The following is a 115,343-nucleotide window of genomic DNA, read 5'->3' as shown; positions in this document are numbered from 1 at the left end:
TTTAGATGTCGGAACAGCCGTATTAGTCCCTTACCTTAGTCAAGTAAAATCAGGTAAGATTGCCGACTTTGGTTGTGGCGCTGGAATTATTAGTGCCTATTTGGCCAAACTAGATTCGAATCGGCAAATTTTTGCACTTGATGTTGATGCATTTGCATTACGGTCTACTGAACTGACCTTTCAACGAAATGGTCTCAATTTAACTCAGTTAAATCTGCAAGCTGTCACCGGTTTTGTAGATGCACCGAATGATTTAGATGCGATCGTCAGCAATCCGCCTTTTCATCAGGGAATTCATACCAATTACGATGCGAGTGAGGAACTTTGCCAACGTGCGAAAAGACATCTGAAAAATTCAGGTGAATTATGGATCGTAGCAAATCGTTTTCTAAACTACCCTCCTCTCATTGAACAAAGCTTTGGTGAATGTCTGGTGAAAGCCGATCAACAAGGATTCAAGGTGTTATATGCCTGTGCAAAATAAACATTTTAAGGAATTTTTATGAGCGATACATCTGCTCCTCAACACCTTCAGCGGAAGCTCGGGGCTCGACACCTGAACATGATTGCCATTGGTGGATCGATCGGCACAGGCTTATTCCTTGCTTCAGGTTCAACCATTGCTACAGCGGGCCCAGGTGGTGCGTTATTGGCCTATGCCCTCATCGGTATCATGATTTATTTCTTGATGACCAGCTTAGGTGAGTTAGCCACGCACAATCCAACATCTGGTGCATTCTTTACCTATGGTAGCCGCTATGTCGAAGATGGCTTTGGTTTCGCCTTAGGTTGGAACTATTGGTATAACTGGGCGATTACGGTTGCCTTTGAACTGGTTGCAGTTCAGTTCATCATGAAGTTTTGGTTCCCTGATATTCCAGGTTTCTACTGGAGTGCCATTTTCCTTGCCATCATTTTTGGAATTAACGCCTTAACAGTCAAAGGGTTTGGTGAAAGTGAATTCTTATTCTCTTTGATCAAAGTGATTGCGATTATCGTGTTTATCATTATTGGTATCTGGATGATTTTTAAAATCATGATGACACCCAATGTATCGGTATTTCAGCACTGGACTTATAAAGAAGCGCCTTTTGTGGGTGGTTTGCAAGCCTTAATCGGTGTGGCCATGATTGCTGGATTCTCCTTTCAGGGAACTGAAATGGTTGGGGTTGCCGCAGGTGAATCGAAAGATCCTAAAAAGACCATTCCATTGGCAATTAAACAAATCTTCTGGCGTATTTTACTGTTCTATATCCTTTGTATTTTCATCATCGGTACATTGGTCAGCTATGATGATCCACTGCTATTAAAAGCAGCGCAAAGTGAAGATATTGCCCTCTCACCATTCACCTTATTGTATGAAAAAGCAGGCTTTGCCTTTGCAGCAAGTTTGATGAATGCGGTTATTCTGAGTGCGATCTTATCTGCTGGTAACTCGGGCATGTATTCTTCTACCCGTATGTTATTTGATATGGCAAAACAAGGTCGTGCACCTAAGTGGTTCTCAAGACTAGATGGCCGTGGCGTACCAATGAATGCACTCTATGCGACCACTGCGGTTGCTGCACTGTGCTTCCTAACCACCTTTATTGGCGAGAAACAAGTCTTCAACTGGTTACTCAACATGTCTGGGATGTGTGGCTTCATTGTCTGGCTAGGTATTGCGATTTCACACTACCGCTTCCGTAAAGGCTATATTGCTCAGGGTTATAAAGTTGAAGATCTGGCTTACCGTGCCAAATTCTTCCCATTTGCACCTTGGTTTGCATTTATTCTTTGTTCAATCATCATCTTAGGTCAAAACTACCAAGCTTTACTTGGCGGAAAAATTGACTGGTTAGGTTTAATTTCAACCTATATTAGTATTCCATTATTCTTAGCGATTTGGCTGGGTTATAAGTGGAAACACAAGACTAAACTGATTGCATATAAAGATATGAATGTGAAAGAAGGCGAATAAAAAACCGCTTTTTTACTTGACCCAATTGAAAATATGAGTAAAATCTCGCTCATATTTTCAACGGCACCATATGATAGGAGGACGACAACATGCCATTACCACAAGGAACCACACAATAAGGTTTGGCACTGTCGACTCACGGACAAGTGTACAAATCGATTGATCACTTGTCCGAATGCTCTATTCAACCTAGCATTCGCTAGGTTTTTTTATGCCTATTCGGACGGAAAATAAAGAGGGTCTGTTGACATTTCAACCATGTGTTGCGTTATTAGCTAAAACGACATAAACAAGGCATGAAACGCTGGTAATAGCACCCCCTTACCAAGTTTCATAACGCAGTTTAGGGAGATTTTAGCTATAACCCTTTGGGACAAGGGCATTTTTTGCTGCTACTACGTTATGTCTTGTTTATTTAGAATGACTAAATTGCACAAGCCATGCCTTGTATCATCTAAAAATGTCCGTTGTCGCAAACATCTGTGAAATGCCAACAGCCCCTCCTACCCGAGACAAGAAAATGGGCATACAAAAAATACTCAATGCAGATGCACAATATGGCATTCCAGTGAAAATCTTCACCAACGATATTGATAGCGAAAGTATTGAACAACTGAAAAAAATGGCACAACTGCAATTTGTTTATTCACATATTGCCGTGATGCCTGATGTACATGTGGGTAAAGGTGCTACCGTAGGCAGCGTCATTCCGACCAAACACGCCATCATTCCTGCTGCTGTAGGTGTTGATATTGGTTGTGGAATGAACGCAATAAGGCTCAATCTAAAAGCGTCACAGCTTCCAGACAACCTTGCACCGCTACGTCATGCAATCGAACGCAAAGTCCCTGTAGGCTTTGAATTACACAAACAGGTGAAAGCAAAAGCTTCGAGCATTATTCCGCTTGAAAAACGCTTACAACCGATCATTAAAAAACATCCCGGCTTAGTTCGAATGTTAAGAAAGTTTGATGCCACTTGGCAGAAACAACTGGGAACTTTAGGTGGGGGTAATCACTTTATCGAACTCTGCCTTGATGAAAATCAGGATGTCTGGGTGATGCTACATTCAGGCAGCCGTGGCTTAGGCAATGTCATTGGAACCTACTTCATCGAACTGGCAAAGAAAGAAGCTCAGCATCGATTTGGACATGTACCAGATAAAGATTTGAGTTATTTTGCGGAAGGTTCAAATAGCTTTAATGATTATGTGGAAGCCGTTGAGTGGGCACAAGAATATGCGTTTGAAAATCGACGTGAAATGATGCGTCTAATTTTAGAGGCAATTCGACCATTACTCCCCCCTTTTCAAATGACCAAAGAAGCGATTAATTGCCACCATAATTACGTCAGTCAAGAAACTCATTTTGGTGAGGATCTCTTAATCACACGTAAGGGGGCAATTCGAGCGGGCCAAGATGAATTAGGCATCATTCCAGGTTCAATGGGAGCTCGTTCTTATATCGTTAAAGGTAAAGCGAATCCTGAGTCCTTCTGTTCATGTTCACATGGTGCAGGACGAAAAATGAGCCGCAGCAAGGCAAAACTGCTGTTTAGCCAAGATGACTTGATTCAGCAGACCCAAGGCATCGAATGCCGAAAGGACAGTGCAGTGATTGATGAAATTCCAGCTGCTTATAAAGATATTGATCAAGTCATGGCCAACCAATCTGACTTGATTGAAATTGTGCATACCCTTAAACAAATTTTATGTATCAAAGGATAATCAAATGAAACTCAAAGAAATGCCAAAAATTAAGGTCCGTAATCCTGTAGCGCTTTCACCTTTATTACACAAAGGTGGAGTTCATGAAACCGAGAAGCCTCGAGCACAACATCGTCGTGAAAGACAAAATACTAAGCAGCAGTTAAAAAAAGAGATATGGTAAATAATTGATAGTAATTGAAATACCTTAAACCCATTAAACAAAAAGGAGAATCCCAATGTTTTATTACTTAAATCTCTCATATAAAAAAAGCGACTCTGACGAGTCGCTTTTTTTCAGTTCATAAACTCAAATTACTGAGCTTGTTGACCTGGTTGTACTAAAACAGTACGGCTACCAGAAATCGCAGCGAATACGCGACGGTTCATAGCACGACCTTCTTTAGTTTTGTTATCAGCAATCGGTTGATCCCAAGCGAAACCTTGAGTTGTCAAACGAGTTGCATTCACGTTGTATTCATTTACAAGTGCAGACTTAACAGAGTTAGCACGCGCTAAAGATAAACGTTCGTTCAACTTACGTGGACCAGTGTTATCTGTGTGACCTTCAATACGAGCAGTCGCATTCGGGAACTCAGCTAACTTCTCAGCAACTTTAGCGATTTCAGTTTTGTATTGTGGTTTGATAACAGATTTGTTCGTATCAAAGAAGACACGAAGTTCCATGTTAAGATCTTCAGTCAACTCTTGTGGTTGCGGAGCAACTGGAGTTGGTTCAACTGGAGCAACTTCCACCACTGGGGCAGCAGCAGGTTTCAAGTGACCACCAACAACAACTTGAAGTGCTGCCAAGGCTTGACCTTCCCACCACTTATTGTCGTAGTTATAAACTGCACGACCTTCTGTACGAAGTGTTAAAGCATCGTTTACTTGCCATAACACACCACCACCTAAGTTGCTGATTGTGTCATATGAACGACGATCCCAACCTGGGTTATCTACTGTAATTTTAGAATGACCAACACCTAATAAAGCATACGGCTTGATTTTACTGTCATAATTACCAGTAAACACATCAGCAGTAGCAATTGCATTCAAACTTAAAGTTTGTTGCTTAGCATCCCACGGCTGACCATTAAAGTTAGTTTTCTCATTACGAGCTGCGTCAGCTTTCGTTTGTTGATATTCAATCTCTGCTTGTAACCAAGGAGTTAACTCAACACCAATTGCAGCACCAACAAGTAAATCACTCTGTAACGCAACGCCATTTTTTAAGCTTCCAGCATCACCACGACCCTGCGGATCACGATCTGTTAAAGTATCACGCATTTTGTCCTGAGCATTCTCAGGGTACCAGTGATAACCAAGCATTAATGGAGTGACTGTTACACCCGCATTCGCAGCAGCTAAAGGAGCAGCAACAAGCATAGCAAGTGCAATACGACTCATTTTCATGGAATATCCTCCAAAAAACAAAAAATTGTTTGTTCTCTAAACTCTAATAGTTTTTGAATACTGAGAAATAATCTTATTGTATCTTTTTCAGTCATTCACTTTATGTTGAATCATACAAATACCTGATCAATTTTCCAAGTATTTGACAACATTTAGTTAGCAGCCACTGAAAAAACCACTTATTTCTCTCCCAAAAATCTAGAAAATTCTATTTTAACAACATCTAATAAAGCTGTGAGAGCTTATCACTTTTTAATCAAAATTTTAACAAGGTATCAAAATCTTTTCAATAAAACTAAATAATTCCCACAATGTATCCAAAGTTAAGGCAAGATTATTCTAGTTTTGAATCCTTATGTTTTTGTTTTACATCAATGCTACAAAAACCTATATATCCATAAAAAAAAAGCGACTCTAACGAGTCGCTTTTTTTAGTTCATAAACTCAAATTATTGAGCTTATTGACCAGGTTGTACAAGAACAGTACGGCTACCAGTGATCGCAGCGAATACGCGACGGTTCATAGCACGACCTTCTTTAGTTTTGTTGTCAGCAATCGGTTGATCCCAAGCGAAACCTTGAGTTGTCAAACGAGTTGCATTCACGTTGTATTCATTTACAAGTGCTGACTTAACAGAGTTAGCACGCGCTAAAGATAAACGTTCGTTCAACTTACGTGGACCAGTGTTATCTGTGTGACCTTCAATACGAGCAGTCGCATTCGGGTATTCAGCTAACTTCTCTGCAACTTTAGCAATTTCAGACTTGTATTGCGGCTTGATGTCAGACTTGTTCGTATCGAAGAATACGCGAAGTTCCATGTTAAGATCTTCAGTCAACTCTTGTGGTTGTGGAGCAACTGGAGTTGGAGCAACTGGAGTAACTTCTACTACTGCAGCTGCAGGTTTCAAGTGACCACCAAGAACTACGTTTAAGCCAGCAAGTGCTGTATATCTCCAATACTTCTCATCAAAGTCGTAAGTACCACGAGCTTCTGTACGAAGTGATAAAGCATCGTTTAAACGCCAGAAAGCACCTAAACCAGCATTACCAATAGTATCTTTCTTAACTTCATAGATACCATCAAAATCAGTTTTAGTTTGACCAGCACCTAATAATACGTACGGCTTAATTTTGCTGTCATAGTTTTTAGTGATTAGGTCAGAAGTTGCATAGAAATTACCAGCAACTGTCTGTTGTTTATATTCAGCATTAGCTACGCCAGTACCGTCAAGATCACCTTTCACTTGGTTATATTCAACTTCAAAACCTAACCAAGGTGTTAATTCAACGCCTAATGCAGCACCAACAAATAAATCATCCTGCAACTCAGCATGAGTTGTTAGGTTGTCATTATTATGCTTACTGTCTTGCCAGCTATAACCAACCAATAATGGAGTTACAGTTATGCCCGCATTCGCAGCAGCTAAAGGAGCAGCAACAAGCATAGCAAGTGCAATACGACTCAATTTCATGGATATCCTCCAGAGATAACAATTGTTTTGTGTAAGCTCAGCCTATGATTTTTCGTCCTGAGAACACAGGTGTTCTACAGTATTATTTTTTCAGCTATTCACTTCACTTTGAATCATACAAACACTTGATGAATTTTCCAAGTGCTTGATAACTTTAACCTCATAAATTATTGACAAAATTTCTTACAATTTCCGTTGTAGTTCAGTAAATTTTCAATTCCCATCGGGTATCTGATTGAATTATTGTTCAGGAACTTATGCTTTAGTATATCTTAATTTTTTTTTTAGAAATACTCACTAGCGAAATTAAGTTTTCATTTAACACACTGTTAATAAAAAAATTAATAAAAATAGATAGGTAAAATATGTTTAAACCATTTGGCTTTACTTTGATTGAATTAGTCATCACCCTTGGAATTCTGACAATTTTGATGACTGCTGCAATCCCCCATTTTCGTGAAATGATGATCTCTACTGAAGTAAACCACCTTAAAAGAATCCTCACAATTCATATACAAAAAGCAAAAACGGATGCACAACTTCATCATAAAAATGTGATGCTGTGCCCAAGTTCAAATTTCGAGAACTGTGACACAAATTGGAATAAAGGTTTTATCGGATTTATTGATATTAATCGAAACAACCAACGTGATCAGAATGAGACTCTCCTCTTTAGCGTCCCTTTGAACCATAAATATGGTTACCTCAACTTTAGGTCTTTTGGACGAAGCCCCAACTCTCTTGTTTTTCAAGCTGAGAACGGCCTTCCCTTTGCCTCCAATGGCAGCTTTGTCTACTGCTCTGAATCCCCTCAGCACCATACGAAGATTGTCTTGAGCCGTATGGGCAATATTCGTTTTGAAAAGTTATCAAGTTGCTAAAAACTCCTCAGTCTAGCCTAAAATAAGTAAAACACTTTATTCCCATCCTTTTTTTACTATACTGCTTAAGTTTGGAACATTTTTATAAATTATAAGTGTGGAGACACATCATGACTGATATCGTAATCATTAATGGCGCTCGTACAGCAATGGGCGGCTTCCAAGGTGCATTATCTGGTGTTACAGCGCCAGAATTAGGTGCAGTTACCATTAAAGAAGCAATTGCCCGTTCTGGCCTGCAACCGACTGATGTAGAAGAAGTAATCATGGGTTGTGTTTTACCTGCAGGCTTAAAACAAGGCCCTGCGCGCCAAGCAATGCGTAAAGCGGGCTTACCAGACTCTACCGGTGCAGTGACCATTAACAAATTGTGTGGTTCTGGCATGAAAGCGGTGATGCAAGCAGCAGATATGATTAAAGCAGGGAGTGCAGAGATCGTGGTTGCAGGTGGTATGGAATCAATGACCAATGCACCATATGTATTACCAAAAGCACGTGCTGGCTACCGTATGGGTCATGGTGAAATTAAGGATCATATGTTCCTTGATGGTTTGGAAGATGCTGAAACTGGTCGTTTAATGGGTTCATTTGCCCAAGATATGGCGAATAAACGTAGCTATACCCGTGAACAGATGGATGACTTTGCCATCCGTTCTTTGCAGCGTGCACAAAAGGCGATTACTGAAGGTTACTTCAAAGATGAAATCGTTCCTGTAACAGTTTCTACCCGTAAAGGTGATGTGGTTGTTGATCAAGACGAACAACCATTAAGTGCAAAAATCGATAAAATCCCATCATTAAAACCAGCATTTGCAAAAGATGGTACGATTACTGCTGCGAACGCAAGTTCAATTTCTGATGGTGCATCAGCATTGGTATTAACCTCAAGTGATGTTGCTGCACAACGTGGTTTACAACCTTTGGCAAAGATTCTTGCAACTGCGTCAAATTCTCAACACCCATCTGAATTTACGATTGCCCCTGTCGGTGCAATTGAAAAAGTATTGAAAAAGGCAGGCTGGGATGCGCAAGACGTAGATCTATGGGAAATCAATGAAGCATTTGCCATGGTAACCATGTGCCCAATCGATGACTTCAAATTAGATGCTGAAAAAGTCAATATCAATGGCGGTGCATGTGCATTGGGTCACCCTGTTGGCTCTACAGGCTCGCGTATCATCCTGACATTAATTCACGCGCTTAAACGTACTGGCGGTAAGAAAGGCGTTGCAGCCCTATGTATCGGTGGTGGTGAAGCGACTGCGGTTGCGATTGAATTAATCTAAGCCCTTTGAATGCAATAAAAATCCTGCTTGATGCAGGATTTTTATTTTTTGGATTACAAAAAATAATGCACCCATTGTTAAATTCCCGATAAGTTATGCTGTGTATAAAAAAACAACAAGGAGTACAACATGCAACTTAATCATTATCTAAATTTTAAAGGACAAACAGAACAAGCATTCAATTTTTATAAATCTGTGTTTGGTGGTGAATTTGCCATGCTCAGCCGTTATAGCGATATGCCACCTACTGAAGGCGTCAGCCTTTCAGAAGCGGATAAGAACTTGGTTTTACATGTTTCCCTACCCATCAATGAATTTACCGTATTGATGGCTTCAGATGTTAATGATCAATTCTGCGCTCAAAATAGCGTATTTACCCAAGGTAACAACCACTATATTTCAATTAATCTTGATCCTGATGAACAAGACGAAGCACAACGATTATTCAATGCCTTGTCTGCAAATGGCCAAATTGAGATGCCCTTAGAAAAAACCTTCTGGGGTGCGCTCTATGGCGCATTCACTGATCAGTTTGGAATTAAATGGATGATCAATTGTCAGTTAGATGAATAATCATTGTGAACTTAGCAATTAAAGCAAAAAAAGCTGAACCAAGGTTCAGCTTTTTTCTTTCAATCTGCTTATGCGCCAGTTTGATAGCTTGCTTGTGGTACAGCAGTCGATGCTTGATAAGGATTGGTAAAATCTTGAAGCCCTGCAGCAGCTTCATGAATATCTTTCCCTTCTTTGACGACAAAAGTATCAAAGCCAGAACGTTTTAAATAGTTTAAAACATCCTTAAATATATCACCGACTGCACGTAATTCACCTTGATACCCTTGGCGACGCAATAAGGCAGCGAATGAATAACCACGGCCATCATTAAAACCAGCAAATTCAATAAAAATGGCATCTAGCTCATTCAATGGAAATTGATGGGTTTCAGGTGAATCATTCACCGTAATGTAAAGCGCCTTTTTGCCTTGCACCTTTGCCAATTGATCCAACTGTTCAGCTGTTACAACCACATCACCTTGTGGAATCGCTCCATCTTCAGCAATCACTTGATAGCTATTGTCAGCAATCGTGCCATCTTTAAACAGCACTTGTAGCGTTGTATTAAGCATAAGCACGCTCCTTAAATGGTTGAATCCCAACACGGCGATAGGTATCGATAAAACGCTCACCTTCTGTACGTAAGTCAAGGTAAGTATTCAAGATTTCATCAATCACATCTGGTACAACTTCAGCGGCAAAAGAAGGTCCTAAGATATCACCGAGTGATGCATCATGATCGGCATGACCACCTAAAGTGATTTGATAGAACTCAGCACCTTTCTTATCGACACCCAAAATACCGATGTTACCGACATGGTGATGACCACAGGCATTCATACAACCCGAAATATTCAGATCAAGTTCACCCAGATTATAAATAGTGTCTAGGTCATCAAAACGACGACTGATCGCTTCTGAAATTGGAATCGATTTGGCATTGGCCAATGAACAGAAATCACCACCCGGGCAGCAGATAATATCGGTAATAAAGCCGATATGTGCACGTGCCATGTCGCTGTGTTCAAGCGTTTGCCACAATTCAAATAGATCTTTCTGCGGCACATCGACCAATGAAATGTTCTGTTCGTGCGTGGTACGGAACTCACCGAAAGTATATTTATCGGCCAAATCCGCAATTAAGTTCATTTCTTCACTCGTGACATCACCCGGTGCAATACCCGCACGTTTCAAAGAAATCGTCACGATGCGATAACCTTTCACTTTATGTGCATTGGTATTAACGTTAAACCACTGTTTGAATTTCGGATGTGCAGCGAATAAGTCTGTGAAGTCTTGATCTTCTAAATCTTGATAATCAAATGGTGTAAATTCTTCATCCAATTTTTTCAAAATTTCAGGTTGAATCTTCAATGCTTCACGCGTGTGCTCAAATTCAGCTTCCACTTTTTGTGCAAACACTTCTGGTGTCAAAGCTTTCACCAAAATTTTGATACGCGCTTTGTATTTATTATCACGACGACCATGTAAGTTATAGACACGTAGGGTCGCTTCTAAATAAGCAATTAAATCTTTGCGTGGTAAAAACTCACGGATCACACTACCAATAATCGGGGTACGGCCCAGACCACCACCGACCATGATTTTATAGCCCATCTCACCTGCATCATTACGAACCAGATAAACACCGATGTCGTGGAATGCTGTTGCAGCACGGTCTTTTTCTTCTAAAGCAGATACTGCAATTTTGAACTTACGTGGCAAGAAAGCAAATTCAGGGTGAAACGTACTCCACTGGCGAATCAGCTCACAGGTTGGGCGTGGGTCAGCAATCTCACCTGCAACCACACCTGCAAACTGATCAGTGGTGGTATTACGGATACAGTTACCTGAAGTTTGTACGGCGTGCATTTGTACCGTTGCTAGCTCAGCTAGAATGTCAGGTACATTTTCTAATGCCGGCCAGTTCAACTGAATATTTTGACGGGTTGAAACGTGAGCATAACCACGATCGTACTCTGTCGCAATTTCAGCAATTTTTCTGAGTTGTTTAGTATTCATCAAGCCATACGGCACAGCGATACGGAGCATAGGTGCATAACGTTGCACGTACAGACCATTTTGCAAACGTAATGGACGATATTCGTCTTCTGTTAATTTTCCAGCTAAATAGCGTTCTGTTTGATCGCGAAACTGAGCAACACGTTGGTTAATCAGTTGTTGATCGAAATCCGTATATAAATACATGGCGTATGGCTAGTCATTCATTATAAAGGCGACTAGCATAGCGAGCTTTTATTCATCAACAAAATGCTTTTTTTGCATATTTAATAACGGTTTTATTGATAAGCCTATCTAATTGCCATAAAAAGAAAAAGCCCAGACGAATCTGAGCTTTGACATTCAATTTCTAAATGAAATTAGTTCTTATCTGGCAATGCATAAGCGACCAAATAATCACCCATTTTAGTACCGAATGAACCATGTCCACCCGCCATAATCACTACATATTGTTTGCCATTGGCTTCATATGTCATTGGTGTGGCTTGTCCACCCGCAGGTAAACGTGCTTCCCACAATTTATCGCCATTTGAAACATTGAATGCACGAATGTAGTTATCTTGGGTTGCACCGACAAACATCACATTACCCGCAGTCGAAATCGAACCGCCTAAACCTGGTACACCAATTTTCACTGGTGGTAACTGGAATAAGGTTGGCAAGCTGTCACGAATGGTACCAATACGTTTTTTCCATACCACTTCATGTGTTTTTAAGTCCACACCAGCAACAAAGCCCCATCCTGGTTGTTTACATGGCAAACCCAATGGAGATAAGAATGGACTGATATCAACACCGTATGGCGTACCATACATCGGTTGCATGCCCTGCTCAGTACCAGCACCACGCGCCACAGGTTGGCGGTTTGGATCTGCTGGAATTAAACGACTCACAAATGGCAAGCCAATCGGGTTCATGACTGCGACCTGACGATCAGCATTCACTGACATCCCACCCCACTCAAACACACCTAAGTTTCCAGGAAATACCAAAGTTCCATTTTCAGAAGGTGGTGTATAGATACCATCGTAATTCAGACGTTTAAATTTCACACGACACATCAACTGATCAAACATGGTGGCACCCCACATGTCTTTATCCGTCAATTTATCTTTCGGTGCTAAATCAAAGTCAGAGAATGGTTGAGTTTTTGAGTAGAACTCACCTTTGGTTTGTGGTCCCCATTTCACAGTTTGCGGAACAGGTTTCTCGGTAATTGGTACAATCGGCTGACCATTACGACGATCTAAAACAAAGGCATTGCCTGTTTTAGTCAATACATAAATCGCTGGAACCGTTTGACCAGATTTATCTTGAATATCAGCCAATGACGGTTGTGATGGTACGTCCATATCCCACAAATCATGATGTGTGGTTTGGAAATGCCATACCAGTTTACCTGTCGTAGCATTGATCGCCAGCATTGAGTTCGCATAACGCTCTTTCAACTCAGTACGGTCTCCACCCCAGATATCTGGTGTACCCACACCTGTTGGGACATAGACGATATCTAGTTTTGAGTCATAGGCAAGTGGCGCCCATGCATTTGGTGAATTATGAACAAACTGAGTGTCTTGACCTGGCATTGCATTTGGATCAGCTGCGCCTGTATCAAATACCCACAATAATTTACCTGTGTTCACGTCATAACCACGAATAACACCTGATGGCTCTTTATTCGAATGGTTATCGGTCACTGAACCTGCAATCACCACAGTAGTACCAGAAACCACACCTGGAGATGTTGGGTTATAACCACCTGGATAAGCATATGGCATGAATTCTTGTAAATTCACTTCGCCATTTTGACCAAAGTCAGAACATGCTTTACCTGTATCTGCATTAACTGCCACTAAACGACCATCATTTACAGGAACAAAGACTTTACGTGGACACTCGGTTGAGGTCGACTTTTTCGCCTGTAAGCTGGTTGCAAATTCAGTGGTATTGGCAGCATCGTAATACATCACACCACGACAGGTTAAATGCTGGAAGGTTTTATCGGTTTTGAGTTTAGGATCAAAACGCCATTTTTCCTTACCCGTTGCAGGGTCAATCGAAATTAAATGTTGATGTGGGGTACACATAAACATGTTATTGCCGATCTTGATTGGTGTTACTTGGTTCGTGGTTTCACCCGAATCATTTTCAGTTCGGAAATCACCCGTACGTAATGTCCAAGCCACTTTAAGATCTTTGACGTTTTTATCGTTGATCTGTGTCAATGGAGAATAACGTTCACCGCCCTGACTACGACCATATGCAGGCCAATCTTCAGGGGCAATGCCATCCACGGCTTTCGCTTGTGCTGGCTGTGGCGTTTGAATCACGCCATTAATTTCTTGTGGATCATTAAAGATCGAGTACACCATCACCACAATTGCAATGGCTAAAGTCGATGACAATGCCACTTTACTTGAAGTGAGGTTATCAATCCCACGCGTCACCGCTGGAATGAGTAACCACAAACCTAAGATGCCAAGGATATCAAGGCGTGGTGCCAGTGCCCAGAAGTCGGTCCCAACTTCCCATACACCCCAAACCACACTACCTAACATCAATGCCGCATAAACCCATAATGGACCTGAGGCACGTTTATAGAGTTGTACTGCTACAATGAGCAACAGTACACCTGCAATTACATAATAAAAAGACCCGCCAATTGCTGCGAGCCAGATACCGCCAACGAGCAAGAACAGTGCAATGAGGGCGGTAATCACCACCGTCAAGGTTCTAAGCCCAGATTTTGAAGCAGATTGATTCATAAGATCACCTTGCATCTTTTATATTTTAGATCCATAAAAAGCAAATAAAGTCTCTTTTTATGGTCGAGTTCAAATCACAACAAGAACTTTGCAGATATCGCCCATCGTATGAACTGCATCTGCAAAATTGCTCGAGTATCAAAATTAGAAAATGGTTTGGAACTTAATACCGCCAACCCAAGTCTTATCCCCGTCCTTCAATGCACCAACATGGTGGACATATTGAATATTTGGACGGATGGTGAGCCAGTTGGTGGCATGAATGCCGTAATACAGCTCAGTGTTATATTCTTCATCCAATAGACTATTGTTTTTGTCATTGGCGTGGATGCGGGCAACACCTAAGGCAATCTCATCTTGAGGACGTTGATCTAACAGGCCTTTATAGATCAATCCAACATTTTGCATGTCTTTGATGGCATTGGTTTTAGAATCATGCACTGTGACATTGACAAAGCCAGTTAAACCACGATCTGACTGACCATCATGACGAGTCAACTGTTGTTTCGCAGTAAACCAACCGCCTTGTTTATGTCCAGTCTTGGCAGGATTCTCGATTTCTGCGGCATCCGCTGTACTGTAGTAATAACCAAAACGGTATTCACCTGGCAGAGACAATGCACCCAGCTTAGGATTCCAGACCACTTCTGCTGGAATAATCGCACCACGAGAGCCATCTGTACTTAGGTTAAAACCTTTGCCACGCTGTAAGTTCTCAGGGTTATATTCATACACCCCGATTTGTGCATAAAGATCTGGCTGTAGGTTATATTTGACACGCAATGCCCATTGGCTCACAGGCCAGTTGTACCATTGGTCACCCATCCAGTTACCCACCTGAGAACCACATAGTGATAAGTTCTGGAAATCACAGTTAAAACTGTTGAAATCTTCACCTTCACCAAAACGACCCACTTTAATATCTAAAGCTTGATCTAAAAATTTCTTTTTGATCCAGAGGTCGGTTAAACGCCACGTTTGACCACGCCCCCAAACTTCTTGTACAGAACTTTGGTGACCTTGTAAGCCATCTGCGGTTTGTGACAAAGACTGTCCATCACGGTATGTCACCGTGATCTGCGCCTCAGTATCTTGCCAACCTAAAATTTTATTTAGGTCGAAGTTTGTACCCAACGCCAATTGTCCAGTGAATTCACTGCCGTGGCTTGAGTATTGTTTAGAATCTAAAACCCCTGCAAATTCACCTGTGTAATCAGCAGAAAATTTGTAACCCTGTTCTTGCAACGCAGTGCGTTGACCGTTCCAATCACCAAACAGCCATTGACCATTTGGGTCAAATGCGGAAGATGCTGCTTGAGTATGTTGTGTGAAAAGACTCAATGATAGAACGGATAAACAAGAAACAATCAAAGACTTAGAGATTGTCATGTTTACGTAACCTTTTATGTTATTGTGTATAAAAGGTTACTCTCATTTTTAAATTACAACTTATTCAAAATGTTAACAATCTGTACAATATTTTAACAATCAGTGATTAGTCGCACATATTTTCTACCATTTTCCCTCACCCAAACCCTGACCGATAAAGGCATACTTCATTTGCGAACGGGAAAACTTGATCGGACAGGCCAACTGTGGCTCAGTTTGTGATGCATGTTCCGATACTGGCACATCAACCACCCACCCTCTTTGTTGAGCGATTGGCGAGACTAAGGCTTCATCCAGACTGAGAACTGGTTCTACACAAATATCCAAGCTTTGGAACAGCTGTTGCCATTCGGCAAAGTTTTGTGTTTTAAACTTTTCCTGCAAGGCTTGCTTTACCGCTTGACGATCTTCTGGGTCAAACGATGTTCCTTTTGCAAGCAATACAGGTAATTCTAACGCTGCAGCCAAGCCTGTCATAAATTGTGGCTCTAAACTTCCCACTGAAAAATAGCGACCATCTTTGGTTTGATAATAATCATAGAAGCTTGCACCATTCAGCATTCCCGCCTCGGGTGCTTGTGTCGTTTTCCCTGCCAGACTTGCAGAAGCAGCCATACTATTCAGACTCGCCACACAATCGGTCATCGAAATATCAAGATATTGACCCAGACCACTGCGTTGACGCTCGACCACAGCAGCAAGAATACCAATCACTGCGTGCAAGGAACCACCTGCCACATCTGCAATTTGGATTCCCAAGGGTGGCGGTCCACCATCTTGACGACCACTATGCCCAGACACGCCTGCCAACGCTAAATAGTTAATGTCGTGTCCTGCCCGATCTTTATAAGCTCCTGTTTGACCATAACCTGTAATCGAACAATAGATAAGTCGTGGATTAATCTCCGCTAAAGTCTCATAGTCCAAGCCCAAACGGCGCATCACATCTGGACGGAACTGTTCAAGCACGATATCGAACTCAGATATTTTATTTTTGATCAGTTCAATATTGGCTGCATCTTTGAGGTCAAGTGCAATCGACTGTTTATTCCGATTCAGATAACTGTGCGCAGTGGCCTGACCATTGGCATAGGGTGGCATAATCCGTACAAGGTCTGGACGAGTCGGTGATTCCACATGGATAACTTCTGCACCCATGTCGGCAAGGTACATACTGGCAAATGGCCCTGGTAATAAAGTCGAAAAATCGAGGACTTTCAATCCCTTTAGTGCAGATGGCATAATAATTTTTACTCAATTTGTTCAAATTTTCTTTTATACTAGGTATGGATAAACACAAAAACAATGTCATGTTCAGCCATTTACCTTGATAGTTTCGGCAATTTAACATGTATACAGAGCGCAATTATTTTTCTTGTCAATTGCCCAATTTGATATTTTAGACGGTTATTTAGGTCAATTATCGTGAATAGTAAAGAAACTGAAGGATTCAATATGAGCCGTGATACGATCAGCATCCACTTCGTGAATGCGGCTTTAACAGGTGTTAAACGCCTAGGCATGGACGTTGAAACGTTACTTTCACATGTCGGCATAGAGGCTGAACTGCTTCGCCAACCAAAGGCTCGAATCTCTCCTGAACAGTACACCCGTTTTGTAAAAATGTTATGGATGGTCACCCAAGATGAACACGTGGGTTTCGATGTACAGCCACGTCGCTTGGGTACATTCGCAATCATGTGTCAATTAATCATCCATTCCAAAACTCTTGGACAAGCACTGGAACTCTCCTCTCAATTCTACAAACTGTTTGGAGATGAATGGTCCGTTAGCTTGGAACGTGACAAGCATGAAGCACGTTTAGTCCCGCATATTCCTAAAGCTTTAGATCCTGATCATTTCATTACTGAAAGCATGCTGATGATCTGGCATGGTCTAGCATCATGGTTGATTGAACGTCGCCTACCTTTAGAGCGTGTGCATTTTGGTTATGAACGTCCGAATCATGCTGATGAATATGATGCATTGTTCTTTGCTCCAGTGATGCAATTCGATGCACCACGTACCGAAATTACCTTTGCAGCAGATTATCTGGATCTCCCAATCCGCCAAGATGAAAAGACTTTAGAAGAATTCTTGAAAGCAGCGCCTGCCCAACTGTTAGTGAAATTCAAAAATACCAACTCGTTGACTTCGCGTATTCGTGATGTATTAAAGAGCCAGATTGGCGAAGAAATGCCAACGCTCAACGATGTCGCGGCAATGTTGTATTTATCACCGCAAACCTTACGTCGTCGTTTGGCTGCGGAAGGCAAAAGCTATCAAGGGGTTAAGGATGCCTTGCGTCGTGATGCTGCGATTCATTTATTGTTGACTCCTAATCTCACCCTTGAAGATGTAGCTCAACAAGTCGGCTTTAGTGAAACCAGTACTTTCCACCGTGCCTTTAAGAAATGGACGGGGGTAACACCGGGTTTATATCGTCAGTTGCACGGTCATCATAACTAATAACAACAAAGCAATGTTCAACTGTATAAAGTTGAACATTGCTTTTTAAATATGCTAATAATCAAGTATACCTCTACAATTTGCTTGAATAACAATGATCATTAAAAAAGCTGACTTTTCTCATCCACAAGTTCAAAATTTGATTCATATCCATTTGCATGGTCTGCATCAAAACACCCCACTTGAACATAGTTTTGCATTAGACCTGAGTAGCCTGCAAAAAGATTCAATTAGTTTTTATACCTTGTGGAATGATGATCAATTACTGGGCTGTGGCGCAATCCAAGAACTGACACCCGACCACGCAGAAATCAAATCTATGCGGACTCATCCTGCCTATTTGCGTCAAGGGGTCGCAGCACAACTAATGGAATATTTGCTAAAACTTGCCCAGCAACGTCACTATCAAAAAGTCAGTTTAGAAACAGGAAAAGATAGTCACTTTGATGCAGCAATCAAACTTTATAAGAAGTTTGGTTTTGTTGAAGGTACAGCTTTCGCAGAATATACCGAATCACCCTATAACCAATTCTTTCATTTAGATTTGTCGAATGAGTCCACAAACCCAAGCTTGAGATGATCTACGCATTGAATAGCCATTGCTCAATGCCTTTTGGATAAACAGGATATTGAGTCAGTGCGATTTGTTCTCGACTTAGCCACTGTGCGATATAGCTATGTCCATTGGTTTCGCAACCCTGTATGTGGTGTTGCTTATAGATATGTGGGTCTATAAATTCAGCATCATATACAAACACAATTTCATGACCTTGCTGCCCATCAAAGCTAAATAGATTTTCCATGACGCAGACAAGTTTAGGTTGTGTCAGCTGCTACTGAATTTTTTCCAAGACCTCTCTTTCAATTGCCTGAATAGATGTTTCCCCAAACTCGATACCACCACCGATCGGTCTGAAAAAATGTTCATCCTTATTGGGATCATACGCTTTTGCAAGTAACACCTTTTCATTATGACGAAATAGGCATAACGCTTTTGCTCGAATAGACGTCATTGCACGGCCTTAATCTGTTCTAAAAATTTTGCTGCTTGTTTTGGAGAGGTTAAATGAATAAACCGAATATGCTGATAGTCAGGATTCTGCATCAAAGCTAAGTATTTTTTTCGGTTTTTTGGATAGGATTTAATTAACCAGATAAAAATAGATTCTTTGGACAGCATCAATTTTAAACTTTCCCGATTATTTGAATCTTCCCATAACTTTTTCCGACTGATCACACGCCCGAATGTACGCTTGGTCAAACGATATAAATTGATGTGAAAGGGATAATCTAACCAGATGACGGTATCTCCTTTCTCCATCATCATTGGAATAGTGCGGGTGTAAAGTCCATCAATGACCCACCCTGTCGCGGCATTTTTCATGGAGATTTTCAGCTTCAAAAACAAGGCTTCATTTGTCGACTCTTGCCAATCATCCAGCCAAAGTAAATTATCCAGTTCGATGTATTGTAATTGTTGTTTTTGCGCCAACTGTCGAGCAAACGTCGATTTACCAGAACCTGTGGTACCAATAATATTAATAAACTTCATTTGTTATTAGCACAATTAAAAGGCAGGTGAGTTTAAACAACTTGCATCGGCTTGTGAATCAGCAGATGCAAGTTGCAAATCAATTACTTATCTCGAGCAGCTTGAATCAGTTTCGCAGCATTGTCCCCAGTCACCTGCCAAGTGAGGCAACGCACGCTACCGCCCATTGGACAAACACTTTCAGCATTTACAGGAATGACTTTCTTACTGGTATTCTGCTTGATGATCGTTAATGCTTTTTGATCATGCGGCATATTAAAGGTTGGCACATAAATATTGTGATGTGTGACCGTGGCATTTAAATTCACACCACATGCTGACTCAAAACCTTCCCATTGCCCTTTGGGATTGGTCTTATATTCAACAGGCACTTCCACAATTTTTGCAGTTGGAAATGATGCTTTTAACTCCTTCATTACGGTTGTTCTAAATGATGGTGTTTTTGAATAGTCATTCACAAGCAAAGTATTTTTATCCACCCAACTGACCATGCCATCTGAATGTGCCAGCACTTCTTCATCTGGTTCTAAGATGGCAACTTCGGTTGCACCCAACGTAGCCTTTAACTCTTGTTTGGCCTCGTTATAGCTAAGCTCATTATCTTCCATAAAACGTGTAGTGGTAATGACACGACCCGCATAATCATCAACAAGGTTACCACCATCAATCATCAAATCAGTTTTAGCTCTTTGAATTTTATAACGATCAGCAAACTGACTGAAACTTTTTTGCACATCTTTACTTTGTTTCTTGGTCATCGAGGCCCAAGTATAGGTAAATTGCACAGGCTGCATTGGATTAACCGTAGTAAAGTCGCGCATCCAGATATCACGGACATCATCCACCAGTAAAATATCTTCAGGCACTTTGCCCGTGAAATAAGGCTTGGTATCCTCATCCACCAAAATCACGACATTGTCATTACCCAAAATTGATTTTGCATAATCAATCTGAAAATCTACAATTCGTTGAAAAGCAGATTTGTAATACGGATCATGTACAGAAGGTGCAGACAACACCAATAGCATTTTGTCATCAGCAGCTTGATTTGAATAGGTTTGGCTCACCTTGTTTTTATCCTCGATTGTTTTGTTATTTTCAATATTCCGTCCAGATGAATCACATCCAAAAAGTGACAAGATCAATGCCATGGCAGCATAGTGACGCATTCGTTTTATCATGTGCTTTCGCCCATCTTTTCTATCAATCATTTCCAAATGCTAGTCTAATCGAAGATGTCACAAGACATGCAGAAAAATACCAAATTTAACGCTTGGCTTGATTACTCACGCAACCTATCAAATTGGCGAAAAACATCAAACTTGCCAATGTTTATCATCATTGCACTGACACTTAAATTGAGTACACTCGATAAACAACAATTTTAAGGTGATACAAGGAAAACCTATGAGCGAGGCCTACATTATTGATGCCATTCGCACACCACGCGGAAAAGGGAAAAAAGACGGCTCACTGCATGAAGTCAAACCGATTACTTTACTCACATCATTACTGAATGAATTACAACAACGCCATCAACTTGACACCTCAAAAGTCGATGACATTGTCTTAGGTTGTGTCACACCAATTGCAGACCAAGGCGGTGATATTGCTAAAACTGCGGCTATTGCAGCAGGCTGGAATGATGATGTTGCTGGTGTGCAAATCAACCGTTTCTGTGCATCTGGTTTGGAAGCAGTCAATTTGGCAGCACAAAAAGTCCGCTCTGGTTGGGAAGATATCGTCGTCGCAGGCGGTGTGGAATCCATGTCACGTATCCCGATGGGCTCTGATGGCGGCCCATGGGCACTTGATCCTGAAACCAACTTAAAATCTTCTTTTGTACCACAAGGCGTTGGCGCGGACTTGATCGCAACCTTAGATGGCTATAGCCGAGAAGATGTCGATGCCTTTGCAGTCGGCTCACAACAAAAAGCAGCGGCTGCACAGGCCAAAGGTTATTTCGATAAATCCGTCGTTCCTGTTAAAGATCATTCGGGTGTACTGATCTTAGAAAAAGATGAATTTATTCGGGGTGCGACCACGGTTGAAGGCTTGGCAAAACTGAATGCCAGTTTTGAAATGATGGGACAAATGGGCTTCGATGCGGTTGCGCTACAGAAGTATCCTGAAGCGCAAAAAATTAACCATGTGCATCATGCGGGTAACTCATCGGGCATCGTTGATGGTGCTGCGGTGGTGTTATTGGCTTCTGAAAAAGCCGTCAAAGAACAAGGCTTAAAACCACGTGCCAAAGTGTTGGCAACGGCATTGGTGGGGACTGACCCAACCATTATGCTCACGGGTCCTGCACCGGCTGCGCGTAAAGCCTTGGCCAAAGCGGGCTTAACGATTGATGATATTGACCTATTTGAAGTCAATGAAGCCTTTGCGGCCGTGGTGATGCGTTTTATCAATGAACTCAAGGTTCCTGCCGAGAAAGTCAATGTGAACGGCGGTGCAATTGCAATGGGTCATCCATTGGGTGCAACGGGTGCCATGATTTTAGGAACTTTGTTAGACGAGTTAGAACGTCAAGGCAAAAAACGTGGCCTAGCCACATTGTGTGTTGGTGGTGGGATGGGGATCGCCACCATTATTGAGTTGGTGTAAGGAGCACAACATGAGCGCTATTAAATACGAAAAAAACGCTGACAATATTGTAATTCTTACCCTTGATTCATCTGGTCAATCTGCCAATACCATGAATGCAGAATTCCGTGATTCACTCAATGACGTCAGCCAAAAGCTCAAAGCGGAAACGGATCTAAAAGGCTTTATTTTCCGTTCAGCCAAGAAAACCTTCTTTGCAGGCGGTGACTTGGATGAGTTGATTCAGGTTCAACCTGAACATGCCACTGAATTTTTCAAAATGATTGAAGAACTCAAGGGTGACTTACGTACGATTGAAACTTTAGGTGTACCTGTTGTTGCTGCCTTAAATGGTACAGCGCTCGGTGGTGGTTGGGAAATTGCTTTAGGCTGTCATTACCGTATTGCCATCAATGATCCAAAAACCAAATTTGGTTTACCTGAAGTTACTTTAGGCTTGCTGCCAGGTGGTGGTGGTATCGTGCGTATGGTACGTTTACTTGGCTTACAAAATGCATTTCCATTCCTGATGGAAGGTAAGCAGTTTGGCGTGGAAAAAGCGAAGTCGCTCGGTTTAGTACATGACACTGCTGAGAACGAACAAGAGCTGTTAGACAAAGCCATTGCTTGGGTCAAAGCTAACCCTAAATCTCAACAGCCATTTGATGTCAAAGGCTACAAGATTCCAGGTGGCGATCCGAAAACGCCTGCGGTGGCACAAGTGCTTGCAATTGCTCCTGCAATGCTACGTGATAAAACCAAAGGCTGTTACCCTGCGCCTGAAGCGATCATGGCGGCAGCAGTAGAAGGTGCACAGGTTGATGTTGATACCGCTTTGCGTATCGAGTCACGTTACTTTACGCAACTCACAGTCGGTCAGATTTCTAAAAATATGATCGGTACTTTCTGGCATGGTCTCAATGCAATCAAGTCTGGCGCAAGCCGCCCTGCTGAAGTTGCAAAATGGCAAGCCACTAAAGTCGGTGTGTTAGGTGCGGGGATGATGGGTGCAGGCATTGCCTATTCAACTGCAATCAAAGGCATCCCTGTCGTACTCAAAGATGTCTCTGTTGAAAACGCAGAGAAAGGTAAAGCCTACTCACAAAAGCTTCTCGACAAACGTGTTTCACAAGGTCGTATGACCGCAGAAAAGCGTGACCAAGTTTTAGCCCTGATTACTGCAACGGCAAATGCAGCAGATCTGCAAGGCTGTGATTTGATTATCGAAGCAGTATTTGAGAACCAAGAACTAAAAGCCAAAGTGACGCAAGAAGCTGAACAATATTTGGCTGAAGGTGGAATCTTTGCATCAAATACCTCTACCCTACCAATCACTGGTTTGGCGACGGCGAGTAAAGATGCTCAAAAGTTCATTGGACTACATTTCTTTAGTCCAGTCGATAAAATGCAATTGGTTGAAATTATCAAAGGTAAACAGACCTCTGCTGATACATTGGCGAAGGCTTACGACTTTGTTCAGCAAATTGCCAAAACCCCAATTGTCGTGAATGACAGCCGAGGCTTCTTCACCAGCCGCGTATTTGGTACTTTCATTCAAGAAGGGATGCGTCTACTTGCAGAAGGTGTGCATCCAGCCAAAATTGAAATGGCAGCACTGAAAGCAGGTATGCCGGTTGGCCCACTTGCCATTCAGGATGAAGTCTCTCTAACCTTAACTGAACATGTTGCAGCAGAAACCCGTAAAGCTCTGCAAGCAGAAGGCAAAGATTTACCGAAAACCCCAGTGGATGAGGTGGTACATACCATGATTCATGAGCTGAACCGTAAAGGTAAGGCTGCGGGTGCAGGTTTCTATGACTATCCGGAAAATGGCAAAAAGCATTTATGGGATGGGCTCAGTCGTTGGCAGAAAGACAACAGCATTTCTGAGCAAGACATGATTGATCGTTTCCTATTTGTACAAGCACTGGATACTTTACGCTGCTATGAAGAAGGTGTTTTAGAATCTGTGATTGATGCCAATGTCGGTTCAATTTTCGGAATTGGTTTTGCTCCATGGACAGGCGGTGCCATTCAATTCCTGAATCAAAATGGCATTCAAAAATCATTGCAACGTGCCGAGCAACTGACTGCTCAATATGGTGAGCGTTTTACGCCACCAAAGTTATTGAAAGAAAAAGCACAGCAAAATACTGTGATTCAATAATCTCTATTTAGCCAAGCCAATTAAGGCCCGTATGGAACTCCGTGTCTGTACGGGCTTTTTTATGCGTTCGACAAAATCACAGCAAAACATCTGAGTAATACATCACAATTTATGCTATAACTTTCTCAATTCTGCTTTATTTTTTTGCATCATTTGGAAATTTCTTATGTCTGAAAAACTCTGCCCAGAAACTTCGCCTTGGGGTTGGAAAGCATTAATTATCACCACAATTCTCAGCGTACTGTTTATGGTGATTTTCTACTTGGCTATTAATAATGAACCAGATTATATGCCAATGAACCAGAAGAAAGCGGCTACCCCAGCTGAAATGTCACACTCATCAGTGACAACAGAAACAGGCTCGACCGAAGCACATCAACACAATCACTAAAGTGTTATTGTCGAATATGATAAATCCGTGTAAAACATGGGTTTATCATGATATTCGAGATTTTCAATGCTTCAACAAAATCGTCAGGCACTGGTCGTTGAAGGCGGTGGAATGCGCGGTGCATTCACCAGCGGTGTCTTAGATGCATTTTTACAGCAACAATTTAATCCCTTTGATCTCTGCGTTGGTGTCTCTTCTGGTTCAACCAATGTCGCCAATTACCTCGCTGCTCAGCAAGGCCGTACCTTACAAATCTATTTAGATCACTCTCTACGTACCGAATTTATCCAATATCGTCGCTTTTTCAAGGGTGGTGACTTACTGGACTTAAAATGGATGTGGGATGTGGTAGAAAAAGAGCATCCACTCAATCAAGCCCATCTATTTGCCAATCATCCTGAATTTTATATGGTATTAACCCATGCCATTTCAGGTGAAGCCACTTATATCAAAGCATCTAAGGACAATATCTTAGAAGGTTTAAGAGCATCCAGTTCAATTCCAGTCTTAACTCGGCAAGCGGTTGAAGTCTTCGGTGAGCCTTATTTTGATGGCGGTGTTGCAGATGCCTTACCCGTGCATTGGGCAGCGCAACAGCATAATGTTTCCAAGTTAATGGTACTCAGAACTCGTCCAAAAAATTATTATAAAGCCAGCAGTAAAGGTGATCAGTTCCTTGCCAAATACCTGTTTAAACAGCAACGTGGTTTTGCACAAAGTTTATTAACGCGAACTCAACGTTATAACGATGCCGTCGAATTTACCCGCTCGGCCTCTGGTCAGAAAATTCTGGAAGTTTGCCCACCTGATTTAAAAAATATGGCAGGTCGACTTTCAAAGAATAAAGCCAAAATCCGTTATAGCTATGATGTCGGGATAGAAACAGGTTTAAAGGCAATTGAGGATTGGAATAGGCTTTAATCCTGATCCAATCAATTTCAATTCTACGTTGGATAGCGAAGCTTTTTTTAAATTCAACCATGACAGCAGGTTCTTGGTAATACGCTTCGCTATCTAAAGTATGAGCTCATCTCTTATCCTCAATTCCATATTTCTACTTGGCAAATCAGCCCCAAAAGGCGCAAAATCTAGTTTTGTTTTTTGTTATTTTTGGAATTTATTATGAATAATCAACCATCCCCAAAAAAAGATTCAAATGAAGAAACGGTATTGGGATGGAAATTTGTCATCATTGTTGGCGTACTGAGTACCATCTTTTTAAGCTTTTTCTATTTGGCCATGACCCAAGAACCGGATTATATGCCAGGCGCACAACGTAAAGCACAACAACAGGAACATACTCAAAATAGCTCTTCAGCGAGTTCTGAAGTGGCTGCCCAAACTCAGCAACAGCCATAAACTCAGTCCAATTCAAGCTCATTCACTTCATTGTGAATTTACTGTAGAAGTGGCATCCGCATTTCAATATGAGGGATGCCACACTCATCATATTCATCCCCTTGCACAAAAAAACCAAGCTGCTGATAAAATGACATTGCATGGACTTGTGAAGACAAATGCAGGAATATACGTCCCTGCTGCTTCGCAAAAGCAATAATCTCCAGCATAATCATTTGACCAAGACCTTGCCCCCGATAAGCCTTAAGCACAGCAACGCGCCCCACACTATTATTTTGTAATAATCGTCCTGTCGCAATCGGCTGATCCTGATCATAGATAACAAAGTGTTGTGAGATCGCATCTTGCTCATCCCACTCATCCGCTTCAGCAATACCTTGTTCCCGAATAAAAACCAATGTTCGGATCAATTTCGCATCTTGCTGTAATTGATCCCAATTTCCCTGTTTGACTTGGTACATCGTTTTCTCTGTTTTAATTAACACTTACAGCCAATATTCTCGACTGGCATCTGATCTTGCAATAATAATTCCAGACTCTGTTTTTCAATCCCATACATGGTTTTCAACGCTTGGATTTGCTGCATGATTTTTGCATCAGGTTGTTGAACATCCTTTCGTTTCGTCGCCAAAATCATTTTATTCTTACTAGTATGTTCCAAAGACACAAACTCAAAAACTTTGGTTTCATAACCATAGGCTTTAAGTAGTAACGCACGCAAAGTATCGGTCAACATTTCAGCCTGTTGTCCTGCATGAATGCCGAATTGCAACATCGGCTGTAACACCTCTGGACTTTGTAGCTGTGGACGGAGTTCCTTATGGCAACACGGTGCGCACATAATCATCGATGCATTCAGACGAATACCAGTATGAATGGCAAAGTCAGTCGCAATATCACAGGCATGCAATGCAATCATCACATCTAACTTTTCTGGCTGATAGCTACGCACATCCCCTTCAAAGAAATCCAGATGACTAAAACCCGTTTGATCAGCCACATTCTGGCAAAACTCAACCAGATTCGAACGCAGTTCAACCCCCGTAATTAACGGTGTTTTCTGCTGCGCCTGCAAATAGTCATATAAAGCAAAAGTTAAATAGCCCTTACCTGAACCAAAATCGACAATATTCAATTCTTGCTGTGAAGCGTCAATCTGCTCATAGGCATGCGAAAAAATTTCAATAAATTTATTAATTTGCTTCCACTTGCGCGCCATACTTGGAACGATTTGTCCTTTTTCATCAGTAATACCGAGATGCTTTAAAAATGGACTTTGCTGTTGTACATAGCGCTGCTTTTCACGATCGTGCTGCTGTTGCCCAACTTTGTCGGTAGATGCCTGTTTCTTCTGAGTGTTCAACATGGCTTTCTTTTTATTTTTCTTCAGTTGAACGTCTTGTTCAGTACTAAAGAGATTGGCTTGCTTAGACAGACTCAATAACTCAGCAATCTTTTCCAAACCTTCGGCAATACTATAATTTTTAGTGATGTCTTGTGTGGTGTGATGGTATAAGCAAGACAAGTTTGCCTGTCCCTGCAGTTCAATCACACGAAATGTCATCTTTTCTAGTTGCGCTATTTCGCCTTTGTACTGACTCAAAATCAGGCGGTCAAAGCTTTTATTTTCAATAGATTGCTGGATATCCAAGAAAAACTGCTGTTCTTGTTCAAAAGAAAAATTCGGCGCAAACATAATGAAAACCTGACAAATAGAAACTAAATTTTAAAGCGTCTTACTTTAAAAGGGAAATTGCATTACGATACAGTTGTATTTTTATGCAACCAGATCGCTTGATGAACACAAACACATTGCTGGACTATGACCCCAAAGAAGAACTGATTAATGCCTATAGCCACGGCGCTGGCGCAGTACTGGCTTTAATTGCCTCAATCTTTTTGATCATCAAAGGCTATGGCCTGCCTTTAGGACATTGGATCAGTTTATGGGTATATGGTTTTAGCCTAGTGCTGTTACTCAGTAGTTCCATGCTGTATCACTTTGCCCAAGATGAACGCAAACGCTATTGGTATAAAAAACTGGATCATACCGCGATTTACTATCTCATTGCAGGCACCTACACCCCTTTTCTCAGTATTGCCATCCCAACCGCCAAAGCGCATTACTTACTAATCGCCTTATGGGCCATTGCTCTGATCGGTACTTTGTTCAAACTGGTATTCATTCATCGCTTCCAAAAACTTTCTCTAGCCGCCTATTTAGTCATGGGTTGGCTGGCGGTTTTGGTGATGGATGATATGCAACGTTATCTGTCTAAAGAAGCGGTGCAACTACTGATTGCAGGTGGTTTGGCTTATACCATCGGCACATTGTTTTATGCCTTAAAAAAGGTAAGATATACCCACGCAATTTGGCATGTTTTTGTGCTATTAGGCGCAGGATTACACTTTTTGGCAATCTACTGTTATGTATTATAAGTCCATATATAGCATTAAGTTTTCGAAGTAAAACTGCACATTCAAAAGGAATTTTCAAGACAACCGCTATTCTGTTTCTTGAATGAATAACATGAAGGTCTTGTATGTCGTCAAGCACTACGACTGCCACCCCAGAAGTGGCCAGCAATTCAAAAGTACGGGTATTATTTGCTAGCCTTGTCGGTACGACAATTGAGTTTTTTGACTTTTATATCTACGCCACAGCAGCAGTACTCATTTTTCCACACTTATTTTTCCCTGAAAGTAGCGATGGCGCTGCGGTGCTCAAGTCACTTGCGACCTTTGCGATTGCTTTTATTGCCCGCCCAATTGGTGCTGCAATTTTCGGACATCTCGGTGACCGAATCGGACGTAAAGCCACATTGGTTGCTGCTTTACTGACCATGGGTATTTCAACTGTCTGTATCGGCCTACTACCAACCTATGCACAAATTGGCCTTGCTGCGCCTCTATTGCTTGCCTTATGCCGTTTGGGTCAAGGTTTAGGCTTAGGTGGTGAATGGAGCGGTGCGGTACTGCTTGCCACTGAGAATGCACCAGAGGGCAAGCGTGCTTGGTATGGTATGTTCCCACAACTCGGCGCACCAATCGGTTTCATCCTTGCAACAGGCTCATTTTTATTACTCAATGCTTTTATGTCTGAACAAGCATTCATGACATGGGGTTGGCGTATTCCATTTATTGCAAGTGCTGTGCTGGTTTTGGTCGGTTTATACATCCGTTTAAAGTTGCATGAAACCCCCGCTTTCCAGAAAGTATTAAACAAGCAAAAAGAAGTGAATGTACCGTTTAAAGAGGTCATGACCAAGCATTTACCAATGCTCATCCTCGGTACGATTGCAGCAATCTGTACTTTCGTGGTGTTCTATCTCACCACCGTATTTGCCTTGAACTGGGGCACCACCAAGCTCGGCTATGCTCGTGGTGAATTCCTAGTATTGCAACTGGTAGCGACTTTATGTTTTGCTGCCTTTATTCCCCTATCTGCAATTTTTGCAGAGAAATTTGGCCGTAAAAATACATCAATTGCAGTATGTATTCTTTCAGCCTTGTTCGGACTATGTTTTGCGCCACTACTCGGCTCAGGTAGCCCAATTCTGGTGTTCTTGTTCTTATGTATCGGTCTTTCGATTATGGGCTTAACCTATGGTCCAATTGGTACCGTATTGTCAGAAATCTTTCCAACTTCAGTTCGCTATACAGGCTCAGCTTTAACTTTTAACTTGGCAGGCATTTTCGGCGCATCCTTTGCACCGTATATCGCAACCAAGTTGGCAGAAAGTTATGGCTTAGGTGCAGTTGGTTTATATTTAAGTCTGGCTTCCATTTTATCGTTGATCGCATTTTTAATGATTCGTGAAACCAAGCATGATGATGTAAATAACCAAATTTAATCATTATTTTTCAGATGATCTGTGAAAAATACACGCTCAGATCATCTGAAATACCATTCAATTGCATAGTTTTTATCTTATAAAGTTGCGCTTAGGGCTGCATTCTTCCAAATATTTTTTGTGCTAAAATAACCGCCTTCATTTTTTTTAGACGATTGTGTTATGTACGCAGTGATTATCGTTGCCGTATTTTTAGTCAGCTTTTTGTATACCTATTTACGGGGTAAAGAGCGCTTAAAAGCATCTCGACAATTATTTGACCATTCGACATTTTTAGCACCGATCAACATGTTTATGACGGGCTTTTCTAAGTTGCCGAATCAGGCTTTCTTCGATGTGGCACAGTTCCCAGAACTGAAACCATTGCAGGATAACTGGCAAGTGATTCGTGAAGAAGCCATTCAACTGCAAAATCAAATTAAAGCTTCTGAAAAAAACAATGATGCAGGCTTTAATACCTTCTTTAAACGAGGCTGGAAACGATTTTATCTGAAATGGTATCAAGATAGTCATCCATCTGCACATCAACTCTGTCCAAAAACGGTAGCGTTACTGGAAAGTATTCCATCAGTCAAAGCTGCCATGTTTACCGAATTGCCTTCTGGCAGCTACTTAGGTAAACACCGTGATCCTTATGCAGGATCGGTACGTTATCATCTTGGTCTAGTGACACCCAATAGCGATGATTGCTTTATCGAAGTCGATCAAGAGCGTTATAGCTGGAGAGATGGTGAAGCTACCGTCTTTGATGAAACCTTTGTGCATTGGGCTGAAAACAAAACCGATGAAACCCGTATTATCTTATTCTGTGACATCGAACGCCCGATGAAATGGGGTTGGGCACAAAAGTTTAATCACTGGTTTGGTCGTAATGTCATGTCTGCGGCAAGTTCGCCCAATGATGACCAAGACAAAACTGGTTTTATTAACCGTATTTTTAAATACGGCTATGCTGTGCATCACTATGGCCGTGGCCTAAAAGAGCGTAATCGCCCACTTTACTACGTATCAAAGTGGCTGCTTTTTGCTATCCTGATTGGCTTAATTTTATTACCAAGCTTTTTATAATAAAATTCTTCCATAAAAAAAGAGATGCAATTGCATCTCTTTTTTTATTCCAAACAAATTGAAATTAATTTGCTTTAGCAGTCTGAGTACCTGCAGTTTGTGCCGCAGCCGCATTAGCTGCCTGAACAGCTGTTTCACCGATTAAAGCAATCTTCGCTTTCTCTTGGCTTTGTGCTGATAATGCAGGGTTTGATGCCACAATACGGTTAATATTTGCTGAGTTTGCAGGTGCGATTGCAGCAGTTTGCAATACGATTGGGCGGTTGCCTGTATCACCTAAGGTATAGCGAATGCCAGTACGTGGACTAATCACAGTTGTTACTTCACGCTTGACTTGCGCTTCAGCTGTATTGGTACCTTTTGCTGCCAATACTTTATCCACAGTTGTAGTTTGTGGTGCATCGTCTGCAAATGCAAAACCAGATACCGCCGCAGTTGCCAAAATTAAAAGTTGTAATGGTTTTTTCATTGTCTTCCCGCTTTTAATGCGAACTCAATCAAGATCTGTAAGTCCAATAATGAAACTACAAAGCGTGCTTGGACTCAAGTAAATTCTCGTAAAAAAAAGCAGAGACCACTGCTCTGCTTTTTTTATTTCAGCTTAAATCAAGTCATGAACTTAGATTTTACCGTGACATTGTTTATATTTCAGACCTGAACCACATGGACAAGGCGCATTACGACTTTCTGGTACTGGGAATGCATTTTCTGTCACTTCAGTTTCTTCAAAAGCAGTGACTTCACCCGTTAAACCATCAACATCATCATGTTCGAAAGACAGACGCATTGATTCAGCCTGACGTTGTTGCTGTGCTTCAAGTTCAGCTAACTCTTCTGCTGTCGGCACATGCACACGGGAAAGGTCCGTCACGACATCAGACTTGATCACACCCAACATATTCACAAACAAGTTAAAGGCTTCTTTCTTGTATTCTTGCTCAGGATTCTTCTGCGCATAACCACGTAAATGAATACCTTGACGCAGATAATCCATCGCCGCTAAATGATCTTTCCAATGGCGATCAAGTGAATTCAACATAAAGTGACGTTCAAGCATTGCTGCTGATTCATCACCCATTTGTTCACGGCGTTGACGATAACGTGCAATTACTTCATCAGTAATGCGTGCAATCAAACCGTCCTCATCTAAACGACGATCTTGGTCTAGCCATTGCTGTACAGGCAAGTCAATACCTAAATCTGCATGTAAAGCATTTTCCAAGCCTTCGATATCCCACTGATCATGAACCGACTCAGGTGGAATAAAGTCCGCAATTAAACCCTTCACCACTTCTTGATGCATTTCTTCGATGTAATCTTGTAAAGTGCTTTCAGCCAATACTTCATCACGTTGCGAATAAATGATCTTACGTTGTTCGTTGTTTACATCATCGTATTTCAATAAGTTCTTACGAATATCAAAGTTACGTGCTTCAACTTTACGCTGCGCATTTTCGATTGAACGACTGACCATTTTGTGTTCAATCGCTTCACTTTCTTGTAAGCCCATCGCACGCATCATGGCAACCACACGATCACCCGCGAAGATACGCATCAAGTCATCTTCAAGCGATAAATAGAAACGAGATACACCAGGGTCACCTTGACGACCTGCACGGCCACGTAACTGGTTATCAATACGACGTGATTCGTGACGTTCAGAACCAATGATATGCAAACCACCCGAATTTAAAACATCCTCGTGATCTTTTTCCCATTGTGCTTGTAAGCGTGCTTCATCTTCAGGCGTTGAATTTTCAATTTTGGCAAGCTTGGCTTTCCAGTTACCACCCAGCAAAATATCTGTACCACGACCCGCCATGTTGGTCGCAATCGTCACCGCATTTGGACTACCCGCTTGCGCAATAATATCCGCTTCACGTTCGTGCTGTTTTGCGTTCAAGACTTCGTGATGAATACCTGCTTGTAGCAACTTAGAAGACAAGATTTCACTTGCTTCAATTGTCGCAGTACCAATCAAGATCGGTGCAACACCCTGCTGACGAATATTGGTAATTTCTTCAATAATCGCGGTGTATTTACCATTACGGTTTAAATAAATTAAATCGTTATGATCCTTACGAACCATTGGACGGTGCGTTGGAATAATGACAACATCTAGGCCATAAATTTCTTTCATTTCCGCAGCTTCAGTATCGGCAGTACCTGTCATACCTGAAAGCTTTTTATATAGACGGAAATAATTCTGGAAAGTTGTGGTTGCAAGCGTTTGGTTCTCAGGTTGAATTTCCATGCTTTCTTTGGCTTCAACCGCTTGGTGCAAGCCTTCTGACCAGCGACGACCAGGCATGGTACGACCCGTGCTTTCATCCACAATAATGACTTCTTCTTTCTGAGTCTGTGGATTAACGCCAATGATGTAGTGCACATTCTTTTGATAAAGATAGTGTGCACGAATCGCTGCAGTGACATGGTGAACTAAATTCAGGTTAGTTGCTGAATAAAGACTCTCGCCTTCAGCCAACAAGCCCATTTCAATCAGTTTTTGCTCAACCGTTTCATAGCCGACTTCAGTCATTTCAACTGAACGTTGTTTCTCATCGACCCAGAAATGCCCACCATCAGCCACTTTTTCTTCTTTCTGTGGACGTAATGTTGGAGGAATACTGTTAATCAGTTGATAAAGATGAGATGAATCTTCACTTTGACCAGAAATAATTAATGGCGTACGTGCTTCATCAATTAGAATTGAGTCGACTTCATCGATGATGGCATAGCTTAAACCACGCTGCTTTTTCTCTTGTAGAGAAAACACCATATTGTCACGTAGATAGTCGAAACCGAATTCGTTATTGGTACCGTAAGTAATATCAGCAGTATACGCTTGTGCTTTTTCAGCAGGCATTTGCATGGAGTAAATCACACCAATGCTCAAGCCTAAGAATTCGAATAATGGACGGTTTAACTCAGCATCACGTTGTGCCAAGTAGTCGTTCACCGTAATCACGTGAACGCCTTGACCGCTTAATGCATTAAGATAACAAGCCAAAGTACCCATCAGGGTTTTACCTTCACCTGTACGCATTTCGGCAATTTTACCTTCGTGCAAGGTAATACCACCAATCAACTGCACGTCATAATGGCGCATGCCCATGACACGTTTTGCTGCTTCACGACACACCGCAAACGCTTCTGGCATTAACTTATCTAAACTTTCGCCATTACTAAAACGTTGTTTGAATTCTGGAGTTTTTGCAGAGAGGTCTGCATCGTTAAGAGCAGATATCGTCGGTTCAAGCGCATTAATTTGTTCAACAATTTTACGCATGCGTTTGAGCTCGCGCTCATTTTTTGTACCGAAGATACCTCCGATCAGACTTGCCAACATGAATAAACTCTCTAATCCTGTTTGTTATAAGGTTTGTCAATTTCAACAAACCCTAGGTCGGTTAATTTTTTCTTAGCTGTTATTATGGAGTCAGAAATAAGAACTACAAGTGCTTTGCATTCAAACAGGCAAAAAAATCTGCGAGGCGATTCTGACATCACACAACCAAAGAGCGTTAATGTAGCAAATTTGCATTTAACTTACATCGATTTGAATGTGTATTTCTGATCATTTTTTAGCATCACTACTTATTCATATCCAAAAAATTCATAACAAAATGAAAAAACAATCTTTTTATTTATAAAGAGAATACTGCATATTGAATAGAGATAGAAAACATAAAGAATGTATAGAGGACTGATCATGACATTACGTTTAGGCGACATCGCCCCAAATTTCCAACAACAATCAAGCCAAGGCGATATTGATTTCTATGGCTTTTTAGGGGATAGCTGGGGAATCCTTTTTTCCCATCCTGCCGACTACACCCCAGTCTGTACCACGGAACTTGGCTATACCGCAAAGCTAAAAGATGAGTTTGACAAGCGCGGAGTGAAAGCCATCGCCCTTTCAGTTGATGATGTTGAATCACATCAAGGCTGGATTCAGGACATCAACGAAACGCAGAACACCACGGTCAACTTCCCGATTATCGCAGACAAAGACCGTAAAGTTTCTGAGCTGTATGGCTTTATTCATCCAAATGCCAGTGAGACTTTAACGGTACGTTCATTGGTGATTATTGACCCGAACAAGAAAGTTCGTTTGATTATTACCTATCCTGCATCGACAGGCCGTAATTTTAATGAAGTATTGCGGGTGGTAGATTCACTACAATTAACTGACAAGCATAAAGTAGCAACCCCAGCAAACTGGCAACATGGTGAAGATGTGGTGATTGTGCCTTCATTGAAAGATGAAGAAGAAATCAAACAACACTTCCCGAAAGGCTATAAGGCGGTCAAACCTTATTTAAGACTCACCCCCCAGCCTGAACAAGATTAAAGCGTATGCTTTAATCGCAGTGCAAGACAAACGGAGTGCGTAGTAGAGTATAAACCCAAGCAGTCAGAAAATAATATTAAATCTGAATAACATGCATCTCAGCCTATCCTCCGGATAGGCTTTTTTATATACCAGCAAAAATTGTTTTGGTATTTCTGAATCAATCGGTTATAAAAATAATTCGATCCGCTACACAATAAAAAAAGCACCATGATCTACAATATCCACCATCTACATTGTGGCAGCTTCTGCCCGACTTGTGCGCCATTATTTGGACAAAAAGGTTGGAAAGCGCACCTCGTTTGTCATTGCCTGTTGATTGAAACTGATCGTGGCTTAGTCTTAATTGACACAGGTCTAGGGCTTCAAGACTATTTACATACTGAACAGCGTTTGGGCCCTTTACTTAAACAGTTTGGTTCAATTGTGCCGAATTTAAAACTTACTGCCATCCAACAAATTCAACAGCTCGGCTTTAACCCCAGTGATGTAAAACATATTTTTGTGACCCATTTAGATTTTGATCATGCCGGTGGAATTTCAGACTTCCCCAATGCCACTGTACATCTCTTAGCTGCGGAATTTAATGCCACTCAATCACTCACAGCCAAAGGCAAGCTCCGTTATAAAACGGAGCAATTCAAACAACATCGCCATTGGAGCTTTGCGGAACATAGTGAAGGTGAATCTTGGTTTAATCTACAAAAAGTCAAAGGATTAGCCTTATTTCAAGAGGAAATCCTGATGATTCCACTGATTGGCCATACTGCTGGACACTGTGGGATTGCAATTAAAAAGACTGATGGCTGGGTCCTATTCTGTGGCGATGCCTATTACACCCACTTGGAACTCAATCCAAAAAATAAACTCAGAGCCTTAGATTTCACTGAACGCTTATTGGCTGAAAATAATCAACTGCGTTTGCAAAACCTCAAGCAGTTACAATATCTCGCTCAACATGAACCAAGCATTGAGTTAATTTGTGCGCACGATCCCGTCGAATTCAATCGTTATCAGTAATATGAAAAAAACACTCCTTGCCCTCACCCTGATTTCTACCCTCAGTGTAGGCGGATGCATGAAGCATTCAAGCCTCAATGATGAACAACGTCCAAAAAACTGGGGAACACTGATTTCACAGCAGCATAATTTTTATCAAATTAGCAATGATGTATTTCGTAGTGATCAGCCCAGCAATGAACTCATTCCAAGCTTAAAACAATATAACATTGATACGGTCATCAATCTCAGAGCCAAAAATGAAGATGCCAAAGTTTTAAAAGATCAACCGTTTAATCTTGTGCATATTCCAATTTATACATGGGCCATCAATCGTCAAGATCTATTACAGACCATGCAAGCGATTCAGACAGCCAAAGAAAAGAATCATAAAATTTTAGTGCATTGCTACCATGGTTCTGACCGTACTGGTGCAACCATTGCCATGTATCGGATTGTTTTTGAAAACTGGTCAATTGATGATGCGGTCAAAGAGATGAAACAAGGAGGTTATGGCTTCCATGTGATCTGGAAAAACATTGACCATTTATTTACGCCTGAAAATGTAAAATGGATTCAACAACAACTGTCTAATCCATCTCGCTAAATATTGTAATTATTTTGGACCAAGCTCTATTTATTTAATAGATAGAGCTTATTAAAGGAACTGGCTTATCCAGTCATTAGGAATCAATCTGCTCAAAATTGCATGATCACCAAGCAAGTTTTACTTCCCCTTCTGGTTTTCAAAAACTGAATGAGCCAACCAGACCTTTAAAATTTCAGAATCTCCGCCATCACTATCCGTGACCAATAAGAATACTTCCCCATCGGATCTCGACTCCAACCAAGTAATCCCTTCAACTTTAATAGCGAGCGTTTTACCTTCTTCATCTTGAATCAAATGACTGGATAACGCCTTACCATCTGGCGAGAACAGCAAAATAAAACTACCCAGCACATCACCATCGTCATAGGTATTTAATGTTTGCTCAACCGCTGCCGTGGCAATAATCAGATTTTTATCCACAAAGAAATAGGCATCAGAAATCCCACTTGCAGCACCCTCAATCTCAGGCAAGTTGAGATTAAGCGAGTTGATAAGCGCATTTTCCAAGGATTTTCCTGCTTGAATTTCAGCTAAATCAAAGACTAAAACACCGTGATGGCGATTAATATTGCCACGTTGAAAGATATAGAGATGATGATGGTCTGAACAGATTGCTTCTATATTCAGTTCAGCTCCACCCGTTAATTCAACACTGTTTTCTAAAAAGTGATAATCGACTGCATCCAGAAAAATGCGGATTTGATTGTTAGATGGATTATAAAGTAATGCTTGTTTCCGATTTTCGGTAGAACCTGATCCCATCACCAATAGTTGCTGTCGCCCATCCAAGGTGATGCAACTTAATGCTTCAAAATCAGGCTTTTTTGCTTTGCTCAATACGCTAAATGATATTTGCTCAGACGCCCCAGATAACGCAACTTTCTCAAAAACCGTTGCACTATCAATATTGTTGTTTCGATTGGTTTTGAGTAAGTAACAAACATCGTCCCCAACAAGGTAAACATCGTCCCCTATACAGGCAACACCAGACAGTGCACTAACATCAGAATCTTGCGAAAAAACAAATCGTTCTAATATTTTGATCGCTGTATTCATGATCGCGAGTCCCCTATTTAATTTTAATGGAACACTCACAGCATAAATAAAGCCTGTGATGTGTTCCTGATTTGATCTAGGGGATGATCAAGGTTTATCGTTGGTCAAGCGGAACCCAATCAATCACCCAAGCAGATTTCATATTTAAGCTTTCATCCGTTGTGATTTTCTTACGCGTGTTATCCGCAGTATCACGATCCTTAGCAGGACCAACCATAATACGGATCCCTTTAGAGGTCTGGCTGGTTGTTACCTTGTAGCCTTTAGCACGTAATTTCGACACAACAGCGTCTGCATTGGCTTGGTTTGCAGCCAATGCCACTTGTACCATCCACTTTTTATCACCATTTTCCATCAGATCGCGTGCTTTCTCAGCCTCAGCTTTCTTCTTGCTATCTTCGTCAGCTTTACGTTTTTTCTCATCAGCAGCTTTTTTCTCTGCTTCTGCCTTACGTTTATCTTCTGCTGCTTTCTTGTCTGCTTCTGCTTTGCGTTTATCTTCAGCGGCTTTCTTATCCACTTCTGCCTTACGCTTATCTTCAGCAGCTTTCTTATCCGCTTCTGCCTTACGTTTGTCTTCTGCTGCTTTTTTGTCAGCTTCTGCTTTACGCTTGTCTTCCGCTAACTTCTTATCAGCATCAGACTTTTGTTGATCTGCTTTCTGTTGTTCAGCGCGCTTCTTTTCATCCGCTTTACGTTTTTCATCCGCAAGTCGTTGAGCCTTGGCTTTTTCATCTTCAACCAATTCTGGCGGAATATTATCCGAGCTTTCTTGAGCTGCAGTACGACGTGCATTAATCGCCGCATATTCTTCTGCAGCTTTACGTGCTGCTGCAGCTTCGGCCTGCTGCTGCATCTTTAAGAATTCAGCCGCACGCGCTTCTTGTTCAGCCACCGCTTTTTCACGTGAACGGCGCTGCTCTTCCAGTAACCGCTTTTCTGTTTCCACATCGACAGCCAATGGTTGCAATGATACCATTTCGCTATCTTGAGCTGGCTGTGCCGTTTTCGGTTTAGTCTCAGTTTTGGGAATCGGATGAGTAACTGGAGCTTGCGTGTGATCTTGCTCAATTTCATCATTGCCCTTTAACAGCAATGCAGCTAATAAAACACCACCACCGAGTAGAACAACGCCGCCCATCCAACGTTGTTTGTTATTCATCGACATTCTTCTAAATACTCCCAGACCGCTTCTAAAGTATGAAACGAACCACAGACTAAAATCAGCTGATTGTTATTACTTTGTTTCAGCACAGTTTCAAACGCTTGCTGGATACTGCCGAACTCATATACCTGTTGCCCTTGCAATGCATCATGTATCTGTTGCACTGGTGCGGCTCTAGGCACATCTAAATTAGCAATAAACCAATCTTTTACTGTTGTTTTTAGTAAATCAGTGACCGATGGAATGTCTTTATCGGCCAACATTGAAAATACTGCAACAACTTCTGTGTACTGTTTATTGTATTTTAAGAATTTTCGCAACTGCTTCAATAAAAATTCGACGCCATGCGCATTATGCCCAGCATCAAAAATTACGGTTTTATCTTGGATTTGTCGTATTTCAAAACGACCTTGTAAGCGTGCTTGTTGAATCCCCGTAGCAATCGCTGCTTGAGAAACCTCAACACCACTCACCAATACAGCAGCTACTGCGGTAGAAATATTGTCGAGTGCCAGTTGTCCAACAGGAAGCTGTAAGGTTGTGCCAGAAGACGCAAATGACCAAGTTTGGCCATCATCATTCTGCTGGTAAAAATAATCTCGATTCAAAGCATATAGCTGAGCTTGGGTTTCAACCACTTTATCTTGAATGGCTTGCGGCAGTTGTTGCTGACCCGCGAACACCACTGGAATATTCGGACGAATAATCCCTGCTTTTTCAAATGCGATTTTTTCTACGGTGTCGCCGAGCCAATCTACATGATCTAGACCAATATTGGTAATCACAGCAATATCAGGATCGATCACATTGACCACATCAAGACGACCGCCTAGGCCGACTTCAAGCACCCAAACATCACATTGTTGCTGTTTAAAAATCAAAAAAGCAGCCAAGGTGGTTGCTTCAAAAAAAGATAAACTTAAACCACATTCACGTCGTGCTTGATCAACTAAAACAAAAGCATCAACCAGACTTCGATCATCAACTTCAACACCCGCCAACTTTACCCTTTCATTAAAACGATAAATATGCGGTGATTGATACAGGCCAACCTTGTAACCTTGCGCATTTAAAATCGCAGCCAAAGTTGTGGTGGTTGAACCTTTACCATTGGTTCCAGCGACGGTAAACACCTTCGCTTGAGGTTGCATCACACCGAGCTTTTCAGCAACGGGAAAGACGCGTTCTAAACCTAAATCAATGCCTGTAACATGAACATGGCCCCAATAATCGAGCCATGTTGTTAATGTGTCTGTTGAATGTGGAGCGAGTGGTTTCAAGGTAAATTCATCAGCTTAGCGACAAGTCTGTATACAGTATCACGTAATGCATGACGATGAACGATCTGATCGACCACACCATGATCAAGCAAATATTCTGCACGTTGGAACGGTTCTTCCAGTTTTTCACGTACTGTTTGTTCAATCACGCGTTTACCTGCAAAGCCAATCATCGCTTTCGGTTCAGCAATATGGACATCGCCGAGCATCGCCAATGAAGCGGTCACACCACCGTATACAGGATGAGTGAGTACCACCAAGTATGGAACACGCGCTTCTTTCATTTTTTGGATTGCAGCCGCAGTACGCGCCATCTGCATCAAAGACAACATGCCTTCTTGCATACGTGCACCGCCAGAAGCAGCAAAACAGATCATTGGTTGATGCAATGCGATTGCACGTTCAGCCGCTTGTACAAAACGGTCTCCGACCACGGTTCCCATTGAACCGCCCATAAAGTCGAAGTCAAATGCACACGCAACCAAGTCCAAACCTTTGAGTGAACCTTGCATAACAACAAGTGCTTCGGTTTCGCCAGTTTTGTCTTGTGCTTCACGCATACGATCTGGATAAGGTTTGCTATCCACAAATTTTAATGGGTCTTTGGCACTAAACTCCTGCCCCAACTCGCCATTCACTTGATCAAAGAACCAGTTCAAACGATCACGTGCACGCATCCGTAAGTGCTCATCACACTGAGGACACACATAGGCATTAAATGACATTGCAGTACGTGTTACCAGCGCATGGCACTCAGGACATTCAATCGTAGGCTCAGTAAAGGTCGCTTTAAATATCTGCTGTTGATCTGCAACCTGAATACCAGGGACATGACGCTCAGTCCAAGGTGTTGAAGGGCTAAGAACCTTCCCTGATGTTAACTCTTGACTCATACTAACTCATCGAGCGCAGCTCGAAGCTCCTTCACTTTATTCACCGTCTGTTGCGCAGCTTCATCCGCTGGCAATGTCGCAAAAGATTTAACGAAAGCACTTCCTACAATCACGGCATCGGCAACTTGACCCATCGCTTTTGCAGACGCAGCATCACTAATCCCGAAACCGACGCCCACGGGCACATTGGTCTTAGACTTAATTTTTGCAATACGCGCTGCTGCTTCAGAGGTATCTAAAGTTGCTGCACCTGTCACACCTTTGAGTGACACATAGTAAACAAAGCCGCTCGCCTGATTGACCACATGTTGGATACGTTGGTCGGTTGAAGTAGGTGCAAGCAAGAAGATCTGATCCATTCCATTTTGTTGAAGAACTTCACCTAATTGCTTAGACTCTTCTGGCGGTAAGTCCACCAAAAGCACTCCATCAACACCGCAGTCTTTCGCATAAGCAACAAACTTTTCATAACCAATGACTTCGACAGGATTTAAATATCCCATCAATACCACTGGTGTGGTTTGATCTTTTTCACGAAAGGCTTTCACCATATCCAATGCATCTAAGGTATTGGTTCCACCAGCCAAAGCACGCTCAGCGGCTAAAGCAATCACAGGGCCATCTGCCATTGGGTCAGAGAATGGAAGACCCAGTTCAATGACATCGACACCCGCTTCAACCATTTGGTGAAGCAATGGAACGGTTACCTGTGGATGCGGGTCACCTGCCATAACATAAGAAACAAGCGCTTTACGTTGCTGAGATTTAAGCTGTTCAAAACGAGTGGCAAGACGTGACATAGGATTATGCTTTCCTGATTTATATAAATTAAGGAGTTGTTTGTAGTCATACAAAAACACTGCATTGTAACGCTATTTTTTGTTCATTGAACAGAGTTTGACGTGAATGCGACAGTGAATCTTGCTACTTACAACAGCCTTGCTACATTTATCTATATTTTGAGTTTTTTCTCAATGATCAAAGCTTCCTAATTTTGGACTGTTCGCATTGCATTTTAGAAATCAGCCAAGCTCCTTTATACTAGCCGCAATTTTTAAGTTTTCTTTTTATTTTTATGTCTGCCCACTCTCAGGAAAAAGTACAAAGCAATGCCCTTGCTTTGCTACCGCTATTGGTATTTTTGATCATCTTTCTCGGGAGTGGTGTCTATCATTCAATGATTGGGACAGAATTTGCCTTCTATCAAGTCAAAGCACCTGTTGCAGCCATTCCAGCCGTGATTTTGGCGTTGTTGTTATATAAACAAAAACTAAATGCCGCAATTGAAGAGTTTTTGCAAGGCGCCAGTCACCCCAATCTGATTCTAATGTTTATGGTGTTTATGCTGGCAGGCGCTTTTGCCAGTGTCTCCAGTGCTATTGGCAGTGTCGATGCAACAGTACAGTTAGGGCTTTCGCTTATTTCACCAGAATTTGTCTTGCCGATGCTGTTTATCATTGCCGCGTTTATTGCAACAGCAATGGGAACATCGATGGGCACCATTGCCGCCTGTGCCCCGATCGCCTTTGGTTTTGCCCAAGCCACTGATATTGCACCTGTCTATGCCATTGGTGCTGTAGTCGGTGGTGCCATGTTTGGCGACAATTTATCTATGATCTCAGATACCACCATTGCTGCAACGCGTAGCCAAAATGTTGAGCTGAGGGATAAGTTTAGAGTCAATGTCTGGATTGCACTCCCTGCGGCCATTATTACCTTGCTGGTCTATATTTCAATGAGCCATGAGGCGGAATCGATTCAATCAACCCCTTATGATCTCTGGCTGATTCTGCCTTATCTGGCTGTGTTTTTCCTCGCTTTTACCCGTCTGCATGTCTTGGCCGTGCTAATGATCGGAGTGATTTTATCAGGGCTAATGGGCTTAACTGAAAAGCCAGATTTTGACCTCCTCAAACTGAATAGTGCGATTTATGATGGCTTTGTCAGCATGTTTGAGGTGGCATTACTTTCCATGTTACTCGGTGGGTTATCCACCTTGATGCAAAAAGAAGGTGGTTTGCAGTGGTTGATCCAACGTATCTATGCCATTACACGCCTATTCAAATTCGGTAAACAACGTGCAGGTGAATTAGGGATTAGCTTTCTGGTGGTATTCTCAAATTTATTTGTGGCCAATAACACGGTTGCAATTATTTTATCTGGGGATATGGCACGTGAAGTGGCAAGAGAATATGGCGTAGATCCTAAGCGCAGTGCAGCTTTACTTGATATTTTCTCGTGTGTGGTTCAAGGAATTATCCCCTACGGTGCGCAACTACTGTTGGCCTGTTCGATTGCCAAACTTTCGCCCGTTGAATTGATTGGCAATATTTATTATTGCTGGATTCTTGCGATTTGCGCAGTCCTTGCCATTGTCTTTAATTATCCACGTTTAAAATTGCGCTAAAAAATTTAGATTAATCATTGAATATAGCAACGACTCTTACATTTTTAATAATTTTTTAATTTAAGCGACAATTTACTATCGTGGCAGGCGACATGGATGTCGCCCGTTGGACTGGCCTTGCGCTGCATTTCAAAGCAATGCTTTAAAATTTGCTCAGGATGTACCGTCAGTCCAACAAAGGATTTTTGTTACTTTTCATCCATGAAAAGTAAAGAAGATATTAAAATGATCCGATAATTCATAAATTAAGTTACAGTAGCCAAAACCCATTTATTAAAAGTTGGTTAGCCATAAAATCTAAAGAGATTTTAAAAACTGCTTGGGAGTAACTCCTGTCCAACGCTTAAATGCCCGCCCAAACGCACTCTGATCAGCATAATTCAGCCGCTCCGCAATCTCAGAAAAAGATTTACCTTGCTGCAAATACAGCTTGCTATGTTCTAAACGGTACTGGTCCAGCACATCCTGAAAATTCAGTTCATAGGCCTTCAGTTGGCGTTGTAGCGTCCGTTCCGAACAATGCAAACGCTTCGCCACATAACTTTGCAACACCTCTTCCTGCTGCAATAAACCTTGCTCGATAAAGCCATGTATCTTTTGGCGAAATTGCTGCTGTTGGATTTCAAAAGAACTCACGCTATTCAATGAATGCTGCGCTTGAGTGGATAGGACTTGGTTCAATTGCTGATCTGCAGCAATACTTTTTGCCTTTAAAATTTGATTGGAAAAGCGGATGGCATATTGCCCCTGCTGAATCTGAATTGGGCAACCATAGAATTTTTCAAAATGATAAAGCGCAGTATGCGGCGCATAGCCAAATTGGATCATCTGCGGTGGTACTAAAGCATCCTGCACAATCGATTGTGAAATTTTAAAGATTAAGGCCAGATTGAGTTCATACATTTCCCGATAATCGCTATAGGATGCACTCCAAACAATTTGAATATATTCAGAAAACTGCTGTACATCGAGTTGTTCTAAATTGGTTTGTTTAAAGACCAGAGAATAATAGCGTTGTAATAGTTGAAGTGCTTGTTGTAGATCAATACTGGTCGATGCCAGATAGCCCATCAGCCCCAAATCTTGTAAATTGGCATGCTCCGCCAAGACCAAAGTAATCGGACGAGTAAAGTGTGGCTGAGCGGCCTGTAACAACAAGGCGTAGCGTTCGACATCAAAGTCACGCTCATCGGGATTTTCCAAACAGGCTTGAAAGGATTGCCAAAGTTCAGGTGCAACAACTTTAGACAAATCAATTTGTTCCTGTTGTAAAACACGATTAAACAAACGCAAATATCCAATGATTATTTTAACTGACATACGCCAATCTCATCCTGATCTGTCGTTATTTGTATAAAACTTGGCTGTAACTGTCAAAACATTTCATCGGACTTTTTCCATACTGAGTGCATGAAGAAAAACAAGGAATCGTCAAAATGAATGCACATGTTTCCTATCAAGTTGATCCTGTTGTCAGAACCAAACTGGACTTCCACCTCGACCAAGCACCGCGCTTCTGGTTTGGAGGTGATCCATTCCGTACTCGTATGTTTGATGCTTTAAGTCTTACCTTCCCTGATGGCGAGCGCTACTTTATCGAATGTGTCCGTTTATTCCGTGACAAAATTGATGATCCAGACTTGCAGGAACGTGTTGCTGATTTTATCCGTCAGGAAGCACAACATGGCATTGCGCATGACAAAATGAACCAAGTCATGAAGGATCAAGGCATGCCTGTAGATCAATTCACCACGCGTTTAAAGAAAATTTTTAGATTTGAGCTCAAGAATCGCTCTCCACAATACAACATTGCCATGACCGCAGCAGCAGAGCATTTAACCGCACTGATGGCCGATACCTTCTATAGTAAAAAAGAAACTTTGGCAGAAGCTGATCCTTTTGTCCGTGCACTTTTTGCGTGGCATGCGATTGAAGAAATGGAACATCGTGATGTGGCTTTTGATGTGATGCGTGAAGTCGGTGAAGTGCCTGAAGCCACCCGTCGCTTTGCACTAGTGTTCACCACAGTGATGATGTTTGGCTTTACCTTGTATCGTACTGATGTGATGCTTAAAACCGATGGTTTTAATTTAAGACAACGTTTTGATATGGCACGTAAAGGTTTACCGTGGTTCTTTGGTCGTAACGGTATTTTAACAGCGAAAAGGGCACAATATAGCGACTGGTTTAAAAAGGATTTTCATCCAAATCAACATCCTGTTATTCGCCAATATGATGTCTGGATTGATACTTTGGCTAAGACCAATGACCCAATTGCAGCAGGTGAAGCGTTCTGGCAGGCGGGTTTATAACCAAGGACAATATTGCAACGAGTTCAGCTTATTTCGGTATTGCTCTTAATTCACTGTGCGAACAAGGATTGCCTACAAGCAGAATATCTAGTATTCCACATCAGTAAGTCTTCAATTACAGTGTACTTTCTTCACTTAATCTGCAAGAAAGTACACATGTGTTTAAGCAATATTCAACGAAAAACTTATCAGCAATATTAATGACAACAACGAGAATATCCTCGACGGCAATGTAGGTATACCTTGCGGTAGAAAATGGCTTGTTAACGCCACACTCATCAGCACCTATATTTTATGATTTATAAAAACTGTTATTTCATAAAAATTCAAAGAGAATCAACGATTACTTCTCAATTTTTAAAACAAAATCCTGATTAAAATCTTTTAATCCATCCCTGACCGTCCCAGAAATATTGATCTTATAAATACCAGACTTCGTGGGTGTGCCCTCAATCTTCGTCAAAGCATGCGGAGCAAACGGTTTTTCCCCTTGACCTGATGAAATAATCAAACCACTGTTTTGATCAATATTTGACGCCACAACAAAAGTATCTTCAATTACACCATATTCCTTCATCTTTATTTCTGTGTAATAAGGGCTTCCAACTTTTGCTGCTGGAATTTCTTTTGTCAAAAAGACATCCTTATTTTCATGAGAACACCCGAATAGAAATAAAAATGTGAGTACGACAATCTTAGGCCGTAAGAAAAACAGAGTGCTTAACACTGAATTTGAAAATTGAATATGCAATGTCCGTTGTTGTACGATTGAGCCATGTTTACTCAAAACATCAAATATTTTAAAAATCATATTATTAGATTTAATCACCCTCAATTAAATAACGATTTTATATGAACCCAAAGGCATTACACACAAAATCACCTTATGATAAAAACCCACTCACGCCATTATGGCTAAAACCATTCAATTCGACATGACTACCACTTCGCGTAATGTTGTTCTAATAAGCCATATTCATTATCTAAGGTCACTAACTCCACCTGTTCATGTGCAATCGTACCACTGACTTTGGCTTGCCATTGATTAAACTGACTGCCAATCAAACGCAAATTAATATTTTCAAAACGGCACCAGCCTGTTTCCACCATCAAATTCAAACATCCACCCAAAGAACGAATCGACCAAGTGTTTTCATTTTGCTGTTCAAATAAAACATCAGTCAGTGGAAATAAACGACCATTCACCCATAAGGCATTTTCATTGCCAAAACTTTCATTGACTCCCGATGCAAGATTCAACCCAATACGACGGTCCTGCGCATCACGGAACTGGCAAGACAACCAAAACCAAGCTGTTTCAGGGCGCAAAAAACCACAGGTATCATCCAAAGCTGCAAGACTATGGGCATTAAATTCAATCTGTTGTCGATCAGGGCTGATAAAGAATCCCTCAACTGCCAATGTGGTTTGCTTCTGGGTATAAGTCCAGCCATTAATTCCCGTCGGGCTACACAAACTTAAGGCATCCGTACCTGCACAAAAAATTCGGGCTTTCAATTGTACTTCACCATGTTTGGTCACTTGAATGTAGCGCACCCCATTGGCATGCTGCATATCGAATTGATAAGCGGATTTTTTAAACGAACTTTGGCTAAATAAGGGTTGCTCGTCGAGTTGTGTTTTTAACGCTAAAGGTTGAATCGCATTCCACTCAATCACTTTTTTAGATTGATGGTCGTAGACATAGAAAAAACCATGACCTGCCCAAGATAAATCGACAATCGCAACCCCAATACTGTAATGCTCATGCTGCAAACCACAGAATTTAAATTTTTTATATTTAAGTTGTTTGCGCCAGCCTGTTAGCACCTGCCCATAAGGCGTTTTATAAATATAGTCGTCCAGATTAATCCGCGAAGGGACTTGCTCAAAACGTCCGTAATGCGGTTGACCATTGGCTTGTATCAAATCCATTTTATATTCCATGATTGCTAGGTCGCAGCTACGCCCATAATAGACTGTAAGTGATCAAATTTACTACTATTTTTATATAAAGAAGTGCAACTTAATTCACATTTTAACCGATAAATCCAAGTCCCTAATGGACTTTTTTAGCTCACAATTTCATCAAAGATTCATACATAAGTTTTATTTTAAAAAACAATCTTATACCACTCGATCAAAAAACATGACGACTCAACGACTCTTAAAAGCAAACGTGCTCTGTCTCATGATGCTGGCTTTAACAGCATGTAATGACGACAATGATAATAATCAAACACCAACCGTTGAACGCAAAAATCAAAATATCAATATCCTTGCGTTTAATGATTTTCATGGCAATTTAGAACCGCCGAAACGTTTTATTGAGGCAGATGATCCAAACGATAATAGTAAAACTGTACGCATTCCTGTCGGTGGAGTGAGTTATTTTGCTGATGCAATTAAAAAGCTGCGTGCGCAATATCCAAACAATGCGGTCGTGTCAGCAGGCGATTTGATTAGTGCTTCACCGCTCACATCATCGTTGTTCTTAGACGAGCCAACTATTGAAACCATGAATGACATTCAGATTGATTTCAATGCGGTCGGTAATCATGAATTTGACCGTGGTACAGATGAATTACGTCGTTTGCAAAATGGTGGCTGTCAGCAATATACCAGTGCAAAACCCTGCCAGATCAATCCAAAATTTGAGGGTGCCAAATTCAATTTCTTGGCTGCCAATGTCTCAATGAAGGCTGATCCCAAGAAAACCCTATTCCCTGCTTATAAAGTCAAAACTTATGGTGGCATTCCAGTGGCCTTTATTGGCATGACCCTAAAAGCGACACCAAGCATCGTATCCGCGGCGGGCATCAAAGATGTCGATTTCCATGACGAAGCCGATACTGTGAATGCCTTGATTCCTGAGTTAAAAAAACAAGGCATTGAAGCGATTGTGGTGGTGGTGCATGAAGGTGTGGCACCTAGTACCAAGTTTAATAAAAAAACCTGTGATGGTCTTAGTGGTCCATTGCTCGGTATCCTCGATCGTTTAGATCCAGCGGTTGATGTGGTGGTTTCTGGTCATACCCATCAGTCTTATATCTGTGACTATGCTACCAAGAATCCACAAAAACCGTTTTTACTCACTTCTGCGGGTCAATATGGTACAGCCATTACCAACATCCAATTAGAACTGGATGGCAAAACAGGTGAGGTGATTAAGAAAGATGCCAAACAAGTTCCGATTCAAAGTGAAGCCTATAGCTCTGGTACAACCACAGTGAACTTGACGGATCTATACGAAAAATTTAATAAAACCCCAAGCATTGAGGCGATTCTGGATAAATATCGCCAAGCCGTTACCACCATTTCAGCCCGTGTGGTCGGTACAGCCAATGCTGTGATTAATCGTAATGCCACCGAAAGTGGTGAAAGCCCACTCGGGAATTTAATTGCCGATGCACAACAGGCCATGGCACTCGCAGCAAGTAATCAAGGCTCTGACTTTACTCTGATGAATCCGGGGGGTGTTCGTGCCGACTTATTGGTAAATAGCAGTAATCAGATCACCTTTGGTGATGTCTTTACCGTACAGCCTTTTGGTAATTCAATTGTGACCCTTAGCTTAACAGGTAAACAGATTCGTGATGTGTTAGAACAGCAATGGTCAGGTGCGAACGCAGCCACAGTTCGTATCTTACAACCATCCAAAGAGTTCAGTTATTCATATAAGAAAGACAACTCGACTTCACCACGTGCCAGCAATATCTTGGTTGCAGGACAAGCGCTGAATGATAGCAAGGTTTACCGTGTGACGGTCAACAGCTTCCTCGCGGATGGTGGAGATAACTTCACGGTATTAAAAGAAGGTAAAAATCCAGTCGGTGGTGGACAAGATATCGACGCCTTAGAAAAATATGTGGCGCAGCATTCTCTACTGACGGCACCTAAAACAGATCGAATCAAAGTACTTCCTTAACTACATACGCAATAAAAAAATAGGGAAGCAATTGCTTCCCTATTTTCATGTTTACTACTGATTAATCCAAAGTCAGATAAATATTTTCCCAAACTGTAAGATTAAACTCACCTTGAATTAAATGGATATAACGTCCTGCAACATGATCAATTGGAATACAATCATCGACATCGACCACACGATCGGTATGCGGTTTATGCCAATCTTGTTCGATAAATTGTTTACCCAACTGTTTTGCAATCCCTGCATCTGGTGCAAGCACCAAATGGTAGCGATGTAATTCACCAAAAGCGTTAAGTGAATATCCACCTAGGTTAATCAAATATAATTTTTCATCCGAAGCTGACGGTGCGGCATCGGAAAACTGAATTTGATAATTCACGCCTTGTGATTGAACACCTGAAATCTGTGCCCAAGCATCGATATGTAAACCTTTCGACTCACCAAACCAAGCTTGTTTGAGCTGAGGTATGACTTCAGACAATGATTCACCTATTGCCATTACCACATCATGGACTTCGGTATTGGCTCTGGCATGTCGGCCACCCAACATCACCATAAACAAACTTGGCATTGTAAAAACTTACATCTCGACCATTTCAACGCCATCAATACGCGCAACCGTCATCAAGTCTTTATCACCACGACCTGAAACCGTTGCAATAATGATCTGATCTTTCGACATGGTTGGTGCGAGTTTAGTGACGTAAGCCATCGCATGCGAGCTTTCAAGTGCAGGAATAATCCCTTCGATTTGAGTAAGATCACGGAAACCTTGTAATGCTTCATCATCATTGATTGGCACATATTCAACACGGTTCATGTCTTTCAGAAAACTATGCTCAGGACCAACACCAGGATAGTCCAAACCCGCTGAAATACTATGTGTTTCAATGATCTGACCTTGTTCATCAGACATCAAATAGGTACGGTTACCATGTAACACACCGACATGACCTGCATTCAACGGCGCAGAGTGTTTGCCTGTTTCAATGCCATAGCCTGCTGCTTCAACACCGTACATTTTCACGTCTTGATCATTCAGGAATGGATAGAACAAGCCCATCGCATTTGAACCACCACCTACACAAGCCACAAGAGCATCAGGTAAACGCCCTGCTTGTTGCTGGATTTGTTGGCGAGCTTCACGGCCAATAATGGATTGGAAATCACGAACCAATTGCGGATATGGATGTGGGCCTGCCACCGTACCAATCACATAATAGGTGCTATCCACATTGGTGACCCAATCGCGCATCGCTTCGTTCATGGCATCTTTCAATGTTTTTGAACCACTTTGTACTGGTACAACCGTCGCACCCAACAAACGCATACGGTAAACATTCATAGCCTGACGTTTCACGTCTTCAGCACCCATGTACACCACACATTCCATGCCTAAACGTGCTGCAATGGTTGCGGTCGCCACACCATGCTGACCCGCGCCTGTTTCCGCAATGATGCGCTTCTTACCCGATAGCTTTGCCAATAAAGCCTGACCAATGGTGTTATTGACCTTATGCGAACCCGTGTGGTTCAAGTCTTCACGTTTCAGGTAAATTTGCGCACCACCGAGGTGCTGAGACCATCGTTCAGCATAATAAAGTGGACTAGGACGACCAACATAGAAGGCAAGATCACGGTCAAACTCTGCCAAGAATTGAGCATCATTCTTCATACGACCATAAAGACTCTCGAGGTCTTCAAGTGCAGCCATCAACGTTTCTGATACAAAACGTCCACCATGAATACCGAAATGCCCTTGAGCATCTGGAAACTGGGTGTAGTCAATCACGTTATTTTGCTGATCCACGTTGGACTCCTTGCATAAATTTTTCAATCAGTTGTTGGTCTTTTATACCTTTTGCGGACTCGACGCCTCCGCTGACATCTACAGCAAATGCCGCTGTAGTATCAATAGCTTCACTGACATTTTCAGGGGTCAACCCACCTGCCAAAATGAGTGGAATATCTAGTTGGGGAAATTGGGCCCAGTCAAAACTGTGTCCTGTGCCGCCTTTCAGTTCAGGATGCCATGCATCCAACAGCACTGCACTGGCTCCCGCTGCTTGATAACGCTGGATTTCAGCCACAACATCTAAATCAGGTTTAACTTGAATGGCCTTATACCAACGGCGTTTACAGTGTGCTGCAATTAATTGACATTGTTCTGGTGTTTCATCGCCATGTAGTTGTAATACATCTAAAGGAACGGAATCAAGCACCGTTTGGATTTCTTCAGCACTGGCATTTACAAATAAGCCGACCAACTGCACATACGGCGGTACCAGCTTTGCCAAAGTTTGGGCTTGCTCAATACTAACATGTCGTGGACTGGGTGGAAAAAACACAAAACCAATCGCATCTGCCCCTGCTTCTACAACGGCGTGGATATCTTGTGCTCGGGTAATTCCACAAATCTTGGCGCGGGTTCGCATTTGGCTTTGGCGCATGAGCTGTCCAATTAAAACTGAATATTTTTGAAACTCTCGCATTGTAATGCAATTTGACTTGCTTTGGGCAAAGTTCATTCGGAAATGCAATTGTTTAAAAAACGTTAACACTTTATACTTTGCGTAATCTTGCAACAAGTCTAAAGCAAATTCTTTTGTTTATAGGGAAGTTGGTGTAAGTCCAACACTGCCCTCGCAACGGTAACACCGAATCACTCATCTCAGCTCAACGCCAAATCACTGCATCGGTATGATGTGGGAAGATGATGAGTAACATCATTCATTTGATGATTATAGTGAAGTCCGGAGACCTGCTTGTTGTTTATTTCCACATTATCATTCACGACGGGTGAATGTCTGGAGCGACATCATGTCTACTGTTTTTCAACCGACTCGTTTAGTTGGTGCTATCGCTATTGCGATGGGGTTTTCTTCACCTGCTTTTGCTCAAGATCAATCAAGCGATAAAACTGCGACGCTAGATACGATTGTTGTGACAGCATCTCGTTCTGAGGAAAAATTAAAGAATGTTCCTGCACGTCTAACTGTAATTGATCAAAAGACAATTGAACAAAATCCTTTATTAAATATATCTGATGTGATTCAACGTGATCCATCTGTATATATCAAACAAAGTGGTGGCTTAGGACAAATTTCTGAGATTTCACTTCGTGGCACCAAATCAGTTCACACACTCGTTCTTAAAGATGGTGCTCGTCTAAATAGTCAAAATGAACTTGGCCCACTATATCCAGCTTTTTTAGATACAACCGATGTTCAACAAGTTGAAATCTTAAAGGGACCTGCATCTGTACAATATGGTAGTGATGCAATTGGCGGTGTTGTTCAGTTAATTTCAAAAAAACCTGAAAAAACAGGGGCAGATTTAACAGGTATTTATGGGGAAAATAATACTTATAAAACGATTGCCAATGCCAATTTAGTTACTGATCAAGGTTTTTATGCACAAGTAGGTGGCCAACGCTTAGAAAGCGATGGCACTCGTATCTTTGAAAGCCAAGCTAAAAATGAAAAAGCAAGTTATGACCAAAAAGGCTATCATGCCAAAGTCGGTTTTTATCAAGAAAATACCATAGATGCTTCTGCATCGATTAGTGAAAATAAGGGAACTAATATTTTCAGTAATGACTATATTACCAATACAGCACAGCGTTTATTTGAAAATCGCGTCATTAATGCCAAAGTTTCCTACAATATTTTGCCTGATTTAATCGTCAACGCACGTTATTCAAATGCTCAAGACAAGCAAAATGTACCCGCTTATGGCTCGCATTATGACACTGAAAATAACGAAGGTGATTTAAACCTAAAATGGAAATTCACACCAAATCAAAACGTCTTAATTGGTGCAACCTACACGGATGCAAATTATAAAACCAACACAATTCTGAAAGGTGATCAGAGTGTTGATAGCACAGGCTATTACCTACAACATCAATTTAAAAATGAACAATTTGATACGCAAGTGGGTGTTCGTTTAGAAGACAATGAACGTTTTGGCGATCATACAGTTGGACAAGCTGCAATTCGTTATCATTTCTTACCTAATGCAAGTGTTTATGCAAATATTGGTAGCGCATTCCGCGCACCAACACTAAATGAACTCTATTCACAATGGGGTGGCAACGAAAACCTTGCCCCAGAAGAAAGCACTTCTTATGAAATCGGTTCTGATTACGATATCACACCGAATATCAGTACTAATCTTTCTGTTTATCATACAAAGATTAAAAACCTCATTACCTATAATGCCGGTACAAATAAAAATGTAGCGAAAGCAAATTTCACAGGTGGCGAAGCTGGTATCAAATGGCATCAAGATGATTTATTTTTATCAACACAATATGCTTACGTAAGAACAGAAAATGAAGCGACTGATCTAGAAATTGCTTATCGCCCACGTCAAACCTTAACAGTCAGTACAGGGTTAGAAAATGCAACTTATGGGATCAGTGCCTCAGTAATCGCACGTGCTAAATCTTATGCAGACTCGGCAAATACGACTCGAGTACCTGGTTATGCAACCGTAGATTTAAATGCTTATTGGAATATCAATCCAAATGTGAAGGTATTTACTAACATTCAAAACGTAGGCGATGTTGAGTATCGTGAGGTATTAAACACCTATCCTTCGAATGATTGGTACATTAATACAGGTCGCCTAGCTTCTGCGGGTGTCACATTCCGTTATTAATCGCGTGATAAAATAATAAAAAATATTTTCTTAACTCCAGTTTCGGGGTAATGTTCTGACCGACATTATCCCCTTTTTATTTTTAGGATCAGAGAAACAGAACTATGGGACATCGTTTAAGTAAAATCTATACACGTACAGGTGACTCAGGCACAACAGGTCTGGGAGATGGCTCACGTGTTGCCAAAGATGATTTACGTATTGCCGCTTTGGGTGATGTCGATGAACTCAATGCAACCATTGGCGTACTTCGTGCACAAATCAGTGCCAGCACAGTTGAAAATAAAGCGCATTGGGATAAAAGCTTAAGTCTGATTCAACACTGGTTGTTCGATTTAGGCGGTGAAGTGTGTATTCCAAATTACCACCTGCTTCAACCTGTATGCATCGAGTTCCTCGAAAAAGAAATCGATCACATAAATGAATCTTTGCCGATGTTAAAAGATTTCATTTTGCCATCAGGCACTTTAGCTTGTAGTTATGCACATCAAGCTCGTGCAGTCTGTCGTCGTGCAGAACGTGCATTATTGTCAGTACATAATCGTGACCAAAATATTCAGGCAACCGCATTACAATTACTGAATCGCTTATCAGACTGGTTGTTCGTTGCTTCACGTGCCTTACAACGTGCTGAAGGTGGTAGCGAAGTGCTATGGCAAAAAAATATTAACGACAGTATCGATCAAGCATAATTTTTCAATCAAGGCAGAAACAAATGCGAATTATTGGTCATCGTGGTGCGCGTGGTGAGGCCCCTGAAAATACCTTAGGTGGTTTTCGCTATTTGCATGATTTAGGTATACGTGCCGTTGAATTTGATGTGCGCCAACTGAAAGATGATCAACTGGTCGTGATCCATGATGATGATTTTGTCCGTACTGCAGGTCGTTCACAACAGGTAGAAAACTGTAGCTTAGTTGAAGCTCAGCAATTCGATCACCGCCATCAATGGCAGGCATGGGCATTTGAAGAATACACGCCGAGCCTGTTACATGTTTTAGATTGTTTAACTGATTTTGAGCATATCGAAGTTGAAATTAAAGCGGTTGCAGATGAAGCTGCAGCTGAGCGTTTGGTCTATCAACTGCATCAAGATTTAAAAGGTTTTGAAGCAACCGCGACCATTACCAGTTTTGATGTCAAAATCTTGGCAGTATTGCAGCAACATCAGAGCCATTTTAAACGCGGGCTGTTGGTGGAAATTCCCATCGGGGAATATGCAATCGAACTGGCACAGCAATATGGCTGCGGTCAAATTGGCTGGGGAGATGCCTTAGCAACAGATGAGATTATTCAACGGACCCAACAGGCCAATCTTGAGATTAGTGTCTGGACAGTGAATGACATTGAACGTGCCAAACATCTTCAGCAATTGGGCATTCAAGGCTTGATTACCGATGTACCCACCACGATGTTGCAGCATTTGAAGTAAGCAAAAGGCGGAATAAATTCCGCCTTTTTTTATTTACTTTTTACGTTGTGCCTGAATAAGACGTTGCCCTTTTGCATCTAATAAATATAAGTTTGCACCATCCAACTGGAAGCGCTCAACTCGTTGAATTGCATCCATCAAGTCAGCTTCTTGTGCTAACGCGCGGTTACAGCTCTGATGTTGAGCCATCACATCAAAGTCCAGTTTACGTTGGGTGAAATCGTATTTATAACGACCATAAATATTGTTGCACCCAGTATGCCCTGTCACCATTTTTGAAACAGAGTTAAGCAAGAAGCTTGGATACTGGTTAAAGAACAGTGCTCGCTTGCCCTGAATCGTTGTAATCTGCCATTCGATATCCTGAACGCCATCTGTACTCTTACGTACTTGCATTGCCGGTGGCTGAGTTACTCGCTTGGGCTGCAAGGTGTTTTTTTGCACAGGTTTTGGCTGGCTTTGGCATGCAGCAAGCATAACTGCAGCAGAGAATATTAAAGTTTTGTTAAAAAATGCCTTCAAAGAAAAAATGGGATTTTTCATGGTAATTTGCTCAGACATTGATTTATTTCACCTTTTAATTCATTGATTAATTTTACAAATGAATTCTGTTACTGTTCTTTCGATACAACTGTAGAATAATGCTAGTGCTAATTGATTTGGACATGCTAATATCAGTGATAAAATAGCAATATATCGTCATGATTGGTTTTGCTATCTCGTTTAGTTTTATTATCTTGTGCAAACAAGGTTTTTAGGAGCGCTGACGGATATGACTTCCGCCCCACTCAAAAAAGCACCCATTAACTGGACTGCTAGCATTACCTTAATTGGAACACCAATTCTTGCTGCTATATTAATTCCTTTGTACGCCTATTATTATGATTTTAGTGTAAGTGCATGGGTGAGTATGATTTTCCTATTGGCACTCAGTAGCCTAGGAATTACAGCAGGTTATCACCGTCTATGGGCACATCGTGCTTATGAAGCAGCATTACCGCTTAAAATCTTACTCATGATTGGCGGCACCTTTGCTGTTCAAAACAGTATTTTATTCTGGGCTTCAGGTCACCGTACCCATCACCGCCATGTCGATGATGTTGATGAAGATCCGTATTCAATCAAACGTGGCTTTTGGTATGCCCATTTAGGTTGGATGATTCGCGATCACTCCCCATCTAAACCAGATTTTAAAAATGCACCTGATTTGCTCAATGACAAATTGGTGATGTTCCAACACAATTACTATGTGCCAATGGTCATCGCAGTTCACGTTGGTGTATTAGGCTTGATTGGTTGGGCGACAGGCGATATTTGGGGTGTAATTTTACTCGGTGGTTTATTACGTTTGATCATCAGCCATCATGTCACCTTCTTTATCAACTCACTATGTCATATGTGGGGCAAACGTCCTTATACCGATGAAAATACGGCGCGTGACAACTTTGTTCTGGCTATTTTCACTTGGGGTGAGGGTTATCATAACTACCACCACATTTTCCAATACGATTACCGTAATGGTGTGAAATGGTGGCAATATGACCCAACCAAATGGTTGATCTGGACCAGTTCTAAACTTGGTTTAGCAAAAAACTTACGTCGTATTCCTAGCTTTAATATCAAAAAAGCAGAGCTTGCGATGAAGTTCAAATATGCGGAACGTGACTTGGCGATTTATGGTCATGATGTGAATACTGACATCGTGCAAATGAAACAACGTATCGCGCAAGAATATGAAGCTTTCACCCATACTTTAAATGATTGGGCTAAGCTGAAAGAACAAGAACTTCAAGCGAAAAAAGCAGCGATGGCTGAGAAAATTCATCAGATGGATCACAAACTGAAAGTTGATTTCCAATTGCTTGAACACCGCTTAAGTCACCATCGTGAATGTTTAGAAACCTTGATGCGTAATATCAAAAAAGCGCCAGTTTCTGAATAAATGATCGATAACTAAAATGGTCTCAAGAGAGGCCATTTTTTATACCTGTTCATCTACCTTTCCCCTTTCTGACGATTCCCCATTTCACACTAATTTTTGCTATAGTCATGATTCAGCTCTCTCTGATGTTTCAGTTATGCAATTCAATCCCCGCTATGCTTCCCTCAATCCTAAGCTCTATCACCAGCAGCAGCCAAGTCCATTGCATGGTGCCAAAGCAGGTCATTTCAATGAAGCTTTAGCAAATGAATTGCAATGGAGCGAAGAAGATAAAGCCAACTGGGTTGAAATTTGTAGCGGACAAAAAACCTTTGCTGAATTTCCCCCACTTGCTATGGTTTATGCAGGCCATCAGTTTGGACAATGGGCTGGTCAGTTAGGAGATGGTCGCGGTTTGTTGATCGGGCAAATCCTAAATAAACAAGGTGAAACGATTGATCTACATCTCAAAGGTGCAGGTTCAACCCCCTACTCGCGCATGGGCGATGGCCGTGCTGTACTGCGTTCAGTAATTCGTGAATATCTCGCTGGACATGCGTTAAATGCTTTGGGTGTTGCATCAAGTCATGCAGTTGGTTTTACCAGCTCAACTCAAGGCGTACAGCGTGAAACCTTAGAGCTAGGTGCGATGCTGTTGCGTACTTCCGAATGCCATATTCGTTTGGGTCATTTTGAATGGATCAATCAATACTCGCCTGAACTCTTGACTGAATTCACACAAAAATGTATCGAATGGCATTATCCAGCATGTCTCGAAGCTGAAGATCCAATTCTAGCGTTTGCTGAAGCCGTGATTGAACGCACAGCCATCATGATCGCCAAATGGCAATTGGTTGGCTTTGCGCATGGGGTGATGAATACCGATAATTTAAATATTACTGGCTCTACACTCGACTTCGGACCTTACGGTTTTATGGAACGTTTCCGCCCGAATTGGATTAACAACCACTCAGACTATCAAGGGCGTTATACCTATCAAAATCAACCGAGTATTGGTCATTGGAATCTTTGGACATGGCTAAATAATTTAATTCCATTAGCGACCCTGGAGAAAAAAGAACAGTTCAAACTCGATCTAGCAGCATGTTTAGAAAAGTTTGAGCCAACTTTCTTAGCTCATTATGGGCAAGGCCTATGCCAAAAAATGGGTCTACCCGATTTCCATAAGGACAGTCTAGAGTGTAGTTTTGCCTTTCTGGGTATTTTGCAAACCGAGCAGCTCGATTACACACAAAGTTTTCTTCGTTTGCAGCAACAAGATTACAAAGCAATAAGAGATGACTGTATTCATATACAACAGTTTGATGACTTCCTAACACGCTATCAAAATATCCGACAACATCAAGATACTGATGCCTTGGATAAGATCATGCTGCAGGTCAATCCACAGTATATTCTGCGCAATCATATGGCGCAGAAAGCCATTGAACTTGCAGAACGTGGTGACTTTAATGAGGTTGATCGTTTGTTTAAGTTATTAAATCTACCCTATCAAAAACAACCTGATTTAGAAACTGAACAGGATACTGGGCCACTACCAAACGATGTACCTGAAATTTCCGTCAGCTGTTCATCTTAGAAGAAGAAATCTATGAAAATTGGGCTGATGATCGGATGTGCGATTTTAATCCTATTATTGGGACTGGCTTATTTCCAGTATGGTAAGTTCATCCCAACATTTGCAGCAACACATACGCCTCTTTCAGCCGAAGAAATACAACAGCTTCAACAAAACAAACCTGTGACTTCAATTGAAGTGTTTAAAAGCCAGCGCATTTTGCAATTGAAACACCAACAGGAAGTCATTCGCAGCTATCCTATGCGTTTAGGCTTTGATCCGATCGGACACAAACAGTTTGAGGGTGATGGCAAAACTCCTGAAGGGACTTATTCTATCGATTGGCGAAATCCTCAAAGTGCTTACTATAAGTCTTTGCACATCTCCTATCCCAACAAAGAAGATAGCGACTATGCCAAACAACATCAGCGCTCGGCAGGCGGTGATGTGATGATTCATGGCACTGTGCCAACACGGGCAACATCACTTCCGGCAAGCGCAAGCTATATGCCACGTAAGGACTGGACGCTGGGCTGTATTGCGGTGACCAACGCGGATATGGATGAAATATGGCAATTGGTCAAGGATCACACTCCTATTATCATTCGTCCATAAAGGTGTTAGTATTGGACAACTTTTGGGGATAAAGACGATGATCAAACTGCACAAGGCTTATGCAGGGGATAAGTTTATCATCTGAAATCAATCACAGTTCACCGTCATAACACATCACAAGCAATTGTAAAGTAATGTAAAATTTCTCTACTTATAAAAAGCGGATACTTAAGTTATCACCCGAAAAGAAGATAATTTCGACAAAAACTTTGCGAAACTATCCACATTTTCTGTGGATAACGCTGTGGTTATCCACAGGATAAAACTTTTTGTAGTTCCTCATCCCTTATTATCCATCAAGACCCATCTTATTTTAGATGCTCAATGTAAACAAAAACAATGCGCTATTTAAGGAAACTTATCCATACTTCCTTAGAGATGAGTTAGATCTAATATAGCGCAGATATGAATGAAAAATTATTTATTCATCTGGATATTCAAAGCGATAACCCACTCCATACACCGCCTGAATCCATTCATGACGATTGCCTGTATCCGCAGCCTCTGAAATCTTACGGCGTAGGTTTTTAATATGGCTGTCGATTACGCGATCGGCTACATCAAAACTATCTGGGTTAATATGATCGAGTAGCTGTGCACGAGAATAAACCTGACCCAAGTGCTCCAAGAATAACTCCAATAAACGGAATTCTGTTGGGGTCAAGGTCAGTGCTTTTTGTTGATACCAAATACGTTGCTGCGCTTTATCAATACGGAATAAATCGTTTTGCTCAGGCTCTGCTTTACGCTCTAAACGACGTAATACTGCTTGTACACGGGCAACCAGTTCTTTGGGACTGAATGGCTTACAGATATAGTCATCTGCTCCCATATTCAAACCTAAAACACGGTCAATTTCTTCAGTACGCGCGGTGACCATAATAATCGGTAGATCAGACTGTTCACGGACTTTACGGCAAATGGTCAAGCCATCCATGCGTGGCACCATCAAGTCCAAAATCATCAAACTCGGTTTACGTTGCTGAAACTGGGTATAAGCATCCTGACCATCATGAAACATACTGACTTCAAAACCAGCAGCTTCTAAATAATCACGAACCAACTGTGCGAGTTCAACCTCATCTTCAACCAACATAATATGTTTCATGGTTTTCATCCTATCCATCATCCTCAACACAAGAGGATCTAAAAATTATTGAATTGATTTTGGGAAAGTCAGGACACAACGTAATCCACCTAATGGTGAATGATCGAAAGTCAATGAACCACCTAAAGCTTGTGCCAACTTACACGACAAGGCCAAACCTAGACCTGTACCACCCGTACTGCGTGTACGCGAATCATCGACACGATAGAAACGTTCACCTAAACGTGCCAGTTGTTCATCATTTAAGCCCAATGGACTATCATCTACATACATTATCCATTGTTGCTCATCTTGTTGAGTGTGAATCTGTATTTTTCCACCTTGTTCGGTGTAACGAACACAGTTCCCTAACAGATTGACGATAATCTGTTTAAAGCGATCCCGATCTAAAGATAGGACTGCCCCTGCTCCGGACAATGTCACTTCAAGCTGATTTTGCTCAAACGTCGATCTAAAGTTTTCAACTTCTTGCAGTACCACATCCCACGGATTGACCTCAGCAAAATAGCATTTCAATTGTTGTGCATCGGCCTGCGCCAAATCTGCCAAGTCTTGGGTTAACTTTTTCAAGGTACTGACCTGACGCATCATGGCATTCAGGTGTTCAGGAGTCGCCTTACGAATCCCGTCCTGCATCGCTTCGATCTGTGCCTGCAATACCGCCAAAGGTGTTTTCAGTTCATGTGAGGTATCAGACACCCATTGACGACGAGATTCTTCATGCTGATGTAAAATATCAGCCAAATGATTCAATTGATTGGATAAATCACCGAGTTCATCATTTCTTTTAATCACAACTTGATGTTGATAATTGCCATCGGTCAATTCCAAGGTTGCTTTTAATAAACGTTGAATCGGTTTTTTAAAATAAGTGGCCATCAACAATGCTGCAACCAAACTTGAAAGTACCGTTAAAGCATAGACCAACAGCAAATATCGTTTTTGATTACTAAAGAAATTGATACTGGATGCATCATCCTGATCCAGTACGGGCTTTAATCCGAGGTAACCGACCACCTTCTCGCCCACCACAATCGGGCGGAAAGAAATTTGATCAGTCGCAGGTTCACCTACAATAAACTGCTGATTCTCATCGTATAAAGACAGCCGTGAGCTCAAACCTAAACGATCAGGAATCGAGACAAAGCGCTTTTTGCCCTGTTCAGCAGGTGCAGCATTGAGTTTACTGTCCTGTTTATCTTGTTTGCTATCCGTCTTTAAACGAAATTGACGTGGACTTAAAGGAAAGCGTAAACCTTCAAAAGGTTGATACTCCGAAGGTAAATTCTGTTTGAGAATTTTTAATTCTTCATCATTAAAGATCTGGCGGTTTTTGATCTCGACATTATTTTGCGCCAGCGTTGGAGACAGGCTAAGTAAGGTGTGGTCATTAAAATAACGTTGTTGTAAGGCAATATCGTATTGACGGCGCAACCACCACTGAGACAGGCGATCATAGTCATCTGGTGCTGCCGTGCCTTCAATTTGCAGAATCTGTGCCTGAATTGCATTGCCCCAGTCATGATAAACCGTATAGACGTTGCCTAAATTGGCAATCAATCGGTCTAGCTTCTGCATTTCCACATCGGCCACATAACGGGCAAAGTTCTTTTGCATGGTCCAATGCAAAATCCCCAAGCTAATCGTTGCAATCAACAAGGTGGTCAGTAATACCGTTAAAAACAGGCGTAAGGCTAAGGGCACGCGACGAACATTCAAAAGCAGATTCTCAATAGTGTTCTATTTGTGGATTGTAACCAACATGGTCGAAAAAAACTCTCCATTGTTTCTTCATCTTTATTATCTAATCTTTAACCATCGAATCACAACTGATCATGCTGGATAAAACAATGAACAAGACAAAAATCGTATTGATGACCACCCTACTCGGTTCTGTTTTAGGTTTGGCTGCCTGTCAGTCAACCACCCCAGCGGAACAGTCAATGGATCGTGACCATCACCGCCATAATATGCAACGTGCACCACTTACACCAGAGCAACGCGCTGAATGGCAAGCCAAACGTGAACAGCGTTTAGAGCAACGCGAACAAATGCGTCAGGAACATCAAGCACAACGTGCCCAGATTGAACAAGCCTGCCAAGGAAAGCGTATTGGAGAACGTGTGAATGTTCAATGGAATAAGCGTGTAATTGAAGGCACCTGTGAGGTTCGTTTTACCCCAGATAAATCACAGTTCAAACGCCAAGCCAACGCAACGACTTAATCCCTCTGTTCCTCATCGGCGCTTTTCAAGCGCCTTTTTTTATGGCTAAAGCATATTCATTTTGAATTACACAGCTGCTTACGATTTTGCCGCTGCAGTTTGACTCAAAAGCACAAAAAGCACCTACAATCTAAACGCTTAAACAGGTTGAACCATAAACTTTGACTTCACAGTCACTAAGAAATGACCTGCAAAAGCTTGTACCGAACTATAACTTGTTGCACGATTAGCAGTACAAAATGGTGCTGTTGGGCACATTTATCATTGACTAAGATTATAACTCTGGTTTAACCAGTATTGAGGAACCCGCTATGCCACAATACAAAGCACCCTTACGTGATATGCAGTTCGTATTGCACGAATTATTAAATGCTGAAGCACATTACGCGAAACTTCCTGCATTTCAAGACACTGTAAGCCGTGAATTGGTTGATCAATATTTAGAAGCAGCGGCTGATTTCTGCGAAAACGAACTTTCTCCTTTAAACCAAGTTGGCGACCGTGAAGGTTGTACTTGGAATGACGGTGTTGTAACAACACCTACAGGCTTTAAAGAAGCGTATCAAAAATATATCGAACTTGGCTTCCCTTCTCTTTCTGCTGATGAAGAATTTGGCGGTCAAGCATTACCAAACTCTTTAGGGATCTCTATCTCTGAAATGGTGGGTACTGCAAACTGGTCATGGGGCATGTACCCTGGTCTTTCTCACGGTGCGGTTCGTACTTTAGAACATCACGGTTCTGATGAGCAAAAGAACACTTACTTGCCAAACCTTGTTTCAGGTGTTTGGACAGGGACCATGTGCTTAACTGAATCTCATGCAGGTTCTGACTTAGGTATCATCCGTTCTAAAGCAGAACCAAATGCTGACGGTAGTTACGCAATCTCTGGCGAGAAAATCTTTATCTCTGCTGGTGAACATGACATGGCTGAGAACATCATCCATATCGTACTTGCACGTTTACCTGGTGCGCCAAAAGGCACTAAAGGGATCTCTTTATTCATCGTACCTAAATTCCACGTCAATGCTGATGGTTCAGTTGGCGAGCGTAATGCAGTACGTTGTGGTTCAATCGAACACAAAATGGGTATCCATGGTAACGCAACCTGTGTCATTAACTTTGACCAAGCAAAAGGTTACTTGATCGGACCTGAAAACCGTGGCTTAAACTGCATGTTCACCTTCATGAACACAGCACGTATCGGTACAGCGGTTCAAGGTTTATCTGCATCTGAATCTTCTTTCCAAGGCGCTTTAGCGTATGCGAAAGATCGTTTGGCAATGCGTTCTCTTTCTGGTCCTAAAGCACCTGAAAAAGAAGCTGATCCAATTATTGTTCACCCAGCTGTTCGTAACATGCTTTTAACGCAAAAATCATTTGCTGAAGGCGGTCGTGCGTTGGTTTACTTATTGGCTCAATATGCAGATATCGTTGAAAAAGGCGAAACTGAAGAAGAGCGTAAGTTTGCTGACAACATCTTGTCTTTGTTAACACCAATCGCAAAAGCATTCTTAACTGAAACAGGTTCTGAATCTGCGAAGCACGGTGTACAAGTATTTGGTGGTCACGGCTTCATTTCTGAACACGGTATGGAACAAATCGTACGTGATACACGTATTGCTTGCTTATACGAAGGTACCACTGAGATTCAAGCGCTTGACTTGTTAGGTCGTAAAGTCTTGCAAACTCAAGGTGCAATGTTGAAAGACTTCACCAAGATCATCCATAAATTTGTTGAAGCAAACAAAGACAATGCGGCGATGCAAGAGTTCATTGCGCCATTGGCTGCTGCCAACAAAGAATGGGGCGACATCACCATGCAAATCGGCATGCGTGCAATGCAAAACCCAGATGAAGTGGGTGCAGCTGCGGTTGACTACTTATACTTCTCTGGTTATGTAACGCTTGCTTACTTATGGGCACGTATGGCACTTGTTGCTCAAGAGAAATTAGCTGAAGGTTCAACTGAAGTTGACTTCTACAATGCAAAAGTGACCACTGCTCGCTTCTACTTCAAGAAGATCTTGCCACGTGTTCGCTCACATGTAGACGTGCTTTCAACTGGCGTTGCGCCATTGTTTGAACTTGATGCGGAACACTTCGCTTTCTAAACATAGTTTAGAATGAGATGCAACGTTCATCACAGAAAAAGGACTGGTCAGTTTTGACCGTCCTTTTTTTGTTTAATCAATGCTAAATTTATACGATTCAATTTATTTGTTCGTTTTATTTGATCACTTTGCACATGAAACGGTGCGTAGAAGGGAACGATTATGCCAATTTACAATGCTCCTTTAGCAGACATGAAATTCATCTTAAATGATGTATTTAAAGCAGAACAATTTTGGCAGTCTAATGAGAAACTGGCTCATGTAGATGCCGCAACAGCTGAAGCAATTTTAGAAGAAATGGCGAAGTTTGCCCAAAACGTGACACATCCGTTAAACCGTACGGGTGATGAAGAAGGTGCACGTTGGGAAAATGGCGAAGTTTTCACTCCAGCAGGTTTTAAAGAAGCATTCCGTCAATACGCTGACGGTGGCTGGATCGGCTTAGGTGCTGATGAAGAATGGGGCGGTCAGGCCATGCCAAAAATGCTGACTGTACTGTCTGATGAAATGTTATTCGCAACCAATCCATCATTCATGCTCTACCCGCTTCTTTCTGTGGGTGCTGGTATGGCATTGAATAGCTATGCATCACAAGAGCAAAAAGAAACCTATTTACCTAAAATCTATTCTGGCGAATGGTCAGGTACGATGTGCTTAACTGAACCGCATGCAGGTACAGATTTAGGTATTATCAAAACTAAAGCTGAACGCAATGAAGATGGTACGTATAACATTACCGGTACTAAAATCTTCATCACGGGTGGTGATAACGATCTAGCTGAAAACATCATTCACTTGGTACTTGCAAAAACCCCTGATGCTCCTGCGGGTTCACGTGGTATCTCATTATTCATCGTTCCAAAGTTCCTGTTAAATGAAGATGGTTCTTTAGGTGAGCGCAACCCTGTAGGCCCAGGTTCAATTGAACACAAAATGGGGATCAAAGCCTCAGCAACATGTGTGATGAACTTTGATGGTGCTAAAGGCTACCTCGTTGGTAAAGAAAACGAAGGTCTTGCTGCAATGTTCGTGATGATGAACTACGAACGTTTGTCGATGGGTATTCAAGGTCTGGGTGCTTCTGAATTTGCATATCAAAATGCAGCACAATACGCAACTGACCGTTTGCAAGGCCGTAGCGCAGCAGGCGTTCAATCACCAAATAAACCAGCAGACAGCATTTTAGTTCACGGTGATGTACGTCGTATGTTGCTCAATGTACGTGCGAATAACGAAGCATCACGTGCATTTGCAGTTTATGTAGGTCAACAGTTAGACATCACTAAATTCTCTACTGATGCAGAAGCTGTGAAGCAAGCGAATAACCGTGTTGCGCTGTTAACACCAATCGCAAAAGCTTACCTCACTGATACGGCCTTCCAAGCAACCTTAGATGCACAAATGGTATTTGGTGGTCACGGTTATATCCGTGAATGGGGTATGGAACAATGTATCCGTGATCTTCGTATTGCTCAAATTTACGAAGGGACTAACGGTGTTCAGTCTCAAGATTTAATTGGTCGTAAAACCATTAAATGTGGCGGCGCATTCATTGCTGAATACATCACCGAAATCCGTGACTTTGCCAATGACCTAGACACAGACTTGAATTTCATTAAAGATGCAACTTTAGATGCTGCAACTGAAATTGAAGCAATTACGCAGTTCATTATCGAGCAAGCAGCTGAAAATGTTGACTTCCCGAACTCAGCTGCAGTTGACTACTTACATGCAGTGGGCTTACTCAGCTTCGCCTATATGTTTGCAAAAATCGCGGCGGCTGCAAAAGACAAATCTGGTGATTTCTACCAAAACAAAATTGCATTAGCACAATACTTTGTAGACCGTATCTTGCCTGAATTAGATGCGCGTTTAGCGAAAATCAAAGCAGGTTCTGACTTGATCATGAACTTCAGCGAAGATTACTTCACAAACCAAGCTTAATTTTGGCGTGATGTTAAAAACTGCCTCAATCATTTGGTTGAGGCAGTTTTTTTATCGCTATAATAAAATCAGCATAAAACTTGCATAACATTCTAATGATCATGTTGAGAATATAAATCGCTATGTCGAACTCTAAAGAGAAACTTGAAGGCTTACCTCGCCTACTTGATCGCTTCGGTCACTACGCGGTTGAAGCCTTTCATTATTTAGCCTTATTTATTATCGGCTGTATGATTGCATGGTCAGCCGTACATACCGTGATTGAAATTCTAACGGTAAAACAGTACGCCACCATTGATGACATCTTGCTGCTGTTTATCTATTTAGAATTAGGCGCCATGGTCGGGATTTACTTCAAGACCAATCACATGCCGGTGCGCTTTTTGATTTATGTCGCGATTACTGCACTCACCCGCCTGTTGATTGCCGATATTCAGCACAATCATAAAGCTTCTATGGATTTGGTGATTACCACAGGTTCGATCTTGATTTTAGCGGTGGCGATTTTGGTGGTCCGATTTGCGTCATGGAACTACCCTTCTGTGATTCGGGGCAAGGATCAAGAACAACAATTGCCTTCCAACAAAACACCTCGACCACAAGATGACGAACTAGCATAAATAAAAAAGCAGGCATATGGCCTGCTTTTTTATTGCATCTGCTATGCAACTCGGAAAACACGATATTTCGAGTCCACCAACACATATTTACCCTGTACCTGCATCCAGTTATAGCCACGAGGTGGTTCATATAAACGATGGGTCCGATAGTTAGAAACCACATAGCGGTTACTACGGAATTCTGATGGTAAACGCTCACCGCGCTTGAAATTAATGCGTTGACCATAATGATTACCACGATCGCCATTTGACCAACGCGGCTGTTCACGATGATCATAACGGTGGTCATAACGATCATAGCGGTTATCGTAGCGATCTCTATGATCATGATTCCAACGATTTGAATCTGCCATAGCGGAGGCAGAAACACCCAGCATAAGCGTTGATACCAGTAATACGGCTGTCTTCTTCATTCTTTGATCCTCTGTTTTTCGATCTGAAATCAGATTAAGAAAAACTCAAGGAGAAAGCATGAATAAAACTCGCAACATTGCAAAGCTTTGTAATGAATAGCGAGAAATTATGGAGAATCCTCGAGAGATTAAATTTTAGAAAACCATCAAAAATCAGCGAATAATCTCAATGGTAAAATTATCATCAGTCACTAAAAGATAACGTCCATCCACGACGACCCAATGTCTGCCACGTGGGGGTTCACGTAAGGAATAATAATCCCAGTCCCGAACCACATAACGCTCACTGCGGAACTCACCCGGTAATTCATTGCCCACCACAAAAGACTCACGGCGATAGCTGCGGTCATATTGCGTATCTGGATAATATTCGACACGGACACCCGGTCGATGATTCGGATGAGGATAATAGTTATTTTGATTGGGTTGATAGTAGTAACCTTTCGGTGGCGCTGTCGGTGTATAACGCTGATTCGAAAAAGCAAATGGATCTTGTGCTGGCGGCTGATAGGCAGGAGTCGTCTGATGAGAGGAGCGGCGTTCTACCCCACTATAGCCACTCCAAGCATTGTCGGCATAGCTCATCACTGGGAGATAGCTCAATACAGCTGCCAAGCCATAAATATAAGGTTGAAATTGCTTCATCGTGATCTCCCTAAAAGCAGAGTATCTGTCTATTTTAGAATAAAAAATAAGCGCAACTGTTGTAATAATATTTTTTCAGATTAGCTGTTGAATTCCCAAGATAAACAGCAGCGAGCTACAGCTCCGCCGAGATATGCTAAAATCATTTTTTTGGTTTTAAGGCAACATCAGTGGCTGAAATGAATTTTGATCGTCTCTATCAATTCTTCTGTAAAGTGCCAAGCGTGCAAGAAGCACGTATTGTTGCACATGGCGCAGATGGTCAACACGCATGGTGGTTTAAATTCAATATTGATGTTGAACATCCTTTAGCATGGCAAACCGTTCAAGAACTTGGACATGTACTCAATTATTTATCCACCAATGAGCGTTTACCAACCCAGTTCTTCCCTGTGTCTCCACCACCCTATATGAACGGTGAAGCCAAAGATTTCTTGGCTTGGGTAATCCAGTGTAACCATCCAGAATTCACTCCAGATGTGGTCTGTGACTGGCTAGAAGCCCGCTTACCGAATCCTGTGGATGATGAGAGTCAGTGGAAAATTAAAACAGATTTAAGTGAACTCGAGCAAATGGCTGATAAGGATTTAGATCAATTAATCCCGCCAAGCCCTTAATTTTTTTATTGATAATGTAGGTCTTTCAACAAGCTGAATCGCAAATAAACATCCACATTCAGCTTGTTGAACTCTCGTTATGAATCAAGATAGGTCATAACCTAAATATTCTTGTGGGGATTCAGAATAAGGTAAAATCAGATAATTATTTTTTAAAATCAGGTCTTTCATTGCCTTTTGATGAGCGGAATCTAAAGGATAAATCAAAGCGAGATCCTGAACTAAATCTTCCATCTTTTCTGCATTAAAATCTGGGGTTTTGATCCATCCCAATAAAGCTGCTCCAAGTCCGATAAATTCGAAGCCATAGTGCTGCATTCTCTGAATCAGTGCATAATTCTCGAAGGGATCAAAATCACAAGAAAAATAGCCATTCGGTAGCATCGCCAGTTTTAATGCTTCGGTTTCAATATCAGCCACTTTTACTTCAATGACACTGTCTAGTGAAATCAATAAATGTTGATTGAAATAAAGCAATGCTTCTAAGTCACTTTCATCATAGTGCTGCATTTTTTCAGCCAGGCTTTCAAAACGCTGCTGCTGTGCGGGATCATTCAACTGTTGAAGATAATGCTGCAATTGCTTTGGAACACAAACATTTTGATAAGTTTGCTCCCACCGTGGATCATCGACTTCAATTCCCTTGAGGTCGTCACTAAAATCGACATACAGACGGTCATCCTCGACCGCATGCATCGAGGTATATTTTGCTTGTGCGGCGTCATCTAAAACTAGAAACACTTTTTTAGGATAAACATCTTGTTTAAGGGAGCGATAACATTCTAAGAGTTCTGCCCAACTTTGAATTTCAACAATATCTGCATAATGATTAAATTGATGTACCTCTAAACCAATCTGCTCATCCTGTCTGATATTCAGTTTAATTTTCGCCATTGCGTAGAACCCTCGTTATGCTGAATTAAAAAGTGGATAAGCCAGACCATTCCATAAAACGATAAATCCAGTATTTTACTTTTGACTCATCAGCATATTTTGCATAATCCACCGTGATTTGACGTGCATTGGCGTTGGTCCATGCTGCATCAAAATACTGTCCCGCATCTTTAAATACAGGTGCTTGTGCTGCACCAATCACCCGCATATCAGTTTCAAGATTATAATTTTTTAAATTACGTGCAGTTAAGTTAGCTGAACCGAGAATGATCTCTGCTTGCTGGGCATTTGATTTAAGCAGCATTTTGCTATGACATTGTTCGCCACGGGTATCACACCAACGGATTGGAATACCAACTGCATTCAGTTCCGAAGCCACTTGACGATTGGGAATGCCATTCTTTTGACGACCAAACGCATCTTTATTCGGGTCAATCATAATACGAATGTTGACACCACGTTGCTGTGCCTGCTTGAGTGCATCAATGATATTGCGTTCTGATAAATAGAACATCGCCATATCCAAATGCTCTTTACTTTTCGCAGTCTGAATCATTTTCAGAACGGCGTCATAAATCGCTTTTTCAGTCAGCACTTGCACTTGTGGTAATGTTTTATCTTCGGCTAGCCCGCCCATAATCACAAATGGGCTCGAACCTTTAGACATATTGGCCACAGCTTGCTCGGTTTGTAACACATCAATCGCTGTTGGCCCATCCACCACCAAGGCCACATTGCTATGATGCGAACTACCATCATGCGGATTGGCCGAAGTTACTAAGCTTTTCCAGCCATCCACAGTATCGACCACCAAGGTTTTACGATGATTGGCTTTAAAATTAAATAATTCCAGATAACTACGCAGAGTAATTTTATCATTGCCAAAGGGGCTACTTAACCAACCACCTTCAGGATTATTGCCCAAATTCTGACAACAGATATACCAAAAACCTGACCAAAGCGGATTCGAAGCACGCAATGGCTTTAAATCAGTTTCGATGACATCCACACCTGCTTGGCGTAGTTGTAGATAATGCTTTGGCGTTAACCCACCATAAACCGAATTAATCGGATCAGTAATCACCACCACTTCAACATTTGGATGCAAACGGCGCTTCACGATTAAGGCATCGGTGAGCTCTTGCATTAAAGGAAACTGTTTGACTGTCGACTTACCCACTTCCTGATTAAATAGGAACATATCCAGCACAATGGTACTCTGTGCCTGATCAATCAACTGAAACACTTCTTTGAAAATATGCTGATCTACTTGTTGCTGACCTTGCGCATCGATATAAGTCTGATCGGCTAAGAATTTCACATTGGCATGACGTAATTGCCCAGTAAAATCCAATCCCTTTGGGAGTGGTTTTACGGTGTGATAGATTGCCGAAGCAATGTATCCAATCGCAAAAATACACAATATGACTGCCATGTAACGTCGACCTGACCAGTTTAATTTTCGATGGATTCGTTGGAAGATACGCATATAAACAAAAAAAGCCCTAGCCTAATGAGTTAAGGCTAGAGCTTATGCTTTGATTTTTCAATGCTAATTTGGTGATCATTTAAAAAATCAAAAATTAAATTTTCACTTAGAAGTTAAAATTCACTCCAACCGTGAAATTACGTCCCACTTGTGGAATCGTTGATAAGAACGATGCATGTTGGTACACCTGATCATCGAGCAAATTATTGGCATTCAGATAAACACGATAATCTGTAGCTTTACTATATTTACCTGTGTATGCCACACCTAAATTCAGCATGTTATAGCTTTGCGTATCAGTTTCATAAGCCGCAATCTTGTCTTGTTGGAATACATGATAGTATTCAGCTGAACCGCTAAAGCCATCGCCAAAATCAGCATTCACTTTAGTCCCTAAACGACCTGCTGGAACACGTGGCGCATTTTCATTGTCGATCTTGCCGCGCACATAGTCACCAAACACACCGACTTTGTACATATCCGAGATCTGATAACCCGCTTCTGCCTCTGCACCATAGAAACGCGCCTGATCTTGGGTATATTGCACCAAGCGAAAATCTTTATAACGATCTAAAGTTTGAGCGTAGATATAGTCATCAAACCAGTTGTGATAGACATGCACATGGTAATCAAACTTGTTATTGTCATAATGGAAACCGAGTTCCACATTATTGGATTTTTCTTTCTTCAATTGATCATTACCTAGTTCATAGGTATTGGTCGCAAAATGTCCACCATTGGCATAGAGCTCTTGCGCTAAAGGCAAACGTTCTTGATGTGAAGTCACCAAAGAGAGTTTGTAGTTGGGCGCAAACTCCCAGTTTGCAGCGCCAGAAACAGAAAAGGCTGAACCGTCGAAATCTTTTTTGCTTGAGTCATCAATATCAATTTTTTGTTTTTCTGCACGTGCTGCCAGCTCAACATGGACATCATTAAATTGTGCATGCTCTAAACCAAAGATGCTCCACTTCTTCGTGGTATTGGGTGCCAAGAATGCTTCTTCACCGGTGAGTTCCAGTTTTTGTTGACCATATTGGGTTCCAATTACCCCTTCCCATGGCCCAATTGGGTTATGTACCAATTCTAAACGGCCATCATAACCCTTATTTTTAAAGCGAGTCGCGATGGTGTCTTCTTCAATTTCATCGTGTTTATAATCAGTATAGCTGGCCTGAGCACGTAACTTTTTAAATCCTGCAAACGGATCATTCAATTCAGTACGGACATCATAACGCTCAGATTTCAGATCAATCCAAGGGCCTGCCTCATGTGCATGATCGTGGTCGTGATCGTCATGACCATGCTCATGATCATCGCCATCTTCGTGATCATGGTCGCCACAATGTAAATGAGGACGTCCTGAAAGATGAGCACTACAGCTCTCATATTCATGGCTATGTCCAGGTAGACCATACTTATCTTGGCGATTGCTATATGAAATTCCCGTAAAACCGCGATCATAAATCCAAGACAAACCGACATTCACCGTTTCACCTTTGGCAAAGGTATTACCGACACGACGCTCTTTCTCACCTTCGTGCACATAGTTCGGCGCGATATAGTCATTGGCTTCACGATTTAAGCCTTCAACTCGTAAGGCCACTTGATCACCCAAAGCAACTGTTACACCAGCCGTTGCCAGTTTTTCATCACTGCCAGTGTTGTAACGTAAGCCCACATTTCCCTCATAACCATTTTCAGGCATTTTGGTTGGAATCTTGCTATCCGTCACATTCACCAAACCACCCACTGTTCCTGCACCAAACAACAAAGTCGATGGTCCACGAATCACTTCAACCTGTTGCGCTAATGCAGGATCTACAGTCACTGCATGGTCAGGAGATAGCGTCGATACATCAATATTTTCAGAGGAGTTTTGCAAAACTTTTACCCGTGGGCCATCTTGACCACGGATCACAGGGCGGCTTGAGCCCGCACCAAATTGATTGGAATAGATCCCAGGTTCACTGCTCAATGCCTCACCAATGGTGACAGCGCCCTGTTGCAAGCGTTTTTGATCTACGACGGTATCGGCAACCGCAAAATCTTTCGATGTTTGCTCTAATGGATGTGCTTTTATTCGTATTGTCTCTAAGCTTGTCACTTGCTCATTTTCTGCTGCAAAAGTAGATACAGATACAACAGCTAAAATAGATAAGGTCAAAATATTCTGTGGAAATGACATATCGGGTCTCGAATCAGTCGATCGTTGTTTTTGTTATATTATAACATTTCGTTTATTTTGCAATAAAAAACAGTGCAACAATGAACATTTGCTACACTGCTTCTCCATGATTCAATGAATGGTCGTTTTTCAACGATATGCCTTTTACACTTTCTCATGCAGTCCTTGCCCCACCTTTATCTAAATTAAGTCAGGGTCATTTGCCTGTCGCAGCATTGGCGATTGGATGCATGGCACCCGATCTTTATCGATTATTTACCCAAGAAAATATCGTTTTAACACACCAATGGTCAGGTATCTTATTTCCGAATCTACCAATTGGAATATTCTTTTGCCTCTTGTGGTATTTAATCTATCGCCCTGTAAGCTATCGCTGTCTTGAAATCCAACATCCTTTAAATATTCACTCACTGGATGATTTTATTTCTTTCAGCTTTCTCAGTTGTCTAGCACTTATAGTCGGGATCAGCACGCACTTAATCTGGGATGGACTCACCCATCTTGATTTTCGAACGTTTGCTTTTAAAGGGATTCTGGCTCAGAACATTTCACTGTTGGGTTTTAGTTATCCATTACATTTTATATTACAGATCGGGTCATCCATTATTGTTTTGCCGTTCCTCATAAGAATGTGCTGGCATTATTATAAGACCCATCAACATCCCGATCCCGTCCCAGCTAGACTCAAAGGATTTGCACTCATCAGTGCCATCTTCTCCATCTTATATGGACTGTTCTCAGTTTTAGACTATAGCCGTCATATCAGCTCTGATCTTTGGAACAGTGAACGCTATTTTTTTATTGGCAAATCGATTAATGAATTTACCCAAGCTGGCCTAACTGTCTTTAGCATGGCTTGTCTATTATTCTTATTTTTGGATCGAACAGAGCGTCTAAAATCATTTTAACAAAAAGCGTCTGTTTAAAATTCGCTTGAAAACATTAAGACTTGAGACTAAACGTTCAACAAGGCATAATCTCCCCTTCATTGGTGGTGCGCTGTTTACGCATTCACCGTCTACAGCCAATATAGTTTGGATACATAATTCAATATGATGCGCACTCATTACTGTGGCTCTTTAACAGAAGCCCAAATCGATCAAACAGTTACTTTATGCGGATGGGTTCATCGTCGCCGTGACCATGGCGGTGTAATTTTCCTTGATATGCGTGACCGTGATGGTCTCGTACAGGTGGTGATCGATCCAGATACGCCTGAAGCATTCGCAACAGCAGATAAAGCACGTTCAGAATTTGTATTAAAAATTACAGGTCGTGTTCGTCGTCGCTATGAAGGTACTGAAAATGCCAACATGGTGAGTGGTCAGATTGAAGTTTTAGGTAAAGACATCGAAGTTCTTGCAGCTTCTGATACTCCGCCATTCCCATTGAATGACGAAAACACCAATATTTCAGAAGAAATTCGTTTGAAATACCGTTTCTTGGACATCCGTCGTCCTGAAATGTTAGAGCGCTTGCGTTTCCGTTCTAAAGTGACCAACTTGATCCGTAACTATTTTGAAGATCATGGTTTCTTAGATGTTGAAACACCAATTTTGACACGTGCGACACCAGAAGGTGCACGTGACTATTTAGTGCCAAGCCGTGTTTCAAATGGTAGCTTCTACGCACTTCCACAATCACCACAATTGTTCAAACAGTTGTTGATGGTGGGTGGTATCGACCGTTATTACCAAATTGCGAAATGTTTCCGTGACGAAGATTTACGTGCAGATCGTCAGCCTGAATTTACCCAAATCGACGTTGAAACATCGTTCATGAGTGACGATGACATCATGGATTTAATGGAAGGCTTAACGGTTAAAATGTTCAATGAATTATTGAATGTAAAATTCGATAAGTTTGAACGTATGACTTATGCAGACGCAATGCGCGACTATGCATCTGACAAACCAGATATGCGTATTCCATTGAAATTGGTTGACGTTGCAGACTTAATGCAAGACGTAGAGTTCAAAGTCTTCGCTGGCCCTGCAAAAGATCCTAAAGGCCGTATTGTTGCTTTACGTGTTCCTGGTGCTGGTTCATTGCCACGTAGTGCAATCGACGAATACACCAAATTCGTAGGTATCTACGGTGCAAAAGGTTTGGCTTACATCAAAGTCAACGAACTTGAAAAAGGCATCGAAGGTCTTCAATCCCCAATCGTTAAATTCATCGAGCCAATCGTACTTGATTTATTAAAACGTGTTGGCGCTGAAAATGGCGACATCGTGTTCTTTGGTGCGGATAAAGCTAAAGTTGTAAATGATGCGATGGGCGCACTTCGTGTGAAAATCGGTCATGACTTGAAACTGACAACTTGTGAGTGGGCGCCACTTTGGGTTGTTGATTTCCCAATGTTCGAAGAAACGGATGATGGAAAATGGACTTCTGTTCACCACCCATTCACACTACCAAAATCTAGTGTTGAAGACGTGAAGAGCAATCCAGGTGAAGCATTGTCTGTTGCATACGATATGGTACTGAACGGTACTGAAATCGGTGGTGGCTCACTTCGTATCTATACTTTAGAAATGCAAAAAGCAATTTTTGAAGCTTTAGGTATTGGTGAAGAAGAAGCAGAAGAGAAATTCAGCTTCTTATTGAATGCATTACGTTATGGCGCGCCTCCACACGGTGGTTTGGCATTTGGTCTTGACCGTTTGATCATGCTCATGACCGGTGCGTCTTCAATTCGTGATGTAATTGCATTCCCGAAAACCAAGACAGCCGAATGTCCATTGACACAAGCACCTGCACCAGTTGAAGCAAATCAATTGCGCGACTTAGGTATTCGTTTACGTGAAAAGCCAAAAGCTGAAGAAAAATAAACCTTAAGTTTATGCTTCAACAAAAACCCTGCTTCATGCAGGGTTTTTTATCTTCGAGTTTTACTTTGCGAACAAGTCCGCTAGTGGCATAATAGGCTGCTTTTTATTGAGAGATCCGTCTTATGGCAATGCGTCCTGATGTACGTCGACATGCAATTGTACTTATTGTATTTTCACTTGCTCAATGGTTTTTCATGCGTTACATCTTGGCAAATGAACTCTTCAATATGGACACCAATCAACGCATTTTATACTTCTGTGTAAGTAGCTTGGCAGGTGCTCTACTGATTTTTGTCGCATTGATCTATATGGTGCTTAAAGGCAACGTAGATAAACAAGACTAAGATCATGTCTTTTTACGCTACCCTACTTCGTATTCTCCCTTTAGCACTTTTGCGTAGTATCGCAAAAGTGGCGGCATACTTTATCAATCAAAATCCGAATAAAAGTATGCTGTGGAAAACCAGAGTCAACTTAGGTCTAGCCTATCCTCAACTTAGTCTAGAACAAAAAGAACAGCTCGCGAGAGAAAGCGTCACCAAACAATGCCTCAGCTATATTGAATCTGGTAAATGCTGGGCGATGCCACCTGAATGGAGCATCCAACAGATTCATACGGTACATCATCTGGACGTATTAACCGATGCGCTTAGTGATCCAAGAGGTGCACTGATCATTACCCCGCATCTGGGCACATGGGAAATGATGAATGCATGGGTACATCAATACGGTATTCCAACCATCATGTACAAACCCATGAAAGATTCTGGCTTTAATGCTTTTGCTTTACATGCCCGTCAGCGTCTTAACGCCACTTTAGTCCCAACTGATGCATCTGGTGTAAAGGCCTTGTTTAAAAACCTAAAACAAGGTGGCTTCAGTGTCATCTTGCCCGATCATGTCCCAGACCCGTCTGGTGGTGTTGTGGTTCCTTTTTTTGGAGTTCCATGTCTCACAAGCACACTTGCCAGTAAAATGGCACAAAAAACCCAATGCCGCTTAGTCGGCTTAAGTTGTTTCCGTCGTGAAGATGGTAAAGGTTTTGATGTGTATTGTGATAACCTGAATGATACACAACTATATGATCGAGATATCGAAGTTGCCACAACAGCACTCAATCAAGCCGTTGAACAGATGATTAACCGCTTTCCTGCTGAATATATGTGGGGTTATAAACGGTTTAGAGGTGGTCAACAGGATCACTACGTTTGATCTCCAAAAGTAAGCCCCCCCCTACTCACTTAATTTTAAAGCCTGTAACACCGTCGTACGCATATTTTCTTGAAAGCCTTCAACACTATGTCTGTCTTTAATATATTGAATCGCTTGCTTGCCTAATATCTGGCGCTTTTCATCATCAAGCATGAGGTTTCGAATTGCATCGACAAAAAGATCAACTTTATCAAAACCATCTCCCAAAACATCACCAACATAAATACCAAACTTCTCGGTTAATTCTTCTGGATTCCGATTACTTACAAGCAATGTACCAAAAGACAGAGCCTCTAAAAATGAGATCGGAAGTGCCTCATGAATGGAGGTATTCACCAATATCTTCGCATCTTTCAGATATTGCTCTTTTTCTACCCCATCAACATGACCAGCAAAATGCAGATTCTCAATTGCATAATAATCTTTCATGATTTCAGAGTTTTTTTCATCTTCTCTAAAGGTTTGACCTAATACAAAAAACTCATATTCAGGCATTTTTTTAGCAATTTCACAAAACAACCAACCTCGCTTCACCGATTCAATTCGACCTAAAAAAATAATCATATTTTTTTTCTGGTGTATATCAAAATGAAAATTTTCATCGATATCAATTGGATTTGGTAGATACTGGATATCAACATCATCATTCAATTGATATAAATCTTTGGCTTTTTGATTTAAAAAATATCCTTGTGATATGAACTTAACCCGGTCTTGTTTATACCATTCATGAACTAGGTCATATATTTTTTGATTATAATATGACGTTTCTGGGAATAGCTTTACGGTATTAATTTCATCCCACTCATAGTGAGGTCTTGGGTCTTGAACCCATAAAATTAATTTCTTGTTTGGATTCGGCTCATGTTTTAAAACATATTCATATGTGAGTTCAATGCTTAAGTAGAGATCGTAATCTTGTTTTTTTAACCATTGTTTCGCAAACCACTTCCCACGAGGTAAACGGTAGACATTCACATCATCGACTTGATATGACTCAGCAAAAAACCTGCACTTTCCTCGTCCGAGCAAAACATCTACCTGAAAATCCTCAGTCGGAAGATATTTGGCAATATGTCGTCTAGCTAAAAAACCATATCCACCATAAGCGGTACCAACTGCACCAAAAAACTCATCAATAATTAAACCTATTTTGATCTTTTTATGTGCCACATTCATCTTAAATTTTTTCTCTACACTTAAATTTCATTTCTAAACATTTTAGCCAAAATACTTTCAGGGGCAATTTTTTCTAAATCGACATTTCTCAACATTTCATTATATAAATGTACGCAGACTGTCTTAGAGCTTACAATATCTTCAATCTGTAGCCTTGGGTCCAATAACTGTCCAATACACTGATAATGTACAGGGTAAAAAAGATCGATAGGTTGGACTTGATCAACCAACTGGAGTGCATTGACAAAATAAGTAATTGCATCAGGGCCAATCACCCCCCATGGCATATCTGATATGTGTTGCCCAATACCCAACATTTTTTTAAATTTCAATCGTTTTTGACGAGACTTCTTATACCATGGTGGTACAAAAAATGGATTATAAGCTGCATCCAATAATGATTTTAATAAAGAACTGTCTTGTGGCAGTGCTAATACTGCACCATTAATCTTGTTGTCACTTTCATAGCCTAAAAGATAACGAGACTCAGGAATTATCATTGGTTTTAAACAATAGACATCACAATCAACATAAATACCAGAAACCTTCGTTAACAACTCGTATCTAAACACATCTGAAAACAGTGCATAACTGCCTGTTTGATTGTGCTTAAAAATCTTCTCTGCTGGAATAATTTGATTTGCATCTACACACTGTACGCCTTTAGGTACATCTGAAACTGTACCATAGGTATGCAAAAAGACCGTATGTCCTCGCATAACAAATGATTGAAGGCAAGAACTTGATATTTTACCTAGTGTATTACCAATCCATAGAGCATGAATCGTTGGAAGTTCCATTAGTACCTCATTAACCTAATCTATAAATTACTTAAAGATAATTTTCACTTTAAAAGGCAGTCGATATAACTGTAAAAAGACTCTTGTCAGTTCTCTTTTAATTTTATTTAAAGGACTCTGTTCTTTCTTTTTATAAGAATCTCTCCAAGATAAACTAGACTGGAATTTCTTATCATCTGGGTATAAAAGATACTCCTGAATACATAATGCAGGATTGACCTGATAAACTGGATATTCGCCATATTTCAAATACTTTTTAAACATAATTTGATCAACATGATCAACCACAGATAAATTCTGTATATAGCAAAGTAAGCTTTGAGCTGCTTTATTCGAAAGAATATATCCTGCTGTACCAAAATTAGGATTTAATAATCTTGAGATTATTCGGCCATTTTCCAGAGAGGTCTTATCTGTTAAAGATAAATAGTTAAATGCTGAATTTTTCTCTATCTTGATAATATCCCATTGAGCTTTTATCCAACCATGATCACTAAGAAAAGCTTTGGCCTGTCCCCCTAAATAAATATCATCTTCAAAGATCCCAATATAGTCGATGTTTTCATCAATTGCTTTTTTCCAAAGCAAAATATGACTAAATAAACACCCCAACTCACCTTGGCTTAAATGACAATTATGAATACGAACTGACAAGCGTGCTGCGAGTTCTTCAACCTGTTGAGGCTCTATGGCATCAAAAAAACTAAAAGCGATCCCTTGCTGCATAAATTGATCTTCGATATGTGTTCGACGATCAACTGCCGTTTTCAAGCTCACGACAAAATTTTTCACCACTTCATTTCCTTATTTAAATCCAACAGATTTTAGGAAAATAATATTTTTGATTTGCTGAAATACTCTAAAAAGCTCAAGCAATATTTTATCAACCCCACTTTTCTTATTATATTTCATCCGAACCTGACGCTCTTTATATAAGTGACTTGCAAACTTCACACTATCTTTGGTTGAATAAAGTGTCACATCTTGAATACACAACGCTGGCTTCATTTGGGAGACAGATAAAATTTGATCCTTGATCAAGCTCTCAAACATTAAATGATCTAAGGCAATCAGCTTATCCAACGACTGAATATAGCTCATTAATTGCTTAGCACCACTCAACGATAAAATATAACCTGCTGTACCTAAATTCTTACTTTTTAGATCAAACATAGCTCTTTGTGGCTGACTCATGAATTCTTTAAGTTTCGTCCCCAATACAACCTTCGGTGTAAATTCCTCTATTTTAATTAAATGCCAATCAGGCTCAATCCATCCATCATCTGCGAGAAATTCTTTAACATTTTCACCCAAATAAATATCATCTTCGAAAATTGCCATATGTGGAATATTTTCTGAAATTATTTTTTCCCACAAAAATACATGACTCATAAAGCATGCCACTTCACCTTTTGTCAGTGTATATTCATCGGTATTTAGACCAAGCCCTTGGGCAAATAATGCTGCAGGCTCTGGTGTTAAAGCATCAAAAAATTCGAAATCAATACTTTTTTTACCGAATTCACTACAAATATGCGCTCTACGCTCATGTGCGGTGGATAAACTAATAACAAATTTTTTCATAACAATGGAAACTTCGATCTTAGCTATATTCTACTGCCTTCCTCTTCCCCTTTCATCAATATTCTATTCCTCTATTGTTAAGAAATGTCCAACAAAGAATCCTTTAGATACATGCCTTTTTCATAATAATGACTCAGGGTTTTTCTTTCCTTTCCTGCAAGCTTGATCAACCTTGGCATTTGCTGAGGCGGGTAATTGATTGCCATATCGATCAGCACTTTTTCTTTCACCCATTGGTGCTTTACCTGAAAATACAGCGCATTTTGATCACAGTTAATTAAGCACATACTCGGCAAATGATGACGCATCACTTTCTGACAGGCCACATACGCCACTAGATATTCCAGACGACCAATCTGTTGAAACATATCCTGATAATCAGGTTCTGTTTCTTTCAATTTTTGCAGATAGGCTTTAGGCGTCATTTCAATCGCTTTCGCCAGTTCATCAAACCATTCTTTAAAGAAAATATTTTTCTCTGCACTGGCCAATAACCAATTCTCTAAGACGGGAAAATCTTTAAGTGTTGTATTCTTGGCACGGTAATAGGCAAAACTGTTGGTATGATTCTTTGCAATCAGTTCCTGAATCCAGTCTAAGCTTTCATAAACAAGGATGCTTGCATCCAACCAAATACCACCATATTGATAAATCAACTCAAAACGAAGCAAATCGGCCTTTTGTTGCGGCGTTGCCTTTGGGAAACGAGTAAAATCAATATCACAAAAGCTTTTCACTGTATCTGGCGTGAGAAAATGAACCTCATAATCCGGATTGGTCTTTTTAACCTGTTCAACACATTTTTCCACAAATCCAGCCAGTGGTCCTTCCCAATACATCCAGATTTTCTTTGGAATGAGTGCATCAGAAATAGTCGGATTAAGTACAATCAGATCTGCTTCATTGTCTATGGCATCATTAATCCCTCTCATTTTGTTCGAATACATCGTATAGAACTTTAAGAGATAGAATATTTTTTTAAATATTTTCATACAGATCACTCAGCCATATCTTCAAATCACCTCAGCTTTTTACTCAAGTGATTTGCCCAGAATATTTAATTAAAAGTAAAGATGCTTAAAAGCATAAAAACGGTCACGCCACATTCGTTTCTGTTTCTTTAGACCATGAGACGAATCGCGCTTTTCCAAGTCTTTACGCTGAATACCCTGTGTTGCAACCGTACCCAAAATATCACTGTCCAATCCAGCAGGTTTAACAAAAGGCTGCCATACACCAAGACCTTTTCCATTCTTGCTGAGCCAACCTTGGAAAAAGATATCGACAGGCACATGTATTTGTTTGCCAAGTTTTACAAACTCTTCCGCCCCTTTACGCGACCAAAGCAGCCCAACCCCACGGATCGGGAAATAATAAGCATGCCACAGGTTGTATTGATCCATCTGTACAATATCTTTGGCGAGTTTTTTCTTTTTCGCCGCCATATTGACCACATACCAATCCAGTTCTTTATGCTGATCCAGATAATTGAGGAGCGACTCAAGCTTGTGTTTAAAGTTGGGCAAAACCTGAATATCATCTTCTAACACCACCAAATAATCAGCGTCGCTTTCAAGAAACTTTTCAGCACAACCATAATGGCTCAGATAACATCCCAGCTCTGAATTCATCAGACTACGACCTAAAATTCGTTGAGCTTCGGCATCATCATATTGCTTAAACTCTGATAAGGCCTTACCACGCCCATCATAGGCCGAAAAACGGGTAAACGGCCATCCCTGTTGCTGTAATTGTGCGGTCGCACTCGCCAGACGCTGATCACTGCCATCAAGGTTAATTAGATAAGTTTCAACTTTCATCATTTATCCTTTGGCCGTTTCAGCCAATAAAACTTTCGGGATATAGCCTGCCAATTTTTGATTTAAAGCTGCATAAATTTCTGCCGCTGCCGCATCACTCAATTGATCCAGACTTTGCATACACCCATATTTAATCTGTTCATTACCCAAGCTTTGCAAGAAGCTGCTTAAACTGCTTTCATTTTTCAAATAGGCAATCTCAAGGTCAGGCTTTAACAAGGCCTCATCCTTTTGAATTTTCAAATGATTCATCAATGAAATCGGATTGATTTGTTCGACACTGCGGAACTTATACTGAATCTGTTTTTCTAGAAACTTAGGATGAGCAAGTAAATAATCTTGTAATATTTTACGGTCAACCGCGTGCGGATAATGGTGAATCTCAAAAAACTTTTTAAATCCAAGCATATCTGCACCTAACATTTGCGCAATCATATGTTTAGGTTGTATCGGCTTGGAAAAATATTGATTTAAAACCTGACGATACCAAAGCTTGGCCTTGAGCACAAAACTGCTTTGCCAATGCCCGTAAATCACCATTTTCTGATCAATCAGAATATCTTCTAATTGTGCTGGCGCGTTAAAAAAGAAATCATCATTCAAGTAGAAAAAGTAATCGGATAAACCCTGAATATTCCAGAGCATGGTTTCAATCGAACGTGTATTGAAAGTGGGTAAGTATTGCTCATACCCCATAAATATTTCACGATGATCAACAATTCGAATTTTACCCGCCTCACAAATCCCATCCTGAACAAAGTCATCAATCCATTGCGGTTGCTGACCATCTGTCACAATATAGATATGTCGACAAAATGGGACATATTTTAAAATAGATGCAACGTTATAATAAATTTCATGGTTGCTGGCAAAACGGGTATCACTAACGGCATCAGAAGCTTGTGTTTTGCCCTGATACTGCATGCGCTTCTGTTTCAACTTCGGATCATTGCCATCCACCCAAGCAATCACCACATCAACCGGTTGCATCATTTCACTCATCAATTCACTCTTAAACGATCCGAAAGCCCGAAAATACGGCCAAACATGTTTAATCTAGGAGCATATGATAACACCACTGATCTGTTCACAGTCAGTCTCTTTTCGTAATAGCGGAGGTATTCATTGTGCGATCATTCCATATAAATCAATATATTATAATTGTTTAAATTTTAATATCGATGAGGTAATCAGCAGATATATAATTCCACCTTGTTTACTGACTTTATTAACATCAACTTAACCCCTGACAATCCCTAACAAAATCAAACCTTTTGGAATCATTTTACACCTAAAATCACCACATTTTTATTAGACGAATTTAGGTATTTTTATTATAATTACAGGTTACTTTGACGGGATTTAATCTTTTGACTGATGATTTATAATTACTTTGAGTATCAAGCAAAAATAATTAGAACTAAATTTGTTTCAGATAAAGCGTATCTCACTAAACGTTTTATCTGCAAATTAGGTTATACCCCTGATTTTTGCTCGCCAAAAAGCTTCAATGAAAAAGTCACTGCCCGAATGATTTTCGAGCGGAGTCCCCTGTTCACAAAATTAGCAGATAAATGTGCAGTCAGACAGCTAGTTTCAGCAAAGGTTGGGGATGCCTATTTTGTTCCATTGATTGGCATTTACAAATGTATTGATGAGATTGATTTTAACCAGTTACCCAATCAATTTGTTTTAAAATGCACCCACGATAGTGGCAGCGCCATGGTCTGTCGCGATAAAAGCAAATTTAGTGTCGAAGCAGCAACCGCTAAAATCAAAAATCATCTTAAAATGAATATGTATTTTAGAAAGCGTGAATGGCACTACAAAGATATTTGCCCTAAAGTACTGGTTGAAGAATATGTAGAGCTCTATGTCGATCCGGCCAGTCAATCCGCCATTACCACGTGTCGTGTGCACTGTTTTGAAGGTCGTCCAGAATATCTAGAAATTGATGTCCAAGATGCTCAAGGCAATGACTATTCAAATATGTATGATACACAATGGCAGTTACAGCCATTTCGGGTCGATCTTAAAGATAATTCACCATCCGCTTTAGCTGCACCGAAACAATTGCAAGAGATCATTCAACTGTCAGAAAAGCTTTGTTTTGCGTATGGTTATAGCCGAGTAGATTTCTTACTCTCTCAAGATCATGTGTATTTTAGTGAAATCACGCTCACTCCGAATGCAGGACGAATGGTGATTACACCTGTAGAATGGGATTTAAAATTAGGCTCACTCTGGTTATCCTATTAGCCGTCCATCATGTATGTCGAATCTGTTAGGTACTTATGAAAATAGCGATTGCTGGAACAGGATATGTCGGGTTGTCAAATGCAATGCTATTTGCACAACACCATGAAACCATCGCCTTGGATATCCTACAAAGTAAAGTAGATTTACTGAATAACAAAGTATCACCGATTCAAGATCATGATATTTCACTCTTTTTAAAAGAAAAACAGCTCAATTTCACGGCGACTACAGATAAACAGCTGGCTTTTCACGATGCTGATTTTATTATTATTGCCACCCCAACTGACTATGACCCTCAAACCAATTACTTTAATACGCAAAGTGTAGAAAGCGTCATTCAGGATGTACTGGCCATTAACCCCAATGCAACCATGATCGTCAAGTCTACCGTTCCCGTGGGTTTCACAGAGCAAGTCAAAAATAAATATCAGACTGAAAACATTATTTTCTCGCCTGAATTTTTACGTGAAGGTAAAGCGCTGCACGATAACCTCTACCCGTCGCGTATCATCGTTGGAGAACAGTCTGAACGTGCCCAGCAATTTGCCGATTTACTGGTAGAAGGCGCAATCAAGCAGGATATTCCTGTCTTACTGACCCATTCAACTGAAGCTGAAGCGATTAAATTGTTCGCCAATACCTATCTGGCGATGCGGGTGGCCTTCTTCAATGAATTGGATACTTACGCACAAAGCTTTGGCCTAGATACCAAACAAGTGATTGACGGTGTTTGTCTCGACCCTCGTATCGGCAGTCATTATAACAATCCATCTTTTGGCTACGGCGGCTATTGTCTACCAAAAGATACCAAGCAGTTATTGGCCAACTATAACAACGTCCCAAGTAATCTAATTAAAGCGATTGTGGATGCTAACCGCACCCGTAAAGATTTTATTGCGGATTCGATTCTAGCAAGAAACCCAAGCACAGTGGGCATCTATCGTCTGGTGATGAAAAGTGGCTCAGATAATTTCCGTGCTTCAGCGATTCAAGGCGTGATGAAGCGATTAAAAGCCAAAGGTCTGGAAATCATTATCTACGAACCGACCTTTCACGAAGACAGCTTTTTTAAGTCTAAAGTGACTCAAGATCTAAATGAATTCAAACAAGCTTGTGATGTGATTATTGCCAATCGCCTCTCCAATGAATTGCTAGATGTACAAGATAAAGTTTATACCCGAGATATTTTTGGAGGCGATGAATGAAAGTTCTAGTCACAGGTGCTGCTGGATTCATCGGCTTTAGTGTTGCAAAAAAACTGCTGGAACGCGGTGATGATGTGGTCGGTTTTGATAATTTTAACGATTATTATGATCCATCCCTGAAAGAGGCCCGTGCTCAGCAATTACAACTGCTGGCTGAGCGCAACGATACAGGCAGTTTCACTCTGATTCGTGACAATCTCGCCAATAAAGCCGTGGTGGATCAATGCTTCCAAGATCATCGTTTTGATCGTGTGATTCATTTGGCCGCGCAGGCTGGTGTACGCTATTCACTTGAAAATCCACATAGCTATGTGGAGAGCAACCTGATTGCATTTACCAACATTTTGGAAGCCTGCCGTTACGCAGCAACACCCCACCTAACCTATGCCAGCACCAGTAGTGTCTATGGTGCTAACACCACCATGCCTTTTAGCGAGCAACATGGTGTGGATCATCCGCTGCAATTCTATGCTGCAACCAAACGCGCCAATGAATTAATGGCACATAGCTACAGTCATTTATTTAAATTACCAACCACAGGACTGCGTTTCTTTACTGTCTATGGACCGTGGACACGTCCAGATATGGCCTTATTTAAGTTCACCAAGAATATTTTTGAAGGCAAACCGATTCCTGTGTTTAATCATGGCAATCACACCCGCGACTTTACCTATATCGATGATATTGTTGAAGGGATTATCCGTACTAGCGACAAGATTGCGACCCCTGATGAGACTTGGGATAGTAACCATCCAAATCCATCCACCAGCAATGCTCCGTTTAGAATTTTCAATATTGGTAATAACCGTACAGTGAAACTGATTGAATACATTCAAGCGATTGAAAAAGCCGCAGGTAAAGAAGCGATTTTAGACCTACTTCCTCTTCAGCCTGGCGATGTACCAGATACCTTTGCCGATAGTTCTGCGCTAGAAAATTATGTGGACTACAAACCAGCTACTTCAGTGGTTGATGGAGTGAAAAACTTTGTCGATTGGTATCGCCAATATCACAATATTTAATAACTCTTAAAGCAAAAAAATCAGGCATTCCGCCTGATTTTTTTATCCTATTCATCTATTCAATTTCAAGATGAATAACACTTGGATTATTGCCAAGACTCTTTAATCCAATCCGATGGCAATACATAGCGATACCACTTACCACCACCACCACTGATCGCATCAGGTGGATTAATCTCACCATGGAAAATAATGATTTTTGCGCCTTTTGGTTTAATAGGCGGCTGGAAATATGCAAATGGCACTCGTCTTAAACAGTGGTATTTATAGCTTTTGCACCACTCTTTATTCCAATAACTCAATTTGCCTTCTTTATGCACAAACCAAGACAGGTACTCTTGTTCATTACGGAACTTTTGACTGATCTCTTTAAAGTTTGCACGGAAGTACGGCAAGATATCTGGAAAAGCACCCAGTTTAAAACGATAAACCGAACTATTGCCTGTGATACGCCAAGGGCGTTTCCAGTCGTGAATCACCAAGAACTCACCTTCCGCTTGGAAGAAGCAGTCAATATTATCAATAATGACCACGTCCAAATCGAGGAATAAAGCATTGCCTTTTAAGCCATACAGATCAGGTTCAAAAGTCGAGAGTTTATTCCAGCCACGCTCAGGGCTACCAGCAGGTAAATCCAGAGATGGAATTGGAAAACATTGAACATTCGGATCAATGCCCTCGGTACGATCAGTCAAGCACACCATTTTAAAAGGCAGAGTCAAATGACGTTTGACCATGTTATACAAACGGTTGACGTACTCAGCACCATACTTGGTTCCCCACTTCATGCACAAGATCACATTGTCTTCATGAGTTGCCGAATTTTGTTGAATATCTACCATCTGATAACCTTAAATGCTTGAGATACGAGGCTACACTTTGTCCAAAAAAACAAAAGTGTTCAATCATATGCACTGAATATACGCTCATCTTAGCATAGAGCGGATTGTTTTTTTTAGTATTAATTCGTCAATAAAAAAGCGAAGCCTAAGCTTCGCCTTTGTGCACGATTACAGCTTATTTAATATAAGTTAACCAGTGTGCATATTTGTCATTGCGACCTTGTACTGCATCAAAGAAAGTCTTTTGAATCACAGTGGTAATCGGACCACGTGAACCACAACCAATTTCACGGTCATCATATTCACGAATCGGTGTTACTTCCGCAGCAGTACCTGTAAAGAATGCTTCATCTGCAATGTAGAATTCATCACGAGTAATACGACGTTCAACCACTTCATAGCCCAGGTCTTTAGCAATGGTAATCACGGTTTGACGGGTAATCCCTTCTAACGCGCCACCTGCTAAATCAGGGGTATGCAACACGCCATCTTTAATCAGGAATACGTTCTCGCCCGCACCTTGGCAAACAAAGCCTTGTGGGTCAAGTAACATCGCTTCGTCATAACCTGAGCGTGCCACTTCCTGATGCGCCAAGATCGACACAGTATAGTTACCGCATGCCTTTGCTTTACACATGGTCACATTTGGATGGTGATGCGTGAATGAAGAGGTTTTTACACGAATACCACGTGCCATTGCTTCTTCACCAAGGTATGCACCCCAACCCCATGCTGCAACCGCGGCATGAATGGTATTGTCAGTTGCGGCAATACCAAGTTTTTCAGAACCAATCCAAATTAATGGACGCAGGTAGCAAGATGCTAATTTATTTTCACGCACCACATCGATTTGTGCTTGTTCTAATGTCGCTTGATCAAATGGAACATTCATCTGATAAATTTTTGCTGAATTTAATAAGCGTTTAGTATGATCTTGCAAACGGAAGATTGCTGTACCATTTGGGGTTTCGTAAGCTCTGACGCCTTCAAAGACACCCATGCTGTAGTGTAGTGTGTGAGTTAAGACGTGAATTTTTGCATCACGCCAGTCAACTAATTTTCCATCTTGCCAAATAAAACCATCACGATCAGCCAAACTCATCGCACATACTCCATTTTCTTTTTTACACAATTATTCACTTTCCAATGCTTGCGCAGTTGGATCAATTAATCTTTGCCATAACTTGCAAACGATCTCGCGGGTTTCGTGCCAATCCGCAGCATTGACTTGCATAGATTGATTTGCAAGCGCTAGACGGTGGCTCTCAGCTCGTTCACGGAGATAAGCGTGTATTAATGCTGTGGCATCTTCACTGGATAAGCAGCCTGCTTTAGCAGCATCTTCTAGAATTCTTACATTATCGGAAAAATGGGCGAGATCTGTATTCGTCCCACTCCATGCAAGCACAGCATACTGTGCCATAAATTCGATATCAACGATACCACCTGAGTCCTGTTTTAAATGAAAAATCCCATGTTTTTTTTGCTCAGAAGATGATCCCAAATGATCTTTCATCTTTTGGCGCATTTTCAACACTTCTTCACGCACCACATTCTCATCACGTACTTGGGTCAGGATCTGACAGCGAATCTGTTCAAATTGCGTGCATAATCCACGATCTCCTGCAATAGAGCGAGCACGCACTAAAGCTTGATGCTCCCATAACCAGGCACTTTTTTGTTGATATTGCTCATAAGCTTTTAAACTGGTGACCAACATCCCCGCTTCACCCGATGGTCGCAGACGGGTATCAATCTCATAGACACGCCCGTCCAAGGTCTGCGTAGTCATCAAGGACATAAACTTCTGCGCCACACGAATGGCAAACTCGGCCCCACTAATGCCCTTACGACCATCGGTTTCACTTTGCTCTTCAAAGGCATGGATAAACACCAAATCTAAATCTGAACCATAGCCCAGCTCAATGCCACCCAATTTGCCATAGGCAATCACGGCAAAGCCTTTGTTATCGAGACTGCAACGCTGTCCATCATTTCCAACTGGATAGCCATGACGCTGTGCAACCGCCTCATACGCCAAACGTAAAGTCGCTTGTACACTGACTTCAGCAATATCAGTCAGGGCATCGGAGACTTTCATCAACGGACTTTCTGCCAGTACATCACTGGCGGCAACCGTCAATACATTACTCTTTTTAAATAAGCGCAGTACCCGCATCTGATCTTCAACTTGATCAATCTCGATGCGTAGCAATTGTTGGCGCAGTGAATCTTCCAAATCTTTGCGTTGTGGCAAACCAAAATCCATCGACAGGAATTCATCCAACAACACTGGATACTGTGCCAGTTCTTCACAGATCCATGGACTGACAGTTGCCATCTTGACCAGTCGCTGCAACGCACCACGGCTTTCCATCAACATCACCAGATAGACGGTACGACGTAGCACCGATTCAACCAATGGCATCAAACGTAACAGCGCCATTTGCGGTTGATCCGACTGTAAAATTGCTTCGATCAAATGTGGCCAGAATTTCTTTAAACGCTCTAAGGCACTGGCAGGGATTTTGCGTAACGCCTGCCCATGCCAAAAGTTTTGAATTAAATTCTTGGCATCATCATCCAATACGGCATTGAGTTTTTGTTCAAGCTGCACAAAATCATCAACTGGCTCAGCAAACTCTTTTTCCTGAATTAACTGCTTAAACTGGACTTTGACCTTATCACGTTTCTGATTCAACACATCCAAGAAGACAGCCCAATCAGCAAAGCCAAGCGTATCCAACATCCGTTGTCTCTGTTCAGGCTCAGTGGGTAAAGATTGGGTTTGCTGATCATTCAAGGCTTGAATGGCGTGTTCAACTCGTCTTAGGAATAAATAAGCATCTTCCAGATCAATCACTGCTTGCTGATCCAGCAGCTCCGCTTCACCCAAATGATGCAAATTGACCAGACATTGACGATCTTGTAGTTCGCGCTTCGATCCGCCATAGATCAACTGGAACACCTGCACGATGAACTCGATTTCACGAATCCCGCCTGCACCGAGCTTAATATCCTCTTCGATATTACGACGCATGACCTCACGTTCGATCATGGCCTTCATTTCACGCATGGCGGCGAAAGCGGAATAATCGACATAACGACGGAATACAAAGGGACGTGACATGTCTAGCAATTCTTCGCCCGCTTTGCCACCCGTTATCACTCGTGCCTTAATCCAAGCATAACGTTCCCACTCACGCCCATGCTGGCTTAAATATTTTTCCAAACCACTATGACTAATCGCCAAGGCTGAACCATCGCCCCACGGACGCAAACGCATATCGACACGGAATACAAAACCATCAGCAGTAATATGATCGAGCAGATAAATCAGCTTCTGCCCCCACAGAATACAGAACTGCTGCACATCAATACATTTACGTCCATTGGTTTCGCCCTGTTCATCAAAGGCAAAAATAAGGTCAATATCACTGGAAAGATTCAGCTCTTGGGCACCGAGCTTGCCCATGCCAATCACAATCAGGTCTTGTAACTGACCTGAATAACCGATGGGCTCACCGTGTTTAGCTAATAAAGGCGGTAATGCAAAAGCTTTAGCTGCACAAATACTGGCATCGGCAAAATCTGATAACTCACGGGTTAGTGTCACCACATTAGTCAACTGATTGGCATCTTGCCAAATCCAGCGAAACATGAGCTTGGCACGGAGTACGCGTAAGGCTTTCATCCATGATTGTTCATCGGAGACTTCCGCCACAGCCAGTTGCACTTTTTGATAGATGGTTTCAGTCGATAGCGAGTCCAGAAATTGATCTTCGGAATAATCTTGTTCTAATTGTAATGTGTATAAATTTAAAACTTGTTCAGCATATTGGCTTGCAACTAAGGTTTTTTGTAGCTGTTGCGCATTCATATAAAAAGGCTCGACTGATGTCATGTCATCTAAGTTAGTTATATCAGTTACAAGCTTATCTTTAAAATCTCTTTAGACTAATTTCGCTTTGCTTTTTTGTTGATCCGTACATAAATCAACCTGTTCACGTTCGATTGGCAGCAACACGGTAAACACAGTGCCTTCGCCCTCATTGGAAGTGACATTGATTTCACCCAAATTCATTTCCACAAAGCGCTTACATAAACTTAAACCCAGACCTGCACCCTTCTCTCCTGCAGTGCCTTTATAACTCATGGTAATCCGTGGCTGGAATAGATCGTTGATTTGTTGTTGAGTCATGCCAAGGCCAGTGTCTTTGACATAGACTTCAACATAAGTGCCTTTATGCTGTGCTTGGATATAGACTTTGCCCTTACCATCCACATCGGTAAATTTCAGCGCATTAGACACCAAGTTCTGAATCACCGAGGTGATCATATTCATATCGGCATAGACTTTAAGATTTTCATCGACTTCATTAATCAGTTGAATATTCTTCTTAATGGCCAAGGTTTTGAGAATATCGGTCACGATATTGGTGATCTGACGCAACTTAAAGTTGATGGGATGATAGACAAACCGCCCACCTTCGGCCATCGCCCAATTCAGCAAGCTTTCCAATAAGTTATAAGTCGATTGCGAAGTATCATAAAGATAATCGGCAATATTCTGAATACTGGATTCATCTAAGGTTTCACGTTCTTTCGCCAAGATTTCGGAGAAACCCAATAGCCCATGAAATGGTGCACGTAAGTCATGGGAAATAATCGAAAAGAATTTAGTTTTACTAAAATTGAGTGCAGCTTCTTGTTCGTATAATTCTTTCAGCTCATCATGATTAAACTTCAATTCCAGTTGTTGCATGAAGTTGATGCAATGTTCTTGCAGGAGTTGTTTTTGTAGATCGCTAAAGCCTTGTGCAGCTTCATCAAACAGGATGATATAACCCAGTGAAGTTTGGTCTGGATGTCTAAGATGTAGGGCGACTGCAGTTTGGATTTTCTTTTTCAGTGGTGCAAGGAATGCCAGTAAGGTTGAGTATTGCGGATGGTCGCTATCGACTAGATCACCATTCACAAATAGGGTGTTTAGACTTTTGATAATCTTTGCGGAATCAATGGCTTTGAGTTTTTCAGGGCAACGATGCCAAAGGTAAGGTTCTTGGTGAAATGACAGCAATGCGGTACTGGCTTGCATCAGTTTTCGGTTGAACTGTAAAAATTGCTCAAGCAAGTTCTGCTCTGAAGTCAACCCCAAAGAAAGAGAGATTTTACAAGCACTTAACTTTTCGGCTTGCTGTAGTTCTAATAATTGAATCGTCATTCCCGCCTCTCGAATATTTTCGTTATACGGTTCTTTACGTTTTATAAAAAAAATGTGAAAACTATCACTTAGTATTAACAAACTTTAACAGAAAAGGCAATTGTTGATTCAATCAATTCGCAACAAAACGTGAAATTTCATTAAATTTTAACTTTGCAATTATCTTGTATAAATCTGACCTAAGGTAAATGTATTCGATAAAAGTGAAAGGAAAAATTTAGCATATGGTTCTATCCAATGTTAATCGGGACTATTTTGGGTTCAATCTTAAGTAGCTTAATAATTTTGTACTATTTACCTTTAATATAGCCTTATTAAAAGGCTATATTAAATAATGATACTTCTTAGAAGACTATTGACTTATTTCTATCGCTCTAGGCTTTTATTTAATTATCAACATTATTTATCTATACATATCTTTTTACTTCGGTGCTCCTTGAAATACTGGCACTGGTGATTTGTTTATCCTAAAGTTCTGATCAAAGTTTTTGTTATGATCTTTCAAAGTGTATTCTTTCAATTCAGTCAAATTTTTATCTTGAGTAAATTCAAAAACTTTTGGCGCTGTATGACTATTTACATCAGCTACACCTCCAGTTTTAACCGTTATTGTACATCCCTGCTTATTAGAGCATAATTCTTGTATTGGTTTTAATGCCACAGGATTAGCAACATTAGCGGTAAACTTACTGATACTATCACTTTCAACGCCCTTAGCATTAATTGGAACTTTAGCATCCTTATGCATATTAGCTTTAATCAATTTTCCAGCAGTTTCTTTAACTTTTTCACAATTTTGACCATATTTAAAAATATCCCAGAAATCATCCTTATGTGCATAAGCTACTTGCAAATCACCTTTAGTATAAGCATCATATGCTCGTTTATAAATATTAATTGAAAGTTCATTTGCTATTTGACAGTCCATGGCTATAACAGAACTAGAAATACATGTAATGAATCCAAGCATATATAATTTATATAAGAGCTGTTTTTTAAAAAAAATAGTATTCATTTTCACTCCAATAGATATTATTTTTCTTGACTATTAATTTAAGAAATAATTCTTAGGGCGGCGGCATTTCAGTTTGTTTGCCGTTAGTAGCATAACTACTCTGTGTCATAGTAGTTGTCTGTGAAGGTTTATATTGAAAATTTGATTTTGCAAAGATAGCGCAGATAATAATAACTGCACCAACAATCATCCCCACAATTCCAGGGGAGTAAGTAGCAAGTGTGGCTTTAGCGACTGTTGTTTCAGATGCATTCATCGTTCCGCTAAAATTTATTGCTTTCTCATAGGCGAAAAAGGAAATAGCGAGTCCTGTAAATGAAATTGCCGCTCCTATAAGTACTGCTAGCAAACGAATTAATATTGTGGTAACTAGTCCTATACCTGAAAAGGTAAATACCAAATCGTTGTCCTTGGTCTCGATAATATCGACTATTTGCACTAGCAGTACACCAACACCAGCTAACAGTGCCATAATTGTTAAAAGTAGTCCAAGTCCAACACCAAACCACATGACCTTTTGCCAACTAGATTTTGGCGTATCGGGAAAATCAGAATCTGCCATATTTACCCCCTATTTAGTGTGTCACCACTTGATTTAAAATACTGCAACAAACTGTTTTTTTATATGTTTATAGTCTATTAATAGGATTTTCTTCAGGATTTTCAAACCATTTAAAATATGCTTCTGTTCCCTTAATTCCTTCATTGATTAAAGCAAGCTTCTTCTCTTTTTTAAGTTTAAAGTCCGTTGTTTTTACATCTAATGTATTGATATATATAGTTCTCTGCCAATCATCACTGTGTAGATGCTGATTTTCTTGGGCATTCATTACTGCTGATATGAGAGCTCCAGCATAATCAAAAAAACTACTGATTTTGTTAGCTTCACCCTTTTCACCGTATCTGAATAACCCAATCTCCTTCTGAGTGTCTAATCTTATTCCTAAGGTCTGTTTATTGTATGTATATGGGCTTCTGTCTGGTTGATCGAGAAGAAAGCTGGCATTTTCGCGATTATAATAATCAACACTTCTAGCCGCCTCACTTTCTGAGGCCATATCAATATATTTTTCTCGATCAAATAATTTAACTGGATAGTTGAGTAACACCCCCCCCATCAACATATACATTCTCTGGGGAACCATAATTAACGGCTGTGAAAAATAAAGGAATTGACATACTTATACGCAGAGCATCCACTAATGCCATATCTTCATGTCTTTCAACTGAAAATACTTCAAGATAACCTGTTGAAAGATTTGTTCCGATTACATGAAGTTCGGGTCTGCCCGCATTTTTTAAGTCTTTAAAGGTGGCCTTACGATTGCCAAGTTTTTTTCCGACTAGGTCTCCGATCCATGTTAAGAAATAATCACCTTTATTCCATCCATATTCACTCATTAATCTCTTGATATCACTAGTTATCAGGAATGAATTATCCATGAACTTTTCAAAGTCAGTCGATGATAAAATCTCTTTCTGTTCTTGATTGGTATATCCCAGTGCAAATAATAATGCATTGATCGCACCAGCACTTGTTCCGCCTACTCTTCTTATTTCTTTCAACAGTCCCCGTTGTTCCAAGATTTGCATCGCTCCAACATATGCAATTCCTTTAACTCCACCACCTTCAAAACATAAATTTCTGAATTGTACTGTCATGATTGATTACCTCCTGTAATCAAAATTCAAAATTATTTTAATTAATAAATACAAGATGTTGTGAAGAATAATTATCATCTTATAAAAAATAATAACTCATTTAGGCTTTTAGATACAAGAGTATCTTAGATACTTGACCACGCTATATCTAAAAATAGATTCAATTAATTTTAGTTGTAGTATCTGACTTCATCGAATAGGTTCGTAATTAGCGCGCATAAACCCTTCTAACCTCACAAATCTAAGTCTAATTGTTCATTTGGTTTTATCTTTTCTAGCTCCAAAAATTTCTTAGCAAACTTTGGAGCAAGTAAAGACTGGACAATTAATATTGATAAAATAAAAGCAGGAAGGAAATACAACAAGGTTCTTTCTATGAAAGTCACTTTAGGAATTGTATAACCCAATATTTCATTTACTTTAAAAATTTCTGCAATAAAGAAGGGACTCATGAGACCAATGTTCAAAGTGAAATATATGAAAAAAGCAGCACGCTCCATCCATTTAATCTTTGAGTCCGAGTAGCCAGCTTTTATTCTAAAGCTATCATTTTCCCTTGTTAAAAATGAACTTCCTCTCTTATATAGCCGGATCGCTCTCTCTTTTTCTTTACATGTCAAAATATAAGATAGAGCATCCAAGTTACTGTTCTTAAAGTTGAGAAACCTGCTTAGCTTTAATACATTAATATGGTGTTGAATCCCATCCTTATATTCACTAAGTGTTGAATCGTTAAGAAAAGCGGTTTTCTCTGCTAATTCTCTATCAAATTTATTTTTATGATGCTCTGAATAGTCTTTAATACTCGAAATAAACCCAGACTTTCCCGTAAAGTACAACCCTATAAATACGAGAATAAGAATGAGAACAGTCCATATAAAAAATATGCTTGTTCCATCTTCAATCAATTTTGCTATAAGACTATTAACATCAACATTCACAGCCATTATTTTTTACCTATAAATTTTATTGTCTGATTGATCAGCATCACTCTTATCATTTCCCTTATACCCCCCAAAAAAATATCGAACATAAACCGTATAGCCTTTAGGAGTTTCTTCTAAAAGAATTGAATGGCGAACAAGAAGTTCAATATAAGTTCGTTCCTACCTTTTCGTGGAATCCATTTTAATATTTAAGTTACTGATCAGATTCAGTTTTTTATCTTCTTTGCTACTTGATAAGTCTTTTACAGATTTCAAAAACTCTGTATTAGCCTTGATATTTTCATGCATCAAGTTTTCACCACCAGTATAACTATCATTATGAATACTATTTCCAAAATATTTATATGCCAAATCGAATCTAATTTTATTCCGCATTTCTTCCGGCAAAGACTCAATATATCGAGGAAAACCAGATAATTCTTTTGCAGTTCTATATGATTCATCAGCTAAACGTCGATTCATAAAAGAGCGTTTTAACAAAAAAGCAGCCAGTGTTGTCGACAATATCAACACTGATATCTTTTGAATATAAAATGATATATCAGCAACATGTTTTTTATCAGAAAAACCAATAGAAAAAACTCCAAAATCTATATCTGAAATATAAACATTAAAGCCCAAAAAGTACAAAAACATAACAACAATCAAAGAATAAAACAAATACTCATATATATTAGATATTTTATTAAACCTATAATAATCTTCATCATACAAGTCTTTAATAGTCTTATTTCTTAAATCATCTAGCAAAACATTAGATTCTGAAAGATTCGCTTTGAATCTACTAAAATTAGGATACCATTCATTAGAAATCGCTATAGCTCTATCAAAATCTTCCATTGCAACTATATATTCTACAATTATTGCTAAGCTATTTTCTAAATCTTTTATTTTCAATTTAAAATTAGAATCTGAAACATTAGGCAATTCTTCAATTTTTCGCCCTGAATTATTTAACTCAGTATTAAGCCAGCTACTACTAATTTTATCTAAAACTTTTTTATTTTCAGCTAAAGTAGAAACTATGACGTCTAGACATAATGAAGACTCTTCAAAATCAGAATCAAAATCATGGCTATCAACTTGCAACGCAACTCTACGCTTATTGAAAAAATTCAATAAGTTCTGCGCCAAAATTAAATTCTTATAATGTGGATTCTTTTTTGAAAGCTCATCATTTTCTAAAGTAATATTGTCTTTTACATCATCTCTAGAAATTATTTCTTCCATTCCCCACCCCAAAAATTATTATAAAATCTTGACGCCATTATAGTATCTAAGCTACTCTTTTAAGTACAGAGTAAACTTTACTCTCACCACAGCAAAATCTGTGGCAGGCGTAGGAACCTGAAAATATCATTGAACTAAGACGCAAAAGTCCGTCATGGGCTATTTTTTTGCGTAAAATTCAGCTTTGCTGTTCTATGGCAGGCTGGACAGGGCAGCCTTTGGCTGGCCGCTTCTTAGTTCGCGGTATTTCCTACCCCTGTTCAGTCTGTCTCCATTACCGTAGGAAAGTATTGGATTCAGGTTTTAATAAACTTGAACTAGGAATTAGCAAATGAAACCATTCGCTTCTAAGCATTCTCATACTCAAAATAATCTCAAAGAACATACCCCTGTTTATGACATGGTGGCATTCCGTCGAAAATCCCGACAACTCAAACTCCGCAAACGCTTCAAAAGCCTTATTGAAGGTGGCCTTGTTTCACTCATTGTGGGCTTGACCATTACCCTATTGTTTTTAGGTCATTAATCTAAATTTTACTTATCTATTTATGCCAACTTTATAAACTTAATAGGTAAAAGCTAAGTTTATTCAGTACATAAATTAAAATTTATTACATCTAAAGTTTTGGAAATTATAGGGTTTATCGGAAATATAGAGCGTCATCGACTGTCGTCAGACTCTATATTTCTCACTCTAAATTGAAGACAATACGCCCATGATCAATAGACAGGGGGAGCAATGCACTCAACGTTAGACATAGACAGCCATAAGAAAATGTCGGCTGAAGAAATATTGGAACAGATTGAATTTCCATTGGAAAACTTAGAAAGCTTTTTATACGCAATGACAAAAATGAAAGTGGATGACCACCTAACAGAAAAGGAATTTTCGGCGATCATCAACACGATCCATCATCAAGTGTGCAACATATCCAGAGCCGTTCAGACTAAGTAATAAAAAACCCAGCTTATGCTGGGTTTCTTAAATTATTTATTTTCATTAGCAAATATTTCTCTCCATTTAATTAAACTAAAGTGAGAATTTTTATGAAACTTTAAACCAAATTTTTCAAAACTTTTATGATGAAAACTATTAAATATTTTTGTATTTTCTAAACTAGAAAGTAAAGTTGTTCGAAATGGTGCGATAAAAAATAAAACTACTTGTTCCGAAAGGTTCATTGAATTGCTAATAACTTTAAGAAAAAATTTTCGATCTTCCTTTTTCAAATTTGAACTCTTAATCAAAGTAAATAAGCTCACATAAATTTGAAAATAATCTAACAATGGATAAAAATTATCTCCCGAATTTAATTCTTTAGAAATTAAATGAAATTTTGCTCTAATCATAGGCGGATTTAAGTCTTCTAATTTGTCACCTTTCCATTCATTTCTTAATAATTTTACAAACTCCAAATGAAAGAGTCTAAAGACATCAATTCCCGTAAATTCTTTATCATTGTTTTTTATATATAATAATTTAAGCTTTTCATTCCTTAAATTTAATAAGGCATAAAATTGAGAAGTAAAAAAAGCTAGTTTTGTTTCATTAATTTGGGCATCATGAGTTTTTTTAGCTAAGCTTAATTGTTCTTCCATTGATTTTTTTGCTTGTAAAAGCTGTAAATTAGTTGACTCTTTCGCCTGTGCAACTTGTTCAGCAGTAGCGTCTCTAGCCTGTTTAAGCTGTTCTGACATCGCTTCTCTTGTATCTTTATTTGCTTGTCTCTGCAAATAGGTAGAATAAATAACAATGAGTAATGTTGCAGATGTAAAAAGTGTATTCAAACTTCCATAGATATCTCCCATGGAACCAAAATCTTCTAGATTATCTTTTGTTGAACCTATTCCGATCATTAACCATTTGAAAAATAATGGAAACAGTCCCCACCCTATCAATAAGATAATAAATACAACAATAGCTAAAACAACTTTTTGGGTATTAGTTAGTCCCATTTTTATTACTCAATTACATTTATTTTCAATTATTTAAACTGATTCGCATAAGTCTCAACAAGTGAAACTAAGCCCCCACGCATTTCTTCACGCGTCTGTCTGTATAGCTGCACCAGCTTCTGTTCTTGTTCTGACAGCTCACTTCCCTTCACTTCTGTTGTCCCCCACAGAATAAATGGAATATTAAAGCCACGCTCTTCAAGACGATCTAACTGGTTCATATCCAGCGGTGCACTATGCTTTTCATAACGCACCACAGAATTCTTTTTCACCTGCAATATTTCAGCAAATTTTATCTAAATTTTGAAGCGTAAATCCAATAATAAATATACAAATAATAAGCATTAAAAAACCCCAAGCCTTTAATACCAGCTTGGGGTCTTTGAATCTTGGTCCCGAGGGTCGGACTCGAACCGACACGTCATCTCTGACAGCGGATTTTGAGTCCGCCGCGTCTACCAATTTCACCACCTCGGGAAGAGTGCGATGCTTTGTGTTGCGTATAATAACCTGTTTGATTTTATTGTCAAACACTAACTCACGCTTATTGCTCACTTTTAAATCACTCAGATATTTTTCTCTCAATAAACACGCGAACTCAGCGAGAAAACGCAAAAAAGACTATACTACGCCCAATTTTTGCAATGTTTTAGATGTATGCAACTCTCCGACTTTTCGTTTGATCTCCCCGATGAACTTATTGCTCGCTATCCGTTAGACAGCCGTAGCGCATCTCGCCTGCTGCATATCGATGCGCAAGGTCAATATCACGACCACGCCTTTACCGATATTATTGACCTGCTCGAAGACGGTGATTTGCTGGTACTGAATGACACCAAAGTCATGAAAGCACGCTTAAAAGGCAAACGTGCGACAGGCGGAGCAATCGAAGTTCTGGTTGAACGCATGTTGGATACCCACACGGCTCATTGCCATATCAAATCAAGCAACTCACCTAAAGCAGGCGCAGAACTGTATATCGGTGAAGATGCAGTACCTGTCACCGTACAAGGTCGCCATGAAAATCTGTTTGTGGTGAAGTTTTCACAACCAATTTTGTCGGTACTGGATCAATACGGTCAACTGCCGATTCCACCTTATTTCAATCGTGAAGCCGAAGAGATTGATACCGAACGTTATCAAACCGTATTCCACGACCCTGAAAAAATTGCCAGTGTGGCAGCGCCGACTGCCAGTTTGCATTTCGACCAAGGCTTATTAGAAAAACTAGAAGCAAAAGGTGTGCAAAAAACCTTTGTCACGCTGCATGTCGGAGCAGGCACGTTTATGCCTGTGCGTACCACGGACATTACCAATCATATTATGCACAGTGAGTGGTGTGACGTACCTCAAGCGACCATTGACCTGATTTTGGCAACTAAAGCACGTGGTAATAAAGTCATTGCAGTCGGAACCACGGCGACCCGTGCCTTAGAAAGTGCAGCACAAGCCAATCAAGGCAAAATTGCAGCTTGGACTGGTGATACGCAAATCTTTCTCTATCCGGGTTATCAATTCTGTATCGTGGATCGTTTGATTACTAACTTCCATTTACCAGAATCAACCTTATTGATGTTGGTTTCAGCGCTATCCAATCGAGACAATATCTTAGCTGCTTATACCCATGCAGTTGAGCAACGTTATCGCTTCTTTAGTTATGGCGATGCAATGTTGGTGGATAAGCTCGACGCTTAATACTGATCAATCGACTAAATTACGGTTTAGTCGATTGTTACTATAAAAATGCTTTGGTAAAAGTCATTCATCCAAAATAATAAAACTCAACTAGATGCAGATTATAGACTTCTTAGTTTCTGAAATTTAAAGCATAATTCAAACAAGACCACCCCATTATAATGAAACGATTATTTCCATGCCGATCGACACTGTACAACAAGCGCTGCATATCAGACGTAAAAAAAATGCGCAGGTTTTTCGCAATATTGCACGATTGTGGGATGTTGGACAGAAAGCGCATAGTGATCAGGCTCTATTAGATGCCTTGCACCCATGGCGTGACGATCACAGCCTGCGTTTTTTTAATGTCCTACCCTATTTATTAGCACTGATCAGTGTTGGCACCTTGGTGTTTGGTTATTTCTTACATCCGCATATTCAATATATCTGGAGTCTACTCGGGGCATTTTTAACCGGTTTTCTGGCCTATCTGCTTTATGAACCACAAGAGCCATTAACGCGCGTCATCAATTATCTAGAAGAACGTATGACCGTATTACGCTATGGTTTGCAGTTCCAGCAATTGCCTGCTTATTTACCGATTCAAGCACAGCCACTTTTGGTGATCAGTAAGTTAAAACAACATTTCCCCCTATTTAATCGCGGCAATGAAGCCAACGAGATTACCCAATACGCGTCGACCACATGGCATGATGGCAATACAGAACATCAGGTTCTACTGTTTCAATATCACTATGTTAGTGAAATGCCGATCCTTCAGGATCAAAGCAGCGATAAGAAAATCGTTAAAGAAATCCATAAAGATTTGTGGGGCGCGTTTATTTTTCAAATGCCAGCCTTAGGAATTGCCGTCAGCAATCAACGTTCTCGTTTTTTTGAACCTTATACCAGCTCATGGCAAAGCAGCGATATTTTGATTAACCAAGAATTGAATATTTTTGGCTTAGATCAACACCGACTCGCAAAAGAGGTGAGCCCTAGTCTGACCTTAAAGTTACATGATTTTTTTCAACATTTTACAGGTGATTTAATTTATCATCATGAGGAACAAATCATGTGTTACGTCGGCGAACAAAATCTTTTCCAAACAGCCAGTAAACGCAGTGACATTCAGGATATTCCAGCATTACGTGGACATTTAAGAACCATGACCATGCCGCAATATCATAAGTTTCAACAATTGATGCTGAATTTAATTCGCTAATGATTGAGCAATAACAATAAGGGGAATGGCGATGACAGGTTTACTGATCTTCTTGGGAATTTTTGTCGCACTGATCGTGTGGGGCATTTCTATCCGTAATAATATCGTGCGTTATTTTAATGCCACCAAACGGGCATGGTCAGAAGTGGCCAACTTCGAACGTCAAAAAGTAAAGACACTAGAAGCCTTGGAAGCAACACTAGATCAATATACTCAGTTCGAAAAATCCACCTTGGAAAAAGTCACTGAGTTACGTCAACAGATTCTCAACCTGAATATGAATGACACGGATATTTCACAGTTACAACAGATTGAGAAAATGAGTAAGGAACTGATTCGTAGCCTGAATGTGGTGGTCGAAAATTATCCTGAGCTGAAAGCCGATGCGCTGTATAGCAAGATGATGGATGATATTCAGGAACAAAACGAAAATGTCGGTGCGGCAATCACCATCTTTAACCGCAACGTGGAATTATTTAATAACCAAATCGAAGTGTTCCCGAATAATCTGATCAATACGCTGACTTTATCCAAGAAAGCCATTCGCCCGTTTAAGGATAATCTGGCGACTGAAAATTTTGACTATAAGCCGAATTTTTAAATATCGAACAAGGCCCTCCTCTTATCTTCATAAGGTATTCGCTATCGTGAAGCGGCATGGATGCCGCTGGTAGCGGCTGCGGTATATGGACATACCGTCAGCCCTACAAAGGATTTTTGTTACTTTTCATCCGTGAAAAGTAAGGTCTACCTATACAAAAGATATCTTTTCTTGGAAATATATTGAGGTTATGCCTTTTTTTAATTATCGGAAAGAAAATTAAAATTTTATCAATTTCATTTCTAGCTACATTTAGTAGTAGAACTACACGCCATAATCGGGGAAAATAGCCGCTTTCGATCAGCGAACTGTTTTTTCGCCTCCTTGCGCTGCAATCAAAGTAGCACTTCGATCTTGCTCAGGTTATTACATGAAATTTGAAAAATTAGGCCAGTCGGGGCGCGCCCGTCGTGGTCGACTTACTTTAGAACATGGTGTGGTTGAAACCCCTGTGTTTATGCCAGTGGGTACTTATGGTACGGTTAAAGGCATGCTCCCGCGTGACATTGAAGAAATTCAGGCACAAATTATCTTAGGAAATACCTTCCACCTTTACTTACGTCCAGGTTTGGAAGTGATTAAAGAGCATGGCGGTCTGCATGAGTTTATCCAATGGGATAAACCAATTTTGACTGACTCAGGCGGTTTCCAAGTGTTTAGCTTGGGCGCAATGCGTAAAATCAAAGAAGAAGGTGTCACCTTCCGCTCTCCGATTGATGGTTCCAAGGTGTTCTTGTCTCCAGAAATTTCAATGGAAATCCAACATGTATTGAACTCAGATATCGTGATGATTTTTGATGAATGTACCCCTTACCCTGCCACGCATGAAGAAGCGCAAAAATCATTGCAGCTTTCTTTACGCTGGGCGAAACGTTGTAAAACTCACCACCATGATGAACTTAACAATAAAAATGCCTTATTCGGCATTATTCAAGGTGGTATGTACGAAGACCTGCGTGACGAGTCACTCAAAGGCTTGTTAGAAGTTGGTTTTGATGGTTATGCGATTGGCGGTCTTTCGGTCGGCGAACCGAAAGAAGAAATGATCAAGGTGCTTGATTATTTACCTAACAAAATGCCGCAAGACAAACCGCGTTACTTAATGGGTGTCGGTAAACCAGAGGATATCGTGGAAGCGGTTCGTCGTGGTGTCGATATGTTTGACTGTGTGATGCCAACCCGTAATGCCCGTAATGGTCATTATTTTGTTACCGATGGCCTAGTCAGAATCCGTAATAGTAAATATCGCCATGATAAAGGGCCTTTAGACCCACATTGTGATTGCTACACTTGTAAAAACTTTACTCGTGCCTATTTATATCATTTAGAGAAGTGTGGTGAGATGCTGGCATCAATGCTTGGCACCATCCACAACTTGCGTTACTACCAACGCCTGACGCAAGATATGCGTGATGCATTGGATAATGGCACATTTGATGAATACGTTCAGGACTTTTATGCCCGTCGTGGATTAGAAGTTCCAGCATGTCCAGAAGACTAAGCGGAACGATTTGCATCAAGATTTGCGCCTGATCGCAAGACAAGGTACATTGCAAAACGAATTGGAATTTATTGTTAATTTTTTGCCTTTTAATTTTAGGAAATCGAAATGAGTTTTTTCATCTCTACTGCTCACGCGGCTCCTGCTGCGACACAAGGTCCAAGCCTCATGGCAAACTTATTGATGATCGCGGTATTCATCGCAATCTTCTATTTCTTGATCTGGAGACCTCAGGCAAAACGTGCTAAAGAACATCGTTCTTTAATCGAAAGCTTGGGTGTAGGCAGCGAAATCGTGTTTGCTGGTGGTTTAATGGGGAGAATTACCAAGCTTGAAGGTGACTTTGCAGTAGTTGAACTCACTCGCGGTGTTGAGGTAAAAATCCAACGTGCGAGTGTCATTTCAGTATTACCTGAAGGCACATTAAATAACCTTTAATCATAAAATAGTCGTGCCTCAGCACGACTTTTTCATTTAAGAAGAAAGCGAATGCGTTACCCTGCATGGAAATATTTACTGATCCTTGTGGTACTTGTGATCAGTACGTTATATGCACTTCCAAGTCTGTATCCAGATGAACCTGCTGTCCAAATTTCTGGGGCAAAAGCAGGCACAAAAATTGATCAGACGATCGTGCAAAAAGCTGAGCAGATTTTAAAAACTGCCGACATTAGCAGTCATGACAATAGCTTTACCAATAACGCGGCATTATTACGTTTAAGCTCTTCTGAAGCGCAGTTAAAAGCCAAAGAAGTGTTACGCCGTGATTTAGGTGATGACTATGTAGTTGCCCTCAACCTTGCACCAACCACACCTGAGTGGTTGCAAAAAATTGGGGCGAAACCGATGAAACTCGGTTTGGACTTACGTGGCGGTGTACACTTCTTGCTCGAAGTCGACATGGATAAAGCAATTAGTCAGCGTATGGAAACATCAGCGACTGATTTGCGTCGTCAATTCCGTGATAACAAAATCAAATTTAACAACCTTGCTTTAAATAACAATACCATTACCGTCCAGTTTGCCAGCAATGCAGACCGTGATGCAGCGGCCGATTTTTTACGTCGTAATGGTAATGAATTTACTCAGCAAGCAGTTGCAACCTCATCTGGTGCAACCTTAAGACTGAATTATACCGACACTCGTCGTCAGGAAATTCAATCTTATGCAGTGAATCAAAACTTAACCACGCTACGTAACCGTATTAACGAACTCGGTGTGGCTGAAGCACTGGTACAAACCCAAGGTAGCAACCGTATTGTGGTTGAATTACCGGGTGTACAAGATACCGCAGAAGCAAAACGTGTCTTGGGTCGTACGGCGAACTTAGAGTTCCGTTTGGTTGCAGACAGTAATGATCAATATATTGACCCATATACGGGTAAATATAATGGTCAGCCGCTTCCTCCGGGGACTGAAGTCTTTGCTTATCAGTCTTTAGACAGTGGTCGTCAATTGCTGTTACAGCGTAACCGTATTTTGACCGGTGAACGTGTTCAAAATGCAAGTTCTGGCTTTAGCCAAGACTCTGGTGGTGCTGAAGTAAACATCACCCTAGACTCTTCTGGCGGTAAGTTGATGGCAGATGCCACTCGTGGTGCTGTCGGCAAACGTATGGCGGTCTTGTTTATCGAAAATAAACAAAAAATCTCTTATGTTGCTGATCCAAATACAGGGGTTCAAACTGAAGTTCGTACCCCATATACCGAATCTGTGGTGATCAACGCTGCGACGATCCAAGCGGTATTGGGTTCACAATTCCGTATTACTGGTCTAGATTCACCACAAGAAGCGGCTGAGCTTGCCTTGATGCTTCGTGCAGGTGCTTTGGCTGCGCCGATGTACTTCGTTGAAGAACGTGTCGTGGGTCCAAGTCTTGGTCAAGAAAACATTGATAAAGGTGTGTTATCGACCCAAATCGGTTTCTTACTGGTTGCGATTTGGATGATCGTGTTCTTCCGTCTATTCGGTTTAATCGCGAACTTTGCCTTGGTCTTCAACCTTGCCATAATCTTAACAGTAATGTCTTGGATTGGGGCTTCCCTCACCCTGCCGGGTATTGCAGGTATCGTGATTACCATTGGTATGGCGGTCGATGCCAACGTCCTGATCTGTGAACGAATACGAGAGGAAATGCTCTGGGGCGCCTCGCCAAAACAGGCGATTGTTGCCGGTTATGATCGCGCCTATAACACCATTCTTGACTCGAACTTAACCACGTTCATTGTTGCGTTTATTTTATTCGCGATTGGTACAGGTCCGATCAAAGGCTTCGCAGTCACCTTGATGATTGGTATTATTTGTTCGATGTTTACTGCAATTACAGTAACGCGTGCAATCGTACAGCTCATTTATGGCAAACGCCGTAATTTGAACAAGTTGAGTATTTAAGGAGATTCACATGACTGATCTGACTCAACAAGACTCAAAGCAATACGGTCGCCCAGATGATCTAAAAATCATCCCATTCATGAAGATTGCCAAACCTGCGGCTATCTTCTCGATCCTGATTACCATTGCCAGTATCTTCTTCATCGTAACGAAAGGTCTAAATCTTGGTTTGGACTTTACTGGTGGTATCTCGGCTGAATTAAACTACAAGCAAGGGGTTCAACCTGCGCAAGTGGTTCAAGCACTGGATCGTGCAGGCTTTAAAGATGCTGTGGTACAAACTTTAGGCAGTAGTACTGACCTCATCGTACGTATGCCAGTACAAGAAGACCTGAATGTTGAAGACCTGAGCAATAGCATCACTAAAGCAGTTCAATTGCCGAATAACACCGTAGAAGTTCACAAAGTGGACTCTGTCGGTGGTGCAGTGGGTAATGAGCTGTATGTACGTTCTGCGGGTGCGGTTGCGCTGGCATTGATCTTAATGTTGATCTATGTCACCGTTCGCTTTGAGTTTAAAATGGCAGTCGGCGCTGTAATGTCATTATTCCATGACATCATCATCATTTTTGGTGCCTTTGCGCTGTTCCAATGGCCATTCGACTTAACCGTATTAGCGGCTGTACTTGCGGTGATTGGTTTCTCGCTCAACGATAACATCGTTGTATCGGACCGTATCCGTGAAAACTTCCGCAAAATTCGTGGTGCAAGCCCTCGTGAAATCGTAGATATTGCGCTGACAGAAACCTTACGTCGTACCATTCACACCTCGATGACCTTATTACTCGTGGTCCTTGCCATGATGTTCTTAGGCGGTGATGGCTTACACTGGTTCTCTATGGCAATGTTTGTCGGTATCTTTGTTGGTACCTACTCATCGATCTATATCGGTACAGCATACGCTTTATGGCGTGGTCTGAATCGTCAGGACTTTATTGTTCAAGTTAAACCTGAATTTGAAGAAGATCAGATTCCTTAAATCTGTTCTTCTTGAAACTAAAAATGCCAGCGAAATGCTGGCATTTTTGTATGGGTATCAAAGCAAATCAGAACTTAAACAGACGTTTATCATCCATGTTTTCACATACAGTTGCACTGAATTATCCTTTCATTAATGGATAATCATAATCTCCCCACTTGCTGGTTTGAATGCCTAAACCATGCAAGCTTTCAATCAGTTTTACCGCAGCCCGAACCCCATCAATAATCGGAATACCAAGCTCTAGACTGACCTGATCTGCCATCTCGGCCATGCCGCCACAACCCAATACAATTGCACCAATCCCATCATGCATTTTAGCTTGCTGACAGCTTGCCAATAATTTTTCATATGCCGCTTGCTTATCATGTTCCAATGCCAATACGGGGAGATCTATGCATCGAATCTGTGCGCATTTTCGTTCAAACCCATATTGCTGCAATAAATGTTCAGCAATAATTTTGGTTCGGGCTAAGGTAGTCACAATCGAAAATTTTGTTGCCACCAAACTGGCCATATGAAATGCTGCTTCGGCAATACCAATCACAGGCGCCTGAGCCAATTCTCTAGCCGCATGCAAGGCTGGATCACCAAAGCAGGCGATAATATGCCCATCGACCTGTTGTGCTTTCCCTTGTTGAATTAACTCCAGCACTCCAATGGCAGACATTGCCTCATCATAATGCCCTTCAATTGAAGGAACACCATTCTTTGGAGATTGGGCTATAATTTCGGTATCTGCCGCGGCTACCCGACGTGCAGCCTCAGCAATCGATGCGGTCATTTCGACACAGGTATTTGGATTAATGATCTGAATTCGAGTCGCGTTTCTCATTTCTGCACATTTTTAATTCAAAAAATAAGATTGATCATATTTCAATCCAACTGGTCTGAACAGTTAAAATCTAAAATTAAATATTTAAACAAATATAATCAATTAATTAATAATAAATTTAAACCAATAAAAAGAAGTTGGCTTAATTTCTGCATCACTGGTCTGAACAGTTGTTTATCTTGAAGACCCGTCATGAGCGATAACCCGAACTATAGTCCTAAACTCTCCAATGAAGATCTCATCCCTGCGCAACAAAATTGGACTTGGTACAACATCTTTTCCTTTTGGATGTCCGATGTGCATAGTATGGGCGGCTATGTGGTCGCAGCGAGCTTATTTTCACTCGGTCTTGCCAGCTGGCAAGTTCTGCTTGCCTTACTCATTGGTATCGTGATTGTTCAAGTTGCGGCGAACTTGGTCGCAAAGCCCAGTCAAATTTCAGGGGTTCCCTATGCCGTCATCTCTCGCCAAGCCTTCGGGATTTATGGGGCCTATATTCCTGCCTTAATTCGCGGCCTGATTGCAGTTTCATGGTACGGCATTCAAACCTGGTTGGCATCCAATGCCCTGATGATGATTCTACTTAAGTTCTATCCAGCCTTACACCCGCTTACACTGACAGAGTTTGCAGGTCTAAGTACGATTGGCTGGATCTGTTTTGGTTTTATTTGGGCGATACAAGCATTGGTTTTCTGGAAAGGCATGGACACCATCAAGGTCTTCATCGATTGGGCAGGTCCAATGGTCTATGTGGTGATGTTAGCGCTGGCATTATGGTTGGTGTGGAAAGCGGGTTGGCATAATATTTCCTTTAATCTCAGTGATAAACAGCTCAGCGTCAATCAGCAGATCATGCAAACTATTGTGGCCATTGCATTGGTGGTGTCTTATTTCTCAGGTCCCTTACTCAACTTTGGTGATTTCTCCCGTTATGGCAAAGATATGCAACAGGTTAAAAAAGGGAACTTCTGGGGACTGCCGTTTAACTTTATTTTCTTTGCCATCATTGTGGTGATGATTGTTTCTGGTACCTTTAGTGTTTTTGGAAAAATGGTACATGATCCACTCGAAACGGTTGCCATGATCGATAACGGATTGGTGGTGGTGCTCGGTTTATTGACGGTATTAACTGCGACCATTGGCATTAATATTGTGGCGAATTTCGTTTCAGCAGGTTTTGACTTCTCTAATCTCGCGCCTCGTTTTCTTAATTTTCGCAGAGCAGGCATGATTGCAGCGATCGGTTCCATCTTTATCACCCCATGGAATTTATTTAATTCCCCAGAACTGATTCACTATACCCTTGATACTTTAGCGGCTTTTATCGGTCCACTGTTTGGTATTCTACTTGCTGACTTTTATCTGATTAACAAACAAAAAGTACGGGTCGATGACTTATTCAGCGATCAACCCACTGCAGCCTATTACTATCAAAAAGGCATCAATAAAAAAGCGGTGATGAGCTTAGTGGCAGCAGTCAGTATCGGCCTGCTGTTGGTTCTTATTCCGAGTTTTCAGTTTTTGGCGCCCTTCAACTGGTTTATTGGCGTTATGCTTGGCAGCAGTTTTTACTATCGCCTCTCTCGGGAAAGTGTCGTTTTAAAAGCAAAGAGTATCCATCATCAGCAAAGCTTAAATCTTCCTCAAAACCATCAATAACTGCATTGATGGTAGTTGGTCTCTAATGCTGAATGATCTGAATTTTTGGAAACTGAAAACCTCGGCAAGACTGCTCTGCCCGCCATGCAATGGTGACCACGATTTTCTGGTTCAGGATAAAGTTCTGGTAAGCAAAAGTGCCAATCAATGGATGCGAACACATGCCGCCCTGATCAGAGGGATGCACCTGCGTATTCAAACTATTCAGGTCTAAACGAATACCAAGACCTGACGCTTTCAATACCGCCTCTTTGGTGGTCCAGACCCGCAGCCAATATTCTGGGTCCTGATCTTGCTGCAGCCAAGTTTGGTATTCTTCGGTATGAAAAGCATGTTTTGCCAAGGCATCAAAACGCACTTTACGATCCAATTCTTCGACATCAATCCCAAGATCTTTGACCCGTTCACTCATCGCCAAGGCATAATATTGCTGGCTATGGGTATGGTTAAAATGTAATGCATGCGAACTTAGAAAGGGCTTACCATGTTCATGTTTGGAAAAACTGAGCGCAGCAACATCACTTTGCAGTCGTTGCGCCAACAGATGATTACGATAGTCCCTGATCTGCTGTTTTTTATAATGGTTAAAGCTGCTTAAATCAGCAAAATCGGTTTTGGGCTTTTCAAGCAGTTGTGCCAATGCCTGAACATGGATTTCAATTTCACGTAGCGTCATTGGCTCAACCTGATCAAATCACTTAAAACTTCACAATATCGCCTTTCAGTGCAACGCTCGCCACTGCCATACCTTTATAGCATTGATAAGTGGTCGAATTTTGTGATTCATTCTTTTTAAAATAACTCACGATATTGGTCACTGCATTGGCACCACGCGCTTTTGCTGCTTTGTCTAACTGGATTAATGCCGAACGAAGCACCCAATCACATGACTTTTCAGCTGACTTACCAAAACCATTGGTTTTCTGATTGGTGACGATATCTTGTTCTAATACTTTTCCACCTGATTTAGTACCTTTAAGATAAAACTTTACTGTTCCATCTAGCGTTCCATCAGCAACTGCACGGTCTACCGCCGCTTTAAAATCCAGATTATGCACGGTATCCGCAGCTTGAACAGATGAAGCAAAACCAGCTGTTAAGACAGTTGCTAAGAATAGTTGTTTGATTGACATTATGATGCCCCTTGCTTGTTATGTTGTTCGTTTAAAAATAAGTGAGGTATTAATCCCACCAAAAGCGAAGTTATTGCTCATCATGATATTGATCTCACTCGCCCTCACTTGCTGAGTAATATAATCTAAGTCACCACATTGTGGATCAATTTCATCCAGATTCAAGGTTGGAATCAATTCCCCACGCAGCATCATTTCTATACCCAACCAAGCTTCAATTGCCCCACACGCCCCCAAGGTATGCCCAAAATAACTCTTTAATGAGCTGATGGGTTTACGCCCTAAAATCCTTGCCGTAGCTTGGCTTTCAGCGATGTCACCTTGATCGGTTGAAGTACCATGCGCATTGACGTAATCAATCTGGCTGGCATCCAGCTGCGCATCTTTCAATGCCATTTGCATGCATTGCCCCATCCGCTCACTATCAGGCTTGGTCACATGCTGCCCATCGGTATTGCTCGCATAGCCAATGATCTCGGCGTAAATGGTGGCGCCGCGCTGCTTGGCATGTTCATATTCTTCAAGAATTAAACAACCAGCGCCCTCACCAATCACCAAGCCATCTCGTCGTGTATCAAACGGTCGTGGTGATTTTTCAGGATGATCATTCATCCCACTGGTCGCCAATAAAACATCAAAAACGGCGGCACCTGCGGCACTCAGCTCTTCCGCCCCACCGGCCAACATCAAGGTTTGTTTACCGTATTTAATCGCTTCATAGGCCTGACCAATCGCCATTGAACCTGAGGTGCATGCACTCGAGGTTGGCAAAGTAAGCCCTTTCAGACCGAAATAAACCGTCATGTTCACAGCACTGGTATGTGACATCATACGGATATAGGTGGTGGCATTGATCTTACTCATGTCTTGATCAATCAGCATATTGCCAAACTCGCGCACCGCATCCACACTGCCTGCAGATGAGCCAAAGGCCACACCAGCCTCACCGCTGCTCAATATCTCATGACCGATTAAGCCTGCATCTTGCAAGGCATTCTCAGCACTGATAACTGACATTAATGCGACACGCCCCATGCCTCGTGTCACCTTACGGTTAAAATGCTTGGCAACTTGAAAATCTGTTACTGGGCCTGCAAGCTTGGTTCTTAAATCTGGATATTGCTCCCACTCGGACATATAGCAAATACCGCTTTTACCCGCATGGAATTGAGCAAAGATGTCATCCGCATTTTCACCCAGCGAGGTAATTCCTGCCATGCCTGTAACCACAACACGCTTCATCAAATCAGTCCTCCATTGACCGAAATCACCTGACGGGTAATATAAGAGGCTTCATCTGAACAGAGAAATTTCACCACAGCCGCCACTTCATCCACCTGCCCCATGCGCTGCATTGGAATCATTTTTAATGCATGTTCTTTAACTTCATCGGTGACCATTTCCGTTTCAATCAGACCAGGTGCCACACAGTTCACCGTGATTTTGCGCTTGGCCAATTCCAAAGCCAATGCCTTGGTTGCCCCAATCAAGCCCGCTTTGGCTGCGCTATAATTCACTTGCCCACGATTGCCCATAATGCCCGAGACCGAAGAAAGCGTCACGATTCGGCCACCTTTGCGTAAATGGATCATTGGCATGATCAAGGGTTTAAGCACATTATAAAAACCGTCTAAAGAGGTCGAAATGACCTCATCCCAGTCCTGATCCGTCAACGCAGGGAAAGCACCGTCATGAGTAAGACCGGCGTTTAGTACTACCCCATAAAAAGCACCATGCTGTTCTACATCTTGTTCTAATAAGCTTTTGACATGCTCACGTTCATTCACATCAAATAATAAATAATGACTGTTTTGCCCAAGTTTTTGAATCTGCTCAACCACTTGAGCTGCTTCAGCCTCACGTGAACGAGCATGAATAGTCACATCAAAACCCGCCTGAGCCAATTGCAATGCGATTGCTTTACCAATGCCACGACTTGAACCCGTGACCAATATTCTTCTATTCATTGTTGTTCCTAAAACTATAATGCCAATGTCGATTGATCAGCCGGTTCATAAACACTGAGTAAGGCACTGATCACCTGCTCAGCACCATCAATCTCGCAAGAAAACTGCCCCAGACCTTCATGCAGGTATTGCTGCTCGACCCGAATCCTCAAGGTCTGTCCAAGCGCAAAATACGCAAAGGGTAAATGTAGCTTGCGTGTTCCCA

Annotated in this window: 108 protein-coding genes, 1 tRNA gene, 1 pseudogene and 1 riboswitch (2 of these 111 cut by a window edge); of the genes and pseudogenes, 51 read left to right on the top strand and 59 right to left on the bottom strand. The window is 41.0% G+C overall.

The annotated features are described in order from the left end of the window. The 4 genes from F885_RS01895 to F885_RS21085 form a co-directional block, all read left to right on the top strand. Positions 1-484 carry the end of a class I SAM-dependent methyltransferase gene (locus F885_RS01895; protein WP_005322553.1) on the top strand. 533 nt of this gene lie to the left of the window's left edge, so only the last 484 of its 1,017 coding nucleotides appear in the window; its start codon lies off the left edge, out of view; its stop codon occupies positions 482-484. Between the two features lie 18 nt (positions 485-502). Then, positions 503-1,960 carry an amino acid permease gene (locus F885_RS01900; protein ID WP_005206090.1) on the top strand — a complete coding sequence of 486 codons (1,458 nt, stop codon included), beginning with the start codon at positions 503-505 and terminating at the stop codon, positions 1,958-1,960. A 520-nt stretch (positions 1,961-2,480) separates the two neighbouring features. Beyond that, positions 2,481-3,686 (top strand): RtcB family protein, encoded by a 1,206-nt coding sequence (locus F885_RS01905; RefSeq protein WP_005322552.1) that lies wholly within the window; start codon positions 2,481-2,483, stop codon positions 3,684-3,686. Positions 3,687-3,690: 4 nt separating this feature from the next. Beyond that, entirely contained in the window at positions 3,691-3,849 is a 159-nt protein-coding gene (locus F885_RS21085; RefSeq protein WP_005206101.1) for a hypothetical protein, read from the top strand. 131 nt (positions 3,850-3,980) lie between these two features. On the opposite strand, the gene omp38 (F885_RS01910) is transcribed toward F885_RS21085, so the two are convergent. After that, positions 3,981-5,081, bottom strand: coding sequence for an outer membrane protein Omp38 (gene omp38 / locus F885_RS01910; protein ID WP_004802880.1), 1,101 nt, complete (start codon positions 5,079-5,081; stop codon positions 3,981-3,983). A gap of 458 nt (positions 5,082-5,539) precedes the next feature. Beyond that, entirely contained in the window at positions 5,540-6,556 is a 1,017-nt protein-coding gene (gene omp38, locus F885_RS01915) for an outer membrane protein Omp38 (RefSeq protein ID WP_005206103.1), read from the bottom strand. Positions 6,557-6,921: 365 nt separating this feature from the next. Here omp38 (F885_RS01915) and F885_RS01920 point away from each other — a divergent pair, with 365 nt between their 5' ends. From F885_RS01920 to F885_RS01930, 3 genes are all read left to right on the top strand, one after another. Then, the gene (locus tag F885_RS01920) at positions 6,922-7,437 is read left to right on the top strand and encodes a GspH/FimT family pseudopilin (protein ID WP_005322550.1); all 516 of its coding nucleotides are present in this window, start codon (positions 6,922-6,924) and stop codon (positions 7,435-7,437) included. Positions 7,438-7,547: 110 nt separating this feature from the next. After that, on the top strand, positions 7,548-8,723 hold the full coding sequence (locus tag F885_RS01925) for a thiolase family protein (RefSeq protein WP_005322549.1): 1,176 nt from the start codon (positions 7,548-7,550) through the stop codon (positions 8,721-8,723). Positions 8,724-8,852: 129 nt separating this feature from the next. After that, complete coding sequence (locus F885_RS01930) at positions 8,853-9,296, top strand: VOC family protein (RefSeq protein ID WP_005206105.1); 444 nt, start codon at positions 8,853-8,855, stop codon at positions 9,294-9,296. Positions 9,297-9,364: 68 nt separating this feature from the next. Here the strand turns inward: F885_RS01930 and F885_RS01935 are convergent, their stop codons facing one another. From F885_RS01935 to F885_RS01955, 5 genes are all read right to left on the bottom strand, one after another. Beyond that, the gene (locus F885_RS01935; protein WP_005322540.1) at positions 9,365-9,850 is read right to left on the bottom strand and encodes a DUF934 domain-containing protein; all 486 of its coding nucleotides are present in this window, start codon (positions 9,848-9,850) and stop codon (positions 9,365-9,367) included. Next, a complete protein-coding gene (locus F885_RS01940) occupies positions 9,843-11,486 on the bottom strand; it encodes a nitrite/sulfite reductase (protein WP_005322538.1) in 1,644 nt (547 codons plus the stop codon). The genes F885_RS01935 and F885_RS01940 overlap by 8 nt, the downstream gene beginning before the upstream one ends. 173 nt (positions 11,487-11,659) lie before the next feature. Then, positions 11,660-14,065, bottom strand: coding sequence for a glucose/quinate/shikimate family membrane-bound PQQ-dependent dehydrogenase (locus F885_RS01945; RefSeq protein WP_005322535.1), 2,406 nt, complete (start codon positions 14,063-14,065; stop codon positions 11,660-11,662). 144 nt (positions 14,066-14,209) lie between these two features. After that, a complete protein-coding gene (locus tag F885_RS01950) occupies positions 14,210-15,433 on the bottom strand; it encodes a carbohydrate porin (RefSeq protein ID WP_171068242.1) in 1,224 nt (407 codons plus the stop codon). A gap of 144 nt (positions 15,434-15,577) precedes the next feature. Beyond that, on the bottom strand, positions 15,578-16,696 hold the full coding sequence (locus F885_RS01955; RefSeq protein WP_005322501.1) for a CaiB/BaiF CoA transferase family protein: 1,119 nt from the start codon (positions 16,694-16,696) through the stop codon (positions 15,578-15,580). Between the two features lie 213 nt (positions 16,697-16,909). Here F885_RS01955 and F885_RS01960 point away from each other — a divergent pair, with 213 nt between their 5' ends. Both F885_RS01960 and F885_RS01965 read left to right on the top strand, forming a co-directional pair. Beyond that, entirely contained in the window at positions 16,910-17,923 is a 1,014-nt protein-coding gene (locus F885_RS01960) for an AraC family transcriptional regulator (RefSeq protein ID WP_004652394.1), read from the top strand. A 94-nt stretch (positions 17,924-18,017) separates the two neighbouring features. After that, on the top strand, positions 18,018-18,503 hold the full coding sequence (locus F885_RS01965) for a GNAT family N-acetyltransferase (RefSeq protein ID WP_005322500.1): 486 nt from the start codon (positions 18,018-18,020) through the stop codon (positions 18,501-18,503). A 1-nt stretch (position 18,504) separates the two neighbouring features. Here F885_RS01965 and F885_RS20920 read toward each other — a convergent pair. The 3 genes and pseudogenes from F885_RS20920 to F885_RS01975 all read right to left on the bottom strand — a co-directional run bounded on the left by F885_RS20920 (position 18,505) and on the right by F885_RS01975 (position 20,656). After that, positions 18,505-18,936 (bottom strand): annotated as a pseudogene (locus F885_RS20920) (NUDIX hydrolase). Beyond that, positions 18,933-19,475: an AAA family ATPase gene (locus tag F885_RS01970; RefSeq protein WP_005322485.1), complete on the bottom strand. Its 543-nt coding sequence runs from the start codon at positions 19,473-19,475 to the stop codon at positions 18,933-18,935. The pseudogene F885_RS20920 and the gene F885_RS01970 overlap by 4 nt, the downstream one beginning before the upstream one ends. Positions 19,476-19,558: 83 nt before the next feature. Beyond that, positions 19,559-20,656 carry an agmatine deiminase family protein gene (locus tag F885_RS01975; protein WP_032859863.1) on the bottom strand — a complete coding sequence of 366 codons (1,098 nt, stop codon included), beginning with the start codon at positions 20,654-20,656 and terminating at the stop codon, positions 19,559-19,561. 226 nt (positions 20,657-20,882) lie between these two features. Here F885_RS01975 and F885_RS01980 point away from each other — a divergent pair, with 226 nt between their 5' ends. The 5 genes from F885_RS01980 (at position 20,883) to F885_RS02000 (ending at position 25,984) form a co-directional block, all read left to right on the top strand. Further along, the gene (locus F885_RS01980) at positions 20,883-22,088 is read left to right on the top strand and encodes an acetyl-CoA C-acetyltransferase (RefSeq protein WP_005322481.1); all 1,206 of its coding nucleotides are present in this window, start codon (positions 20,883-20,885) and stop codon (positions 22,086-22,088) included. Positions 22,089-22,098: 10 nt separating this feature from the next. Continuing rightward, positions 22,099-24,234 (top strand): 3-hydroxyacyl-CoA dehydrogenase NAD-binding domain-containing protein, encoded by a 2,136-nt coding sequence (locus F885_RS01985; RefSeq protein WP_005322479.1) that lies wholly within the window; start codon positions 22,099-22,101, stop codon positions 24,232-24,234. Positions 24,235-24,400: 166 nt separating this feature from the next. Continuing rightward, complete coding sequence (locus F885_RS01990) at positions 24,401-24,625, top strand: hypothetical protein (protein ID WP_005322478.1); 225 nt, start codon at positions 24,401-24,403, stop codon at positions 24,623-24,625. 66 nt (positions 24,626-24,691) lie between these two features. Beyond that, positions 24,692-25,546, top strand: a complete 855-nt coding sequence (locus F885_RS01995; protein ID WP_005322476.1) for a patatin-like phospholipase family protein — start codon at positions 24,692-24,694, stop codon at positions 25,544-25,546. Between the two features lie 201 nt (positions 25,547-25,747). After that, entirely contained in the window at positions 25,748-25,984 is a 237-nt protein-coding gene (locus F885_RS02000; protein WP_005322474.1) for a hypothetical protein, read from the top strand. Positions 25,985-26,022: 38 nt separating this feature from the next. Here the strand turns inward: F885_RS02000 and F885_RS02005 are convergent, their stop codons facing one another. Both F885_RS02005 and F885_RS02010 read right to left on the bottom strand, forming a co-directional pair. Next, entirely contained in the window at positions 26,023-26,445 is a 423-nt protein-coding gene (locus tag F885_RS02005; protein WP_005322472.1) for a GNAT family N-acetyltransferase, read from the bottom strand. A 17-nt stretch (positions 26,446-26,462) separates the two neighbouring features. Next, positions 26,463-27,680: a class I SAM-dependent methyltransferase gene (locus F885_RS02010; RefSeq protein WP_005322470.1), complete on the bottom strand. Its 1,218-nt coding sequence runs from the start codon at positions 27,678-27,680 to the stop codon at positions 26,463-26,465. A 101-nt stretch (positions 27,681-27,781) separates the two neighbouring features. Here F885_RS02010 and trhA point away from each other — a divergent pair, with 101 nt between their 5' ends. From trhA to lpxO, 3 genes are all read left to right on the top strand, one after another. Further along, the gene (trhA, locus tag F885_RS02015; protein ID WP_032859861.1) at positions 27,782-28,423 is read left to right on the top strand and encodes a PAQR family membrane homeostasis protein TrhA; all 642 of its coding nucleotides are present in this window, start codon (positions 27,782-27,784) and stop codon (positions 28,421-28,423) included. 104 nt (positions 28,424-28,527) lie between these two features. Further along, complete coding sequence (locus F885_RS02020) at positions 28,528-29,838, top strand: MFS transporter (protein ID WP_005206138.1); 1,311 nt, start codon at positions 28,528-28,530, stop codon at positions 29,836-29,838. Positions 29,839-30,000: 162 nt separating this feature from the next. Continuing rightward, positions 30,001-30,906, top strand: a complete 906-nt coding sequence (gene lpxO / locus F885_RS02025) for a lipid A hydroxylase LpxO (RefSeq protein WP_005206139.1) — start codon at positions 30,001-30,003, stop codon at positions 30,904-30,906. A 64-nt stretch (positions 30,907-30,970) separates the two neighbouring features. Here lpxO and F885_RS02030 read toward each other — a convergent pair whose 3' ends face one another. Both F885_RS02030 and secA read right to left on the bottom strand, forming a co-directional pair. Then, entirely contained in the window at positions 30,971-31,375 is a 405-nt protein-coding gene (locus tag F885_RS02030) for a thioredoxin domain-containing protein (RefSeq protein ID WP_004802827.1), read from the bottom strand. Between the two features lie 150 nt (positions 31,376-31,525). Then, a complete protein-coding gene (secA, locus tag F885_RS02035) occupies positions 31,526-34,255 on the bottom strand; it encodes a preprotein translocase subunit SecA (RefSeq protein WP_005322466.1) in 2,730 nt (909 codons plus the stop codon). Between the two features lie 363 nt (positions 34,256-34,618). Between secA and F885_RS02040 the strand changes: the two genes are divergently transcribed. The 3 genes from F885_RS02040 (at position 34,619) to F885_RS02050 (ending at position 36,866) form a co-directional block, all read left to right on the top strand. After that, positions 34,619-35,260 carry a peroxiredoxin gene (locus F885_RS02040; protein WP_005322464.1) on the top strand — a complete coding sequence of 214 codons (642 nt, stop codon included), beginning with the start codon at positions 34,619-34,621 and terminating at the stop codon, positions 35,258-35,260. A gap of 210 nt (positions 35,261-35,470) precedes the next feature. Next, positions 35,471-36,280: an MBL fold metallo-hydrolase gene (locus F885_RS02045; RefSeq protein ID WP_005322462.1), complete on the top strand. Its 810-nt coding sequence runs from the start codon at positions 35,471-35,473 to the stop codon at positions 36,278-36,280. Between the two features lies 1 nt (position 36,281). Beyond that, positions 36,282-36,866 (top strand): dual specificity protein phosphatase family protein, encoded by a 585-nt coding sequence (locus tag F885_RS02050; RefSeq protein ID WP_032859819.1) that lies wholly within the window; start codon positions 36,282-36,284, stop codon positions 36,864-36,866. 120 nt (positions 36,867-36,986) lie between these two features. Here F885_RS02050 and F885_RS02055 read toward each other — a convergent pair whose 3' ends face one another. From F885_RS02055 to trpA, 5 genes are all read right to left on the bottom strand, one after another. Then, a complete protein-coding gene (locus tag F885_RS02055) occupies positions 36,987-37,925 on the bottom strand; it encodes a DUF6929 family protein (protein ID WP_005322459.1) in 939 nt (312 codons plus the stop codon). Between the two features lie 94 nt (positions 37,926-38,019). Continuing rightward, complete coding sequence (locus tag F885_RS02060; RefSeq protein ID WP_004802818.1) at positions 38,020-39,093, bottom strand: SPOR domain-containing protein; 1,074 nt, start codon at positions 39,091-39,093, stop codon at positions 38,020-38,022. Further along, entirely contained in the window at positions 39,084-40,370 is a 1,287-nt protein-coding gene (gene folC / locus F885_RS02065) for a bifunctional tetrahydrofolate synthase/dihydrofolate synthase (RefSeq protein WP_005322456.1), read from the bottom strand. Before folC ends, F885_RS02060 begins: the two co-directional genes overlap by 10 nt. Then, a complete protein-coding gene (gene accD / locus F885_RS02070) occupies positions 40,367-41,263 on the bottom strand; it encodes an acetyl-CoA carboxylase, carboxyltransferase subunit beta (protein ID WP_005322453.1) in 897 nt (298 codons plus the stop codon). The genes folC and accD overlap by 4 nt, the downstream gene beginning before the upstream one ends. Next, positions 41,260-42,063, bottom strand: a complete 804-nt coding sequence (gene trpA / locus F885_RS02075) for a tryptophan synthase subunit alpha (RefSeq protein ID WP_005192993.1) — start codon at positions 42,061-42,063, stop codon at positions 41,260-41,262. Before trpA ends, accD begins: the two co-directional genes overlap by 4 nt. 275 nt (positions 42,064-42,338) lie before the next feature. Here trpA and F885_RS02080 point away from each other — a divergent pair, with 275 nt between their 5' ends. Further along, positions 42,339-43,670, top strand: coding sequence for a Na+/H+ antiporter NhaC family protein (locus tag F885_RS02080; RefSeq protein ID WP_005322451.1), 1,332 nt, complete (start codon positions 42,339-42,341; stop codon positions 43,668-43,670). Positions 43,671-43,967: 297 nt separating this feature from the next. Here the strand turns inward: F885_RS02080 and F885_RS02085 are convergent, their stop codons facing one another. After that, positions 43,968-44,990 (bottom strand): AraC family transcriptional regulator, encoded by a 1,023-nt coding sequence (locus tag F885_RS02085; RefSeq protein ID WP_005322448.1) that lies wholly within the window; start codon positions 44,988-44,990, stop codon positions 43,968-43,970. A gap of 116 nt (positions 44,991-45,106) precedes the next feature. Between F885_RS02085 and F885_RS02090 the strand changes: the two genes are divergently transcribed. Beyond that, positions 45,107-45,982 carry a metal-dependent hydrolase gene (locus F885_RS02090; protein ID WP_005206151.1) on the top strand — a complete coding sequence of 292 codons (876 nt, stop codon included), beginning with the start codon at positions 45,107-45,109 and terminating at the stop codon, positions 45,980-45,982. Positions 45,983-46,325: 343 nt separating this feature from the next. On the opposite strand, the gene F885_RS21080 is transcribed toward F885_RS02090, so the two are convergent. Further along, positions 46,326-46,616 (bottom strand): hypothetical protein, encoded by a 291-nt coding sequence (locus F885_RS21080; RefSeq protein WP_225761726.1) that lies wholly within the window; start codon positions 46,614-46,616, stop codon positions 46,326-46,328. A 305-nt stretch (positions 46,617-46,921) separates the two neighbouring features. After that, positions 46,922-47,917 carry a DUF2804 domain-containing protein gene (locus tag F885_RS02095; protein ID WP_005322444.1) on the bottom strand — a complete coding sequence of 332 codons (996 nt, stop codon included), beginning with the start codon at positions 47,915-47,917 and terminating at the stop codon, positions 46,922-46,924. Between the two features lie 214 nt (positions 47,918-48,131). Here F885_RS02095 and F885_RS02100 point away from each other — a divergent pair, with 214 nt between their 5' ends. Beyond that, positions 48,132-49,910 (top strand): bifunctional metallophosphatase/5'-nucleotidase, encoded by a 1,779-nt coding sequence (locus tag F885_RS02100; protein ID WP_005322442.1) that lies wholly within the window; start codon positions 48,132-48,134, stop codon positions 49,908-49,910. 61 nt (positions 49,911-49,971) lie between these two features. On the opposite strand, the gene F885_RS02105 is transcribed toward F885_RS02100, so the two are convergent. From F885_RS02105 to F885_RS02115, 3 genes are read right to left on the bottom strand one after another with little or no spacing between them, the layout of a single operon-like run. After that, positions 49,972-50,484, bottom strand: coding sequence for a DUF1543 domain-containing protein (locus F885_RS02105; RefSeq protein WP_032859817.1), 513 nt, complete (start codon positions 50,482-50,484; stop codon positions 49,972-49,974). Positions 50,485-50,493: 9 nt separating this feature from the next. Further along, positions 50,494-51,723, bottom strand: a complete 1,230-nt coding sequence (gene trpB / locus F885_RS02110; protein ID WP_005206155.1) for a tryptophan synthase subunit beta — start codon at positions 51,721-51,723, stop codon at positions 50,494-50,496. Beyond that, positions 51,707-52,363: a phosphoribosylanthranilate isomerase gene (locus tag F885_RS02115; protein WP_005322437.1), complete on the bottom strand. Its 657-nt coding sequence runs from the start codon at positions 52,361-52,363 to the stop codon at positions 51,707-51,709. The genes trpB and F885_RS02115 overlap by 17 nt, the downstream gene beginning before the upstream one ends. A 119-nt stretch (positions 52,364-52,482) precedes the next feature. Beyond that, a riboswitch (cobalamin riboswitch) is annotated at positions 52,483-52,696 on the top strand. A 37-nt stretch (positions 52,697-52,733) separates the two neighbouring features. On the opposite strand from F885_RS02115, the gene F885_RS02120 reads away from it, so the two are divergent. From F885_RS02120 to F885_RS02130, 3 genes are all read left to right on the top strand, one after another. Next, entirely contained in the window at positions 52,734-54,578 is a 1,845-nt protein-coding gene (locus F885_RS02120; RefSeq protein ID WP_005322434.1) for a TonB-dependent receptor plug domain-containing protein, read from the top strand. Positions 54,579-54,682: 104 nt separating this feature from the next. Continuing rightward, positions 54,683-55,270, top strand: a complete 588-nt coding sequence (locus F885_RS02125; RefSeq protein WP_005322432.1) for a cob(I)yrinic acid a,c-diamide adenosyltransferase — start codon at positions 54,683-54,685, stop codon at positions 55,268-55,270. Between the two features lie 23 nt (positions 55,271-55,293). Continuing rightward, positions 55,294-56,010 (top strand): glycerophosphodiester phosphodiesterase, encoded by a 717-nt coding sequence (locus F885_RS02130; RefSeq protein ID WP_005322430.1) that lies wholly within the window; start codon positions 55,294-55,296, stop codon positions 56,008-56,010. A gap of 33 nt (positions 56,011-56,043) precedes the next feature. On the opposite strand, the gene F885_RS02135 is transcribed toward F885_RS02130, so the two are convergent. Then, positions 56,044-56,571: an META domain-containing protein gene (locus tag F885_RS02135; RefSeq protein ID WP_005322427.1), complete on the bottom strand. Its 528-nt coding sequence runs from the start codon at positions 56,569-56,571 to the stop codon at positions 56,044-56,046. Between the two features lie 211 nt (positions 56,572-56,782). On the opposite strand from F885_RS02135, the gene F885_RS02140 reads away from it, so the two are divergent. The 3 genes from F885_RS02140 (at position 56,783) to F885_RS02150 (ending at position 60,125) form a co-directional block, all read left to right on the top strand. Further along, the gene (locus F885_RS02140) at positions 56,783-57,952 is read left to right on the top strand and encodes an acyl-CoA desaturase (RefSeq protein ID WP_005193015.1); all 1,170 of its coding nucleotides are present in this window, start codon (positions 56,783-56,785) and stop codon (positions 57,950-57,952) included. A gap of 136 nt (positions 57,953-58,088) precedes the next feature. Next, complete coding sequence (locus F885_RS02145) at positions 58,089-59,531, top strand: protein adenylyltransferase SelO (RefSeq protein WP_032859814.1); 1,443 nt, start codon at positions 58,089-58,091, stop codon at positions 59,529-59,531. 12 nt (positions 59,532-59,543) lie between these two features. Beyond that, positions 59,544-60,125, top strand: a complete 582-nt coding sequence (locus tag F885_RS02150) for a L,D-transpeptidase family protein (protein ID WP_005322424.1) — start codon at positions 59,544-59,546, stop codon at positions 60,123-60,125. Between the two features lie 421 nt (positions 60,126-60,546). On the opposite strand, the gene F885_RS02155 is transcribed toward F885_RS02150, so the two are convergent. Next, the gene (locus F885_RS02155; protein WP_004652437.1) at positions 60,547-61,233 is read right to left on the bottom strand and encodes a response regulator; all 687 of its coding nucleotides are present in this window, start codon (positions 61,231-61,233) and stop codon (positions 60,547-60,549) included. Between the two features lie 45 nt (positions 61,234-61,278). Further along, positions 61,279-62,952 (bottom strand): sensor histidine kinase efflux regulator BaeS, encoded by a 1,674-nt coding sequence (gene baeS / locus F885_RS02160; protein WP_005322421.1) that lies wholly within the window; start codon positions 62,950-62,952, stop codon positions 61,279-61,281. Between the two features lie 131 nt (positions 62,953-63,083). Here baeS and F885_RS02165 point away from each other — a divergent pair, with 131 nt between their 5' ends. The 4 genes from F885_RS02165 (at position 63,084) to F885_RS02180 (ending at position 68,136) form a co-directional block, all read left to right on the top strand. After that, positions 63,084-63,458, top strand: a complete 375-nt coding sequence (locus F885_RS02165) for a hypothetical protein (RefSeq protein WP_004652439.1) — start codon at positions 63,084-63,086, stop codon at positions 63,456-63,458. Positions 63,459-63,769: 311 nt separating this feature from the next. After that, on the top strand, positions 63,770-65,572 hold the full coding sequence (locus F885_RS02170; RefSeq protein WP_005193034.1) for an acyl-CoA dehydrogenase C-terminal domain-containing protein: 1,803 nt from the start codon (positions 63,770-63,772) through the stop codon (positions 65,570-65,572). Positions 65,573-65,734: 162 nt separating this feature from the next. Next, positions 65,735-67,516, top strand: a complete 1,782-nt coding sequence (locus F885_RS02175; protein WP_004652441.1) for an acyl-CoA dehydrogenase C-terminal domain-containing protein — start codon at positions 65,735-65,737, stop codon at positions 67,514-67,516. A gap of 122 nt (positions 67,517-67,638) precedes the next feature. Next, positions 67,639-68,136, top strand: coding sequence for a phosphate-starvation-inducible protein PsiE (locus F885_RS02180; RefSeq protein WP_005206182.1), 498 nt, complete (start codon positions 67,639-67,641; stop codon positions 68,134-68,136). A gap of 41 nt (positions 68,137-68,177) precedes the next feature. Here F885_RS02180 and F885_RS02185 read toward each other — a convergent pair whose 3' ends face one another. Together F885_RS02185 and F885_RS02190 are read right to left on the bottom strand one after the other, a co-directional pair. Further along, a complete protein-coding gene (locus tag F885_RS02185) occupies positions 68,178-68,549 on the bottom strand; it encodes an RcnB family protein (protein ID WP_005322419.1) in 372 nt (123 codons plus the stop codon). A 153-nt stretch (positions 68,550-68,702) separates the two neighbouring features. Next, on the bottom strand, positions 68,703-69,194 hold the full coding sequence (locus tag F885_RS02190; RefSeq protein ID WP_005322417.1) for an RcnB family protein: 492 nt from the start codon (positions 69,192-69,194) through the stop codon (positions 68,703-68,705). 179 nt (positions 69,195-69,373) lie between these two features. On the opposite strand from F885_RS02190, the gene F885_RS02195 reads away from it, so the two are divergent. Continuing rightward, on the top strand, positions 69,374-69,811 hold the full coding sequence (locus tag F885_RS02195) for a hypothetical protein (RefSeq protein WP_004802764.1): 438 nt from the start codon (positions 69,374-69,376) through the stop codon (positions 69,809-69,811). Positions 69,812-69,895: 84 nt separating this feature from the next. Here F885_RS02195 and F885_RS02200 read toward each other — a convergent pair whose 3' ends face one another. The 3 genes from F885_RS02200 to znuD all read right to left on the bottom strand — a co-directional run bounded on the left by F885_RS02200 (position 69,896) and on the right by znuD (position 74,379). Next, positions 69,896-70,705, bottom strand: a complete 810-nt coding sequence (locus F885_RS02200) for a hypothetical protein (RefSeq protein WP_005322412.1) — start codon at positions 70,703-70,705, stop codon at positions 69,896-69,898. A gap of 25 nt (positions 70,706-70,730) precedes the next feature. Next, positions 70,731-72,194 (bottom strand): phospholipase D family protein, encoded by a 1,464-nt coding sequence (locus F885_RS02205; protein ID WP_085946077.1) that lies wholly within the window; start codon positions 72,192-72,194, stop codon positions 70,731-70,733. A gap of 106 nt (positions 72,195-72,300) precedes the next feature. Beyond that, positions 72,301-74,379, bottom strand: coding sequence for a zinc piracy TonB-dependent receptor ZnuD (znuD, locus tag F885_RS02210; RefSeq protein ID WP_005322407.1), 2,079 nt, complete (start codon positions 74,377-74,379; stop codon positions 72,301-72,303). Between the two features lie 137 nt (positions 74,380-74,516). Here znuD and F885_RS02215 point away from each other — a divergent pair, with 137 nt between their 5' ends. The 4 genes from F885_RS02215 to F885_RS02230 all read left to right on the top strand — a co-directional run bounded on the left by F885_RS02215 (position 74,517) and on the right by F885_RS02230 (position 78,425). Beyond that, entirely contained in the window at positions 74,517-75,287 is a 771-nt protein-coding gene (locus F885_RS02215; RefSeq protein WP_005206195.1) for a DUF4184 family protein, read from the top strand. Positions 75,288-75,431: 144 nt separating this feature from the next. Further along, on the top strand, positions 75,432-77,213 hold the full coding sequence (aspS, locus tag F885_RS02220) for an aspartate--tRNA ligase (protein WP_005322405.1): 1,782 nt from the start codon (positions 75,432-75,434) through the stop codon (positions 77,211-77,213). A gap of 122 nt (positions 77,214-77,335) precedes the next feature. Further along, positions 77,336-77,557 carry a hypothetical protein gene (locus F885_RS02225; RefSeq protein ID WP_004802750.1) on the top strand — a complete coding sequence of 74 codons (222 nt, stop codon included), beginning with the start codon at positions 77,336-77,338 and terminating at the stop codon, positions 77,555-77,557. 4 nt (positions 77,558-77,561) lie between these two features. Then, on the top strand, positions 77,562-78,425 hold the full coding sequence (locus tag F885_RS02230; protein WP_005322398.1) for a lysophospholipid acyltransferase family protein: 864 nt from the start codon (positions 77,562-77,564) through the stop codon (positions 78,423-78,425). Positions 78,426-78,446: 21 nt separating this feature from the next. On the opposite strand, the gene F885_RS02235 is transcribed toward F885_RS02230, so the two are convergent. From F885_RS02235 to F885_RS02265, 7 genes are all read right to left on the bottom strand, one after another. Continuing rightward, positions 78,447-79,604 carry a glycosyltransferase family 4 protein gene (locus F885_RS02235; protein ID WP_005322396.1) on the bottom strand — a complete coding sequence of 386 codons (1,158 nt, stop codon included), beginning with the start codon at positions 79,602-79,604 and terminating at the stop codon, positions 78,447-78,449. Between the two features lie 20 nt (positions 79,605-79,624). After that, positions 79,625-80,404 (bottom strand): glycosyltransferase, encoded by a 780-nt coding sequence (locus F885_RS02240; protein WP_005206199.1) that lies wholly within the window; start codon positions 80,402-80,404, stop codon positions 79,625-79,627. Positions 80,405-80,431: 27 nt separating this feature from the next. Further along, positions 80,432-81,196, bottom strand: a complete 765-nt coding sequence (locus tag F885_RS02245) for a glycosyltransferase family 25 protein (protein WP_026057528.1) — start codon at positions 81,194-81,196, stop codon at positions 80,432-80,434. 12 nt (positions 81,197-81,208) lie between these two features. Further along, entirely contained in the window at positions 81,209-81,988 is a 780-nt protein-coding gene (locus tag F885_RS02250; RefSeq protein ID WP_005206201.1) for a glycosyltransferase family 25 protein, read from the bottom strand. 77 nt (positions 81,989-82,065) lie between these two features. Then, on the bottom strand, positions 82,066-82,980 hold the full coding sequence (locus tag F885_RS02255) for a glycosyltransferase family 32 protein (RefSeq protein WP_005322393.1): 915 nt from the start codon (positions 82,978-82,980) through the stop codon (positions 82,066-82,068). Positions 82,981-83,049: 69 nt separating this feature from the next. Beyond that, positions 83,050-83,808, bottom strand: a complete 759-nt coding sequence (locus tag F885_RS02260) for a glycosyltransferase family 25 protein (RefSeq protein WP_005322391.1) — start codon at positions 83,806-83,808, stop codon at positions 83,050-83,052. A 3-nt stretch (positions 83,809-83,811) separates the two neighbouring features. Continuing rightward, entirely contained in the window at positions 83,812-84,810 is a 999-nt protein-coding gene (locus tag F885_RS02265) for a Stealth CR1 domain-containing protein (RefSeq protein ID WP_005322388.1), read from the bottom strand. A 375-nt stretch (positions 84,811-85,185) separates the two neighbouring features. Between F885_RS02265 and F885_RS02270 the strand changes: the two genes are divergently transcribed. From F885_RS02270 to F885_RS02280, 3 genes are read left to right on the top strand one after another with little or no spacing between them, the layout of a single operon-like run. After that, on the top strand, positions 85,186-86,067 hold the full coding sequence (locus F885_RS02270; RefSeq protein ID WP_005206207.1) for an ATP-grasp fold amidoligase family protein: 882 nt from the start codon (positions 85,186-85,188) through the stop codon (positions 86,065-86,067). Positions 86,068-86,102: 35 nt separating this feature from the next. Further along, the gene (locus F885_RS02275; protein ID WP_005322385.1) at positions 86,103-87,272 is read left to right on the top strand and encodes a nucleotide sugar dehydrogenase; all 1,170 of its coding nucleotides are present in this window, start codon (positions 86,103-86,105) and stop codon (positions 87,270-87,272) included. Further along, the gene (locus tag F885_RS02280; protein ID WP_005206211.1) at positions 87,269-88,294 is read left to right on the top strand and encodes an NAD-dependent epimerase; all 1,026 of its coding nucleotides are present in this window, start codon (positions 87,269-87,271) and stop codon (positions 88,292-88,294) included. Before F885_RS02275 ends, F885_RS02280 begins: the two co-directional genes overlap by 4 nt. 86 nt (positions 88,295-88,380) lie before the next feature. Here the strand turns inward: F885_RS02280 and F885_RS02285 are convergent, their stop codons facing one another. The 10 genes from F885_RS02285 to F885_RS02320 form a co-directional block, all read right to left on the bottom strand. Then, entirely contained in the window at positions 88,381-89,136 is a 756-nt protein-coding gene (locus F885_RS02285) for a hypothetical protein (protein WP_005206212.1), read from the bottom strand. Between the two features lie 175 nt (positions 89,137-89,311). Next, positions 89,312-90,238 (bottom strand): branched-chain amino acid transaminase, encoded by a 927-nt coding sequence (locus tag F885_RS02290; RefSeq protein ID WP_004652473.1) that lies wholly within the window; start codon positions 90,236-90,238, stop codon positions 89,312-89,314. Between the two features lie 30 nt (positions 90,239-90,268). Continuing rightward, positions 90,269-93,016 carry a bifunctional [glutamate--ammonia ligase]-adenylyl-L-tyrosine phosphorylase/[glutamate--ammonia-ligase] adenylyltransferase gene (gene glnE / locus F885_RS02295; RefSeq protein WP_005322384.1) on the bottom strand — a complete coding sequence of 916 codons (2,748 nt, stop codon included), beginning with the start codon at positions 93,014-93,016 and terminating at the stop codon, positions 90,269-90,271. A gap of 72 nt (positions 93,017-93,088) precedes the next feature. Then, positions 93,089-94,360 carry a sensor histidine kinase gene (locus F885_RS02300; RefSeq protein ID WP_005206217.1) on the bottom strand — a complete coding sequence of 424 codons (1,272 nt, stop codon included), beginning with the start codon at positions 94,358-94,360 and terminating at the stop codon, positions 93,089-93,091. Between the two features lie 421 nt (positions 94,361-94,781). Further along, positions 94,782-95,375, bottom strand: a complete 594-nt coding sequence (locus F885_RS02305) for a hypothetical protein (RefSeq protein ID WP_005322383.1) — start codon at positions 95,373-95,375, stop codon at positions 94,782-94,784. Positions 95,376-95,427: 52 nt separating this feature from the next. Then, positions 95,428-95,937 (bottom strand): hypothetical protein, encoded by a 510-nt coding sequence (locus F885_RS02310; RefSeq protein ID WP_005206222.1) that lies wholly within the window; start codon positions 95,935-95,937, stop codon positions 95,428-95,430. 67 nt (positions 95,938-96,004) lie between these two features. Further along, positions 96,005-96,505, bottom strand: a complete 501-nt coding sequence (locus F885_RS21320) for a hypothetical protein (RefSeq protein ID WP_225761728.1) — start codon at positions 96,503-96,505, stop codon at positions 96,005-96,007. Beyond that, entirely contained in the window at positions 96,462-97,037 is a 576-nt protein-coding gene (locus F885_RS21315; RefSeq protein ID WP_005322381.1) for a patatin-like phospholipase family protein, read from the bottom strand. The genes F885_RS21320 and F885_RS21315 overlap by 44 nt, the downstream gene beginning before the upstream one ends. A gap of 233 nt (positions 97,038-97,270) precedes the next feature. Beyond that, entirely contained in the window at positions 97,271-97,984 is a 714-nt protein-coding gene (locus F885_RS02315; protein WP_005206227.1) for a hypothetical protein, read from the bottom strand. Between the two features lie 159 nt (positions 97,985-98,143). Continuing rightward, positions 98,144-99,214: a hypothetical protein gene (locus F885_RS02320; RefSeq protein WP_005322375.1), complete on the bottom strand. Its 1,071-nt coding sequence runs from the start codon at positions 99,212-99,214 to the stop codon at positions 98,144-98,146. A gap of 331 nt (positions 99,215-99,545) precedes the next feature. Here F885_RS02320 and F885_RS02325 point away from each other — a divergent pair, with 331 nt between their 5' ends. Continuing rightward, entirely contained in the window at positions 99,546-99,740 is a 195-nt protein-coding gene (locus F885_RS02325) for a hypothetical protein (protein ID WP_005206232.1), read from the top strand. A gap of 213 nt (positions 99,741-99,953) precedes the next feature. After that, positions 99,954-100,169, top strand: a complete 216-nt coding sequence (locus F885_RS21310) for a hypothetical protein (RefSeq protein ID WP_005206234.1) — start codon at positions 99,954-99,956, stop codon at positions 100,167-100,169. Between the two features lie 32 nt (positions 100,170-100,201). Here the strand turns inward: F885_RS21310 and F885_RS02335 are convergent, their stop codons facing one another. The 3 genes from F885_RS02335 to F885_RS02345 form a co-directional block, all read right to left on the bottom strand. Then, positions 100,202-101,170 (bottom strand): hypothetical protein, encoded by a 969-nt coding sequence (locus tag F885_RS02335; protein WP_005206236.1) that lies wholly within the window; start codon positions 101,168-101,170, stop codon positions 100,202-100,204. A 29-nt stretch (positions 101,171-101,199) separates the two neighbouring features. Beyond that, on the bottom strand, positions 101,200-101,442 hold the full coding sequence (locus F885_RS02340) for a hypothetical protein (protein WP_005206238.1): 243 nt from the start codon (positions 101,440-101,442) through the stop codon (positions 101,200-101,202). A gap of 118 nt (positions 101,443-101,560) precedes the next feature. After that, a tRNA-Leu gene (locus F885_RS02345) sits at positions 101,561-101,647 on the bottom strand. A 180-nt stretch (positions 101,648-101,827) separates the two neighbouring features. On the opposite strand from F885_RS02345, the gene queA reads away from it, so the two are divergent. The 7 genes from queA to secF all read left to right on the top strand — a co-directional run bounded on the left by queA (position 101,828) and on the right by secF (position 109,544). Then, on the top strand, positions 101,828-102,865 hold the full coding sequence (gene queA, locus F885_RS02350) for a tRNA preQ1(34) S-adenosylmethionine ribosyltransferase-isomerase QueA (RefSeq protein WP_005322373.1): 1,038 nt from the start codon (positions 101,828-101,830) through the stop codon (positions 102,863-102,865). Positions 102,866-103,043: 178 nt separating this feature from the next. After that, entirely contained in the window at positions 103,044-104,072 is a 1,029-nt protein-coding gene (locus tag F885_RS02355; RefSeq protein WP_005206302.1) for a hypothetical protein, read from the top strand. 31 nt (positions 104,073-104,103) lie between these two features. After that, positions 104,104-104,673 carry a LemA family protein gene (locus tag F885_RS02360; RefSeq protein WP_005322371.1) on the top strand — a complete coding sequence of 190 codons (570 nt, stop codon included), beginning with the start codon at positions 104,104-104,106 and terminating at the stop codon, positions 104,671-104,673. Between the two features lie 370 nt (positions 104,674-105,043). Beyond that, complete coding sequence (gene tgt, locus F885_RS02365; RefSeq protein ID WP_005322369.1) at positions 105,044-106,174, top strand: tRNA guanosine(34) transglycosylase Tgt; 1,131 nt, start codon at positions 105,044-105,046, stop codon at positions 106,172-106,174. A 108-nt stretch (positions 106,175-106,282) separates the two neighbouring features. After that, positions 106,283-106,612, top strand: coding sequence for a preprotein translocase subunit YajC (gene yajC / locus F885_RS02370; protein ID WP_004802702.1), 330 nt, complete (start codon positions 106,283-106,285; stop codon positions 106,610-106,612). A gap of 51 nt (positions 106,613-106,663) precedes the next feature. Continuing rightward, positions 106,664-108,565, top strand: coding sequence for a protein translocase subunit SecD (gene secD / locus F885_RS02375; protein ID WP_005322367.1), 1,902 nt, complete (start codon positions 106,664-106,666; stop codon positions 108,563-108,565). Between the two features lie 10 nt (positions 108,566-108,575). Further along, positions 108,576-109,544 carry a protein translocase subunit SecF gene (gene secF, locus F885_RS02380; protein ID WP_005322364.1) on the top strand — a complete coding sequence of 323 codons (969 nt, stop codon included), beginning with the start codon at positions 108,576-108,578 and terminating at the stop codon, positions 109,542-109,544. Positions 109,545-109,665: 121 nt separating this feature from the next. On the opposite strand, the gene F885_RS02385 is transcribed toward secF, so the two are convergent. Continuing rightward, entirely contained in the window at positions 109,666-110,379 is a 714-nt protein-coding gene (locus tag F885_RS02385; RefSeq protein WP_005322362.1) for an aspartate/glutamate racemase family protein, read from the bottom strand. Between the two features lie 192 nt (positions 110,380-110,571). Here F885_RS02385 and F885_RS02390 point away from each other — a divergent pair, with 192 nt between their 5' ends. Further along, positions 110,572-112,038: an NCS1 family nucleobase:cation symporter-1 gene (locus F885_RS02390; RefSeq protein WP_005322360.1), complete on the top strand. Its 1,467-nt coding sequence runs from the start codon at positions 110,572-110,574 to the stop codon at positions 112,036-112,038. A 22-nt stretch (positions 112,039-112,060) separates the two neighbouring features. Here F885_RS02390 and F885_RS02395 read toward each other — a convergent pair whose 3' ends face one another. The 5 genes in view from F885_RS02395 to F885_RS02415 are tightly spaced (at most 22 nt apart) and all read right to left on the bottom strand, a layout consistent with a single transcriptional unit that may run on beyond the window. Then, positions 112,061-112,714: a 4'-phosphopantetheinyl transferase family protein gene (locus F885_RS02395; protein ID WP_005322358.1), complete on the bottom strand. Its 654-nt coding sequence runs from the start codon at positions 112,712-112,714 to the stop codon at positions 112,061-112,063. Positions 112,715-112,736: 22 nt separating this feature from the next. Then, positions 112,737-113,171: a hypothetical protein gene (locus tag F885_RS02400; protein ID WP_005322355.1), complete on the bottom strand. Its 435-nt coding sequence runs from the start codon at positions 113,169-113,171 to the stop codon at positions 112,737-112,739. An 18-nt stretch (positions 113,172-113,189) separates the two neighbouring features. Continuing rightward, the gene (locus F885_RS02405; RefSeq protein ID WP_005322353.1) at positions 113,190-114,413 is read right to left on the bottom strand and encodes a beta-ketoacyl-ACP synthase; all 1,224 of its coding nucleotides are present in this window, start codon (positions 114,411-114,413) and stop codon (positions 113,190-113,192) included. Next, positions 114,413-115,138: a 3-ketoacyl-ACP reductase FabG2 gene (locus tag F885_RS02410; RefSeq protein ID WP_005322351.1), complete on the bottom strand. Its 726-nt coding sequence runs from the start codon at positions 115,136-115,138 to the stop codon at positions 114,413-114,415. Before F885_RS02410 ends, F885_RS02405 begins: the two co-directional genes overlap by 1 nt. A gap of 14 nt (positions 115,139-115,152) precedes the next feature. Beyond that, positions 115,153-115,343: the end of a hotdog family protein gene (locus F885_RS02415; RefSeq protein WP_005322349.1), read on the bottom strand. It continues 241 nt past the right edge of the window; 191 of the gene's 432 nt are visible here — the last part of the coding sequence; its start codon lies beyond the right edge, outside the window — the gene reads right to left on this strand; it ends in the stop codon at positions 115,153-115,155.

It is taken from the genome of Acinetobacter higginsii, from assembly GCF_000369845.1.
In the GTDB taxonomy this organism is placed as follows: domain Bacteria; phylum Pseudomonadota; class Gammaproteobacteria; order Pseudomonadales; family Moraxellaceae; genus Acinetobacter; species Acinetobacter higginsii.
The sequence above is the reverse complement of the archived record's forward strand: the minus strand, read 5'-3'. Positions and strand labels throughout refer to the sequence as shown.

Coding starts and splice junctions, on each gene's coding strand:
- F885_RS01900 (WP_005206090.1), top strand. CDS start 503: ATGAGCGATACATCTGCTCCTCAACACCTTCAGCGGAAGCTCGGGGCT.
- F885_RS01905 (WP_005322552.1), top strand. CDS start 2,481: ATGGGCATACAAAAAATACTCAATGCAGATGCACAATATGGCATTCCA.
- F885_RS21085 (WP_005206101.1), top strand. CDS start 3,691: ATGAAACTCAAAGAAATGCCAAAAATTAAGGTCCGTAATCCTGTAGCG.
- omp38 (WP_004802880.1), bottom strand. CDS start 5,081: ATGAAAATGAGTCGTATTGCACTTGCTATGCTTGTTGCTGCTCCTTTA.
- omp38 (WP_005206103.1), bottom strand. CDS start 6,556: ATGAAATTGAGTCGTATTGCACTTGCTATGCTTGTTGCTGCTCCTTTA.
- F885_RS01920 (WP_005322550.1), top strand. CDS start 6,922: ATGTTTAAACCATTTGGCTTTACTTTGATTGAATTAGTCATCACCCTT.
- F885_RS01925 (WP_005322549.1), top strand. CDS start 7,548: ATGACTGATATCGTAATCATTAATGGCGCTCGTACAGCAATGGGCGGC.
- F885_RS01930 (WP_005206105.1), top strand. CDS start 8,853: ATGCAACTTAATCATTATCTAAATTTTAAAGGACAAACAGAACAAGCA.
- F885_RS01935 (WP_005322540.1), bottom strand. CDS start 9,850: ATGCTTAATACAACGCTACAAGTGCTGTTTAAAGATGGCACGATTGCT.
- F885_RS01940 (WP_005322538.1), bottom strand. CDS start 11,486: ATGTATTTATATACGGATTTCGATCAACAACTGATTAACCAACGTGTT.
- F885_RS01945 (WP_005322535.1), bottom strand. CDS start 14,065: ATGAATCAATCTGCTTCAAAATCTGGGCTTAGAACCTTGACGGTGGTG.
- F885_RS01955 (WP_005322501.1), bottom strand. CDS start 16,696: ATGCCATCTGCACTAAAGGGATTGAAAGTCCTCGATTTTTCGACTTTA.
- F885_RS01960 (WP_004652394.1), top strand. CDS start 16,910: ATGAGCCGTGATACGATCAGCATCCACTTCGTGAATGCGGCTTTAACA.
- F885_RS01965 (WP_005322500.1), top strand. CDS start 18,018: ATGATCATTAAAAAAGCTGACTTTTCTCATCCACAAGTTCAAAATTTG.
- F885_RS01970 (WP_005322485.1), bottom strand. CDS start 19,475: ATGAAGTTTATTAATATTATTGGTACCACAGGTTCTGGTAAATCGACG.
- F885_RS01975 (WP_032859863.1), bottom strand. CDS start 20,656: ATGATAAAACGAATGCGTCACTATGCTGCCATGGCATTGATCTTGTCA.
- F885_RS01980 (WP_005322481.1), top strand. CDS start 20,883: ATGAGCGAGGCCTACATTATTGATGCCATTCGCACACCACGCGGAAAA.
- F885_RS01985 (WP_005322479.1), top strand. CDS start 22,099: ATGAGCGCTATTAAATACGAAAAAAACGCTGACAATATTGTAATTCTT.
- F885_RS01990 (WP_005322478.1), top strand. CDS start 24,401: ATGTCTGAAAAACTCTGCCCAGAAACTTCGCCTTGGGGTTGGAAAGCA.
- F885_RS01995 (WP_005322476.1), top strand. CDS start 24,692: ATGCTTCAACAAAATCGTCAGGCACTGGTCGTTGAAGGCGGTGGAATG.
- F885_RS02000 (WP_005322474.1), top strand. CDS start 25,748: ATGAATAATCAACCATCCCCAAAAAAAGATTCAAATGAAGAAACGGTA.
- F885_RS02005 (WP_005322472.1), bottom strand. CDS start 26,445: ATGTACCAAGTCAAACAGGGAAATTGGGATCAATTACAGCAAGATGCG.
- F885_RS02010 (WP_005322470.1), bottom strand. CDS start 27,680: ATGTTTGCGCCGAATTTTTCTTTTGAACAAGAACAGCAGTTTTTCTTG.
- trhA (WP_032859861.1), top strand. CDS start 27,782: ATGAACACAAACACATTGCTGGACTATGACCCCAAAGAAGAACTGATT.
- F885_RS02020 (WP_005206138.1), top strand. CDS start 28,528: ATGTCGTCAAGCACTACGACTGCCACCCCAGAAGTGGCCAGCAATTCA.
- lpxO (WP_005206139.1), top strand. CDS start 30,001: ATGTACGCAGTGATTATCGTTGCCGTATTTTTAGTCAGCTTTTTGTAT.
- F885_RS02030 (WP_004802827.1), bottom strand. CDS start 31,375: ATGAAAAAACCATTACAACTTTTAATTTTGGCAACTGCGGCGGTATCT.
- secA (WP_005322466.1), bottom strand. CDS start 34,255: ATGTTGGCAAGTCTGATCGGAGGTATCTTCGGTACAAAAAATGAGCGC.
- F885_RS02040 (WP_005322464.1), top strand. CDS start 34,619: ATGACATTACGTTTAGGCGACATCGCCCCAAATTTCCAACAACAATCA.
- F885_RS02045 (WP_005322462.1), top strand. CDS start 35,471: ATGATCTACAATATCCACCATCTACATTGTGGCAGCTTCTGCCCGACT.
- F885_RS02050 (WP_032859819.1), top strand. CDS start 36,282: ATGAAAAAAACACTCCTTGCCCTCACCCTGATTTCTACCCTCAGTGTA.
- F885_RS02055 (WP_005322459.1), bottom strand. CDS start 37,925: ATGAATACAGCGATCAAAATATTAGAACGATTTGTTTTTTCGCAAGAT.
- F885_RS02060 (WP_004802818.1), bottom strand. CDS start 39,093: ATGTCGATGAATAACAAACAACGTTGGATGGGCGGCGTTGTTCTACTC.
- accD (WP_005322453.1), bottom strand. CDS start 41,263: ATGAGTCAAGAGTTAACATCAGGGAAGGTTCTTAGCCCTTCAACACCT.
- trpA (WP_005192993.1), bottom strand. CDS start 42,063: ATGTCACGTCTTGCCACTCGTTTTGAACAGCTTAAATCTCAGCAACGT.
- F885_RS02080 (WP_005322451.1), top strand. CDS start 42,339: ATGTCTGCCCACTCTCAGGAAAAAGTACAAAGCAATGCCCTTGCTTTG.
- F885_RS02085 (WP_005322448.1), bottom strand. CDS start 44,990: ATGTCAGTTAAAATAATCATTGGATATTTGCGTTTGTTTAATCGTGTT.
- F885_RS02090 (WP_005206151.1), top strand. CDS start 45,107: ATGAATGCACATGTTTCCTATCAAGTTGATCCTGTTGTCAGAACCAAA.
- F885_RS02095 (WP_005322444.1), bottom strand. CDS start 47,917: ATGGATTTGATACAAGCCAATGGTCAACCGCATTACGGACGTTTTGAG.
- F885_RS02100 (WP_005322442.1), top strand. CDS start 48,132: ATGACGACTCAACGACTCTTAAAAGCAAACGTGCTCTGTCTCATGATG.
- F885_RS02105 (WP_032859817.1), bottom strand. CDS start 50,484: ATGCCAAGTTTGTTTATGGTGATGTTGGGTGGCCGACATGCCAGAGCC.
- F885_RS02115 (WP_005322437.1), bottom strand. CDS start 52,363: ATGCGCCAAAGCCAAATGCGAACCCGCGCCAAGATTTGTGGAATTACC.
- F885_RS02120 (WP_005322434.1), top strand. CDS start 52,734: ATGTCTACTGTTTTTCAACCGACTCGTTTAGTTGGTGCTATCGCTATT.
- F885_RS02125 (WP_005322432.1), top strand. CDS start 54,683: ATGGGACATCGTTTAAGTAAAATCTATACACGTACAGGTGACTCAGGC.
- F885_RS02130 (WP_005322430.1), top strand. CDS start 55,294: ATGCGAATTATTGGTCATCGTGGTGCGCGTGGTGAGGCCCCTGAAAAT.
- F885_RS02135 (WP_005322427.1), bottom strand. CDS start 56,571: ATGTCTGAGCAAATTACCATGAAAAATCCCATTTTTTCTTTGAAGGCA.
- F885_RS02140 (WP_005193015.1), top strand. CDS start 56,783: ATGACTTCCGCCCCACTCAAAAAAGCACCCATTAACTGGACTGCTAGC.
- F885_RS02145 (WP_032859814.1), top strand. CDS start 58,089: ATGCAATTCAATCCCCGCTATGCTTCCCTCAATCCTAAGCTCTATCAC.
- F885_RS02150 (WP_005322424.1), top strand. CDS start 59,544: ATGAAAATTGGGCTGATGATCGGATGTGCGATTTTAATCCTATTATTG.
- F885_RS02155 (WP_004652437.1), bottom strand. CDS start 61,233: ATGAAACATATTATGTTGGTTGAAGATGAGGTTGAACTCGCACAGTTG.
- F885_RS02165 (WP_004652439.1), top strand. CDS start 63,084: ATGAACAAGACAAAAATCGTATTGATGACCACCCTACTCGGTTCTGTT.
- F885_RS02170 (WP_005193034.1), top strand. CDS start 63,770: ATGCCACAATACAAAGCACCCTTACGTGATATGCAGTTCGTATTGCAC.
- F885_RS02175 (WP_004652441.1), top strand. CDS start 65,735: ATGCCAATTTACAATGCTCCTTTAGCAGACATGAAATTCATCTTAAAT.
- F885_RS02180 (WP_005206182.1), top strand. CDS start 67,639: ATGTCGAACTCTAAAGAGAAACTTGAAGGCTTACCTCGCCTACTTGAT.
- F885_RS02185 (WP_005322419.1), bottom strand. CDS start 68,549: ATGAAGAAGACAGCCGTATTACTGGTATCAACGCTTATGCTGGGTGTT.
- F885_RS02190 (WP_005322417.1), bottom strand. CDS start 69,194: ATGAAGCAATTTCAACCTTATATTTATGGCTTGGCAGCTGTATTGAGC.
- F885_RS02195 (WP_004802764.1), top strand. CDS start 69,374: ATGAATTTTGATCGTCTCTATCAATTCTTCTGTAAAGTGCCAAGCGTG.
- F885_RS02200 (WP_005322412.1), bottom strand. CDS start 70,705: ATGGCGAAAATTAAACTGAATATCAGACAGGATGAGCAGATTGGTTTA.
- F885_RS02205 (WP_085946077.1), bottom strand. CDS start 72,194: ATGCGTATCTTCCAACGAATCCATCGAAAATTAAACTGGTCAGGTCGA.
- znuD (WP_005322407.1), bottom strand. CDS start 74,379: ATGTCATTTCCACAGAATATTTTGACCTTATCTATTTTAGCTGTTGTA.
- F885_RS02215 (WP_005206195.1), top strand. CDS start 74,517: ATGCCTTTTACACTTTCTCATGCAGTCCTTGCCCCACCTTTATCTAAA.
- aspS (WP_005322405.1), top strand. CDS start 75,432: ATGATGCGCACTCATTACTGTGGCTCTTTAACAGAAGCCCAAATCGAT.
- F885_RS02225 (WP_004802750.1), top strand. CDS start 77,336: ATGGCAATGCGTCCTGATGTACGTCGACATGCAATTGTACTTATTGTA.
- F885_RS02230 (WP_005322398.1), top strand. CDS start 77,562: ATGTCTTTTTACGCTACCCTACTTCGTATTCTCCCTTTAGCACTTTTG.
- F885_RS02235 (WP_005322396.1), bottom strand. CDS start 79,604: ATGAATGTGGCACATAAAAAGATCAAAATAGGTTTAATTATTGATGAG.
- F885_RS02240 (WP_005206199.1), bottom strand. CDS start 80,404: ATGGAACTTCCAACGATTCATGCTCTATGGATTGGTAATACACTAGGT.
- F885_RS02250 (WP_005206201.1), bottom strand. CDS start 81,988: ATGAAAAAATTTGTTATTAGTTTATCCACCGCACATGAGCGTAGAGCG.
- F885_RS02255 (WP_005322393.1), bottom strand. CDS start 82,980: ATGAAAATATTTAAAAAAATATTCTATCTCTTAAAGTTCTATACGATG.
- F885_RS02260 (WP_005322391.1), bottom strand. CDS start 83,808: ATGAAAGTTGAAACTTATCTAATTAACCTTGATGGCAGTGATCAGCGT.
- F885_RS02265 (WP_005322388.1), bottom strand. CDS start 84,810: ATGAGTGAAATGATGCAACCGGTTGATGTGGTGATTGCTTGGGTGGAT.
- F885_RS02270 (WP_005206207.1), top strand. CDS start 85,186: ATGATTTATAATTACTTTGAGTATCAAGCAAAAATAATTAGAACTAAA.
- F885_RS02275 (WP_005322385.1), top strand. CDS start 86,103: ATGAAAATAGCGATTGCTGGAACAGGATATGTCGGGTTGTCAAATGCA.
- F885_RS02280 (WP_005206211.1), top strand. CDS start 87,269: ATGAAAGTTCTAGTCACAGGTGCTGCTGGATTCATCGGCTTTAGTGTT.
- F885_RS02285 (WP_005206212.1), bottom strand. CDS start 89,136: ATGGTAGATATTCAACAAAATTCGGCAACTCATGAAGACAATGTGATC.
- F885_RS02290 (WP_004652473.1), bottom strand. CDS start 90,238: ATGAGTTTGGCTGATCGTGATGGTTTTATTTGGCAAGATGGAAAATTA.
- glnE (WP_005322384.1), bottom strand. CDS start 93,016: ATGAATGCGCAACAGCTACAAAAAACCTTAGTTGCAAGCCAATATGCT.
- F885_RS02300 (WP_005206217.1), bottom strand. CDS start 94,360: ATGACGATTCAATTATTAGAACTACAGCAAGCCGAAAAGTTAAGTGCT.
- F885_RS02305 (WP_005322383.1), bottom strand. CDS start 95,375: ATGAATACTATTTTTTTTAAAAAACAGCTCTTATATAAATTATATATG.
- F885_RS02310 (WP_005206222.1), bottom strand. CDS start 95,937: ATGGCAGATTCTGATTTTCCCGATACGCCAAAATCTAGTTGGCAAAAG.
- F885_RS21320 (WP_225761728.1), bottom strand. CDS start 96,505: ATGTATATGTTGATGGGGGGGGTGTTACTCAACTATCCAGTTAAATTA.
- F885_RS21315 (WP_005322381.1), bottom strand. CDS start 97,037: ATGACAGTACAATTCAGAAATTTATGTTTTGAAGGTGGTGGAGTTAAA.
- F885_RS02315 (WP_005206227.1), bottom strand. CDS start 97,984: ATGGCTGTGAATGTTGATGTTAATAGTCTTATAGCAAAATTGATTGAA.
- F885_RS02320 (WP_005322375.1), bottom strand. CDS start 99,214: ATGGAAGAAATAATTTCTAGAGATGATGTAAAAGACAATATTACTTTA.
- F885_RS02325 (WP_005206232.1), top strand. CDS start 99,546: ATGAAACCATTCGCTTCTAAGCATTCTCATACTCAAAATAATCTCAAA.
- F885_RS21310 (WP_005206234.1), top strand. CDS start 99,954: ATGCACTCAACGTTAGACATAGACAGCCATAAGAAAATGTCGGCTGAA.
- F885_RS02335 (WP_005206236.1), bottom strand. CDS start 101,170: ATGGGACTAACTAATACCCAAAAAGTTGTTTTAGCTATTGTTGTATTT.
- queA (WP_005322373.1), top strand. CDS start 101,828: ATGCAACTCTCCGACTTTTCGTTTGATCTCCCCGATGAACTTATTGCT.
- F885_RS02355 (WP_005206302.1), top strand. CDS start 103,044: ATGCCGATCGACACTGTACAACAAGCGCTGCATATCAGACGTAAAAAA.
- F885_RS02360 (WP_005322371.1), top strand. CDS start 104,104: ATGACAGGTTTACTGATCTTCTTGGGAATTTTTGTCGCACTGATCGTG.
- tgt (WP_005322369.1), top strand. CDS start 105,044: ATGAAATTTGAAAAATTAGGCCAGTCGGGGCGCGCCCGTCGTGGTCGA.
- yajC (WP_004802702.1), top strand. CDS start 106,283: ATGAGTTTTTTCATCTCTACTGCTCACGCGGCTCCTGCTGCGACACAA.
- secD (WP_005322367.1), top strand. CDS start 106,664: ATGCGTTACCCTGCATGGAAATATTTACTGATCCTTGTGGTACTTGTG.
- secF (WP_005322364.1), top strand. CDS start 108,576: ATGACTGATCTGACTCAACAAGACTCAAAGCAATACGGTCGCCCAGAT.
- F885_RS02385 (WP_005322362.1), bottom strand. CDS start 110,379: ATGAGAAACGCGACTCGAATTCAGATCATTAATCCAAATACCTGTGTC.
- F885_RS02390 (WP_005322360.1), top strand. CDS start 110,572: ATGAGCGATAACCCGAACTATAGTCCTAAACTCTCCAATGAAGATCTC.
- F885_RS02395 (WP_005322358.1), bottom strand. CDS start 112,714: ATGACGCTACGTGAAATTGAAATCCATGTTCAGGCATTGGCACAACTG.
- F885_RS02400 (WP_005322355.1), bottom strand. CDS start 113,171: ATGTCAATCAAACAACTATTCTTAGCAACTGTCTTAACAGCTGGTTTT.
- F885_RS02405 (WP_005322353.1), bottom strand. CDS start 114,413: ATGAAGCGTGTTGTGGTTACAGGCATGGCAGGAATTACCTCGCTGGGT.
- F885_RS02410 (WP_005322351.1), bottom strand. CDS start 115,138: ATGAATAGAAGAATATTGGTCACGGGTTCAAGTCGTGGCATTGGTAAA.